The sequence below is a fragment of the Streptomyces sp. NPDC056987 genome (genome assembly GCF_042673865.1).
GTDB lineage: Bacteria > Actinomycetota > Actinomycetes > Streptomycetales > Streptomycetaceae > Streptomyces.
Genome location: NZ_JBHURV010000002.1, coordinates 138891 through 254233, shown reverse-complemented (window position 1 = coordinate 254233; position 115343 = coordinate 138891). Strand labels below are relative to the sequence as shown.

Annotated in this window: 95 protein-coding genes, 1 tRNA gene and 2 pseudogenes (2 of these 98 cut by a window edge); 54 read left to right on the top strand and 44 right to left on the bottom strand. The window is 71.7% G+C overall.

The window, feature by feature from the left end:
* Window positions 1–286, top strand: the end of a protein-coding gene (locus ACFTZC_RS03470) for a PQQ-binding-like beta-propeller repeat protein (protein ID WP_382886415.1). Its footprint begins 2207 nt before the window's first position; 286 of the gene's 2493 nt are visible here — the last part of the coding sequence; the start codon falls outside the window, past its left edge; its stop codon occupies window positions 284–286.
* A 45-nt stretch (window positions 287–331) separates the two neighbouring features.
* On the opposite strand, the gene ACFTZC_RS03465 is transcribed toward ACFTZC_RS03470, so the two are convergent.
* Entirely contained in the window at window positions 332–1117 is a 786-nt protein-coding gene (locus ACFTZC_RS03465; RefSeq protein ID WP_382886414.1) for a hypothetical protein, read from the bottom strand.
* 217 nt (window positions 1118–1334) lie between these two features.
* Between ACFTZC_RS03465 and ACFTZC_RS03460 the strand changes: the two genes are divergently transcribed.
* Window positions 1335–1907: a hypothetical protein gene (locus ACFTZC_RS03460; RefSeq protein ID WP_382886412.1), complete on the top strand. Its 573-nt coding sequence runs from the start codon at window positions 1335–1337 to the stop codon at window positions 1905–1907.
* 86 nt (window positions 1908–1993) lie between these two features.
* Here ACFTZC_RS03460 and ACFTZC_RS03455 read toward each other — a convergent pair whose 3' ends face one another.
* The 3 genes from ACFTZC_RS03455 to ACFTZC_RS03445 all read right to left on the bottom strand — a co-directional run bounded on the left by ACFTZC_RS03455 (window position 1994) and on the right by ACFTZC_RS03445 (window position 5618).
* Window positions 1994–2161: a hypothetical protein gene (locus ACFTZC_RS03455; protein ID WP_382886411.1), complete on the bottom strand. Its 168-nt coding sequence runs from the start codon at window positions 2159–2161 to the stop codon at window positions 1994–1996.
* Window positions 2162–2307: 146 nt separating this feature from the next.
* Window positions 2308–2463, bottom strand: coding sequence for a hypothetical protein (locus ACFTZC_RS03450; protein WP_382886409.1), 156 nt, complete (start codon window positions 2461–2463; stop codon window positions 2308–2310).
* A gap of 206 nt (window positions 2464–2669) precedes the next feature.
* Complete coding sequence (locus ACFTZC_RS03445) at window positions 2670–5618, bottom strand: BTAD domain-containing putative transcriptional regulator (protein WP_382886724.1); 2949 nt, start codon at window positions 5616–5618, stop codon at window positions 2670–2672.
* A 674-nt stretch (window positions 5619–6292) separates the two neighbouring features.
* Here ACFTZC_RS03445 and ACFTZC_RS03440 point away from each other — a divergent pair.
* Window positions 6293–7963 carry a serine/threonine-protein kinase gene (locus ACFTZC_RS03440; protein ID WP_382886407.1) on the top strand — a complete coding sequence of 557 codons (1671 nt, stop codon included), beginning with the start codon at window positions 6293–6295 and terminating at the stop codon, window positions 7961–7963.
* A 66-nt stretch (window positions 7964–8029) separates the two neighbouring features.
* On the opposite strand, the gene ACFTZC_RS03435 is transcribed toward ACFTZC_RS03440, so the two are convergent.
* On the bottom strand, window positions 8030–9574 hold the full coding sequence (locus ACFTZC_RS03435) for a CehA/McbA family metallohydrolase (protein ID WP_382886405.1): 1545 nt from the start codon (window positions 9572–9574) through the stop codon (window positions 8030–8032).
* Window positions 9575–9862: 288 nt separating this feature from the next.
* Here ACFTZC_RS03435 and ACFTZC_RS03430 point away from each other — a divergent pair, with 288 nt between their 5' ends.
* The gene (locus ACFTZC_RS03430) at window positions 9863–10129 is read left to right on the top strand and encodes a hypothetical protein (RefSeq protein ID WP_382886403.1); all 267 of its coding nucleotides are present in this window, start codon (window positions 9863–9865) and stop codon (window positions 10127–10129) included.
* A 129-nt stretch (window positions 10130–10258) separates the two neighbouring features.
* On the opposite strand, the gene ACFTZC_RS03425 is transcribed toward ACFTZC_RS03430, so the two are convergent.
* On the bottom strand, window positions 10259–11224 hold the full coding sequence (locus ACFTZC_RS03425; RefSeq protein ID WP_382886400.1) for a TetR/AcrR family transcriptional regulator C-terminal domain-containing protein: 966 nt from the start codon (window positions 11222–11224) through the stop codon (window positions 10259–10261).
* A gap of 149 nt (window positions 11225–11373) precedes the next feature.
* Between ACFTZC_RS03425 and ACFTZC_RS03420 the strand changes: the two genes are divergently transcribed.
* Window positions 11374–11985, top strand: a complete 612-nt coding sequence (locus tag ACFTZC_RS03420; protein WP_382886398.1) for a GNAT family N-acetyltransferase — start codon at window positions 11374–11376, stop codon at window positions 11983–11985.
* Window positions 11986–12032: 47 nt separating this feature from the next.
* A complete protein-coding gene (locus ACFTZC_RS03415; RefSeq protein WP_382886397.1) occupies window positions 12033–12908 on the top strand; it encodes an alpha/beta hydrolase in 876 nt (291 codons plus the stop codon).
* A gap of 177 nt (window positions 12909–13085) precedes the next feature.
* Here the strand turns inward: ACFTZC_RS03415 and ACFTZC_RS03410 are convergent, their stop codons facing one another.
* Window positions 13086–13652, bottom strand: coding sequence for a TetR family transcriptional regulator (locus ACFTZC_RS03410; protein ID WP_382886395.1), 567 nt, complete (start codon window positions 13650–13652; stop codon window positions 13086–13088).
* 208 nt (window positions 13653–13860) lie between these two features.
* Between ACFTZC_RS03410 and ACFTZC_RS03405 the strand changes: the two genes are divergently transcribed.
* Complete coding sequence (locus tag ACFTZC_RS03405; RefSeq protein WP_382886394.1) at window positions 13861–16713, top strand: ADP-ribosyltransferase; 2853 nt, start codon at window positions 13861–13863, stop codon at window positions 16711–16713.
* A gap of 77 nt (window positions 16714–16790) precedes the next feature.
* Here the strand turns inward: ACFTZC_RS03405 and ACFTZC_RS03400 are convergent, their stop codons facing one another.
* The 3 genes from ACFTZC_RS03400 to ACFTZC_RS03390 are packed head-to-tail and all read right to left on the bottom strand — an operon-like array spanning window position 16791 to window position 18089.
* A complete protein-coding gene (locus tag ACFTZC_RS03400; protein ID WP_382886392.1) occupies window positions 16791–17042 on the bottom strand; it encodes a DUF397 domain-containing protein in 252 nt (83 codons plus the stop codon).
* Window positions 17035–17226, bottom strand: a complete 192-nt coding sequence (locus tag ACFTZC_RS03395) for a DUF397 domain-containing protein (protein WP_382886391.1) — start codon at window positions 17224–17226, stop codon at window positions 17035–17037. Before ACFTZC_RS03395 ends, ACFTZC_RS03400 begins: the two co-directional genes overlap by 8 nt.
* 11 nt (window positions 17227–17237) lie before the next feature.
* Window positions 17238–18089: a Scr1 family TA system antitoxin-like transcriptional regulator gene (locus tag ACFTZC_RS03390; protein ID WP_382886389.1), complete on the bottom strand. Its 852-nt coding sequence runs from the start codon at window positions 18087–18089 to the stop codon at window positions 17238–17240.
* Window positions 18090–18321: 232 nt separating this feature from the next.
* On the opposite strand from ACFTZC_RS03390, the gene ACFTZC_RS03385 reads away from it, so the two are divergent.
* Window positions 18322–18780, top strand: a complete 459-nt coding sequence (locus ACFTZC_RS03385; protein ID WP_382886387.1) for an ATP-binding protein — start codon at window positions 18322–18324, stop codon at window positions 18778–18780.
* Window positions 18781–19150: 370 nt separating this feature from the next.
* A pseudogene (locus tag ACFTZC_RS03380) lies at window positions 19151–19672 on the top strand (Tn3 family transposase); the annotation flags it as partial.
* A 147-nt stretch (window positions 19673–19819) separates the two neighbouring features.
* Here ACFTZC_RS03380 and ACFTZC_RS03375 read toward each other — a convergent pair.
* Window positions 19820–20380 carry a TetR/AcrR family transcriptional regulator gene (locus tag ACFTZC_RS03375; protein WP_382886385.1) on the bottom strand — a complete coding sequence of 187 codons (561 nt, stop codon included), beginning with the start codon at window positions 20378–20380 and terminating at the stop codon, window positions 19820–19822.
* A gap of 113 nt (window positions 20381–20493) precedes the next feature.
* Here ACFTZC_RS03375 and ACFTZC_RS03370 point away from each other — a divergent pair, with 113 nt between their 5' ends.
* From ACFTZC_RS03370 to ACFTZC_RS03350, 5 genes and pseudogenes are all read left to right on the top strand, one after another.
* The gene (locus ACFTZC_RS03370; RefSeq protein WP_382886384.1) at window positions 20494–21186 is read left to right on the top strand and encodes an SDR family oxidoreductase; all 693 of its coding nucleotides are present in this window, start codon (window positions 20494–20496) and stop codon (window positions 21184–21186) included.
* A 47-nt stretch (window positions 21187–21233) separates the two neighbouring features.
* Window positions 21234–22289 (top strand): aldo/keto reductase, encoded by a 1056-nt coding sequence (locus ACFTZC_RS03365; RefSeq protein ID WP_382886382.1) that lies wholly within the window; start codon window positions 21234–21236, stop codon window positions 22287–22289.
* Window positions 22290–22423: 134 nt separating this feature from the next.
* Complete coding sequence (locus ACFTZC_RS03360; protein ID WP_382886381.1) at window positions 22424–23428, top strand: NADP-dependent oxidoreductase; 1005 nt, start codon at window positions 22424–22426, stop codon at window positions 23426–23428.
* Between the two features lie 96 nt (window positions 23429–23524).
* Window positions 23525–24235, top strand: a pseudogene (locus tag ACFTZC_RS03355) (alpha/beta fold hydrolase); the annotation flags it as partial.
* A 407-nt stretch (window positions 24236–24642) separates the two neighbouring features.
* Entirely contained in the window at window positions 24643–25635 is a 993-nt protein-coding gene (locus tag ACFTZC_RS03350) for a recombinase family protein (protein ID WP_382886380.1), read from the top strand.
* Between the two features lie 295 nt (window positions 25636–25930).
* On the opposite strand, the gene ACFTZC_RS03345 is transcribed toward ACFTZC_RS03350, so the two are convergent.
* The 4 genes from ACFTZC_RS03345 to ACFTZC_RS03330 all read right to left on the bottom strand — a co-directional run bounded on the left by ACFTZC_RS03345 (window position 25931) and on the right by ACFTZC_RS03330 (window position 29702).
* Window positions 25931–27175: a cytochrome P450 gene (locus ACFTZC_RS03345; protein ID WP_382886379.1), complete on the bottom strand. Its 1245-nt coding sequence runs from the start codon at window positions 27173–27175 to the stop codon at window positions 25931–25933.
* A gap of 2 nt (window positions 27176–27177) precedes the next feature.
* Window positions 27178–27930, bottom strand: coding sequence for a tRNA-dependent cyclodipeptide synthase (locus tag ACFTZC_RS03340; protein ID WP_382886377.1), 753 nt, complete (start codon window positions 27928–27930; stop codon window positions 27178–27180).
* Between the two features lie 180 nt (window positions 27931–28110).
* Complete coding sequence (locus ACFTZC_RS03335) at window positions 28111–29286, bottom strand: RNA polymerase sigma factor (protein WP_382886723.1); 1176 nt, start codon at window positions 29284–29286, stop codon at window positions 28111–28113.
* Window positions 29287–29294: 8 nt separating this feature from the next.
* A complete protein-coding gene (locus ACFTZC_RS03330) occupies window positions 29295–29702 on the bottom strand; it encodes a YciI family protein (protein WP_382886722.1) in 408 nt (135 codons plus the stop codon).
* 213 nt (window positions 29703–29915) lie between these two features.
* Between ACFTZC_RS03330 and ACFTZC_RS03325 the strand changes: the two genes are divergently transcribed.
* The 4 genes from ACFTZC_RS03325 to ACFTZC_RS03310 all read left to right on the top strand — a co-directional run bounded on the left by ACFTZC_RS03325 (window position 29916) and on the right by ACFTZC_RS03310 (window position 38792).
* Window positions 29916–32516, top strand: a complete 2601-nt coding sequence (locus tag ACFTZC_RS03325) for a bifunctional FO biosynthesis protein CofGH (protein ID WP_382886375.1) — start codon at window positions 29916–29918, stop codon at window positions 32514–32516.
* Window positions 32517–32574: 58 nt separating this feature from the next.
* Entirely contained in the window at window positions 32575–35913 is a 3339-nt protein-coding gene (locus ACFTZC_RS03320) for a tetratricopeptide repeat protein (RefSeq protein ID WP_382886374.1), read from the top strand.
* Window positions 35914–36199: 286 nt separating this feature from the next.
* The gene (locus ACFTZC_RS03315; RefSeq protein WP_382886372.1) at window positions 36200–37567 is read left to right on the top strand and encodes a DUF418 domain-containing protein; all 1368 of its coding nucleotides are present in this window, start codon (window positions 36200–36202) and stop codon (window positions 37565–37567) included.
* An 88-nt stretch (window positions 37568–37655) separates the two neighbouring features.
* Complete coding sequence (locus ACFTZC_RS03310; RefSeq protein ID WP_382886370.1) at window positions 37656–38792, top strand: ADP-ribosylglycohydrolase family protein; 1137 nt, start codon at window positions 37656–37658, stop codon at window positions 38790–38792.
* On the opposite strand, the gene ACFTZC_RS03305 is transcribed toward ACFTZC_RS03310, so the two are convergent.
* The 4 genes from ACFTZC_RS03305 to ACFTZC_RS03290 form a co-directional block, all read right to left on the bottom strand.
* Complete coding sequence (locus tag ACFTZC_RS03305; RefSeq protein ID WP_382886369.1) at window positions 38752–40350, bottom strand: sodium:solute symporter family protein; 1599 nt, start codon at window positions 40348–40350, stop codon at window positions 38752–38754. The genes ACFTZC_RS03310 and ACFTZC_RS03305 overlap by 41 nt on opposite strands.
* Window positions 40351–40778: 428 nt before the next feature.
* A complete protein-coding gene (locus ACFTZC_RS03300) occupies window positions 40779–40988 on the bottom strand; it encodes a DUF397 domain-containing protein (RefSeq protein ID WP_382886367.1) in 210 nt (69 codons plus the stop codon).
* 217 nt (window positions 40989–41205) lie between these two features.
* Window positions 41206–42063: a helix-turn-helix transcriptional regulator gene (locus tag ACFTZC_RS03295; RefSeq protein WP_365809981.1), complete on the bottom strand. Its 858-nt coding sequence runs from the start codon at window positions 42061–42063 to the stop codon at window positions 41206–41208.
* Between the two features lie 378 nt (window positions 42064–42441).
* Window positions 42442–43185 (bottom strand): GPP34 family phosphoprotein, encoded by a 744-nt coding sequence (locus tag ACFTZC_RS03290; protein ID WP_382886365.1) that lies wholly within the window; start codon window positions 43183–43185, stop codon window positions 42442–42444.
* Window positions 43186–43544: 359 nt separating this feature from the next.
* Between ACFTZC_RS03290 and ACFTZC_RS03285 the strand changes: the two genes are divergently transcribed.
* From ACFTZC_RS03285 to ACFTZC_RS03250, 8 genes are all read left to right on the top strand, one after another.
* Window positions 43545–45833 carry a D-alanyl-D-alanine carboxypeptidase gene (locus ACFTZC_RS03285; protein ID WP_382886363.1) on the top strand — a complete coding sequence of 763 codons (2289 nt, stop codon included), beginning with the start codon at window positions 43545–43547 and terminating at the stop codon, window positions 45831–45833.
* A 402-nt stretch (window positions 45834–46235) separates the two neighbouring features.
* A complete protein-coding gene (locus ACFTZC_RS03280; protein WP_382886361.1) occupies window positions 46236–48164 on the top strand; it encodes an MFS transporter in 1929 nt (642 codons plus the stop codon).
* A 5-nt stretch (window positions 48165–48169) separates the two neighbouring features.
* Complete coding sequence (locus ACFTZC_RS03275; protein ID WP_382886360.1) at window positions 48170–48508, top strand: hypothetical protein; 339 nt, start codon at window positions 48170–48172, stop codon at window positions 48506–48508.
* Between the two features lie 785 nt (window positions 48509–49293).
* Window positions 49294–49629: a hypothetical protein gene (locus ACFTZC_RS03270; protein WP_382886358.1), complete on the top strand. Its 336-nt coding sequence runs from the start codon at window positions 49294–49296 to the stop codon at window positions 49627–49629.
* A gap of 170 nt (window positions 49630–49799) precedes the next feature.
* Window positions 49800–50462, top strand: coding sequence for an ABC transporter ATP-binding protein (locus ACFTZC_RS03265; RefSeq protein ID WP_382886356.1), 663 nt, complete (start codon window positions 49800–49802; stop codon window positions 50460–50462).
* Window positions 50459–52654: an ABC transporter permease gene (locus tag ACFTZC_RS03260; RefSeq protein WP_382886354.1), complete on the top strand. Its 2196-nt coding sequence runs from the start codon at window positions 50459–50461 to the stop codon at window positions 52652–52654. Before ACFTZC_RS03265 ends, ACFTZC_RS03260 begins: the two co-directional genes overlap by 4 nt.
* Window positions 52655–52877: 223 nt before the next feature.
* Window positions 52878–53762, top strand: coding sequence for a Scr1 family TA system antitoxin-like transcriptional regulator (locus ACFTZC_RS03255; RefSeq protein WP_382886351.1), 885 nt, complete (start codon window positions 52878–52880; stop codon window positions 53760–53762).
* On the top strand, window positions 53762–54007 hold the full coding sequence (locus ACFTZC_RS03250) for a DUF397 domain-containing protein (protein ID WP_382886349.1): 246 nt from the start codon (window positions 53762–53764) through the stop codon (window positions 54005–54007). The genes ACFTZC_RS03255 and ACFTZC_RS03250 overlap by 1 nt, the downstream gene beginning before the upstream one ends.
* Before the next feature lie 85 nt (window positions 54008–54092).
* On the opposite strand, the gene ACFTZC_RS03245 is transcribed toward ACFTZC_RS03250, so the two are convergent.
* From ACFTZC_RS03245 to ACFTZC_RS03225, 5 genes are all read right to left on the bottom strand, one after another.
* Window positions 54093–55166 carry a C40 family peptidase gene (locus ACFTZC_RS03245; RefSeq protein WP_382886348.1) on the bottom strand — a complete coding sequence of 358 codons (1074 nt, stop codon included), beginning with the start codon at window positions 55164–55166 and terminating at the stop codon, window positions 54093–54095.
* A 28-nt stretch (window positions 55167–55194) separates the two neighbouring features.
* Window positions 55195–55677 (bottom strand): poly-gamma-glutamate biosynthesis protein PgsC/CapC, encoded by a 483-nt coding sequence (locus tag ACFTZC_RS03240; RefSeq protein ID WP_382886346.1) that lies wholly within the window; start codon window positions 55675–55677, stop codon window positions 55195–55197.
* Window positions 55674–57383, bottom strand: coding sequence for a poly-gamma-glutamate synthase PgsB (gene pgsB / locus ACFTZC_RS03235; protein ID WP_382886344.1), 1710 nt, complete (start codon window positions 57381–57383; stop codon window positions 55674–55676). The genes ACFTZC_RS03240 and pgsB overlap by 4 nt, the downstream gene beginning before the upstream one ends.
* Window positions 57384–57389: 6 nt before the next feature.
* Window positions 57390–59726, bottom strand: coding sequence for a HAMP domain-containing protein (locus ACFTZC_RS03230; protein WP_382886342.1), 2337 nt, complete (start codon window positions 59724–59726; stop codon window positions 57390–57392).
* Between the two features lie 446 nt (window positions 59727–60172).
* Window positions 60173–61462: a CapA family protein gene (locus tag ACFTZC_RS03225; protein WP_382886340.1), complete on the bottom strand. Its 1290-nt coding sequence runs from the start codon at window positions 61460–61462 to the stop codon at window positions 60173–60175.
* Window positions 61463–61515: 53 nt separating this feature from the next.
* Here ACFTZC_RS03225 and ACFTZC_RS03220 point away from each other — a divergent pair, with 53 nt between their 5' ends.
* The 3 genes from ACFTZC_RS03220 (at window position 61516) to ACFTZC_RS03210 (ending at window position 66042) form a co-directional block, all read left to right on the top strand.
* A complete protein-coding gene (locus tag ACFTZC_RS03220) occupies window positions 61516–62463 on the top strand; it encodes a hypothetical protein (protein ID WP_382886337.1) in 948 nt (315 codons plus the stop codon).
* A gap of 213 nt (window positions 62464–62676) precedes the next feature.
* Window positions 62677–63822: an adhesin gene (locus ACFTZC_RS03215; protein ID WP_382886335.1), complete on the top strand. Its 1146-nt coding sequence runs from the start codon at window positions 62677–62679 to the stop codon at window positions 63820–63822.
* Window positions 63823–64161: 339 nt separating this feature from the next.
* Window positions 64162–66042, top strand: a complete 1881-nt coding sequence (locus ACFTZC_RS03210; RefSeq protein WP_382886334.1) for an RICIN domain-containing protein — start codon at window positions 64162–64164, stop codon at window positions 66040–66042.
* A gap of 14 nt (window positions 66043–66056) precedes the next feature.
* On the opposite strand, the gene ACFTZC_RS03205 is transcribed toward ACFTZC_RS03210, so the two are convergent.
* On the bottom strand, window positions 66057–67391 hold the full coding sequence (locus ACFTZC_RS03205; protein WP_382886332.1) for a phosphoribosyltransferase family protein: 1335 nt from the start codon (window positions 67389–67391) through the stop codon (window positions 66057–66059).
* A 145-nt stretch (window positions 67392–67536) separates the two neighbouring features.
* Between ACFTZC_RS03205 and polX the strand changes: the two genes are divergently transcribed.
* The 3 genes from polX to ACFTZC_RS03190 all read left to right on the top strand — a co-directional run bounded on the left by polX (window position 67537) and on the right by ACFTZC_RS03190 (window position 73537).
* Window positions 67537–69264 carry a DNA polymerase/3'-5' exonuclease PolX gene (gene polX / locus ACFTZC_RS03200; RefSeq protein WP_382886330.1) on the top strand — a complete coding sequence of 576 codons (1728 nt, stop codon included), beginning with the start codon at window positions 67537–67539 and terminating at the stop codon, window positions 69262–69264.
* Between the two features lie 98 nt (window positions 69265–69362).
* Window positions 69363–72872 (top strand): CHAT domain-containing protein, encoded by a 3510-nt coding sequence (locus ACFTZC_RS03195; RefSeq protein WP_382886328.1) that lies wholly within the window; start codon window positions 69363–69365, stop codon window positions 72870–72872.
* Window positions 72869–73537 carry a hypothetical protein gene (locus tag ACFTZC_RS03190; protein ID WP_382886326.1) on the top strand — a complete coding sequence of 223 codons (669 nt, stop codon included), beginning with the start codon at window positions 72869–72871 and terminating at the stop codon, window positions 73535–73537. Before ACFTZC_RS03195 ends, ACFTZC_RS03190 begins: the two co-directional genes overlap by 4 nt.
* A gap of 153 nt (window positions 73538–73690) precedes the next feature.
* Here the strand turns inward: ACFTZC_RS03190 and ACFTZC_RS03185 are convergent.
* The 7 genes from ACFTZC_RS03185 to ACFTZC_RS03155 all read right to left on the bottom strand — a co-directional run bounded on the left by ACFTZC_RS03185 (window position 73691) and on the right by ACFTZC_RS03155 (window position 80291).
* Window positions 73691–73763 (bottom strand) — tRNA-Arg (locus ACFTZC_RS03185).
* 128 nt (window positions 73764–73891) lie between these two features.
* A complete protein-coding gene (locus tag ACFTZC_RS03180) occupies window positions 73892–74212 on the bottom strand; it encodes a hypothetical protein (RefSeq protein WP_382886324.1) in 321 nt (106 codons plus the stop codon).
* Window positions 74213–74647: 435 nt separating this feature from the next.
* Window positions 74648–77140, bottom strand: a complete 2493-nt coding sequence (locus tag ACFTZC_RS03175; protein ID WP_382886322.1) for an excinuclease ABC subunit UvrA — start codon at window positions 77138–77140, stop codon at window positions 74648–74650.
* Between the two features lie 120 nt (window positions 77141–77260).
* Window positions 77261–77629 carry an ACT domain-containing protein gene (locus tag ACFTZC_RS03170; protein ID WP_382886320.1) on the bottom strand — a complete coding sequence of 123 codons (369 nt, stop codon included), beginning with the start codon at window positions 77627–77629 and terminating at the stop codon, window positions 77261–77263.
* Between the two features lie 494 nt (window positions 77630–78123).
* Complete coding sequence (locus tag ACFTZC_RS03165) at window positions 78124–78393, bottom strand: hypothetical protein (RefSeq protein ID WP_382886318.1); 270 nt, start codon at window positions 78391–78393, stop codon at window positions 78124–78126.
* 131 nt (window positions 78394–78524) lie between these two features.
* Window positions 78525–79703, bottom strand: coding sequence for a serine hydrolase domain-containing protein (locus ACFTZC_RS03160; RefSeq protein ID WP_382886316.1), 1179 nt, complete (start codon window positions 79701–79703; stop codon window positions 78525–78527).
* Between the two features lie 144 nt (window positions 79704–79847).
* On the bottom strand, window positions 79848–80291 hold the full coding sequence (locus ACFTZC_RS03155; protein ID WP_382886314.1) for an ATP-binding protein: 444 nt from the start codon (window positions 80289–80291) through the stop codon (window positions 79848–79850).
* A gap of 162 nt (window positions 80292–80453) precedes the next feature.
* Here ACFTZC_RS03155 and ACFTZC_RS03150 point away from each other — a divergent pair, with 162 nt between their 5' ends.
* The 3 genes from ACFTZC_RS03150 to ACFTZC_RS03140 are packed head-to-tail and all read left to right on the top strand — an operon-like array spanning window position 80454 to window position 82138.
* Window positions 80454–81323, top strand: a complete 870-nt coding sequence (locus tag ACFTZC_RS03150) for a Scr1 family TA system antitoxin-like transcriptional regulator (protein ID WP_382886312.1) — start codon at window positions 80454–80456, stop codon at window positions 81321–81323.
* Window positions 81320–81505, top strand: a complete 186-nt coding sequence (locus tag ACFTZC_RS03145; protein WP_382886310.1) for a DUF397 domain-containing protein — start codon at window positions 81320–81322, stop codon at window positions 81503–81505. Before ACFTZC_RS03150 ends, ACFTZC_RS03145 begins: the two co-directional genes overlap by 4 nt.
* Window positions 81506–81544: 39 nt before the next feature.
* Complete coding sequence (locus tag ACFTZC_RS03140; protein WP_382886308.1) at window positions 81545–82138, top strand: TetR/AcrR family transcriptional regulator; 594 nt, start codon at window positions 81545–81547, stop codon at window positions 82136–82138.
* Window positions 82139–82164: 26 nt separating this feature from the next.
* Here ACFTZC_RS03140 and ACFTZC_RS03135 read toward each other — a convergent pair whose 3' ends face one another.
* Window positions 82165–82545 carry an ArsR/SmtB family transcription factor gene (locus ACFTZC_RS03135; protein WP_382886306.1) on the bottom strand — a complete coding sequence of 127 codons (381 nt, stop codon included), beginning with the start codon at window positions 82543–82545 and terminating at the stop codon, window positions 82165–82167.
* A 59-nt stretch (window positions 82546–82604) separates the two neighbouring features.
* Here ACFTZC_RS03135 and ACFTZC_RS03130 point away from each other — a divergent pair, with 59 nt between their 5' ends.
* The 3 genes from ACFTZC_RS03130 (at window position 82605) to ACFTZC_RS03120 (ending at window position 86461) form a co-directional block, all read left to right on the top strand.
* Window positions 82605–82988: an ArsR/SmtB family transcription factor gene (locus ACFTZC_RS03130; RefSeq protein ID WP_382886304.1), complete on the top strand. Its 384-nt coding sequence runs from the start codon at window positions 82605–82607 to the stop codon at window positions 82986–82988.
* Window positions 82989–83111: 123 nt separating this feature from the next.
* Window positions 83112–84383 carry an MFS transporter gene (locus tag ACFTZC_RS03125; RefSeq protein WP_382886721.1) on the top strand — a complete coding sequence of 424 codons (1272 nt, stop codon included), beginning with the start codon at window positions 83112–83114 and terminating at the stop codon, window positions 84381–84383.
* A 68-nt stretch (window positions 84384–84451) separates the two neighbouring features.
* Entirely contained in the window at window positions 84452–86461 is a 2010-nt protein-coding gene (locus tag ACFTZC_RS03120; protein WP_382886303.1) for a heavy metal translocating P-type ATPase, read from the top strand.
* Window positions 86462–86544: 83 nt separating this feature from the next.
* Here the strand turns inward: ACFTZC_RS03120 and ACFTZC_RS03115 are convergent, their stop codons facing one another.
* Window positions 86545–87582 carry an NlpC/P60 family protein gene (locus ACFTZC_RS03115; RefSeq protein WP_382886302.1) on the bottom strand — a complete coding sequence of 346 codons (1038 nt, stop codon included), beginning with the start codon at window positions 87580–87582 and terminating at the stop codon, window positions 86545–86547.
* A 269-nt stretch (window positions 87583–87851) separates the two neighbouring features.
* Between ACFTZC_RS03115 and ACFTZC_RS03110 the strand changes: the two genes are divergently transcribed.
* The 4 genes from ACFTZC_RS03110 to ACFTZC_RS03095 all read left to right on the top strand — a co-directional run bounded on the left by ACFTZC_RS03110 (window position 87852) and on the right by ACFTZC_RS03095 (window position 91016).
* Window positions 87852–88220, top strand: coding sequence for a BlaI/MecI/CopY family transcriptional regulator (locus ACFTZC_RS03110; protein WP_365813906.1), 369 nt, complete (start codon window positions 87852–87854; stop codon window positions 88218–88220).
* Window positions 88217–89176 (top strand): M56 family metallopeptidase, encoded by a 960-nt coding sequence (locus ACFTZC_RS03105; RefSeq protein ID WP_382886300.1) that lies wholly within the window; start codon window positions 88217–88219, stop codon window positions 89174–89176. Before ACFTZC_RS03110 ends, ACFTZC_RS03105 begins: the two co-directional genes overlap by 4 nt.
* Window positions 89177–89283: 107 nt before the next feature.
* Entirely contained in the window at window positions 89284–90114 is an 831-nt protein-coding gene (locus ACFTZC_RS03100) for a hypothetical protein (protein ID WP_382886298.1), read from the top strand.
* A 59-nt stretch (window positions 90115–90173) separates the two neighbouring features.
* Window positions 90174–91016, top strand: a complete 843-nt coding sequence (locus ACFTZC_RS03095) for a DUF1775 domain-containing protein (protein ID WP_382886296.1) — start codon at window positions 90174–90176, stop codon at window positions 91014–91016.
* A gap of 18 nt (window positions 91017–91034) precedes the next feature.
* Here ACFTZC_RS03095 and ACFTZC_RS03090 read toward each other — a convergent pair whose 3' ends face one another.
* The 4 genes from ACFTZC_RS03090 to ACFTZC_RS03075 form a co-directional block, all read right to left on the bottom strand.
* Window positions 91035–91697, bottom strand: coding sequence for a DsbA family protein (locus ACFTZC_RS03090; RefSeq protein WP_382886294.1), 663 nt, complete (start codon window positions 91695–91697; stop codon window positions 91035–91037).
* 34 nt (window positions 91698–91731) lie between these two features.
* Window positions 91732–93786 (bottom strand): cytochrome c oxidase assembly protein, encoded by a 2055-nt coding sequence (locus tag ACFTZC_RS03085; RefSeq protein WP_382886293.1) that lies wholly within the window; start codon window positions 93784–93786, stop codon window positions 91732–91734.
* Complete coding sequence (locus ACFTZC_RS03080; RefSeq protein ID WP_382886291.1) at window positions 93776–94369, bottom strand: copper resistance protein CopC; 594 nt, start codon at window positions 94367–94369, stop codon at window positions 93776–93778. The genes ACFTZC_RS03085 and ACFTZC_RS03080 overlap by 11 nt, the downstream gene beginning before the upstream one ends.
* A 91-nt stretch (window positions 94370–94460) precedes the next feature.
* Complete coding sequence (locus tag ACFTZC_RS03075; RefSeq protein ID WP_382886289.1) at window positions 94461–95153, bottom strand: hypothetical protein; 693 nt, start codon at window positions 95151–95153, stop codon at window positions 94461–94463.
* Between the two features lie 304 nt (window positions 95154–95457).
* Between ACFTZC_RS03075 and ACFTZC_RS03070 the strand changes: the two genes are divergently transcribed.
* The 4 genes from ACFTZC_RS03070 to ACFTZC_RS03055 all read left to right on the top strand — a co-directional run bounded on the left by ACFTZC_RS03070 (window position 95458) and on the right by ACFTZC_RS03055 (window position 99073).
* Complete coding sequence (locus ACFTZC_RS03070; RefSeq protein ID WP_382886287.1) at window positions 95458–96696, top strand: cytochrome P450; 1239 nt, start codon at window positions 95458–95460, stop codon at window positions 96694–96696.
* 93 nt (window positions 96697–96789) lie between these two features.
* Window positions 96790–96987 (top strand): ferredoxin, encoded by a 198-nt coding sequence (locus ACFTZC_RS03065; RefSeq protein ID WP_365813916.1) that lies wholly within the window; start codon window positions 96790–96792, stop codon window positions 96985–96987.
* Window positions 96984–98174, top strand: a complete 1191-nt coding sequence (locus ACFTZC_RS03060; RefSeq protein WP_382886285.1) for an NAD(P)/FAD-dependent oxidoreductase — start codon at window positions 96984–96986, stop codon at window positions 98172–98174. Before ACFTZC_RS03065 ends, ACFTZC_RS03060 begins: the two co-directional genes overlap by 4 nt.
* Before the next feature lie 50 nt (window positions 98175–98224).
* Window positions 98225–99073: an SDR family oxidoreductase gene (locus tag ACFTZC_RS03055; RefSeq protein WP_382886284.1), complete on the top strand. Its 849-nt coding sequence runs from the start codon at window positions 98225–98227 to the stop codon at window positions 99071–99073.
* Between the two features lie 26 nt (window positions 99074–99099).
* Here the strand turns inward: ACFTZC_RS03055 and ACFTZC_RS03050 are convergent, their stop codons facing one another.
* Both ACFTZC_RS03050 and ACFTZC_RS03045 read right to left on the bottom strand, forming a co-directional pair.
* The gene (locus ACFTZC_RS03050; RefSeq protein ID WP_382886282.1) at window positions 99100–99876 is read right to left on the bottom strand and encodes an NADPH-dependent F420 reductase; all 777 of its coding nucleotides are present in this window, start codon (window positions 99874–99876) and stop codon (window positions 99100–99102) included.
* A gap of 104 nt (window positions 99877–99980) precedes the next feature.
* Window positions 99981–100958 carry an aldo/keto reductase gene (locus ACFTZC_RS03045; protein WP_382886280.1) on the bottom strand — a complete coding sequence of 326 codons (978 nt, stop codon included), beginning with the start codon at window positions 100956–100958 and terminating at the stop codon, window positions 99981–99983.
* Between the two features lie 243 nt (window positions 100959–101201).
* On the opposite strand from ACFTZC_RS03045, the gene ACFTZC_RS03040 reads away from it, so the two are divergent.
* Window positions 101202–102131 (top strand): helix-turn-helix domain-containing protein, encoded by a 930-nt coding sequence (locus ACFTZC_RS03040; RefSeq protein WP_382886277.1) that lies wholly within the window; start codon window positions 101202–101204, stop codon window positions 102129–102131.
* A 90-nt stretch (window positions 102132–102221) separates the two neighbouring features.
* Here ACFTZC_RS03040 and ACFTZC_RS03035 read toward each other — a convergent pair whose 3' ends face one another.
* A complete protein-coding gene (locus ACFTZC_RS03035; protein ID WP_382886275.1) occupies window positions 102222–103595 on the bottom strand; it encodes a diacylglycerol/lipid kinase family protein in 1374 nt (457 codons plus the stop codon).
* Window positions 103596–103796: 201 nt separating this feature from the next.
* A complete protein-coding gene (locus ACFTZC_RS03030; protein WP_382886273.1) occupies window positions 103797–105068 on the bottom strand; it encodes a M6 family metalloprotease domain-containing protein in 1272 nt (423 codons plus the stop codon).
* Window positions 105069–105359: 291 nt separating this feature from the next.
* On the opposite strand from ACFTZC_RS03030, the gene ACFTZC_RS03025 reads away from it, so the two are divergent.
* Both ACFTZC_RS03025 and ACFTZC_RS03020 read left to right on the top strand, forming a co-directional pair.
* Complete coding sequence (locus tag ACFTZC_RS03025) at window positions 105360–106049, top strand: TetR/AcrR family transcriptional regulator (protein WP_382886719.1); 690 nt, start codon at window positions 105360–105362, stop codon at window positions 106047–106049.
* Between the two features lie 360 nt (window positions 106050–106409).
* Window positions 106410–107999, top strand: coding sequence for an MFS transporter (locus tag ACFTZC_RS03020; protein ID WP_382886272.1), 1590 nt, complete (start codon window positions 106410–106412; stop codon window positions 107997–107999).
* 68 nt (window positions 108000–108067) lie between these two features.
* Here ACFTZC_RS03020 and ACFTZC_RS03015 read toward each other — a convergent pair whose 3' ends face one another.
* On the bottom strand, window positions 108068–108631 hold the full coding sequence (locus ACFTZC_RS03015) for a MarR family winged helix-turn-helix transcriptional regulator (RefSeq protein ID WP_382886717.1): 564 nt from the start codon (window positions 108629–108631) through the stop codon (window positions 108068–108070).
* Between the two features lie 105 nt (window positions 108632–108736).
* Here ACFTZC_RS03015 and ACFTZC_RS03010 point away from each other — a divergent pair, with 105 nt between their 5' ends.
* The gene (locus tag ACFTZC_RS03010; protein ID WP_382886270.1) at window positions 108737–109519 is read left to right on the top strand and encodes a dioxygenase; all 783 of its coding nucleotides are present in this window, start codon (window positions 108737–108739) and stop codon (window positions 109517–109519) included.
* 348 nt (window positions 109520–109867) lie between these two features.
* Window positions 109868–110863, top strand: coding sequence for an RNA polymerase sigma factor RpoD/SigA (locus tag ACFTZC_RS03005; protein ID WP_382886268.1), 996 nt, complete (start codon window positions 109868–109870; stop codon window positions 110861–110863).
* Window positions 110864–111039: 176 nt separating this feature from the next.
* Here ACFTZC_RS03005 and ACFTZC_RS03000 read toward each other — a convergent pair whose 3' ends face one another.
* Window positions 111040–112074, bottom strand: coding sequence for a helix-turn-helix transcriptional regulator (locus tag ACFTZC_RS03000; protein WP_382886266.1), 1035 nt, complete (start codon window positions 112072–112074; stop codon window positions 111040–111042).
* A gap of 62 nt (window positions 112075–112136) precedes the next feature.
* Between ACFTZC_RS03000 and ACFTZC_RS02995 the strand changes: the two genes are divergently transcribed.
* From ACFTZC_RS02995 to pfkB, 3 genes are all read left to right on the top strand, one after another.
* On the top strand, window positions 112137–113753 hold the full coding sequence (locus ACFTZC_RS02995) for an MFS transporter (protein WP_382886264.1): 1617 nt from the start codon (window positions 112137–112139) through the stop codon (window positions 113751–113753).
* A 104-nt stretch (window positions 113754–113857) separates the two neighbouring features.
* Window positions 113858–114619 carry a DeoR/GlpR family DNA-binding transcription regulator gene (locus ACFTZC_RS02990; RefSeq protein ID WP_382886262.1) on the top strand — a complete coding sequence of 254 codons (762 nt, stop codon included), beginning with the start codon at window positions 113858–113860 and terminating at the stop codon, window positions 114617–114619.
* An 11-nt stretch (window positions 114620–114630) separates the two neighbouring features.
* On the top strand, window positions 114631–115343 hold the 5' portion of the coding sequence (pfkB, locus tag ACFTZC_RS02985) for a 1-phosphofructokinase (protein ID WP_382886260.1). 247 nt of this gene lie beyond the right edge of the window; the window shows 713 of its 960 coding nt (coding positions 1–713); it begins with the start codon at window positions 114631–114633; its stop codon lies off the right edge, out of view.

The following is a 115343-nucleotide window of genomic DNA, read 5'->3' as shown; positions in this document are numbered from 1 at the left end:
CCTGGACGCGGTCACGGGCACGCCCAAGTGGCGCTTCGCGGCGGGCGGCGAGGTGATCGGCGCCCCGGTCGTCGCCGACGGGCGGCTGCACTTCGGCTCGGCCGACCATGTGCTGTACACGCTGGACGCGAGCGGCGGCCAGCTCCGCTGGAAGCTGGCGACGGGCGGCGAGATCACGGGGTCGCCGGTGGCGCGGCGGGGCGTCGTGTACGCGTGCAGCAAGGACCGGTGCGTGTACGCGCTGGACGCGGTCAAGGGGACGGCGACGGGACGCGGTTCGCGGTAGCCCGTCGGACAGGGCCTGGCCCGCGCCGCGCCGGCGTCACGGTCGTCAGTAGTCCCGGCGGGGATTGTGGGGCCGGTTGTTGCCGCGCGGGTCGTTGCCGGGCTCTTCGTACCACTGGCCGGTGACGGGCAGGGACTGCGTGTCGCCGTCGTGCGGCTGCTGTTGCTGCGACTGGGGCTCGGGCCAGGGGTCCGGCTCGTAGCCCTGCTGCCCGTACTCCTGCTGCCCGTACTCCTGCTGCCCGTACGCCTGCTGTCCGTACGCCTGTTGCCCGTAGCCCTGCTGTCCGTACCCCTGTTGCCCCTGCTGCCCGTAGTCCCGCGGGTCGTACGGCTGGGGCTCGTAAGGCCCCGGTTCGTACTGCTGGGGCTCGTAGTGCTGGGGTGCGGGCGCCCGCTCCCAGTCGTCGCGTCCGGCGCGCCGGCGGCCGGACATCAGGAGCGCGGCCAGCAGCAGCGCCGCCCCGCCGCCCGCGGTGTACGCGACGCCGATGCCCAGGCCGGAACCGTCCCCGCTGATGGTGAGGGAGCCGGCCGCCTGTCCCTGACGCACCATCCACAGCACGGTGAAGCCGAGGACGATCAGTCCGGCCAGCGCGACCAGCAGACGGGAGCGCGCCACCACCCCGACCAGGGTGACCAGGGCGGCGAAGGCGAAGGGCAGCAGGAGCGAGGTGACGAGCCCGGACCCGTTCGGAGTGACGCCGTTGAAGAGATCGGCGACACGGTAGTCGCGTCCGGCCCGCCCGGCGTACCAGGCGCGGAACGGCCCGTAGACGGCGGCCGCGGCCCCCGCGAGAGCGAGGATCGAACCGAAGATGTTGCGGACCATCGCCCGGCCTCCTTGGCTGTGCGGAATCCTGCTCCAGGTGCCGACGCTACGCCGGGTGCCTGGTGTGCGCCATGCGGCGCCTGCGGCTGTCGGTACGCGCTGCTACCCTGTCGCGCGCACTTGGCAGGTTCATGCGAGCCCCGCCCCATGGGGTCCCTGGGGGCCGCCGAGCGGTGCTGACTAGTTGTACGTTTCCAACGGGGGGAGTGACTCGGCCTTGATACGTCGACGTCTGAAGTTCGCGGCCGTACTGGTCGTGGTGGTGCTGGCTCTGACGGGGTTCTCCTCGTCGAAGGCCGGCAAGCGGGGCAGCGGAAGCAAGGGGAAGTCGGGCAGCAGCAGTAGCAGCAGCGGCGGCGGCTGCTCGAACTCGAAGAAGAGCAACGGGTCGTCGGGGTACAACGCGGGCTCGCAGCAGCACGCGTACGACAACGACAACGACAACGACGGCTCGTCCGGCGGCACGTACGACGACCCGACGCCGACGCCCGCCGTCACGGGGACCGCGGACGGCGTCGAGGCGCGGATCGTCACCTGCGTCCGCCAGGCGAAGGGCAAGCGCAAGGCGGTCACGTACGCGACCGTACGGGTGGAGACCGCGACGGGGGCGGCCGACCGCTACGACATCGACGTCACGTTCACGGACGCCACCGGCCGGGTCGTCGACTCCGGCGAGACGGAGATCGACCTGGAGGGCGGCGAGACGACGACGGTCAAGGTGGCGATGGACAGCCCGCGCCAGCTGTCACGCGTGCGGAAGTGCGCGGTGAGTACGGCACTCGACACCTGACCGGCCGGCGACGGTGACAGCGGAGAGGGCCGAGCTACGCGCTCGGCCCTCTCCGCTGCCGTACCGCCGGTCGGACGGCTGGGGCGTCAGGTGACGTGGACGTCCTGGGTTTCGACGCTGACATGCGAGTCCTGGGGGTGATCGGTGACGTGGTTGTCACCGGCGAGAGCCGGCGACGCCGCGGTCGCGCCCGCGGCGACGATCAGGGCGGCGGTGACCAGGATTCTCTTGGCGAGCGTTATCTCAAGTGTCATGTCGAAATTCTTTCCGGTAGGCACTGCCGCAACCGTCGACGGCGCATCGGTAAGTGGTATCAGGCGTTCCGGCCCCTGACATGCCAGGGCCGCGGCGGCTCCCCCTCCGCGCCGCCGCGGCCGATACCCCCGTCGAAGAGGCTTGATCAGGCAGGCTCGCTGGTGACGTGCGTGTCACCCTGCGGCTTGACTTCCCCACTCGTGACGTGCGTGTCCAGCGGCTTGGGCGTGGTGTCCGGCTCGTCGGTGACGTGCGTGTCGCCCTGCGGCTTGACGATCTGCTCGGTCTTCTTCTCGCTCATGGCCTGAACTCCCTCGTATAGAGCGATGCGGTGGGGCATGAGGCCCGTCCGGCCGTTCCCCCGAATGACCGGACGGGCGTCTCAAGGCCGCTCACCCTAGGGGTTCGGCCTCACATCGATCCGTCTGCCCCCCGACGCAACGGATTCGACGGGGACGACAATGCCGTGGACCGCTAAACGAATGATGAACGTGCAGCCCAGGCAGGTTATGCGACGGCGGAGGAGGTGATGAGGCTGTGAACTTCCGTCGCCTCCGGTGACCCCAGTTCCTCGAAAATGGCCAGCGCCTCCTGCCAGCAGACCTGGGCGCGTCCCGTCTGCCCTATGCCGTTCAGGGCCCGCCCGAGCGCCGTCAGCACCTGTCCGCGCCGCCACTCCCCGCCGATGCCGCGCAGCACGATCAGCGCCATCTCCGCGTTGGACGCGGCCGGCGCGGGCCGCCTGCCCGCCAGATCGACCTCCGCGAGGCGGAAGAGCGTCATCCCCTCCCAGAGCCGCTGCCTGCTGTCCCGGAAGGTCTCCAGGGCCTCCGAGAACTGCTGGGCCGCGTCGGAGAGATGGCCGATCTTGGTGAGCGCCATGGCGAGCGCGTAGCGGGCGTTCGCGGCGCGCAGGGCGTCGCTGCTCATCTGCTCGTAGATCCGGATGCCCTCCTTGGCGAGGGAGACCGCGCTGGACGTACGCCCCATCGCGAGATGCGCGCGGGAGAGGTTGCAGAGCGCCGACGCCTCGCCCGGCAGGTTCCCGTCGGCCCGGAAGTCGTCGATCGCGCGCTTCAGATGGACCTCGGCGTCCGCGTTCCGGTTCTGGTAGATCGCGATGGCGCCGCGCATGTTGCTCACCCAGCAGACGGTCAGCGTGTCGCCCGCGGGCTCCGCCAGCGCCATCGCCTGCCGGGTCCGCTCGTCGGCCTCCTCGAACCGGCCCGTGGACAGGTGGAGGTTGCTCAGGGCGATGAGCGCCCGGCCCTCGGCCCGGTCGTCGCCGAGGGTGTGCGCGGCGTCCCGTACGGCGGTCGCCGTCGCCTCGTACTCCTTGGCGTTGGCGCCCGACTCGCCGAGGTCCAGCGAGGCCCAGAGCAGGTCCACGGCCCGGCGCAGGCTCTCCGCGTCGGGACCGCAGGCGGACTGGCGCACGCACGCCAGCAGGCAGTTGGCCTCCGCGTACAGCCAGTCCCGCGCGTCGTGCCGGTCCGTGAACGACAGCCCCTCGTACGACGTCGGCTCCAGGTGGGCGACCAGCCGGTCGCCGGGCCGCTCCAGCGCGTACACCCGCGCCGAGGTCGTCAGGTAGAAGTCCAGCAGCCGGGAGAGCGCGGAGCGCCGCTCCGAGGGGCGCTGCTCGTCGCGCTCGGCGCAGGCACGCGCGTAGAGCCGTACGAGGTCGTGGTAGCGGTACCGCCCCGGCGCGGCCGACTCCAGCAGCGACGTGTCGACCAGCGACTCCAGCAGGTCCTCCGCCTTCCGCGGCGTCAGGTCGAGCAGCGCGGCGGCGGCCGCCAGGGAGATGTCGGGGCCGTCGGCGAGGCCGAGCAGCCGGAAGGCGCGCGCCTGCGCCTGGTCCAGCGCGCCGTAGCCCAGTTCGAAGGTGGCCGCGACGGCCAGGTCGCCCGCCTGCAACTCGTCCAGCCTGCGCCGCTCGTCCGCGAGCTTCGCGGCGAGGACCGACACCGTCCAGGTGCGGCGGGAGGCGAGGCGGGACGCCGCGATCCGGATGGCGAGGGGGAGGAAGCCGCAGGCGGCGACCACGTCGAGGGCCGCCTCGCGCTCCGGGGCGACCCGTTCGAGACCGACGATGCGGGTGAAGAGCTGAAGCGCCTCCTCCGGCGACATCACATCGAGGTCGACGAGGTGCGCGCCCACCAGGTCGACCAGCCGGACCCGGCTGGTGATCAGCGCCGCGCACCCGGTCGTACCGGGCAGCAGCGGCCGGATCTGCGCCGCGTCCCGGGCGTTGTCCAGCAGCACGAGGACGCGCCGGCCGTCGAGCACGGAGCGGTAGAGCGCGGAGCGCTCGGCGAGCGAGTCGGGGATCTCGGTGTCCGCGGTGCCGAGCGCGCGCAGGAACGAACCCAGTACGGCCTCCGGCTCCGCCACCCGCGTCCCGGCGCCCTGGAGGTCCACGTACAGCTGGCCGTCGGGGAAGTGCGTGCGGGCCGCGTGCGCGACATGGACGGCGAGCGTCGTCTTGCCGACGCCGCCGATGCCCGCGAGCGCGGAGACCGCCATGACGGAGCCCTCGGCGGTGGCCAGCCGGTTGCCCAGCTCCCGCACGAAGGCCTCCCGGCCGGTGAAGTCCGGTACGGTCGCCGGGAGTTGCGCGGGACGCGGCAGGGCGTGCACCGGCTCGGGCTCCTCCGGCGGGCGCGCCAGGTCCTCGTCCGCCTGGAGGATGCGGCGCTGCAGCTCCGACAGTTCGGGCCGGGGGTCCACCCCCAGCTCGTCGGCGAGGAGCCGGCGCGTGTCCGCGTACACGGCGAGCGCCTCCGCCTGCCGGCCGCTCCGGTACAGCGCCACCATCAGCAGCTCACGGAGGCGTTCCCGCAGCGGGTGGGCGGCGGTCAGGGCGGTCAGTTCGGAGACGGCCTCCGTGTGGGCGCCGACCTCCAGATCCAGGTCGAGGAGTGCCTCGGTGAGCTGGAGGCGCCACTCCTCCAGGCGGGTGCGCTGCGTCTCGGCGTACGGTCCGGGCACGGAGGCCAGCGCCTCGCCGTCCCACAGGTTCAGCGACTTGCTGATCAGGGAGCGCGCCTGGCCGCGGTTGCCGGCGGCGCGCGCCTTGTCCGCGTCGGCGGCCAGCTCCTGCGCCACGTTGAGGTCGAGGGCGTCGTGGCCGGTCCGCAGGGCGTAGCCGCCGGACTCGCTGACCAGCACGCCGGGGGAGAGGACCTTGCGCAGGCGGGAGGCGTACGTACGGACGGCGGCGAGCGCCTGCGAGGGCGGTTCGTCGCCCCAGAGCCCGTCGATGAGTTCGGCGGCGGTCGCGGTGCGGCCCTCGCGCAGGAGGAGCGAGGCGAGCAGGGCGCGCTGCTGCGGCGAGCCGGGGGGCAGCGCCTCGCCGCCGCGCCAGGCGCGTACCGGGCCGAGCACGCTGAAGCGGAGGAGCGCGGACTCGTTGGGTTCACCGGCCACGGTGCTGTCGGCCTTTCCGCCCATCGCCTTGTCGAACGTGCCGAGTTTATCGGGCCTCATCGACGTGCCGTTGCGGTTGCCGTTGCCGTTGCTGTTGCCGGTCCCGTTGCCGGACCTGTTGCCGGACCTGTTGACGGTCTCGTTGACGTGGCCGGCCCGGTTGATGTGCTCGCCGATCGGCGCCGCGGTGGTCTCGGTGGTCGCGGTGGCCGTCGTCGTCGCGGTGGCTGCGGTCGTCGCGCGACTCCGTTCGGAATCAGCGCCGTTGACGTGTCCCGCGCCGTGCACGGTATCGGCGCCGCTGCCGTTGGTGCCCCTGCTGTCATTGGTCGCGCCGGTCCTGTCCCTGTCACTCGGCGCGGCCGGAGTCCGTTGCTCCGGAACGCGCGGCCCGCCGTCGAGGCCCATAGCTCCCCCTGCCCGCCACTCGCCGGTATCGCCCCGGACAGTCTGCCTTGCCGGAGGCTGTCCGTCAGCAGTGAGCAAGGCTCTGCACAAGCCCTCGACAGGATCAGGACCGCAAGTGGCCGAAGGGCTACGGGGTGAGCGAGGGGGCGGAGTGGCCCGCCGCCTCCCCCTTGGTCTCTCTTTCACTTCCCCCTCCCCCCGCCCGTACGAAACTGTCGTGTGAGAATCACGGACCGGGTGAGGGACGCCCGACGAGCGACGCGCGGTGCACGACGCCGAGGGAACAGGGAGTGGAGTCATTGGAACCGCTGGACGCCCAGGATCCGCGCCGGGTGGGGGAGTTCCGGATACTGGGCCGCCTCGGTGAGGGCGGTATGGGACGCGTCTACCTGGCACGAAGCCCTGGTGGCCGGGCCGTGGCGGTCAAGTTCATCCACGCCGACATGGCCGCGACGCCCGGGTTCCGGGACCGGTTCCGGCGTGAGGTGGACGTGGTCCAGCGGGTCGCCGGCGTGGCGGGGGCCGCCGGTGCGCACGGCGCGGGCACCGTCCCGGTGGTGGCCGCGGGCGTGGACGAACGCCACCCCTGGTACGCCTCCGACTACGTGCCGGGGCCGTCGGTGCAGGAGGCCGTGGACCGGTTCGGACCGCTGCCCGAGGAGACATTGTGGAGGTTCGCCGCCGATCTCGCGAAGACCCTTCGGCACATCCATGCCGAGAGCCTGATCCACCGTGACCTCAAGCCGTCCAACGTGCTCCTGTCCAGCGCCGGGCCGCGCCTCATCGACTTCGGGATCGTGCACGCCGCGCTGGAGAGCGCGCTCACCATCTCCGGCGCCCGGATCGGCACGCCCGCGTTCATGTCGCCCGAACAGGCGTACGGGGAACGCGTCACCCCGGCCACCGACATCTACAGCTACGGTCTGACGCTGGCCTTCGCGGCGACCGGGCAGGTCTCGCGCCGGGCCAGCCAGGAGGTCGATCTCGGCGACGTGGACGCGCAGTTGAGGCTGCTGATCCTGAACTGCCTCGACCCGGAGCCCGAGCGCAGGCCGAGCGCGGCGGAGGTCCACAGCCGGGCCGCGGCCATGGACCGGACGACCGACACCTGGCTGCCCGCCCCGATCGCCTCGGCGATCGCCAGCACCTCGGAGCGGCTGCTCAACCTGGAGTCGCGGGATGAGGGAGCCGACGGGGGACACGGGCATCCCGGGACCGTACGGGACGAGTTCCACCACGCGCGCACCCCGGGCCCGCAGTCGCCGCCCCCGCCGGCGTACGGCCCGCCGCCGCACGGCGCGCCGTACTCACCACCGCCCAACGCGCCGCACAACGCGCCGCACACGGTGGGCGCCTACGGACAGCCGCTGTACGGCTCGCCGACGCCGCCCATGTACGGACCCGGGTACGGCTACCCCCAGGGGCACGCCCCGGCGCAGGTCCACCCCCAGGCGCAGGCGCACGCCCAGGCGCACGGCCGGACGCCGCCGCCCCCGCAGCCCGCGACCGGCGCCCTCGGCTGGGCGTACGGCGGGCTGATCGGGCGCCCGGCACTCGGGCTGCTCTGGCTGGCGCCCCTCAGCCTCGGCTCGTTCCTGCTCCTCTTCGCCCGGTTCACCTTCCTGGGCGGGCTCACGGCCATGATCCTGCCGGGGCTGCTCGTGCTGGCCGGCTGGCTCACCGTCACCAAGGGCCGCACGGAGCACCGCGTGTGGCACCGCTGGAACCACCGCTACTGGCTGCTCCTGGCGTACGTCGTGGTCCAGGGGTGCTGGGACCTCGTCCGCTACGACACGCAGGACATCCTGCTGAAGCGCGGGAGTGTGTCGGCCTATCAGGAACTGATGGGCCCGATGGCCGGCCTGCTCGGCGCGCTGCTCAGCCTCGGCGTCCTCGCCCTGATCTACGTGGTGCCCGCGGTCATCTCCCGCCGCCGGCGACTGCGCGCCGAGGGGCTCTGAGCCACCGGACGGGCCCGGCCCCGTGGCCGGACCCGCTCTCCCGGGCCCGCTCTCCCCACACTCCTGTCACTCCCCGAGGAACACCGGGTTCGTGAACGCCGCCAGCGCCCCCGGCAGCCCGGTCACCTTCGGGGCGTGCCGCACCTCCGCACGTACGTAGGCGGCGTACGCGGCGGTCGTACGCCACTCCACCGTGCCCGAGCCCGACTCGGGGAGCGCGGAGCTGTACAGCGGCCCCTGGTCGGTGACGAAGTACGCGGTGCACCCCGGGGCGCCGGTCACCTCCAGGCGTACGGTCACCGGGGCGTCCGGGGCGACGTCCAGCCGCTCGCCGATCCCCGCGTGGCGCCCCCGGCCGCCCGCCGCGCCGAAGACCAGCGAGACCGCCGCGGACTCGGCGACGTAACTGCGGCCCGCCCGGATCCCGGCGAGAATGGCCTCGCGGGTGAGGTCGTCGGCGAGGACGACGGTCTGCGGGGTGCCGATCGGGTCGGGGTCGCGGTGCGCGTCGCTGTTGCCCATCGCGGGGGTCCACTTCCGCTCCGTACCACCCGAACGGACGGATGCCACCAGGAGGTTGTCCCACTCGGCGAGGGAGATCTCGTCGTCCGGCGTGTACGCGCCGTTCCAGACCTCCACCGCGTCGGCGTCCGCGAAGCCGAACTTCCAGTTGCAGCCGATGCAGGTGCCGTGCGGGTGCGCGGGCACGACGAGGCCGCCCGCGCGGCCGATCTCGCGGGCGAAGCGGCCGAAGCGGTTCTCGCGGGCACGGTAGCGCCAGTCGATGAAGGTGCCCGGGTCCGTACCGAGCGCGAGGACGTGGCCGTTACGGGTGGTGACCTCCTCACCGGTGAGGATCAGCAGGTCGTCACCCCACAGGCCCTCCCAGGCGCGGTGCCCGGAGTACGTGTTGTGCTCGCTGGTGTTGATGAAGTCGAGCCCCGCCGCGCGGGCGAGCGCGGCGATCTCGGCGGGGGTGCGCCGGCCGTCGGAGTGCACGGAGTGGAGGTGGCAGTCACCGCGGTACCAGGCCCGGCCGCGCCCCTTGGCCCGACGCGGCGGGTGCACGGGGGGCGGGGTGGTGCCGGGGGCGCCGAAGGTGAGCGTGATGGTGACCTCGTACGGCAGCCCCTCCGGCGCGACGGTGTACGGGCCGAGCGCGATGTGCCAGACGCCCGCGCGGACCGGGCCGGGGATGTAGCCCGGGGTGGCCGTGTCGGCGCGCACGAAGAACTCGGTGCGGGCGCCGCCGGACCAGCCGCGGAAGCCCTTGCCGCCCAGCTCCGTGCCGCGCTCGTCGAAGAGGCCGATGTCGAGGGCGTTGCCCTGGGTGCCGGCCGGGACGGCGGGTCGCTCGTACGAGTAGGCGACATGGATCTCGTTGACGCCACGCGGTACTTCGACGGGGAGGTACACGAAGTCGGGGGAACCGGGCGGCAGGGTGCCGCGGACGGTCCTGGCCTGTCTGCCGTCGGCGGCCGGGCTCGCGGAGGAGGGATCGGGGGAGTCGGCGGAAGCGGCGTTCGCGAAGCTCACGGTACTCAACGTAAGCGCGGTGGCGGCTCCCGTCACCAGGAGTCCGCGTCGTCCGATGGGCTGGCTCGTACTCATACCGGCTGCTCCAGAGGCGAGAGGGGGCGGAGGGGCTGAGGGGCTGACGGAAACGGTGAGACGTTCCGTCACTCTCGTAGCCCGGGGTGAACCGGGGCACAAGGCCCGGCGGGTGGCGGATTGCGGGCAGACACCGGGCGGATGGCCCGCCGGGGACGTACCTGGCGGAGCGGCCGGGGCCGTCGCGAGATCGCGAACCCGGACCGGAGTACTCGGCAGGGGGCTGCTGATCGTGGAGCAGGTCGCGGACCGGTGGGGCGTGGAGCCTCGTACGGTAGGCAAGACCGTGTGGTGCGAACTGTGGACGCGGTGAACGACCGCGTCCTGTGGGGCGTTGTCGCCCTGACCGGCAGCCTCGTCGTGCTGGTGCCGGGCATCCTGTACGCGTGGGCGGGCCGCCCCGAACGGGACCTGCCCGCACCGCACGTACCGGTGGACGCGGAACAGGCGTACACGTACACCTGTTACCGCTCCCGCAGCCCGGTCCTCGTTACCATCCCCGCGCCCTGGACCCGCCACCGCCGCGGCTACGGCCGGCGTCCCGGGTGCCGGTGACGCCGGGCGCGTGTGCCAGGAGTCCCACAGCGCGGGAACCTCGGTACGGTCCTGGGCGTGTGCTGACCCGGGGAGCCCGGCCACCGAGTCGGACACGAACCTGCCTCAGCACTTCTGACGAGGACAGGACTACGGGCTCGTTCGGGCGTGCCCCTCCACCAGGGCGGCGAAACCGTCGAGATGGCGGGCAAGGCTGTACTCGAACAATCCGTCCACGTCCGACACCGCTTCCCCGGTAACCGCGGCCAGCAGCGGAAATCGTCCGGAGCGGAGGAGCTCGTCGGCCCGGGCCCGCTGTGTCAGCCACCACCGGTCGAGCGTCACACCGGTCTCCTGCTCGGCTTCGACCTCGTCCGCCATGGACAGCGCGACGGTGAGGACCAGCGCGTGCAGCGTGAGCGCCTCTCGGATCCGTGTCGTCATGGGCAGTCCAAGTCCGTCGAGCGCGCGCAGGGTCCACTCGGTGTGCGCCATCATGTTGGGCACGAGCAACGGGCGGGTGAACGAGACGGCCCTGGGCAGCCAGAGGTGTCGCCGGCACAGCTGCCATTGCCGGCGGGAGATCAGTTCGAGCTTGGCCCGCCACCCTTCCGGCCCCGGGACGGGCAGCTCCGGTTCGCCGAAGACCTCGTCGGTCATCTGCGTCACCAGTTCGTCCTTGGTCGCCACATGCCGGTACAGCGACATCGGACCGACGCCCAGCTCGGCCGCGAGTCGCCGCATGGATACGGCGTCGAATCCCTCGTTGTCGGCGATCGCGATGGCGGCGCGAAGAACGTGCTGCCGGTTCAGTGACCGCTTGGGGGCGCTGACCCGCCGTGGTCCCTGTGGTGCGGTGAGGCCGACCGGCCGCTTCTGACCCGTGCGGGTGCTGACCACCGTGCCGGCACCGACCTTCGTCTCGACCAGCCCGTCGTCGCGGAGAGTGGCCATGACTCTGGTCGCGGTCGCGACCGCGACACCCCATCGCTGGGCGATCTGCCGGATGGAAGGCACTCGATCGCCGGGCCGCAGGTCGCCGGTCAGGATCCGGGCACGGATCTCCGCGACGATCTGCCGGTACGGCGGTTCCGGTCGCTGTGCTGACGTCGGCACAGGAATCCCCGATCTCTTGGTGAGGTCGCCGTCTACCAAAGAATGTACTAGTGCACTAGCTCCAGTACCAGTTCACTTTAGCGTGCTGGGCCCCAGAACTTCTGCCAATAACGCTGCTACTTCAAGGACAACATCTTTACGGTGTACGCATGGCTGTTGATACAACGTACGCATCCGTGCGGCGGGCGGAAGTCGCAGACCAGCAGGCGGTGCTGGACGTCCTGACCGAGGCGTTCATGAACGATCCCCTCGCCTGCTGGCTCTTCCCTGACGCACGCCGACGAGGTCGTCTCCAGGCGCACTTCTACCGCCCCTTGCTCACCCATCCGGCCGCCGAGGCATACCTGGCCGGCCGTCGCGAGGGCGCCTCGGTATGGCTGAGCCTGGCGGCAGGCCGGACGCCCTATGAGGAGCACCCGGACGCGCCGGAGGCGGGCGAGGAGACGGTCTACGGCGAGAACGGCGCGCGGTTGCTCGCCCTGGGCCAGGCGCTGGCCCCACGGCACCCCGCCCGCGAACCGCACCTCTACCTCCCGTGCATGGGGGTGCTCAGCGGGCGGCAGGGCGCTGGACTCGGCTCTGCGATGTTGCGGCACCGACTGGAGCGAGCCGACGCCGACGGGGTGGCCGTGTATCTGGAGGCGAGTTCGCCTCGCAGCCGCGCCCTCTACCAGCGGCACGGATTCGGGGATCTCGGCGAGCCGGTTCGCGTGGCGGACAGCCCGCCCCTGTGGCCGATGTGGCGCCCACCGCACCGTTGACCGCGCACTCGACGCCGCCTTTCCAACGAACAGAGGAGAGAACGTCCATGACAACGAACCGCGACGCCGATCGGCGACCGCCGACCCTGGTGTTCGTCCACGGCACCAACTCCTCGTCGGCCTGGGCTTCGGGCCTGACCGGCGAACTCACCCTGCGCGGGCACCGGTGTGTTGCCGTCGACCTTCCGGGACACGGCCGGGAGGCGTTCTACCCCCGTTCGTACCAGGCCCCGCAGAACCTCGAAGCGCTGGCGACCGAGCCGTCGCCACTCGCCGAGATCACCATCGACGACTACGTCGAGCACGTCGTGAAGGTGGTGCGCCGCGCCCGCCGCCACGGGCCCGTGATCCTGGTCGGCATGAGCCAGGGCGGCGTCACCCTGAGCCGGGTCGGCAACGCCATCCCCGACCTGCTCGATCGGGTCGTTTACGTCGCCGCCTACTGCTGCGTGGACCTGCCGAACCTGGCCGCCTATCTCGAAACCCCGGAGAACAGCGAGAGCCTGGTCGGCCAGGTGACCGCCGCCATGGTCGCCGACCCGGCGGCCCTCGGGGTGAGCCGGCTCAACTGGCGCTCGGCCGACCCCGCGGTGTTCCACGGCGTCAAGAACGCCCTTGCCGCGGACTTCACCGACGAAGGCGTGAGCCGGCTGCTCGCCACGCTCGAACCGGACGAGACCGCCGGCATTCCCACGGCTGAAGCCCGGGGCGAAGCACACACCTGGGGCCGGATTCCCCGGACTTATGTGCGCTTCACCCTCGACCGGCTGATTCCACCGGAGCTGCAGGACCGATTCATCAAAGAGGCCGACCGACTCACTCCGGACAACCCGACTGACGTGCGAAGCGTCGCCGCACCCCATGTCGGCCCGTTCGACCGGCCCGAACTGGTGGAGATCTTCTCAGAGCTCGCCGGCCGCTGACCCGGCGCGGCACGCCCCTGGGGAAGAGTTGTGATCGGTCTGTGGGGTTCGCCTTCGGGACGGGGCGATGATCTGGATCAAAGACCTCACCCGGACCACCCCTTGATCACGACTCGATACGCGCCCTGGCAGCGTGGCTGCCCGGACCTCTTCGAGCGCCCGGTGGACCGGGGAGGGTCAGCCGGACGCGGTCAGGGTGCGCAGTTGGGCGAACGACTGACGAATGGCCTCGTGCAGGTCGAGGCCGTCGGTGGCGTCGACCCATCGCTGGAAGGCGACCCGGTACACCGCGGAGCCGGCCTCGGTGGCCAGGTCGGCCTCGGTGTCGCCGATGCCCCGCCGGCGAAGCCCGTCGGCGAGCGTGGCCGACATGCCCGCGAGCTTGATCAGTTCACGTTCCCGGAGATCGGCGTTGGCCATGATCACCGTGTGCCGCTTCCGCGCGAGCTCACGGTCACCTCCGATCACGTCGGCCGCGGCGAACAGCGCGGCCGCGACGGCCTCCAGCGTCGACGCCGTGGCGGGCGCGGCCTCCAGCGCGGCCAGCGCCTTCTCCTCCAGTTCGGACGACCGGTCGAAGAGGACCTCGCGTTTGTCGGCGAAGTGGCGGAAGAAGGTGCGGGCGGTCACGCCGGCCCGGTCGGCGATGTCCGCCACCATGGTCTGCTCGAAGCCACGTTCGATATACAGCGCCAGTGCGGCCTCGCGCAGTCGGTCATTGGCTCCAGGCTCCCATCGTCCCATGTCGCGAGTTTAGTGCTGTCGTTTAGGCCCGGGCATGGGCCCACGGGCCCTGTCGCTGGGCCCGGGCCGGACATAGCCTTCGTCGTGCTCCGGGGGACTCGCAAGCGGGGGGAGCGAACAGAGCGACGGCTCAAGCAAACTGACGGGCTGTCAGTTCTGACGCGACCGTGTGTGTGAGTGCAAGTCAATTCACTTACATAAAAGTTGGGTGAGTCACTTGTCCGGGCTCGGTCTCCAGTCGCACACCGGAATCCACGCGCGGTTCACCCGCGATCAGGGGAAGCGTGATCTTCCGCCGCCTCTCCGCGCCGCGCGCGTTCTGCTGCACGTGCTCTTCGGGCTCACGGCCGTGGGCGGGCTGGGGCTGGTCGGCGAGGCGGCGTCCACGGGGCTGATGACCCCGACGCTCTTCTTCCTCGCCCTGTACGCGGCGGCTCCGGGGGTGTTGGCCTGGGTGCTCACCTGGCGTCTCCGCGAGGGAGCCAACCGCGTCTGGGGCGGCCTGGTCGCCGTACAGGTGTGGCTGGTCTGCGGCGGCCTGTTCAACATCGCGAGTGGCTCGGTACGGGGCCTCACCCAACTGGTACTGCCACTGGCGATCCTGGCGTTCCTGACCCGGCCGGGGAGCCGTACCTGGCTGGGGGTGCCGCTTCCCGCGAAGAGCCTCCGGGAGCTGTTCTCCCGGTTCTCGATCACGCGTGTGCTCTTCCGGCGGGGTGACCGGGCCCAGACGGCCGTGGAGTACCTGGGGATGATCGTGGTCGTCTCGGTGATCATCCTGGCGATGGTCACCGGGGGTATCTCCAGCCGCTTGACCGGCGGACTCCAGGAGGCGGTCTGCGACCTCGTCGGCGAGTCGTGCGATGCGTCGGGCGGTACGACGGGCGGCACCAGCGGCGGTACGTCGGGCGGTACGACGGGTGGTACGACGGGCGGAACCACCGGGGGCGCCAGTGGCGGCGCCACGGGTGGCTCGACCGGCGGCGAGGACAACGGCGGGAAGAGCACCGGCGGTACGGCCAATGGTGGCGGTGACACCGGGGGCGCCTCGGGCTCCGGCGGCGCGGACGGCGGCGCGAGCGGTGGCGCGAATGGCGGTGACTCCGGGGGCGATTCCGGGGGTGACTCCGGGGGTGCCAGCTCCGGCGGGACAGGTTCGGGAGGCAGCGGCTCCGGCGGCTCGGGGTCGGGCGGCTCCACGGGGGGCGCGGTCGGAGGCACGAACAGTGGCGGCCCCTCGTCCGGCGGCTCGACGGGTGGCGACAGCGGCGGGAACAACGGCGGCAGTACCGGTGGTGACGACGACAGTGGGGGCGCCGTCGGCGGTGCGGTCGGCGGTACGTCCGGGGGGAGCAGCGGAGGGAACAACGGCGGGAACAGCGGAGGGACGGACGGCGGCTCCGACAGCGGCGGCGCGAGCGGCGGGGCGACCGGTGGTTCGGACTCCGGCGGTGCCACCGGCGGCTCCGATTCGGGCGGCGCGAGCGGCGGCGCGAGCGGTGGGGACAGCGGCGGCGCGACTGGCGGTTCGAGCTCGGGCGGCGCGAGTGGTGGCACGAGCGGTGGTTCCAGCTCGGGCGGTGCCAGTGGTGGCACGAGCGGTGGTTCCAGCTCGGGCGGTGCCAGTGGTGGTGCGAGCGGTGGGGACAGCGGCGGTGCGACTGGCGGTTCCAGTTCCGGCGGGGCCAGTGGTGGTGCGAGCGGTGGAGCCAGTGGCGGCGCGAGCGGCGGTTCCAGTTCCGGCGGAGCCAGTGGCGGGGCCAGCGGCGGTTCCAGTTCCGGTGGTGCGAGCGGTGGCGCGACTGGCGGTTCCAGCTCCGGGGGAGCCAGCGGTGGAGCCAGTGGCGGTGCGAGCGGCGGTTCCAGTTCCGGGGGAGCCAGCGGTGGCGCGACTGGCGGCTCCAGTTCCGGTGGGGCCAGTGGTGGAGCGAGTGGCGGGGCCAGTGGTGGGGCCAGTGGTGGGGCCAGTGGTGGAGCGAGTGGCGGGGCCAGCGGTGGCGCCAGCGGCGGAACGAGCAGCGGTGGATCCTCGTCCGGTGGTTCCTCGTCGGAGCCCTCCGAGCCTCCGGACGAGCCGGACGACGATCCTGACGACGAGCCCGAGGAGAAGCCCAAGAACGACTGCGACAACGCCCCCAGCGCTGCCGGCTTCCCCACCGTGTACGTCGGATCCACCGGTCATCTCATCCTGGCGACCGGTGCCAAGCCCGGCCTCGACACGCAGGCCACCAAGTCGATGCTGGAGCAGGCGGCTGCCGCCGCCAAGCAGATGGGCAGTTCCGCGGTCCCCGGTTACGACACGTACCAAGAGGCCGAAGATGCCGCCAAGGCGGCCTTCGGCAATGAGTGCAACAAAGACACCACGGACACCGACAAGGAGCAGGACAAGACCAGCGATCAGCTCGACGAGGCCGGGAGCGACAAGGACAACCGTCCGATGCAGGACCCCCTGCACGCCCTGGACGACATCCCCGACTACAAGCCGGGAGCGGCCGGGCGCAAGGAGTGGTCGCAGGCGGTCGAGGACATCGCCAAGAAGAATCCTCTGACCGAGAACTTCACCGCCCAGGACGCGCTCGTCATCGCCGACTACACCGGCAGTTGGGCCGCCGACCTCAACGGCTACCTGCGGACCGGGACCGCGCGCGGATCGTTCAAGAACCCTGATGCCAAGGTGCAGTTGATGGACGAGGCGCTGAGCCACCTTCCGCCGGTGCCCGATCTCACCGTCTACCGGGGCACGTTCATGCCGGACAGCATCATCCAGCAGCTGACCGGCGGTGGCGAGGTCAACTTCCCCGAGTACCTGAGTACGTCGACGGACCTCGCCAAGGCGGAGTCCGCCCTGGGGCGGGCCAGCGGAGGGGGTGTCGGGGGCGAGAACGTGCTGCTCGAAATCGAGACGAGCAACGGGCGCAACATCGACCCGCTGTCCCGCTACCGGGGCAAGGAGTCGGAGGTCCTCATCCCGCGCGACGGGAAGTTCACGATGACGAGCCAGGAGACGCGCATCATCAACGGCAAGGAAGTCAAGGTCATCAAGGTGACCCAGACGGGCTGACGGCGGACCCCGCGCGGGCGGGCCGGACGGGCCGGTCGGCCCGTCCGCGTCCGCGCGGGGCGGGTGGCGTCCGTCGTTCAGGCGGGGGAGCCGGCCGGGCCGTCGTTCTCGCCCAGCTCCGCGAAGTGGTCGAACTCGCCGGCCATGACGCCCTTCACGAACGCGTCCCACTTCACCTGCGTCGTGGTGACGATGTTGTCGGGGTCGCTGGTCTCCCGGAGATGAATGAGATCCCCGGCCCCGGCGGCCACCTCGATCCACGGCCCGGGGCCGTCGTCGCCCTCGGCGGTGGCGCGGACCCATTCGAGACCGGCGGGTACGTCAGCCATGGTGATCGGACTCCTTGAGTGAGCGGAGGAAGCCGGCCCAGGTGGCCGGGTCGGTCGTCAGTATGGAATGAGAAGGGTCGCTGCTCTCGGTGAGCTGTATCGCGCGGCCGGACGTCACGGCGACGCTCAGACAAGCCTCGCCTTGAGCGCAGTACGACGACTTCTGCCAGGCGGACTCCGCCACGGTTTCCCCTTTCACAGGCTCTTGGCGATCTCGTGGATGAAGTCCCGGGACGCCGGTTCCGCCAGCGCCACGGAGTCCAGCCGCTCGAAGAGCAGCCGGTACTGGTTCAGCTGTGCCTCCGCGTCGATGAACGCCACGCCATGGGCCTGGTCGAGTTGCACGGTGTCCAGCGGAGGCACGGGCCCGTATCCGTAGTACGCGGTCTGTCCTGAGCCGGGGAATGATCCGCGTGCGAAGGGGATGACTCGGATCGTGACATGCGGCAGCTCGCCCAGTGCGAGGAGCTGGTGCAGCTGTGCCCGTGTCACGTCGGGGCCGCCGAACCGCATGCGCAGGGCGGCCTCGTGGATGATCGCCCGGTACGGCGCGGGGGCGTCCCGGTACAGGACGGCCTGGCGCTTGATCCGGTGCGAGATGCGGTGCTCCATGTCCGGTGGAGTGAACGACGGTACGGCCTGACGGTAGATCTCGCGTGCGTGTTCTCTGGTCTGCAACAGGCCAGGGATGTGTGAGGTGTGCACCGTGCGGAATCCGGTGGCGTGGTGCTCGAACTCCGAGAGATCGAGGAGCCCGGCGGGCAGTATGCCCCGGTACTCCTCCCACCAGCCGCGTGTCCGGTCCTGCGCCATGTCGACCAGCGCCGAGATGAAGGGCTCGTCCGGACAGCCGTAGGCAAGGGCCATCGCGCGGACCCGTTCGCCGCCGACCCCGAACCGGGCCGTCTCGATATTGCTGATCTGCCCCGGCCGCGTACCGAGGAGCTCGGCGGCGGCTGTCGACGTCAGCCGGGCGTGCTCCCGGAGCCTCCGCAGCTCAACGCCCAGGCGTACCCGCCGAGCCGTGGGGTCGGGCTTGGATGCCATTGCTCAACTCGCCTTTCGGGACCTACGGACGCACAGGGACGGGGCATCACTCACACGGGTGAGATTCGGGAGTATTACTTGGAACGCTATCAAGTATTCCTTTTTCTCGGTCTAGCCTCCGGGGGAGGCCACCGCCTGGAAGCGCCCCGCTCGACGGAGCGACCTGGTCACCGGGCACCGCAGCATGCCACCCCCATATCTGGGCAAATCACCTCCGCGATCGGAGACTTCCGTGCAAACCGTATCCCCGCACTGGGCCTACACGCTCCAACTCCCGCACGATCCCCGGGCCCCCGGAATTGCCCGGGGCACCCTCCGCAACGTGGTCCGGGCGCACCGGATGCACGGACTCGCCCACACGGCGGAGCTGCTGGCGAGCGAGCTGGTCACCAATGCGTACCGGCACGCGCCGGGCCCGTACGCCCTGCGTATCCGTGCCCTGGATCCGCACCGGCTCCGGGTCGGGGTCTGGGACAGCAGTCCCGAGATTCCGCCGCCGTTCAACGGCGAACTCCTCGTGCCCGCCGCGGCCGCGCCCGCCGGCGAAGGCCTGCCCGAGTGCGGGCGCGGGTTATGGCTCGTACAGCTTTACGCCGACAACTGGGGGGCGTACCACCTCGGCGGTGAGCGGTCCGGGCACCGCGGAAAGCTGCTGTGGGTGGAGTGTGTACGGAAGAGCGACGAGTGGTGATGGTGACGTCCGAGGTCAAGGATCACGCGTGGCGGTACGGCGGAGACACCGCAGAACCGGAGTCTCAGGGATGGACGCCCCCAGCCATGTCTGTCGTGCCGTCGTCGCGTCCGCGCCCGGTGGGCCTGGGCGAGGTCGCCGGGACCCCGACTCCGTGCGGGAAGCACACGGGTGTCATCAGGCGTCTGCATGCGCGACTGGATCCCGCCGTGCCGGAGGGGCTCGCTGTCTACGAGGTCTCCTCCGTGGCCATGCCCGACGATCCTGACGACTACGCGACGCCGGACCTGATCGTCCTGCCCGAGGCGTGGGACGAGGCCCGGTTCTCCCGAAGCTACGGCGAAGTGACAAGTAGCTCTGCGTCTACAGCCAGCTCAAGTACTGCTCGGTCTCCGAGGTCGCCGCGATGATCGAGGGCGTGCTGCGGCACTGCACGGACGTGGAGATCGACCGGCAGTACACCGACACGCACGGCGCTTCCATCGTCGGATTCGCCTTCGCCCACATGCTCGGCTGCAACCTGCTGCCCCGGCTGAAGAACGTCGGTCCGGCGCGGCTGTACCGGCCGGCGGCCGGTCAGGACGAGAAGTGGCCGCACCTGGCGCCGGTGCTGTCGACCAAGACGATCGACCGGGAGCTGATCCGTTAGCAGTATGACCAGATCGTCAAATACACCACCGCCCTACGTCTGGGCACCGCCGAGGCCGAGCAGGTCCTACGCCGCTTCACCTGCAGCGGGCCCAAGCGCCCCACCTACCGCGCGATCGAGGAACTCGGGCGGGCAGTGCGTACGGCGTCCATCTGCGACCACCTCGCCGACGCCGACCGGCGGGCCCTGTCCCCACTGTTCTGGACCCACGTGATCCCTACGGCCGGTTCGAGCGGGACATGAACGAGACGGGAACCGCCCGGTCGGCGGCGGGCGGCTCGGCCAGGTCGGCAACCTGAAAGCCGGTACCTCCGAGGTCGCCCGGAGGGCTGGATCCGGTGGGGTGCATTGCCGCGCCATCCGGTTGTGCGGGGCGGACCGTGGAACGGATCAGCCGGATGCCGTCAACACCGCGCGCGCGGTGGTGAGGATCTCCTCGGAGAGCGGGGAGCCATTGGTGGCCCGGGCCAGGACGAGTGCACCGAGCATGGTGCACAGCCGGGTGATGCCGTCCTGGTTCTCAGTTGTGAGCCACTCGGCGAAGTCGCCCACGCCTTCGGTGTAGATCCGGCGGGCTTCCTGGCCTTCACCCTCGCGCGCCATGTCGGTGACGAGTGCGGCGACGGGACACCCGTCCGCCGGGCTGTCGCGGTGTCCAGGGGAGAGGTAGGCGTCGATCGTTGCCCGCTGGGCGGCGGCGCGCTGTCCGCCGTGCTGCTCGAATTCGTCCTCATGATGCCGGGTGAGTTCGTTGAAGGCGTGGGCGGTGGCTTCGTCGATGAGCGCCTCTTTGGAGGCGAACTGCTTGTAGAAGCCGCCGTGGGTCAGTCCGGCCGCCTTCATGATGTCGGCGACGCTGGCGTGAGTTCCCTGTTCCCGGAACAGGCGAGACGCGGTTTCCACGACCCGCCGGCGGTTCTCCTCTGCCTGCGCCTGTGATGCGCGGCCCATGGACCACCTCCCGATTGGATGTCGACTGGCATCTATCCTAGACCAGTGCTTAGATTGCGGATGTAATCTAATTTGGCCGTCGGTCGCCGACGGCTGTAACGCTGGGAGTGGGCATGGAACTGAAGGACGCGGTCGCGGTGGTCACCGGCGCCAACCGGGGGCTCGGACGGCATCTGGCTGCCCAGCTCGTCGAGCGTGGCGCGAAGGTGTACGCGGCGGCCCGGCGGCCCGAGACGGTCGACGTGCCGGGCGTCATCCCGCTGCGGCTGGACGTCACGGACGAGACGTCGGTGCAGGAGGCCGCCCGCGTGGCGTCCGACGCGACACTGCTGATCAATAACGCGGGCATCTCCACCGGCGCGGCGCTGATCGGAGGCGACCTGGCCGAGGTGCGCCTGGAGATGGAGACCAACTTCTTCGGCCCGCTCGCCGCGACCCGCGCCTTCGCCCCCGTGATCGAGGGCAACGGCGGCGGCGCCGTGCTCAACATCCTGTCCGCCCTGTCCTGGTTCCACCCGGCAGGACTCGGCTCCTACGCCGCGTCCAAGGCCGCCGCCTGGGCGCTGAGCGACGCGACCCGTGAGGAATTGGCACCGCGCGGGATCACCGTATCGGCGCTGCACGTCGGCTACATGGACACCGACATGGCCGCCGGCGTGCCCGCCGACCAGAAGGTCGCCGCCGCCGACGTCGCGGCCCAGGCCCTGCACGGCATCGAGACTGACCTGCCCGAGATCCTCGCGGACGAGGCCAGCCGGTACGTCAAGCAGAGCCTGTCCGCGGCACCCCAGTCGAACGCAGGCTGACGCCCCCCGGCGCGACCACCTCCACACCCCTCAGACAAGGACATCTCATGCGCTACACGACCTTCGGCCACCGGACCGGACTGCGCGTCTCCGAGTACGCGCTCGGCACCGCGAACTTCGGCACCGGCTGGGGCGCAGGCGCCGAGCCCGACGAGGCCCGGCGGATCTTCGACCGGTTCGCCGAGGCCGGCGGCACCTTTCTCGACAGCGCGGACGGCTACCAGTTCGGCGAGTCGGAGGAACTGACCGGAAAGCTGATCTCCGCCGACCGCGACCACTTCGTCCTGGCCACGAAGTTCACCCTCGGTGCCGCCCCGCAGCCGGACATCTCCAAGACCGGCAACAGCCGCAAGAACATGGTCGCCTCAGTCGAGGCCAGCCTGAAGCGCCTGGGGACCGACTACATCGACCTGCTGTGGGTGCACTTCCCCGACGAGCTCACGCCGATGGAGGAACTCCTTCGCGGACTCGACGACCTGGTGAGCGCCGGCAAGATCCACCACGCCGCGCTGTCCAACTTCCCCGCCTGGCGCGTCTCGCGCGCGGTAACCCTCGCGGACCTGAAGAACTGGGCCCCGATCGTGGGCATCCAGCACGAGTACAGCCTCGTCGAGCGCACCGCCGACCGTGAGCTCCTGCCCATGGCCGAGAGCCTCGGGCTCGGCGCAGCCCTGTGGTCCCCGCTCGGTGGCGGACTGCTCACCGGCAAATACCGCGGCTCCGCCGAGGGGCGCCTGAGCGACCTGGGCATGGTCATCCACACCGAGAGCACCGGCCAGAAGACCGCCGTTGTCGACACCGTCCTGGCGATCGCCGAGGAGAGCGGCGTGACGCCCGCCCAGGTGGCGGTGGCGTGGGTGCGCGAGCGCGCCGCCCGTTCCGTGGCCACGCTCGTCCCGATCATCGGCCCGCGCAGTCTCTCCCAGCTCGACAGCTACCTCGGCGCCCTCGATGTCCAGCTGACCGACGAGCACTACACCCGCCTCGCCGAGGTCAGCGCGGTGCCGCTCGGCGTGCCCCATGAGGGGATCGCCGCCTCCCTGGACCGCCTCCAGGGAGGCGCCGCCGACCACGTCACCGCCCCGGTCGTGCCGGTGGCCTGATGGGTGAACGCGTCTGAGGACGCGGTGCGCCCGCGCCGCACCCAGAAAGACAACACAAACCAGTTCGTACTGGGAGAAGCCTGGGCGAGCGGAGACCCCGACCTTCCACGGACGGGAACGGAACGGAGACGACGATGAAGGCTTTCATGGTCGAGAAGTACGGCGACCAGGCCGGGATGCGCGCCGCCGAAATCCCCGCCCCCCAGGTAGGTGCCGACGATGTCCTGGTCAAGATCCACGCGGCGGGCGTCAACCCGCTGGACCTCAGGATCCGCAACGGAGACTTCAAGGCGTTCATGCCCTACCGTCTCCCGCTCATTCTGGGCAACGACCTCGCCGGGACGGTCGTCCGGGTCGGCCCGTCCGTCACCCGCTTCTCGGTGGGCGACGAGGTCTACGCCCGGCCTGACAAGGACCGCATCGGTACCTTCGCCGAACTCATCGCTGTCCGCCAGGATGACCTGGCACCCAAACCGGCCACGCTCACCATGACCGAGGCCGCCTCCCTCCCCCTGGTCGCCCTCACCGCATGGCAGGCACTGGTCGAGCGGGCCCGCGTGCAGCCGGGACAGAAGGTCCTCATCCACGCGGGCGCCGGCGGCCTCGGCTCCATCGCCGTCCAACTGGTGAAGGCGCTCGGCGCACACGTCGCCACCACCGTGAGTACCGCCAAGGTCGACCTGGCCAGGGACCTCGGCGCGGACGTCGTCGTCGACTACCGCACCCAGGACTTCGAAGAGGTCCTCGACGGCTACGACGTCGTCCTCGACAGCCTCGGCGGCGAGACCCTCGTCAAATCCCTGCGCGTACTCAAGCCCGGCGGCACGGCCATCAGCGTCGCGGGCCCGCCCGACCCGGCCTTCGCCCGCGAACTGGGCGCGAATCCAATCCTCCGCCTGGCCATGACCGCCCTCAGCTTCAGAACCCGGCGCAACGCCAAGCGCCACGGTGTGACGTACTCGTTCCTGTTCATGAAGGCCAGCGGCGACCAACTGCGCGAACTCAGTCCCTTCATCGACACCGGGAAGATCCGTCCCATCGTCGACCGCGTCTTCCCGTTCGAAGAAACCCTCCAGGCCATGGAGTACGTCGAGAAGGGCCAGGCGAAAGCTGGAAAAGTCGTCGTCTCCATGATGTGAGCGCGGGCACAGCCCAAACGGACGCCGAGGCAACCCGTCACACCGAGAAGCCCAACCCCCGCCCCCCGTCCCCCACCACACACCAGGGACCCGGCCATGAGCACATTGTCCAGCTCAGCCACACCCACTCCGTCGTCGTACAAGAACGTGCCGACCCGCTCCGTGTCCGTGCAGGGCGTCAACTTCGCCTACCGGCAGCTCGGCCCGGACGACGGCGTACCGCTGATCCTCCTCAACCACCTGTCCGCGGTCCTGGACAACTGGGATCCACGGGGCGTCGACGGACTGGCCGCCCGACGCCGCGTGATCACCTATGACAACCGCGGCGTCGGCGCGTCCGGCGGCTCCACACCCGACACCGTCGAGGCGATGGCCCGCGACACCGTGCTGTTCATCCGGGCCCTCGGGTTCGACCAGGTCGACCTGCTCGGAATGTCGATGGGCGGCTTCATCGCCCAGGTCATCGCGGCAGAGAAACCCGACCTCGTACGCAAACTCATCCTCGCGGGCACCGGCCCCGTCGGCGGACCCGGCATCGACAAGGTCACGCCCCTCACCCTCCAGGACGTACTCAAGGCGACGCTGCGGCGCAAGGACCCGAAGCACTACCTCTTCTTCACCCAGACCGAAGGCGGCCAACGGGCGGCGCGCGAGTTTCTGGCGCGGCTGAAGGAGCCCACGGACAACCGCGACAAGGCGATCTCGGTGCCGTCGTTCCGCGCCCAGCTGAAGGCCATCAAACGCTGGGGCCGCACGGCACCGCAGGACCTGTCGCGCATCCAGCAGCCGGTCCTGGTGGCCAACGGCGAGAGCGACCGGATGGTGCCGAGCGAAACACACTCGACCTGGCCGCGCGGCTGCCCGGGGCGAACTCGTCCCCCTCTACCCCGACGCCGGACACGGGGGCATCTTTCAGTACCACGACGAGTTCGTAGCACTGGCGCTCGGGTTCCTGGAATCATAGCCAGGCCGGGGCCCGACACCGATCCGCGCGGCCCCGTGAGATTCACCGATGCGCGGGAGGCGCCGGCAGCGGACCCGCCTCGTAACTCACCACACCCCGGTTTCTCACAAACGGGGGGGCTTTGCCCGAGCAGGATCGAACAGGGCCGGACGGAGACCGCCGAGGAGCCGATCGGGTCGCAGAAGCCGTTCTTGCTCAGAAGTGGCAGGAACGGGGTTCTGCGACGTGAGTTGTGCGAAAACCTGGTGTCATGGCGGACCCTCAAGAGCCTTCCCCGCCCGCCGGGTCACAAGCCGATCTCGTCGAACGCCACCCGTGCCCGAAGTGCAAGGCGGCTCCCGGCTCGCCGTGCCGCTCGCGCTCCGGCGCGGTCGCCAGCGCGTATCACACCGGTCGCTTCACCAAGGTGCCCATGCTCGCGAAGGAGCTGCGGGTGCAGACGCCGGCCGACCGCGGACCAGGGCAGCCGTGGCGGCCCGGGGCTCCGGTGCCCGTGGCCGTCGACCCGGGCGTGCCGAGCGCGGATATCCTTATCGGTTACGCCCGCTGCTCGACGCTCGGGCAGGAGCTCGACTCGCAGCTGGACGCGCTCGCCAAGCACGGCATCCCCCGGGACAAGATCTTCAGCGAGAAAATCAGCACCCGGATCAAGGTCCGCCCCCAGTTCGAGGCGGCGTTGAAGACCGCGTGGGAGATCAAGGCGCACGCGCCGCACTGCCGGGTCCTGTTCACGGTGTACGAGATGAAGGGGCTGGGGCGTGATGCAGCCGAGCTCACCGCGCTGGCGGACCATCTGACCGAGCACGGCCTGGTGCTGGAGATGCTCGCCGGACCGCTGCCCGGCATCTACGACCCCACCGGCCCCGGCAAGCTGCTGTTCGGCTTCTTCGCCGCGATGGCGGAGACCGAGCGGGAAACCAACTGCGAGTCCACCCTCGAAGGGCTCGACACGGCGGCCCGCAAGGGCAAGCACGGCGGTCGGCCACCGGTCATCACCGACGACATGCTCCACACCGTGCTGCGGCGCCGCGCAGGCGGCGAGTCCGTCGAGCAGATCCAGGCCCGACCTGATCATCCCCACCGGCAAGCGCAAGGGGCAGAGCCCCTCCGTCGCAAGCATCTATCGGGCGCTCGCCGAACACGCCCAGCGCGAGGCGTACCCCGAAGCCGTCGAGCAGGCCCACGCCGACTTCGCCGCCCTCCAGGCCGGCGAAGTCCCCGGAGCCCGCCTCGCTCTCCCTGACCGAGCGTCACTCTGATTACAGAGAGCTACTTGTCGCTTCGCTGCAGCTTCGGGAGAACAGGGCCGACGACGACAACTGGCTCGCGGACCCACGGGACGTAGGGCTCGCGGTCGAAGTCAACTACCGGTCCGAGAAGGCCCGGGACATCAGGACACGGTGCGGGGCAAGTACGGCGAGGAGATCCGCCTGCCCGCGCCGTTCTCCCTGGTTCTGGCCACGGATGGCCTGCCGGTGTACGGGACGCCTGGCACGCCCGGCCCGCGTTGAGGGGTGCGCGCCCGGGCGGACGTCACGTCACCAGGTCACGGGGATGGCCTCCGGGATGCGGAAGGCGACATCGGGCCGCCAGGGCACCTCCGCGTCCGGCCCGGCGAGGCGCAGGGTGGGGGTGCCGGGGGCGGTCAGGGCTTCCAGTACGGCGGCGATCTGCATCCGGGCCAGCCGGTTGCCCGGGCAGTGGTGCTTGCCGTAGCCGAAGCCGAGGTGCGGGCAGTGCTGCCGGTCGGTGGAGAAGCGGCCGGGGTCGAAGCGGTCGGGGTCCGGGAAGGCCACGGGGTCGTGGTTGGCGGATTCGAGGGAGAACAGGACGCACTCCCCGGCCTTGATGGTCAGGCCCTCGATCTCCACGTCACGCGTGGCGAGCCGCTTGGCACCGCCGGTGGCCATCGGTGTTCTGCGCAGCAGTTCCTCCACCGTGGCCGGGACCAGTCCGGGGTCGACCCGTACGGCCGTGACGATGTCGGGGCAACGGGCCAGGGTCACCAGGGCGTTGGCGAGGAAACTGGCAGAGGTGCGGTATCCCGCGATGAGGAACACGTTGGCGACCTGGGCGAGTTCGGAATCGCTCAGCCGGCCGCCCGCTCCGACGCGCCCGGCCGGGATCTCGGCCTCGGCGAGTTGTCTGAGCAGATGGTCACCCGGGGTGGCGACCAGGCCGGGGAGTCGCCGCAGGAAGAAGTCGTACATGCGGGCGATCGCCGCCGTCATCGCCTCCGTGCCGGGGCCGCCCCAGGTCAGGACGGTGTCGCAGGCCTCGTTGAGCAGGACCTTCTCCTCCTCGTCCAGCTCGCCGAGGAGGACCTGGCAGGCCACCAGGTAGGGCAGCGGGACCGCCAGCCCGGTGTACAGGTCGGCGGGCGGCCCCGTCCGGACGAGGCCGTCGATCAGCGCCGTGGCCTGCCGGCGGGTCCAGGCGTGGTAGCGGCGTACCGCGCGCGGGCCGAGCGCGTCGCTCATCACCGAGCGCAGCCCGGTCTCGCGGAGGGTGGCCATGATGTCGCCCCGGGTGCCCTCGGCGCGCGGGGCGATGGGCTCCTGGCGCGGGGCGCCTGGTCGCAGGGCGGCGGAGAGGCTCAGCCGGGGATCGCCGAGGAGGGCGCGGGCCACGTCGTACCGGGTGACGAGCCAGGCGTGATCGCCGGTGACCGTCCTGACCCGGGTGGCGGGTTGCGGGGTGTCCCGCAGCAGGGTGTACACCGGGGAGATCGTGTCGCTCCAGTCCCCGAACGGGAAGTCGAGGGGCGGCAGTTCCGTGTCCATGGTCAGCCTCCCGTGCGGGGTCGCGGGAGCGTGACGCCCGGCGCCGGGGCGGGCGGAGGGGCCGCGTCGGCGGGCCGTACCACCGCGAACGCCTGGCCGGGCGAGGCGAACAGCTCCTCGAACATCAGCGGCATGGTGGGGATCATGTGGTGGTAGATGTGGACGGAGGAGGGCACGCCGAGGATGGCCGGCGTGTCCGCGCACACGGGCAGCTCCGCGATCAGATAGCCCATGCCGACCTCCAGTTGCCGCTCGCTGGGCTCGACGCCCTTCAGGTGCGAGGCGAGGGCGAGCCCGCTCGCCTGGCGGAACACGTTCCGTACGCGGGGCTTCTCCGCCACCACCTGCTCGATGCGGCGGAGCAGCGAGCGGTACGCGGGGTGCTCGGTGAACTCCGAGAGCACGCGCACCCGGTGCCGGTACGCGGGCACCTCGGCGGCCACCCAGGCCCGCGCGATACGCCGCCGCAGCCGCCGGGTCTCGCGCTGCGTGCTCGTCCGCACGCGCTCGGGGTCCCAGCCCAGCGCGCGGTACGTGTGGGTGAGCGACGCGTCCGGGATGACGGGGTCCACCTCGTCGAAGACCGAACTGGCCCACCGCAGCAGGGCGGTGAGCCGCTGCTCGTTGAAGTACCCGTTCCCCGGGCTGACTCCGATCAGCGCGTGCTCGCCCCGTTCGCAGATCTCCCGGCAGTGGTCGGTGTACGGCTCGATGGTGAATTCAGGCGGGATCCTTCGTCCGGCGATCTCGTGCATGGGTTTCTCCCGTACGTCAGGAAAAGTGCGGACACGTGGCAGTGTGTTCGGCGCGGTGGGCGCGCGACAGCTTCCGCCGGGAGACTCCATTCGAATGAGTGGCCGACGCTGATCAAACGTGCGAGATGTGGCGTGTACTCGTCAACTTTGGCTGGCGTGGCGGCCTTACGGTCCGGCCCGTCAGCGCTCCCGGCGGGCGTTGAGCCGGGCGGCCTGGCGGGTCAGGTGGTCGCGTTCGGCGAGGTTGGTGGCCTGGTGGGCGGCGTCGGCGTACAGCCGCGCCGCCGTCTCCAGGTCGCCGTCGCGCTCGTGGAGGTACGCCGCCACGGCGGTGCGGCGGGGCAGGGGGTGTCCGCTGCCGGGGGAACGCAGGGCGGCGTCGTCCAGTGCCGCGAGCGCCGCCAGACCCGCGCGCGGTCCGTCGGCCTCGCCGACGGCCACCGCGCGGTTGAGCCGGACGACCGGGCTGTCGGTCAGGCGGACGAGTTCGTCGTACCACTCGACGATCTGCACCCAGTCGGTCTCCCCGGCGGTGGGCGCGTCGGCGTGGAGGGCCGCGATGGCTGCCTGGGCCTGGAACTCGCCCAGCCGGTCCCGGGCGAGAGCCGTCTGAAGGATCCCGATGCCCTCGGCGATCGCGGCGGTGTCCCACCGGCCCCGGTCCTGCTCGGCCAGCGGCACCAGGCTCCCGTCGGGCGCGGTCCTGGCGGCGCGCCGGGCGTGGTGGAGCAGCATGAGGGCGAGCAGCCCCGCCACCTCGGGATGGTCGATGACGGCGGCGAGCTGCCGGGTGAGCCGGATGGCCTCGGCGGCGAGGTCGACATCGCCGGAGTAGCCCTCGTTGAAGACGAGGTAGAGGACGCGCAGCACGGTGGCGACGTCGCCGGGCCGGTCGAACCGTATCCCGGAGACGGTGCGCTTGGCCCGGCTGATGCGTTGCGCCATGGTCGCCTCGGGCACCAGGTAGGCGCGGGCGATCTGGCGGGTGGTGAGCCCGCCGACGGCGCGCAGGGTGAGGGCGACCGCGGACGCCTGGGTCAGCGACGGGTGGGCGCACAGGAAGTAGAGCTGGAGCGTGTCGTCCACCGGGGACGCGGGGCCCGGCTCCGGTTCCTCGTCGACGAGGTCCTCACGCCGGCGGCGGGCGGCGTCCGCCCGGGTCGCGTCGAGGAACCGGCGCCAGGCCACGGTGACCAGCCACCCCTTCGGATCGCGCGGAGGGTCGGCCGGCCAGACGCGGACCGCCTCGACCAGCGCGTCCTGTACGGCGTCCTCGGCCGCCGCGAAGTCGGCTCCGCGGCGGACGAGGATCCCGAGCACGCTCGGGGTGAGGCTCCGGAGCAGGACCTCGTTCACCGGGGAGGTCACTCCGTGACGGTGGGCGGCTCGGTCAGGAACGGACGCAGTTCGAGCCACTCGTGGATCGGCTCCCCGCCCGCGCCGGGGGCGGCCGACAGCTCCCCGGCCAGCTCGACGGCGCGCTCGTAACTGTCGACGTCGATCACCATCCAGCCGGCGATGAGGTCCTTGGTCTCGGCGAACGGGCCGTCGGTGACCGGCGGGCGGCCCTCCCCGTCGTACCGCACCCACGTCCCCTCGGGGGCGAGCGCCTGACCGTCGACGAACTCGCCGGTCCCCTCCAGCCGGGCCGCGAAGTCCTGCATGTACCGCACGTGGGCCGTGATCTCCTCCGGCGTCCACCGGTCCATGGGCACGTCGTTGGCCGGGGCCGGGGCGCCGCGGTAGTGCTTGAGCAGCAGGTACTTGGCCATGGTGTTCTCCTCGGTGCTGGTGCGGCCCATTGTGGCCGCGTCCACCCCTGGGACGGAGCGGGCCACGGGTTCTCGACATGCCCGGCCCATCTTTTTTGATTCTCCTGGCCGAGCCCTCCGCCTCGGAGGCCGAACCTTCCCGCTCGCGGAGAGACATTTGCCACCACTTGGCACACATCCAAGATCCACGCGCGCGCTCGTATCCTCGGACCTATGACAACCAGCAGCGCACCGCAGGGCCCCGAGACCGGACAGCCGACCGCCAACGGCATGCGCCGCGCCCTCAAACGGGCCCGGGACGGTGTCGCGCTCGACGTCGCCGAGGCCGCCGTGCTGCTCCAGGCGCGCGGGGCGGACCTCACCGAGCTGGCCGGGTCCGCCGCGCGGGTGCGGGACGCCGGGCTGGCGGCCGTCGGGCGGGCCGAGGTCATCACGTACTCCCGGAAGGTCTTCATCCCGCTCACCCGCCTCTGCCGCGACAAGTGCCACTACTGCACCTTCGTCACCGTCCCCGGCAAGCTCCGCCGCGCCGGGCACGGCATGTTCCTCTCGCCCGACGAGGTCCTGTCGATCGCCCGCGAGGGCGCCGCGATGGGGTGCAAGGAAGCCCTGTTCACCCTCGGCGACCGGCCCGAGGACCGGTGGCCCGAGGCGCGGGAGTGGCTGGCGGCGGAGGGGTACGACGACACGCTCGCCTACGTACGCGCCATGGCGATCCGCGTCCTGGAGGAGACCGGGCTGCTGCCCCACCTCAACCCCGGGGCGCTGTCCTGGACCGACCTCCAGCGGCTCAAGCCCGTCGCGCCGAGCATGGGCATGATGCTGGAGACCACCGCCACCCGGCTGTGGTCCGAGCCCGGCGGCCCGCACCACGGCTCGCCCGACAAGGAGCCCGCCGTCCGGCTGCGGGTCCTGGAGGACGCCGGCCGCTCCAACGTGCCGTTCACGACCGGTGTGCTGATCGGCATCGGCGAGTCGTACGAGGAGCGCGCCGACGCCCTCTTCGAGCTGCGCCGGATCCAGCGGGCCTACCAGGGCCTCCAGGAAGTCATCGTCCAGAACTTCCGCGCCAAGCCCGACACCGCCATGCGCGGCATGCCCGACGCCGAGCTGGAGGAGCTGGCCGCGACCATCGCCGTCGCCCGGCACATCCTCGGCCCCGCCGCCCGCATCCAGGCGCCGCCCAACCTCGTGGACGCGGAGTACGCCCTGCTCATCGGCGCGGGCATCGACGACTGGGGCGGGGTCTCGCCGCTCACCCCCGACCACGTCAACCCCGAGCGCCCCTGGCCGCACATCGACGAACTCGCCGCGCGCACCGCCGAGTCCGGCTTCGAGCTGCGGGAACGCCTCACCATCTACCCGGAGTTCATCCAGCGCGGCGAGCCCTGGCTCGACCCCCGGCTGCTGCCGCACGTACGGGCCCTCGCCGACCCGGAGACCGGGCTCGCCCGCGAGGACGTCACCCCGGCCGGGCTGCCCTGGCAGGAACCGGACGAGGGCTTCACCGCCACCGGCCGCACCGATCTGCACCGCACCATCGACACCGAGGGCCGCACCGCCGACCGGCGCGACGACTTCGACGAGGTGTACGGGGACTGGGAGGCGCTGCGCGAGGCCGCCGCCCCCGGCATGGTGCCCTCCCGTATCGACACCGACGTACGGGAGGCCCTCGCGCAGGCCGCCGACGATCCGGTGAAGCTCACCGACGACCAGGCCCTCGCCCTGCTCCACGCCGACGGGCCGGCCCTCGACGCGCTCACCCGGATCGCCGACGCGGTGCGCCGCGACACCGTCGGCGACGACGTCACGTACATCGTCACCCGCAACATCAACTTCACCAACGTCTGCTACACCGGCTGCCGCTTCTGCGCCTTCGCCCAGCGCCGTACGGACGCCGACGCGTACACCCTCTCCCTCGACCAGGTCGCGGACCGCGCGCAGCAGGCGTGGGAGGTCGGCGCCACCGAGGTCTGCATGCAGGGCGGCATCCACCCCGACCTGCCCGGCACCGCCTACTTCGACATCGCGCGCGCGGTGAAGGAGCGCGTCCCCGGTATGCACGTCCACGCCTTCTCCCCGATGGAGGTCGTCAACGGCGCCTCCCGGACCGGCCTTTCGATCCGGGAGTGGCTGACGACCGCCAAGGAGGCCGGACTCGACTCGATCCCCGGCACGGCGGCGGAGATCCTCGACGACGAGGTCCGCTGGGTCCTCACCAAGGGCAAGCTGCCCACGGCCACCTGGATCGAGGTCGTCACGACCGCCCACGAACTGGGCATCCGCTCCAGCTCCACGATGATGTACGGACATGTCGACCAGCCCCGCCACTGGCTGGGCCACTTCCGTACGCTCGCCCGCATCCAGCGGGAGACCGGCGGGTTCACCGAGTTCGTGACGCTGCCCTTCATCCACACCAACGCCCCGGTCTACCTGGCCGGCATCGCCCGCCCCGGGCCCACCGACCGGGACAACCGGGCCGTGATCGCGATGGCGCGGCTGCTGCTGCACCCGTACATCCCCAACATCCAGACCAGTTGGGTGAAGCTCGGCACGGAAGGCGCGGCGGAGATGCTGCGCTCCGGCGCCAACGACCTGGGCGGGACCTTGATGGAGGAGACCATCTCCCGTATGGCAGGCTCCAGTTACGGCTCGTACCGCTCCGTGCGGGACCTGGTCGCCATCGCGGAGGCGGCGGGCCGCCCGGCGAAGCCGCGGACGACGCTGTACGGGGAGGTCCCGGCGGAGCGGGTCGAAGCGGCGGCCGCGTCGGACGGACACCTGCCGGAGTTGCTGCCTCTGCTGGCAGACTGAGGGCCGGGGAGCCGAAGAGCGGGACAGCGCGGGAGCGCGTGATCGGGGGAGTACGTACGTGGCAGAGGCGCGGGCGCATCAGCCGTCGATGGCCGAACTGATCGCGCGGCGCCGCAGGTTCATCGGCCGCAGCGCCGAACTGTCCGCGTACCGCGACAACTTCGGCTACCCGCCCGAGGACGAGCGGCACCGCTACCTCTTCCACGTCCACGGCAACGCGGGCGTCGGCAAGACCTCCCTCGTACGGGAGCTGGAGCGGGCCGCCCGGGAGTGCGGCGCGCTGACGGCGTACGTGGACGAGTCCGTCAGCAGTGTCCCCGAGGCGCTGGCCGCGATCGCCGAACAGCTCGACCGGCAGGGGCATCCGCTCAAGCAGCTCGACCGGCAGCTCGCCACCTACCGGCAGCGGCGGCACGAGGCCGAGGCCGTGTCGAGCGCCGCTCAGGCGGGCCCCGGTGCCGTGGGAGGGGTGCCTCCCGCCGCGTCCGCCGGGGCGACCGCCGCCGCCACCGCCGGGGTGATCGGGCTGCGGATGGTCCCGGTCGTCGGGGCGTTCGCCGACGCCGTCGACACCCAGCAGCTCGCGGCGGGCGCCGACCGGCTGCGGGCCACGCTCAGCGCCCGCTTCCGCGACCAGGAGGACGTCCAGCTCGTCCTCAAGCCGGACCAGGTGCTCACCCCCGTCCTGGTCACCGAACTCACCGGGATCTCCCGCGACATCCCCTGGATCGCGCTCTTCTTCGACACGTACGAACGCACCGCACCCTTCCTGGACACCTGGCTGCGCGACCTGATCAAGGCCGGGCGGTACGGGGACTTCCCGGCCCGCGTCGTCGTGACGCTCGCCGGCCAGCGCCCCCTCGACACCGAGGTCTGGGGCGGTTACGGGGGCTTCGCGACGGACCTGCCGCTCGCCCCCTTCACCGAAGGGGAGGCGCGCACGCTCCTCGCGGCGAAGCGGGTCACCGACGAGTCCGTCGTCGAGGAGGTGCTCAGGCTCTCCGGCGGCTTGCCCGTCCTCGTCTCCACCCTCGCGGAGAACCAGCCCGACGACCCGGGCGACGTGGGTGACCCCAGCGCCAGCGCCGTCGAACGCTTCCTCAAGTGGGAGCAGGACCCCGTACGGCGCGCCGCGGCCCTCGCCTGCGCCCTGCCGCGCCGGCTGGACGAGGACGTCTTCCGCGCGGTCGTCACCGAGGACGTCCTCGGGGCCGTCGTCGCCGAGGACCCGGCGGGGCTGTACGACTGGCTGCGGGCCCTGCCCTTCGCCATCCGCAAGGACGGCGCGGTCACCTACCACGGCGTGGTGCGTGCCCCCATGCTGCGTCTCCAGCGCACCCGATCCCCGCGCGGCTGGCGGGAGCGGCAGGCCGCGCTCGCCGCGTGCTTCGCCCGCTGGCGCGCCGAGACCGAGAGCGAGCTGCGCGCCGACGAGGTCTGGGAGAGCGCCGAATGGCGCGCGCTGCGCTTCGAGGAGACGTACCACCGGCTGTGCGCGGGACCCCGCGGCGCGCTCCCCGGCGCGCTGCGGGACGTCGTCGAGGGCTGCCGCGAGAGCCCGGCTGCGGCCCGCCGCGCGGCCCAGGCGCTGGCGGAGGCCGGCACGGACACCGGCAACGAGGCGGCCCGGGAGTGGGGACGGCGGCTGGTGGCCGCCCTCGACGACGAGGAGAGCGGCGTACGGGCGGCCCTCGGCGTGCTGCTCGACCGGCCGGGACTCGACACCCCGGGCCGGGCGGCGGCGCACACCGTACGGGGCCGGGAACTGCGCGAGGCGGGCTCGCACGAACCCGCCCTCGCCGAGTACGACCGGGCCCTCGCGCTCGACCCGGAGGCGCCCCTCGCACACTACGGCCGCGGCCTCACCCACCAGGAGAACGGGGCGTACGAGGCCGCCCTGGCCGATCTGCGCCGCGCCGACGAACTCTCCCCGGACACGGTCTGGATCCTGGAGGTGTACGGGGAGACGCTGCGGATCGTCGGCAGGGACGACGAGGCCGTCGCCCTGCTGGACCGCGTCCTCGCGCTCGACCCGACCGACGCCTTTGCGCTGGCCTCCCGGGGCGTCGCCCAGCACGCGCTGGGCCGGCACGAGGCCGCCCTGGCCGATCTCGACCGCGCCCTGGAGCTGGACGACGCGTACCTGTGGGCCCTGGTCCGCAGGGCCCGCCTGCTGCGCGACCTGGAAGAGCCCGACCGGTCCTTCGCCGATCTGGACCGCGCGGTCGAACTCGCCCCGGACAACGCGTGGATCGCCTCCGAGCGCGGCGAGGGGTACCGGCTCGCCGACCGTGACGAGGACGCGGAACGGGAGCTGACCCGCGCCCTGGAGCTCGACGCCGAACACGCCTCGGCGCTGGGCGGCCGGGGGCATGTCCGCCATCAACTGGGGCGGGACGCCGAGGCGCGCGCCGACCTCGACCGGGCGATCGAACTGGACCCCGAGTACGCCTGGGCGCTGGCGCACCGCGCCCGGCTGCGGCGGGAACACGACGACGCCGCCGGCGCGCTGGCCGACCTGGAACAGGCCGTCGAGGCCGACCCGGACACCCTCTGGATCCGGCGGGAGCGCGGCGAGGCCCGGCTGAACGCGGGACAGCACGAGGAGGCGCTCGCCGACCTCACCGAGGTGCTGGACCGGCAGCCCGACGACATCTGGGCGCTCACGCTGCGCGGCCGGGCCCATCACGTCCGGGGCCACTACGGTGACGCCTTCGCGGATCTGGACCGGGCCCTGGAACTCGATCCGGACGACTCGTGGGCGTACTACTGCCGGGGCAGGACGGGCCAGGCCGCGGGCCGCCCGGACCAGGCGTACGCCGATCTCGTACGGTGCGCCGAGCTGTACCCGGAGGCGGACCACGCCCGGCGCAGGGCGGCGGCCATCTGCCTGCTCGTGGGCCGGCCCGAGGAGGCGCTGCGCCTGATGGACGGGATGACCGACCCCGGCGAAAGCAGCCCGGTGGACCGCTGCGAGGCACTGCGCCGCAGTGGACAGTGGGCCGAGGCGCGCGCGGTGGCCGAGCGGCACAGCGCCGAGGCGCCGGTGTACGGCACACTCCAGCTGGCCATGACGGTGACCGTGGCCGAGGGCGCCGAGGCCGGGGTCCCGGTCTGGCGGGAGCTGGAGCGGCTGATCGGCGAGGCCGGTGGCGTCTCGGCCGACACGACCGCGTACGGGGCGATGCTGAGCGGGGCCGTACGGGGGGACTGGGCGGCGCTCGACAGCGCGCTCACCGCCCTGTTCGACATGGCACACGAGTGGGACGACCTCGCGAACATGGCCTGCGACCTCGAAGAGCTGCTCCACGCACCCGGCATCGACACCGCCGGCCTCACCCCCCGCCACGCCCGCGCCGCCGCCGCACGCGACGCGTTCGCCGCCCGCTGGGCGTGACCCGGGGACGGGCCCGGGAGACGGGCCCGGGAGACGGGCCCCGGAGACGGGCCCCGGGGAGGAGAAAGACCGAAGAGACCCGCCGCGCCTACTTTCGTCGGATGCGGCACCGCGCCCGCCCTCCGTAACGTTGTACGGCATGACAGCACCGTTTCCCGCCGAGCCCGCCGACGGAACGCCCGCTCCCGGCCCGCCCGTTGGCGGCGGGCCCGCGCCAGGCCCGCCCGCTCCCGGCCCGCCCACCGGCGCTGGGGCCGTCGGCGGAACGCCGGCTCCGGGCCCGCCGGTGCCTGGCGCGCCCAGCGGCGGTGGGGCGCCCGCGCCAGGTCCACGCTTCGGCGGGATACCGGTTCCCGGCGCCGGGGCCGTCGGCATTGGGGCGGCCGACGGTGGGGCGCCCGGCGGAACACACCTGCCCGGCCCGCGCGCCGACGGTGGGGCGGCCGGCGGAGCGCCCGCGCCCGGCAAACCCGCCACCGCGCGCCTCGCGGATGTCGACGCGCTGCGCGGCTTCGCGCTCTTCGGCATCCTGATGGTCAACATCCCGTTCTTCGCGAGCGGTTACACCCTGCTCGACGTGGCCGACCCGGCCAGGACCGCGTGGCACGACCATCTCGCCACGAACGTGGTCCAGTTCCTCTTCGAGTCGAAGTTCTACCTCCTCTTCTCCTTCCTCTTCGGCTACAGCTTCACGCTCCAGCTCAACTCCGCCGCCGCACGCGGGGTCTCCTTCCGTCCCCGCTTCCTGCGGCGGCTCGGCGGGCTCTTCCTGATCGGGGTCGCCAACGCGGCGCTGCTCTTCTACGGCGACATCCTGGTGACGTACGCCTTCCTCGGCCTGCTGCTCTTCCTCGTGCGGGGCATCTCGCCGCGCCGCGCCCTGTGGGTGGCCGGGATCATCACCGGTGCGATCACGCTCGCCTTCCTGGCCCTGGCCGTCCTCGTGGCCCTCATCGACGAGGCCTCCGCGACCGCGACCCCCGCCGAGCGGCTCACCATGCTGGCCGACGGCCACGCCGCCACCGAGGCGATGCGCGGCGGGCTCGGGTCGGTGCTCGGCGAGCGGGTCTCCTCGCTGTCGACCGCGTTCCCGCTGATCTTCTTCTTCCAGGGCCCGCTGGCCTTCTCCGCCTTCCTCGTCGGACTGGCGGCCGGCAAGCACCGCGTGCTCGACCACACCGCCGCCGCGGACCCGGACGCGTACCGGCGCACGCTGCGGCTCATCCAGCTCATCGGCTTCCCGGTCGGCCTGGCGGGCGCGTTCTGGTACGCCGCCGCCGGCCCCGAGGACCTCTTCGCGCCCGCCGCGCACCTCGTCACCGCGCCCTGCCTGACCGCCGCGTACGTCGCCACCCTGCTGCGCTTCTTCCGCACCGCGCGCGGCGCCCGGCTCGCCGAGACGCTGGCCCGCCCCGGCCGTATGGCGCTCACCAACTACCTGAGCCAGTCGGTGCTCTGCGGTCTGATCTTCACCGGGGTGGGCCTCGGGCTCATCGGGCGGATGCCGTACGCCGCGGTGATCGCCGTCGCGGTCGGGATCTTCGCCGTCCAGGTGGTGTGGAGCGCCTGGTGGACGCGGCGGTTCCGGATGGGCCCGGTCGAGTGGCTGCTGCGCGCCGTCACGCACCTGGAGCGGCCCGCACTGCGCGGCTGAGTGCGCCCTCAACCCACTGTTCCCGTTCGATTACAGTGCTGCGCAACCGTGCGCAGTCCGATCGGGGGCCGACAGGGGAGGGGGCCGCGTGAGCACACCGTCCGGAGCCGTCTGGGGCCGTGCCGAGCAACAGGACTTCCGCAGCCGGGTACGGGGCGCGCTGCTCGGCGGCGGGCTGGGCGACGCGCTCGGCGCCGGGGTCGCCACGCTCACGCTCGACGAGATCCGGGCCGCCCACGGCGTCCCCGGCGGCGCGGGTGGCGGGGGTGGCGTTGGCGACCTCGTCCCCGCGTACGGCCGGCGCGGCGCGGTCACCGCCAACACCCAGCTCACCCTGTTCACCGTCGACGGGCTGATCCGCGCCCAGGTGCGCCGCGACCTCGGCGCCTGGCACCCGCCCACCGATGTGCACCGCGCGCATCTGCGGTGGGCCGCGACCCAGCGGGACTGGGGGCCCGACCTGCGGCGCAAGGACAACGGATGGCTCGCCCAGGAGGAGTGGCTGTACGTGCGCCGCGACCCGACCATCTCCTGCCTCACCGGCTTCGGCGACCAGGTCATGGGCACGCTCGACCAGCCGAAGAACCCCATCGCGCAGGACGCGGGCGCGCTCGTACGGTCCGCGCCGTTCGGGCTGCTCGTCGGGTGGGAGCCGCAACTCGTCTGCCAGCTCGCGCTGGAGTGCGCCGTCCAGACGCACGGCTCGCCGGGGGCCTTCATCTCGGCGGGCGCCTACGCCGTGATCGTCCACGAGATCGCGCGCGGCGGGACCCTGGAGGCGGGTGTGGAGCGCGCCTGCGTGCTGATCGCGCCGCGCACCGGCCACGAGCCCGTCACGGCGGCCCTGCGGCAGGCGCTCGACCTCGTACGGCAGGGCGTGCCGGGCCCCGAGCAGATCGCCGCGCTCGGCGACGGGCGCACCGCCGAGTCGGCGCTCGCGGTCGCCGTCTACTGCGCGCTCGTCGCCGAGGACGTACGCCAGGGGCTGCGGCTCGCCGTCAACCACGACGGTCCCTCCGCCGCCACGGGCACCCTCTGCGGCTCGATCCTGGGGGCGATGCACGGTGAGACGGCCCTGCCGCCCGCCTGGCTGGCGGAGCTGGAGGGCCGGCCCACCCTGCTGGAGATCGCCGACGACTTCGCGATGGAGATGACCCAGGGGCCGGCCCTGCACAGCCCCGATGTCACGGAGTCGGGCTGGCTGACCCGCTACCCGCGCGGCTGATACCGGGACCCTTGCCGTTCCCGTTGCCCTTGCCGTTCGAGTCGCCCGCCCCGTCGGTCTCCTCGTGGCCGTCCCCGTCGATCCGCCCCAGCAGCGCGTCACGCTCCGGGGTGTCCTCCGGCTTCAGGAAGCCGATGACGATGTACAGCACGAGCGACACCGCGAGCGGCACGGAGACCTGGTACTGGAGCGGCACACCGCCGTCCACGTTCCAGTTGATGGGGTAGTTGACCAGCCAGAACGCCAGCAGCCCCATCGCCCAGCTCACCAGCGCGGCCGTCGGCCCGGATTTACGGAACGGCTTGAGCAGCCCCAGCATGAACGGGATCGCGATCGGCCCCATCAGCCCGGCCACCCACTTGATGACGACGGTGATGATGTCCTTGAACGTCGGCGAGTTGACCTGGGTGGCGATCGCCATCGACAGCGCGAGGAACGAGATCGTCGACAGCCGCGCCGCCAGCAGCCCCGCCCGGTCCGACCAGCTGCGCGCCGCCCGGGAGAGCACCGGGGCGATGTCCCGGGTGAAGACCGCCGCGATGGCGTTGGCGTCCGACGAGCACATCGCCATGGTGTGCGAGAAGAAGCCGACGATGACCAGGCCCAGCAGCCCGTGCGGGAGGAGCTGTTCGGTCATCAGGGCGTACGAGTCGGACGCGTCCGGCTTCTGCGCCTCCACCAGCAGCGGCGCGCACCACATGGGGAAGAACAGGACCAGCGGCCACACCAGCCACAGGACGGCCGAGAGCCGCGCCGAGCGCGTGGCCTCGCGGGCGCTGGCGGTGGCCATGTAGCGCTGCGCCTGGTTCCACATGCCGCCGTTGTACTCGAAGGTCTTGATGAAGAGGAACGCCAGCAGGAACGTCACGGTGTACGGTCCCGCAGTCGGCTCGGCGTGGCCCTCGGGGAGCTTGTCCCAGACCGTCCACAGCGCGCTGACGCCGCCGAGTTCGCCCATGACCGCGACGAGCATCGCGATCCCGGCGAAGAGCTGGATGATGAACTGGCCCAGCTCGGTGAGGGCGTCGGCCCACAGCCCGCCGACGGTGCAGTAGATGCCGGTGATGACACCGGTGATGAGGATGCCCTGGTTGAGGGAGATCCCGGTGAAGACGGAGAGCAGGGTGGCGATGGCGGCCCACTTGGCGCCCACGTCCACGATCTTCAGCAGCAGCCCGGACCAGGCGAGCGCCTGCTGTGTTCTCAGGTCGTACCGGTTCTTGAGATATTCGAGCGGCGAGGCGACCCGTAGCCGGGAGCGCAGCCGGTTGAGCCGGGGCGCGAAGATCTGCGCGCCGATCCCGATCCCGATGGCGATGGGGAAGGACCAGGTCACGAACGAGGTGACGCCGTAGAGATAGGCGATGCCGGCATATCCGGTGAACATCACGGCGCTGTACCCGGACATGTGGTGCGAGATGCCCGACAGCCACCAGGGCATCTTGCCGCCCGCGGTGAAGAAGTCGCTGACGTTGTCCACTCGTTTGTGCGACCAGATGCCGATCGCGATCATGACGCCGAAGTACGCGATGAGCACGATCCAGTCGAGGCTGTTCATGTCACCCCTCCAGGGGTCCGCCGGTTGAACGTCGGAGCGCTTCGTCAGTGGGCGCGTTCCGGTCGGCGGCAACCCCCGTGCGGGAGCGGGGACTTGGGGGATTGAACCGCCTGGTGGGGTGGCGGGTCAAGGGCGTATGCGGTCATGGACGTGAACGCAGGTCAGTAAGCCGAACAGTTTTACCTGTTCTTGACTCTCCATGGCGTTGTCGTGACCGTGCTGGCTCACCCAGGATGAGCGGGCACTTCGTCAGCGGGCTCCGGTCGTGGGCCGCGGGTCTTTGGCGTACGGAGCGGGTGGCCGTACGGAACGGAAACAGCCGCGCGGGATGCGGGTCCCGCGCGGCCGGGCATGGTCGAGCCCCCTCGGCCAGGACGGCGGACCGGTCGAGAGGGCTCTGTCTGTGCTGCGGTAAAACGCGGCGGGCCTCAGGCGAGGCCGGCGGCGCCCTTGCCCATTTCCTGGACGAAGGCATTCCACGAGCTGGGGACGAAGGAGATCGACGGCCCCTCGGGAGCCTTCGAGTCCCGGACGGCAATGGCCTGGACGAAGGGGGACCTGACCTCTACGCATGCGCCGTTTCCGCCGGAGTACGAGGACTTCGTCCACGTGTCCGTAGCGCCCTGAAGGATTGCCATATTCGCTCCGGTTCAGCAAGTGAGGTGACATAGCGCCAACTTCTGCTGGCATGATCGACGCTACTCGCCTCACTTGATGAGCGGGATGTGTGTTCACTCGTCCGGATGGTCTATGGGGGAACAGCCTTACGTCCGAAGCGGATTGAGTTGTATACTTCCCCCGCCTCCATGCGTAAAAGCGGATCAGTTCGACAATCCGGACCAATGTGACGATCACTCAACGGGCGTAATCCTTGGCGATATCCGCGATGTACTGCCGCGTCTGATCCGCATTCAGGGCCTGCGCGCGCAGGTGTTCGTACATCACGCTGTACCGCTGCACGTCATTCGCCTTCTCCAGATAAAGGTCGCTCGTCACGCCCTCGATGTAGACCACGCTGGAGTCCGACGCGTCGGGGAATTCGAGAATCGCGTAGTGCCCGCTGATTCCGGGATGCGCGCCCATGTCGAAAGGGAGCACCTGAACCGTCACATGCGGCAACTGCGACTGCTCCACGAGGTGTTCGAGCTGCTCGCGCATGAGCTGACGGCTGCCGACGACCCGCCGCAGCGCCGCCTCGTCGACCACGGCCCAGAGCCGCAGCGGCTCCTCGGGCGCGTTGATCCGGTCCTGCCGCCGCATCCGTACCCCGACACGCTTCTCCACATCCGGTACGGCCGACTCCGGAAGCGCGCCGTTGATCAGCGCCTCGGCGTACGGGCGGGTCTGGAGCAGCCCGGGAACCACCTGCGGTTCGAACACGCGCAACGAGGCCGCGTCCGTCTCCAGCCCGATGTAGACGCTGTACGGGATGTCGCCGAAGGCGTGCCACCAGCCCTGCTGGCGGGAGTCCTTGGCCATTTGCATAAGCGAGTCGACGATCCGGCTGTCCTCGACGTCGTAGACCCCGCAGAGATCACGTACATCGCGCTGGCTGATCGAGCGGCGGCCGTTCTCCAGTCGGCTGATCTTCGACTGGGAGACCAGCAGGCGTTCCGCGACTTCCTCGGCCGTCATGCCTTTGAGTTCGCGAAGGCGGCGCAACTCCTGGCCCAATCGGCGTCGCCTGACGGTGGGATTGACGTTGGACGCCACGGAAACTGCACCTCCGGCTGTGTAGCTGTAGCTGTACGTATCTACTGCTCAGCAGACTGCCACCAAAGGTCCCGGCCGCGCTGGGAAATGGCTACAGAGGTGATTGCGCCGTTCTGCGCGCCGCGCCGCGCGCCCCCACGCGCGCCCTGGCGCCGTCGCGGGCCTCAGGGCCCCTCCCAGGGCTTCAGCGGCCCTGTGGACCCCTGGCCAAAGGTCTGGCCCTTTGCCGGGGCTCCAGGCGCCCGTGAGGCGGCCGGGGGATGGCTGATACGCGACGCGCGGGGCAGCCGGATGGTGTTGGCTGCCCCGCGCGTCCTGTGCGGCTCCCGAACCGGGTCCGGCCTGCTGGACGACGACTGCGCGTCGGATTGCGGTGTGTCAGTGCGCAGGCACGCGCGCCATGCCGCCGCGCTGCGGCTGCATGGGCACGCCACCGACCGGCCGCGCGCCGGCCGGAGCGCCGGTGGCGCCCTGGGCCGGGTTACGGCGCGGCTGTGCGCCCACCCCGTTCTGGACGTCCATCACGGCGTGCGCCACGAGACCGCCCATCGGGTCGTGTCTGATCAGGTCCCGGAGCCGGGAGCGCGACGAGCGCCCCTCGTTCCCGGGATAGAGGTGCTTGCCGAGTCCGACCGCATGGGCCAGCGCGGCGAGCGCCGCGGTCCGCGGGTCCGGCGGAACGCCGGTGCGGATCGCGCTGTCCAGCCGGGACCTGATCTCCCGGCTGATCGCCGTCTCCGTCGCCTGGTAGCGAGTCGTCGGCAGCACCCCGCACATCTGGCCCGCGACGGCATGCACCATGCCGCACCGCTCCAGATGCGAGAGATAGGTCTGGCGCAGCCCCAGCCGGGGCCCGCCGATCCAGTGGACCGCCCGAACCGGGCTGCCGCGTCTGCGCAGCAACTCCAGTGCGGAGTCCAGAGTCGGATCTCCGGTCGGCCGTGGCATCACCACGGCGATACGATCCCCGTCAGGGGCTATCCGTCCTGCCAGAGCCAGCTCTACTAGCTGTGCTCCGGCCAGGCCGAGGTCGAGCGACTGCGGCTGCGCTGTGGTACCCGTGGCCGGGTCCAGAGCGAGCAACAGAAGCTCCTCCGGAATTGTTCTGCGGCTCCTGCCCATCCATGCCTCCCCGCGTGGATGAATGACAGGGTGACCCCTCTCACAATGGTCTGTCGAGGGTGCCTGGGTGCTTTGTGCGGGAACCGTTATGTATGTCGTTCTCGTCTAGCACCCGGGCCGAGGTCCCAGAGCGGGACACTGATAGATGCTTCGGACAGTGCGGTTTACGGCGCATGAGACATGAAGGAGACACGGTGGCGGGCGAGTCCCCCGACAAATCGGATCAGCGGAAGTCGTCGGGGGAGACGACTCCTGGCGAACGTGACCCGAGGCTTTCGGTCTTCCGTGAATCGGCCGCGGCCGTGCCGGAGCGCAGAGACGGGGGCGAGGGGGCCGAGGGGGCGGAGTCCGGCTCGGGGGTGTCGACGAGGGTTGCGACCGCAAATCGGGACGAGGACTCCACGGCGGAGCCGGAGGACGGCCCGGCGGCTGCCGAGGACGCGGCGAGCGTGTCCCCGGAGCGCCCGAAGTCCGACAACCGGACGATGACCCTGAAGGGCGCCGGGTCGCCTTCGTGGGCGAGGCCCGAGCCGGAGAGTGCGGAGAAGGCCGAGGACGCCTCGGCCGACTCGCCGGCGCCTGACGGGAAGAAAGATGAGGAAGACGCCGGGAAGGCGCCCGAAGCGGGTGCCCAGGAGCCGGAGAAGCCGCGCGCCGCGAAGGACTCCGAGGAGCCGAAGGAGCCCAAGGAGTCCCCGGAGTCGAAGGACGCCGACGACGCCGACGACGCCGAGGCGTCGGAGAAGGCGTCGGTGAAGTCGTCCAAGAGCGACGGCGGCGACGACCGGCCCGCGCCTGCTTCCGAGCCCAAGTCCGGGTCCGAGCCCAAGTCCGGGTCCAAGCCCGAGTCGGGGTCCAAGCCTGAGCCGGCAGCCGAGTCCAAGACCGGATCCGAGCCCGAGTCCAGGACCGGGTCCAAGTCCGAGCCGGAGTCCGGGTCCAAGCCCGGGCCGAAGTCCGAGCCGGAGGCCGAGTCCAAGCCCGGATCCGACCCCGACCCCGACCCCAAGTCCGACCCCGAGTCCGGCCCCGAGTCCGGCCCCAAGTCCGGCCCCAAGTCCGGCTCCAAGTCCAAGTCCGGGCCGGTCGACCAGGCCACCGCTGTCTTCAAGACCCTTCCCAAGCCCACCACCGACCAGCCCACCACCGCGCTGAAGCTGCCCAAGTCGGCCGACGTGGCCGAGGCCCCGGCGGAGCGGACGAGTACGTTCGTGCCCCTGCGCCGCGACGACCGTCCGGCCCCGGCGGCGCCCCCGGCGGCGTCCAAGGCCCAGCCCCAGCCCCAGGCTCAGGCACCGGCGCCCGCGCCCGCGCCGTCCGGGATCCCGGAGGCCGAGCGGACCCGGCAGCAGCCGTTGCCGCCGATGCCCCCGCTCGACCTGCTCGCCGAGCTGACCAACAAGCCGGCCCCGCCGGAGACCCCGGTCCGCACGATGGTCCGCCGGGTCAAGATCTGGACGCCGCTGGTGCTGCTCGCGGTGGTCGTCTTCGCCATCGTCCAGGCGGTACGGCCGCTACCCGCCCCGGAGTTGATGCTCAGCGCGGACTCCGAGTACTCCTTCGACGGCGACAAGCCCACGCTGCCGTGGCCCGACCACGGGCAGGGCGCCATGTCGGTGGCGGGGCTCGGGGAGGTGGACTCCTTCGGCGAGCAGAAGCCGGTCCCGATCGCCTCCGTGACCAAGTCGATGACGGCGTACATCATCATGCGGGACCATCCCATGAAGGTGGGTCAGGACGGTGCGATGATCCCGGTCGACGCCCTGGCGGAGAAGGAGGGCGGCTACGACGAGTCCGGCAACGAGTCGACGCTGAACACGATCAAGGAGGGCGACAAGCTCTCCCAGAAGGACGCCCTCAGCGCGCTCATGATCCCCTCGGCGAACAACGTGGCCCGGCTGCTCGCGCGCTGGGACGCCGGATCGCAGGACGCGTTCGTCAAGAAGATGAACGAGGCCGCCGCGGACCTCGGGATGAAGGACACGAAGTACACGGACCCGTCGGGTCTGGACGCCACGACCGTCTCCACCGCGTCCGACCAGGTCAAGCTGGGGCTGGAACTGGTGAAGATGCAGGCGCTGATGGTGATCACCCAGCTGCCGCAGTGGACCGACCCGTCCGGCAAGACATGGCCCAACTGGAACACCCTGGTGCCCTACAACGGCGCCATCGGGATAAAGACCGGTACCACCACCAAGGCCGGCGGCAACCTGCTCTTCGCCGCGACCAAGGACGTCGACGGAACGAAGAAGCAGTACGTCGTGGGCGCCATCCTCGGCCAGCGGGGCCCCTCGATCATCGACGCGGTCAACGCGGCGAGCAAGAAGGTGCTGATCGACACCCGTGAGCTGCTGGTGTCGCAGACGGTGGTGAAGAAGGGCCAGACGGTCGGTTACGTCGACGACGGACTCGGTGGCCAGACCCCCGTCGTCGCCACCAAGGACCTGACGGCGGCCGGCTGGCCGAGCCTGAAGATCTCCCTCGGGGTGACGGACGGCGGCAAGGCGGTCCCGCAGACGGCGACGGCCGGCACGGTGGTCGGTCAGCTGACCGTCGGTTCCGGACCTGGCCAGGTGACCGCACCGGTCGCGCTCCAGGAGGACCTGGTCGAGCCCGGCTTCGGCGCGAAGCTGACCCGCGTCGGCTGACCGGTCGCCGGAAGCGGTGTGACGGCCGGTGGCCCCGGAGTGTTCGTGCTCCGGGGCCACCGCCCGTAGGGCCGCACGTGACGGCTTCGGAGCACGCGCCTGCCGTACGCGCCAGCCATACGTGCTAGCGTCGCGAAACGGACATCTGTTGGGCACCGCCCCGTCATCTGCCCGGCCGGCCGCTCGGTCGGCCGCCCGGGCAACTGAGCGACACGGGTTCGGCGTCCTGGAAGATGCGGGCGTCCTGCAAGGATGCCGGGGTCGGCACACCGGGCCACGGGCCACGAACTACGCGTGACGAATGACGGGTTACGGAGAAGAGCTTCGGGCGGCCGCGGGACCGCAGGACCGCGTGACCGCGCTACGGAGCGACGGTGGGACGGGAAGACGTGGAGAGCCGCAGTGACGACCGCTGAGCCGACGCGCGCCGAAAGCGGCGCCGCCCCCGGTGCGCCCGCCGCCGAGGCGCGAATAGATCTGCCCGCGGACCGATCCGCGGACCGATCCGCGGAACCGACCGAAGGACCGACCGAGGGACCGGCCCCGAAGCCGCTCACGGACGCGTCCGCGCGCCCCGAGGAGCCCGGGGCCCCCGGCGGAGGCGGGCGGTTCCCAGGGGTCCGGGAGCGGGTGCGGCGGCATCCCGTCCTCTTCGCCACCCTCGTCGCCGCGGCCGTTCACGTCCTCTGGTTCTTCTTCTTCGCGAACAGCGGCGGCGACATCGCCGCCCAGGACGCCTGGGCCGAGTTCGTGGGCCGCCACCCCGACTCCGCGTACAACCTCGCCTGGTACGGCGGGATGCACCCCGTCTCGTACAGCGTCGTCTCGCCGTACCTGATGTCGGTCCTCGGGGTCCGCTCGACCATGATGGTCGCCGGGACGGTCTCCGCCGCCCTGACCGCGCTGATCCTCGTCCGCGTCCCGGCCGTCCGTAACCCCGTCGCGTGCGCGCTCGCCGGGGTGTTCGCGTTCCTCTGCAACGCGCTCTCCGGGCGCGTCACCTTCGGCCTCGGCGTGATGTTCGCGCTCGGCGCCGTCGCCGCCGTGTTCTGCTGGCCCCACCGCTGGCGCCGCAAGCGCTGGCTCAAGGGCGTGGCCGCCGCGCCGCTCGCCGCGCTCGCCACCGCCGCCAGTCCGGTCGCCGGGCTGTTCCTCGGTGTCGTGGCCGCCGCGCTCTTCCTCAACAAGCGCCGCCCCGGGGCCTACGCGCTCGGCCTCGCCCCGGCCGCGGTCGTGGCGCTCTCGGCCTGGCTGTTCCCGTTCTCCGGCACGCAGCCGATGTCGGTCGGCACGGCCTCGCTGCCGTTCCTCTTCTCCGTCCTCACCTTCGTCCTCGTCCCCCGGGAGTGGCGTACGGTCCGGGTCGCCACGGCCGTCTACGGCTCCGGGGTGCTGCTCACGTACGTGATCGACTCGCAGATCGGCTCCAACGTCTCCCGGTTCGCGATGATCGTCGGCGGGGTGGTGCTGCTCGCCGCCCTGCCGTACACCGCGCCGCGCACCCGCCGCTGGTACGCCCTGGTCGTCGCCTTCGCCGGGCTGAACTTCTGGATCGGCTTCAAGGGCGTCGACGACATCGTCCGGACGGCCCCCACCGCCTCCTGGGCCCGCGAGCTGGCGCCGCTGGTCAACCAGTTGCAGCGCAGGGGCGCCGACAAGGGCCGCGTCGAGGTCGTGCCCGCCAGCAGCCACCGCGAGTCCTCCGCGCTCACCCCGTACGTCAACCTCGCCCGGGGCTGGAACCGGCAGGCCGACATGGAGCGCAACCCGCTCTTCTACGACGACACCCTGACCGAGACGACGTACCGCGACTGGCTGGACCGCTGGGCCGTGCACTACGTGGTGCTGCCCGAGGGCCGGTTCGACGACGGCGCCGCCGTGGAGGCCGAGCTGGTCCAGGGCGGCCTGCCCTACCTGGAGCGCCTGTGGGGCGACGCCAACTGGACGCTCTACGTCGTCCAGGACCCGACGGCGCTCGCCGACCCGCCCTCGATCGTCGAGCGGGCGGGCGCGGAAGAGGTGACGATCCAGGTGAAGTCCGCCGGGCGGGTGCTCATCCGGATCCCGTACTCGCCGTGGCTCGCGCTGGTCGACGAGAACGGCAAGCGGGTGCTGCCGCCGCAGGAGACGGCCGCGTCCAAGGCGGCCGGGGAGGCGGACGGGAACAGCCCGAAGACCTTCACCAACCCCAACGGCTGCCTGCTGAAGGCCGAGCCGACCGCGCAGGGCGACGAATGGACGGAACTCCTCGCCCCCCGGGCCGGGGTCTACCGCCTGGCCGCGCCGTACCAACTGCCGCGCGGGACGGGCTGCCCGGAGGAGCTGCGCTGAGCCGGATGCTCGCCGGCCCCGGCCGCCCTGCGCTGGTTTTTCTGCGGAATGACACGGTCCGCCGCAACGCACTCATCGAGGCCCTCGCCCATGGCACCCCGTACGAGGAGACCCACGGTGCCCTGCGCTACCGCTGGAACGGCGTGGACTGCACGGCTGCGCAGCGAACGGACCACGGTGACGAACCGCGTTCCGCGTGTGCCCTCTACGTCCTCAACGCCCACGTCGCCATCGGCGGGCTGCAGGAGTCGTGTGTCCCGGGGACCAGACACGGGCTGATGAGGGTGGCGCGCACGGTGGTCAACCGCTGGCCACCAGGGCCCGTCCGTCGGGGATCCGTATGACGAGCGCCTTCGGATGCCGGGTGGTCTCGGTGACTTCGAAGGGCCGGGAAACGGCGATGCCTCGTGCGTTCCACCTGATTCGTTGACGTCACCGCGACCGTCGGCGCCCCGAACCTGGTGACCGGGAAAACGAGCCCTGGGTCCGGCTATAACGAGCCCTGGGTCCGGCTATGTCGTGCGGGGTGAACGCCATACCCGCGAAAGCGTCGTTCGTCTCGGCGATCTTCCTACAGGTGCGGCGGAACATCCCCCCCCCCGGCGGTCGTGACCGACGGCAGAGGCTGATTGTCGGGCGGGTGGACCAGGCGCTGTTCGGTCAGGAACGTCATACTCGCCGGGTCTGGCTCCGGATCAGTCGCCGACGCGGCGGCGATCCCTTCACCAGGTGCTCGGGGTGCAGAGGTCGGCGCAGCAGCAGACCTCTGCCGTAGATCATTTCAAGTCTTCGTGGATCACAGGCCCGAGAGGGTCGCTGTAAATGCGTGAAGAAGGAGACAAAAATTCACACTCCCGTCGCATTTTGCTCAGCAAAGGGGCGAATCCTCGACTCCATTTTTCCGCAAGCAAATGCCCAAGCCTCGCAGAGGGGGGCAAATGGGATGATGGTTAGCGAGATCTGGAGGGGCGCTTTTTCAGTCATCCCATCGAAATGATGTTGCTTGATCGAACATGGGCGGGTTCTTATCTAGGCGGAGTCAGTTGATCACGTTCGGTTGCCGCAGGGGGGTGCCGGGCTTGGCTCCAGGGAAGCCCAGCGAGGGCTTTTCAGGGAGGGGATTACACGCATGCGTACTCTTACGAAGGCTGCCTGCACCGTGGCCGGGATCGCTGCGCTCTGCGGCAGCGCCCCGGCGTTCGCCCTGACGGCGAGCACCGACGGGTCGAAGGCCTACACCTCAAATTCCAACCTGACCGCGAACGTCGAGGACACCAAGGCGGACAGCCGTTCTGCGAAGGGGGAGTACTACCGCAAGGCCGAGCCGGGCGTGACCAAGAACCTCTGGAACAAGAGCGGCTCGGGCACCACCGTCAGTTCCACGGGCAGCACCGTCGTCTACCAGATCCGTGCATGCCGACAGGAGCAGGCCGCTCCCGACACCTGCTCGAAGTGGGTGGCCTGACGTCTGACCACGGACATCAAGTCCCTGTGACGACTGATTGACGTGTGAGGCCGGCCCCGAGGGGCCGGCCTCACACTTACTCCGACCTACTTGCCGTTGAGAGGCCTGCTGTGACCGTTCCGCCGCCGACCCCGCCTGTTCCAACATCTGTCTCACCTTCCGAGAGCGCAGTGGCGGTCGATTCGCTCAACTATGCCTTGCCGGACCGTGCTCTTCTGGACGACGTCACTCTGCACGTCTCCTACGGTGAGTCGGTCGCGGTGACAGGCGCCAGCGGCAGTGGGAAGAGCACGCTGCTGATGTGCCTGCTGGGACTGACCAAACCACACACGGGGACGGTCCGGATTGCGGGCCGCGACATCGTGCCGATGCGTGGCCGTGCCTTGGCACAGCACCGTCGCGCGAACGTGGGGATGGTCTTTCAGTTCGGCGAGTTGCTGGCTGAACTGACGCCTTTGGAAAACGTGGCCTTGGCCGGCCTGCTGGCTGGGCTGCCACATCGGGAAGCCTACGAGCGGGCCAGGCGTCTGCTGCAGGAACTGGGTGTTCCGGCGGACGGGTCCCCGACGGCCCACCTGTCGGGCGGTGAGCGTCAACGCACGGCGGTGGCGCGCGCACTGGTCAACGAGCCCGCCCTCCTGCTGGCGGACGAGCCGACCGGGGCGCTGGACTCTGTAAATCGGGAGACGGTTGCTGACCTGCTGTTCTCATTGCCCGAGCGTCGGCGGTGCGCTCTGCTGGTCGTCACGCACGATGCGTCTGTGGCCGCTCGTGCGGACCGCACACTCCTGCTGGAGGCCGGGCGGCTGCAGAATCCGGTGAGTGCCTCGTGAAAGAGCGTTCCCTGACCCGGCAGTTGGTGACGGTCGGCTGGCATGCGGGACGGTCGGTCCGTGGCGGCGGGCTCCGATTCGTCGCACTCGTCTGTGGCGCCGCCACTCTCACGCTGGCTGTGACGGCGCTGATTCTCTCCGCAGCCGCATACGACGGTCGTGAGCAGCGCAGTGCGGCACGCAATCCCGTTGTCCATGACAGCAACCCTTCACAGCCGGCCGTCGTGCTCTGGCAACCCTCTTTCGACGAAATCGGTCAGGAGCAGTACTCCGTCGTCTACATGGCACCGCTGGCAGAAGGCGCGCCCCTGCCACCAGGGCTGCGCACGTGGCCGCGCCCGGGACAGTCGGTGCTTTCCCCTGCCCTTGCCGAGCGGGGTGCCGCCCACGGAATCCTGACGCGTTACGGTCAGGCCTCGGGCCGGATCGCTCAGAATGGACTGGCCGATCCCGACGAGCTCCTCGCCTACGTTCGTCCGGCCGACGACCGATTTATCGATCGGGAGAAAGCCTTCACCGTCAACGGTTACGGTGCACCGGGCACAATGTTCGGCAACAGCCTGAACGTCGAATCGCTGAGGGTTCTGGCAACGACGGTGCTGGGCCTCCTGGTTCTGCCCGCCCTCGGTCTGACGGTGGTCGCCGTCCGTATGGGTGCAGAGGCCCGTCGGCGTCGGACCGTTCTCCTTGATGCGCTTGGTGCCTCGTGGAGCGCACGGACCCTGGTCAACGCCGGTGAGACGCTGCTGCCCGCTTTCGTCGGAACGGTGCTGGGAATTGTTCCGGCTTTTTGGGCCGCGCACATCGAAGTGACTCTGCCGCTGACCGACTACACCATGTCGCGCGCAGACGTGGCCCAATATACCGCTGCCTGGCTGGTCGCGGCGCTGGCCTCGTTCGTCGTGGTGGTCCTGGCGGCTTCGGTTCTCCACCGCGTCCAGCGGGACAGCGGGACACGCCTACGGGCCGCTGGCGGCCGGTTGCCCCGGTGGTGGCCGACGGTCTTCCCTTTTGCGGTTTTCTTCACCGTCCAGGGACCCGAGCCGCTGTCCAACGGCAACACGTATCTGTTCCTGCTGATCTACAGCGCCGGCGTCGCTCTGACAATGGCCACGCTGCCGTCCGTGATCGGCTTGCTCATCGCCCTGATCGGCCGGGCTCTCGGCCGGCTCGGTCGCCGGACCGGGATGTCCGGCACGCTCGTAGCCGGACGATGGATGGCCGGAAACCCCAGTATCACCGTGCGGCTGGTGGCGGGCCTGGTCATCGCGATCGGCCTGGTCGGTCAGGTGCAGCTCCACAGCAGCCGCCTGAGTTCCGAGTACGCGGCAGCCCGCGCCTCGGCCGATCGGCTCAACGACACCGTCTACACGCTGAGTCAGCCGAACCTCAGCGAGCGAACCCGCGCATTTCTTGCCGAGCTCCCGTCAAGTGTGCAGGCCTACTCGATGACAGGCGACACCGACGACCAAAACCGCACCACGGTTTCCATTCAGGCTTCCTGCGCGGCACTCAAGGCCATCAAGCGTTCATGCGGCAACCCAGAACCGTTCGGCGTGACGGACCCCGATGCGCGATTGAGTGAACTCGCCAACTGGTTCTCCGGCGGAACTGACATCTCCCTGCGAGTGGGGCCCGTCGCCGCCCCGTCGGCAACCAGTGGCGGCCGGTACCTCGTCCTGTTGGATACTCACGGAAAACAGCTGCCCGTCGACCGGATCCGTCAGGCAGCTTTCACGCGTCTCTCACCGACCCCGAACGCTGAAACCCCGGGAGGGGGCTGGCTGAGCGGAGTCGTGACCAGGGCCAGCCGCGGCGCCTGGGTCGCCCTTTTCGGCGTGGCCGGCATCACGGCAACGGCCCTTGCCCTGAGCCTCAACAGCCTTGCCGAATTCCAGCGCTTCAGCCGATCCATTGCACCTCTCGGGGTACTCACGGGCCGACGCCGTATCTTCCTGGCGACCGCAGCCTGGACCCTGCTGCTACCACTCCTCCTCGCGGCCGGTCTCGGTCTGCTGGCCAACGAGTGGCTCGCCACCCCACTCACCAACCCCGTCGTCGGGGCGTCCCTGTCCACCTTCGTTCTGGTCTCCCTGACCATCACTCTTGTCGTAGTCGCCTTCGCGGTCTGGCTCGTTGGATCCGTTTCGGCCATTCGCACCACAGACCGTTGGAAGCCCGAGACGGACTGAGCATCGTCACCGGTCACGCACGGGACAATACGGCAGCACGCGGAAACCCCGGCGTTGGCGTCAGTACGCCAATCCGGCCCGGCCGAACGGCGGTTCACCAGTCCGGCGACTCGTACGCTGAGTCAGCGTACGGGTACACACAGTGGACGGGTGTGATGACTCCACGTCACCATGTCCGGGTTCAGAGTGTGCGTCGAGGCGGGTGTGCGGGAGGTGTCCTGGCATGGCGGACGAGACCGGCAGTACGGACGGGACCGGGGGGATCGATGGACCCGGTGGGGCGGGACCCTGCCCCACCGGGGTGGAACCGGAAAGGTCGGACAGCCTCAAGGCGTTCGGCGAGGTCGTCAAGGCCTTCCGGAAGAGGGCGGGCCTGACCCAGGAGGAGTTCGCCCCGAGGGTGCAGTACTCGGTGCAGACGGTCGCCTCGATCGAGCAGGGCAGGCGGTTCCCGCAGCGGGCCTTCGTGGAGCGGTCGGAGGAGGTCCTGGACGGATTCGGGGCGATCAGGGGCGCGGCACGGCATCTGTCGCGGAAACCGGGGCTGGCGAGCTGGTTCAGGCAGTGGGCGCTGCTGGAGGCGGAGGCGCTGAATCTGTACACGTACGAATGCCGCCTGATTCCGGGCCTCTTGCAGACGGAGGCGTACGCGCGCACGCTGTTCGTGGAGCAGTTGCCACTCTTTGATGACGATCAGATCGAGGCGCAGTGGGCGGCGCGGGCGGAACGGCAGCGGCTGCTGCGGGAGCGGCCGAACACGACGTACAGCTTCATCCTGGAGGAGCACCTGTTCCTGCGGCGGACGGGCGGGGCGGAGGTGACGCGGGGGCTCGTCGAACATGTGCTGGAGATCGCGGAGTTGCGGAATGTGGAGATCCAGTTGATGCCACAGGTGCGGGAGTCTCATGCGGGGCTCGACGGCCCCATGCAGTTGCTGGAGAGCCCGGATAACCGGTGGTTCGCGTACTGCGAGGGCCAGGAGAGCGGACAGTTCATCTCCGACCCCAAGGTGGTCAGCAAGCTCCAGATGCGGTATGCCAGGATGCGGTCGCAGGCTCTCTCCCTCGAAGACTCCCTGAGCCTGTTGCGGCGGATGCGAGGAGCATGATGAGCACCATGGAACTGGTCTGGTTCAAGAGCACCTACAGCGGTGGTTCCGGCGACGACTGCGTCGAGGTCGCCCTCTCCTGGCACAAGTCCAGCTACAGCGGCGGCTCCGGCGACAGTTGCGTGGAGGTGGCCACCTGCCTCGACACCGTTCACGTCCGGGATTCCAAGGTGCGGCAAGGGCCGCAGCTCGCCCTTGCGCCGGGGGCTTGGAGCAGCTTCCTCTCGTACGCGACCCGGGCCTGAGCTTCGGCGGATACGTACGAGCGCCCCGCCCCGGAGCCGACTGGTCCAGGCGCGGGGCGCTCGCGGTGGTGTGGTGTGCTGTGCGTCAGAGGCGCTTGGCCGCTCGCAGCAGTGCCGCGTAGAAGCCGTTGCCGTCCAGGCGCGAGGTGCCGCCCTGGTCGCCGATGGTCGGGCCGTTGACCTCTTTGCGGCTGGAGACGAAGATCTGGTGGCCGTCGGTGTCGTTGCCGACGTACAGGCCTACGTGGTCCATCCGGTTCGCGGTGCGCTTGTCCATCTTGAAGAACACCAGGTCGCCCGGCTGGAGCTTGCTGGTGGAGTCCGGCCGCTTGTACCAGGGGGCGGGGCCGCCCAGCTTGTAGATGTCGACGCCGACGTCCGAGCGCGTCATACCGTTGGCGGTGCGCGGCAGACCGTCGCCGGCCTTGTCGCTGGACATCAGCGGGTAGCGGGCGCGGTAGCCGAAGACCGTCCTGATGAAGCCCGAGCAGTCCATCGCGCGGTAGCGGGCCTGCTGCGGCTGCTTGGTGGTGCCGTCGCGGAAGGTGTACGGGATGCCGAGGTAGTCGTAGAAGTCGGACTGCTCCAGGCGGTTGCCGGGGGTGCTCTCGTCGATCGGCCCGAAGTTGGCGTCGCCCGCGTACGGGACGCCCTCGTCGTCCTTCTTGAGCGGCGCGCCCTCCAGGTACTGGAAGGCGAACGCGAAGATGTCGTCCTCCTCGCTGCCGTAGAACTCCTTGAACCAGTCCTTGAACCACTTCTCCTTCTCGGCGCCCTCCGTCCACACCTCCGGCATCAGCCGCACCCAGTTCTCCGTGACCACACGGGACTTGGTGTTGGTCGGCTCGTCGAAGGTACGGCTGGGGCCGGTGAGGGTGGCGGTGCGCGCGCCGTCGGTGAAGGTGGCGAGGATGTCGCCGTCCCCGCCGCGCAGCACCGAGCGCTCCGGGCTCTTCAGCCGCTCCCAGGTCTGCTCACCGGTCGCCTTGGACCCGTTGGCCAGCTTGCCGGGGGTGTCGGTGATCGCCTGGACGGCGGGCGCCTTGGCCTGCTCGTCCTTGCGGAGTTCTACAGTGAGATAGGCGCTGCCGGCCAGCAGCGCGAGGACCGTCGTGGCATGCAGGACCGGGCGGCCCCGCTTCTTGGACTTGGCACTCATGACGAATCGGCTCCCGTGGGTGGGCTGGTCAGGCTGACGGCAGTGCGCCGAGCAGGATGCCGGCGGTGAGGACGACGTAGGCCGTGAGCGTGACCGTGCCGGTGGCGAGGATGGTCGCGCCCTTGGGCTGGCGTACGAGCTGGTACGCGATCAGGCCCGGGACGATGAAGCCGAGCGTCTGGTTGGCGTACATGAGAGGGAACTCCAGCGACAGCACGATCATCACGGTCCCCTGGAGGAGCACGCCGATCATGACGACCGCGGAGAACAGGCGCTTCCCGTAGAGGATCACGAAGCGCTGGACGAGCAGCGTGCTGACGTACGTCAGTACGGTCACGCCGACGACCATGGCGGCGCGCTGGAGGTCCTCGACGAGGGTCAGCGCGAGCCAGCCCGGGGTGATCATGCCCCCGGGGGAGAGGTTGGTGGTGAGGTAGCAGATCAGGGAGAACATCAGGCCCAGGCCGATGCCGATCGCGGCGATCTCGGGGGTGAGGACTGCGGGGATCAACGGAGCTCTCCTGGGTTCTGCCGCGGGGTCTGGTGGGACGAGGGGTGCTCCGGGTGCTCCGGGTACTCGCCGTCGGGGAAGTGGTGCTGCGCCTGCTGCTGTCGGCCGTGCGGATCCTGGTGGCCCTGGCCCTGGCCTTCGTTCTGGCCCTGGTCCGGCATCTGGACCGGTTCGAACGCGCCGCGCGGGCGCGGCACTTCGGTGGCGGGGCGCTGCTGGTAGCGCTGCTCGTACGCCTCGGAATAGGGGCGGTACGGGTCGAGGCGCGGGGCGTAGCGGGGCAGCGCCAGGGTCTCGTCGTGGCGGGGGTGCGCGGTGGGCTGTTCGCTCTGCCGATCGTCGGCGGGCGCGGGCGGGAGGGCGCGGAGCGCCGGGGCGGCGGGCGCGGAAGCGGACACCACCGGGATGGCGACCGTACCGGCTGCGTCGGGCGTGGCGGCGGGAGGCGTCCGTACCGTACCGGTGCCGCTCGTGCCGCCGGACGACCCGCCGGGGGCTCCGTCCTCATCCTCCGGGTCCGGCGTCTCGTCCGCGGGCAGTTCCGCGAGGTGCTCCAGCAGCAGTTCGCCCTGGCCGTGGATGTTGCCGATCGCGACCAGCGAGGACTCCTGCCCCAGCATCCCCAGCAGTTCGCGCATGAACTCCTCGGGATCGCGCTTGTCGCCGCCCAGGTCGACGGCGTGCGAGCGCCACTCGGCCGGGATCGCGTCGATGGCGCTCTTCGCCGGGTGGCCGATGACGAAGACCTTCTCCGGCTGGAGCTCGGGGATGATCTCGCCCATCTGGCCGTTGCGCTCGACGCGGTCGGGGCGGCAGTTGATGACCACGTTGAGCGGGCGGGAGATCGCGCCCAGGTCGAGGAGCTGGTTGATGTTCATCAGCGTCGACTCGGGGTCGTTCGCCGCGAAGACGTTGGCGAACCGCAGCTTCTTGCCGTCCGGCGTGAGGTAGCGCTCGACGGAGAGGACACCCGGGTCCGGCGGCGCGTCGTACATGCCCTGGAGCGCGGTCTCGCGCTCGACGCCCATCAGCTCGGCGACCTTCAGCGCGATGGCCACGTTCTCCTTGAACGTGAACCAGCTGAAGCCGCGCAGCTCCTCGTCGGAGACGGTCTCGGGGTCCGCGTAGATGAGCTGGCAGTTCCGGGCGTCCGCCTCCTCCTGGAGGATGTCGAAACGATCCTTCTCCGCCGTGACGCAGATGCCGTCCTCCGGCATGGAGCGCGACAGCGAGCGGGCCACGTCGTCCAGGGTGGGGCCCATCTCGGCGAGGTGGTCCTCACGGACGTTGCACAGTACGCCGATCGTGGAGCGGATCAGCTTGGACTGGTTGATCTCCTGGAGCGCGGGCATCACGGCCATGCACTCGATCACCAGCGCGTCGGGGTTGTACGCGGCGGCCCGCCGCACGATCCCGATCTGCTCCACGACATTGGCGATGCCGAACTTGCGGTAGACGGGCTCCTCGGTGGCGTCCGGGTGGATGAAGCGCGCCGCGGTGCCGGTGGTCTTGGCGACGGTGACGAGGTCGCCGCCGCGCAGCGCGCCCGCGCAGAGCCGGGTGATGGAGGACTTGCCGCGGATGCCGTTGACGAGCACCCGGGTGGGGATCCGGTTCAGGTTGGTGAAGTGCCTGCGCTGTTCGACGAGTCCCGCGACCAGCAGGATCGTGCTGCAGATGAGCAGCACGAAGTAGAGGAAGAGCACGGTCGGTCAGTTCCTTCCGGCGAGGGCGGACGGCGCGCCATCGCGCTTGCGTTGCTCCTGGAGCTGCTGGCGCAGCAGTTCCAGGGAGCGGGCGATGGCGCCGACCTCGTCGTGGTGGCGCGGGTAGAGGACGGTACGGCGGTCGCCGTCGGCCAGCGTCTCGGCCTGCTTGGCCAGGTCGCGCAGCGGACGTACGACGATGATGTGCAGCCAGCCCAGGCAGCCGGCGGCGGCCGTGACACCGAGCAGCCCGGCGAGGACCGTACGGTTCTGCGCGCTGTACTCGGGGATGGCGAGTCCCGAGGCGGGCTGCCAGCTCACGACGGACCAGCGCAGTTCCTTCGCCACACCGCCGCCCGCGAAGGGCGCGGCGGCGGCGATCTGGATGCCGTCGCCGCTGCGGTAGAGGACGCTGCTGGGCTTGGCGCTCAGGCCGACCTGCTGGTTGGTGCCGGCGACGAAGGAGTCGAGCCGCTTGGACGGCAGCTTCTCGAAGGCGAGGTAGCCGGTGTTCGAGCCGAGGACGCGCCGCTCGGCGTCGACGATCCGCACCTGGCCGAGGCCGGGCCGCTTCAGGAGCGAGTTGAGGAAGTCGACGCGGAATTCGCCGACGACGACGGCGCCGTCGCGTCCCGGCAGCTCGGCGTAGCCGGCGATGCGAGGTTCCTTGCTGTCGGTGTCGAGGACGGTGAGGGGGTCCGCGCCGGGCTTCTGCCCCTCGGCGTGCTTCGGTGCGTCGCCGGCCTTGGCGATGACCTCGCCGTCACCGGAGAGGACGTACATCGACTGGTAGCGCGCGTGCTCCTCCATGGTCCGCTCCAGGACGGCGGACATGGCGTCGGGCTCCGTCTTGTCGCCGATGAGGGTGGCGACGGAGACGATGTCGGCGTGGCCCTCGTTGAGGGCGCGGCGCACCCGGTCGGCGAGGGTGTCGGTGCGCTCGCGCTGATCGCTGACGATCTGCTGCGGTACGACGACGGAGTCCCCGGCGCGGTTGAGCAGCAGCATCATCGGGGCGGACCAGACGAGCAGCAGGATGCCGCCGGTGGCGAGCAGCGCCCGGGTGCCGACGCGGCGTCCGCGGCGGCGGCGCGGCGCCTTGCCGCCGGGGCCGTCGCCGTTCGGTGCCGTGGTGGGCGCGCCGTCCGCGGTGGCCTCCGGCGTCTCGCCGAGGAGCTGGCGGCGCAGCCGGTCCAGGGCGTGGCCGATCCGCCGTGTCTCGCCGAAGCGGGGCACGGTGACGGGCCGGGTGAGGTCGCCGCGGGTGAGGCGGCGGCTCTCCAGGAAGAGCCGGATCAGGGGGCGCTGGACCGTACCGAGCAGCAGGGTCACGGCGAGCGCGCCGATGAGGAGCAGCGCGGCGGCCGAGAGCAGGCCGAACAGCGGGCTGTTCACGCGGCTGGTGTTCTCGGGGACGGTGACGAGGGAGACGACGGAGAGGCCGAGGCCGGTGGCGTCGGTGGACTCGCCCGCCTCGGGCGCGGCCAGCGAGGCGTATCCGGCGATCGGGCGCTCACCACTGATGCGCTTCCCGGTCATCGTCCCGCTGACGCCGAGGAAGCCGCCGGAGCCGGGCTCCTTGGCCTTGAGGGGGTTCTCGGCGGACTTCTCGGCGCTGCGCTTCGCGAAGGAGGCGAGCTGCTTCTTCGTCTGCTTGACCTCCTCCTCGACGGTGTCGGAGGGGATCTTCTCGGGGACCGGGATGCCGTCGCTGCTGAGGATCTGGCCGCCCGAGTCGACGACGGCGATCACCCGGAACTTGCCGAGGCTGACGCCGGGGAACTTCAGGCTGTTCGAGGTGACCAGGAGCTGCTGCGGCTGTCCTTCCCAGGAGAGCAGGGCGAAGGTGAGCAGCCGGGTCTCGCCGTTCTTGAGCCGGACCATGCGGGGCGCGAGGCCGCCGGGGTCGGCGAGCTTGTCCCGGTCGACCGCGAGCAGCGGTACGTTCTCGCCGCGCGCGGCGAGCAGCTTGCCGGACTTGATCTCGACGACGGCCGAGCCGCGCCACTTCTGGTAGACGCTGCCGAGCTTGTCGAGGACGGTGTCGGCGGAGACCGGGTCGCCCGCGTTGAAGAGGGCGGCCGTCCGGTTGAGGTCGGTGATCGACTCGTCCAGCGAGGCGCGCAGCGCGATGGCGCCGTCCTCGGCGAAGTGCTGCTGAGAGGTGAGCACGGCCTCGGGCAGCGGGTCCTTGATCGGGTTGCCGAGACCGAAGGCGGTGAGGGCGGCCAGCGCGAGCAGCAGGGCCGAGAGGGCCGCGATCGGTGGACGAATGCCGCCCAGTAGCGACATATCGGCCCGTTTGCGGACCTTGTGCCGCCGCTTCGCAGACGACGCGGCCATGCGGGTACCTCTCTCAGGACAGTGTGTGCGGGCACAGCTGGTGGCGGCCACGCGGCGGGCGCGGGGCCGGTTCAGGCAGGGCGAGGGGGGACGGACGGAGGCGTGAGAACACTGCCTCTGTCGCGATACGAGCCCCCGTCGCGATATGAGGACCGGTCAGGCTCTCGAATGGTTGTCCCTGGTTCGAACTAATTCATGTGTGATCTGTGTTACAGGTGGTGTGCGAGTGGGTAACGCGCCCGGCTCGGGGCATACGACGGGCGCGCGGACCCGTGGGCCCATGGGCGCACGGGCACCTGATCCGGACCGCACAGTTCACCCAGAGTTCGCCCGGGACGCTTGGTAACTCGGGGCGGGGACCGGTAACTCAGGGCAGCCCCGGGCCAAGGATCGGGCCCGGGGCGTGCGACGGCGTGGGCGGGCGGGACGCCTCAGGCGGCGCCCGGTCATTCGGGCAGGGCCTGGAGGGGCGTCAGTCCGTCCTTCTCCGCGCCACGGTTCAGCATCGTCCCTTGTGTACGGTCGAAGGCCAGCCGGTACCGGGCGAGCTGCTCCTGGGTGTACTTCTTCCCGTCGGCGCCCTTGCCGTCCTTGATCGCCTGCACCGGGTTGAGCAGCCGGAAGTCCGTGACCGCCCCCGGCGGCAGCGAGTCCGGGTCCTCGTGGTCCTCCGGGGCGGGCGGGGTGTCCACGTACGTCGGCAGGTACTGCGGCCGTACGTCCCACTCGCCGCCCCGCTGGGTGAAGGTGAACCAGCCGATGACGCCCTCCTCGGACACACCGCTGGGCACCTCGTGCCGGGCGACCTGATTGCCCAGACCGTAGGCGAACCAGGTGCCGCCGACCTTCTCCATCGGCTGCACCACATGGGCGTGGTGCCCGATCACCAGGTTGATGCCGGTCTTCTCGGCGATGCGCCGGGCGAGCTTCATCTGCGCGGTGCTGGGCTCCTGCTGGTACTCGCGTCCCCAGTGGATGCTCAGGATGACGACCTCCGCGCCCGCCTTGCGCGCCGCGCGCTCGGCGGCGGCGATCGCCTTGAAGGACGTCTTGTTGACCAGCCAGGGCTTGTCCGCGGGCACCTCGTGCTTGACGAAGCCGAAGGCGAAGGAGATCTGCGCGACCTTCACGCCCTTGACGTCCACGATCAGCGGCGTCTCGGCCTCTTCCTTCGTCCGGGCGGAGCCGGTGTGCTTCAGGCCGGCCGCGTCGAGCGTGTCGAGCGTGCGCTTCACGCCCTCGGGGCCGTGGTCGATCGAGTGGTTCGACGCCGTCGAGCAGGTGTCGTACCCGATGTCCTTGATCGCGGTGGTGATCTCCGGCGGGACCTGGAAGTTCGGGAAGCCCTCGTACGGGCCGCCCTTCTTGGCGATCACCGGCTCCATGTGACAGATCGCCAGATCCGCCTTGCTGATCACCGGCTGCACGCCCGCCATCAGCGGACCGAAGTCCAGCGCCTTGCCGTTCCCGCCCGGCGCCTTCGCGTCCTTGGCGGCCTGGTCGATCAGGGGCGGGTGGATCAGTACGTCACCGGCCGCGGCCACCGTGAACGACGGCCCTTCGGCCTTCGCCCCGTCGCTCCCGCCCGATCCGCCGTCGTCCCCCGCGCCGAGTGCGGAACACCCCGCGACGGCGGTGGCGAGGGCGAGGACCGCGGCGGCGCGGAGGGTGGTGCGCGCCGCCGTGCGCAGGGCCGTGCGGGGCACTGCGCGGGACAGGGGGAGGGATCTCTTCACACCGGTATTTTGACCCGCATATGACACGATCTCCGACCGTGAAGATAACAATCATGGCAAGCCTGCTGGCCGGAGCCTTGATCGCGGTGATTGTGGTGATCGTCACCCCGATCCTGGGCCGGTCCTCCGACGGGTCCGACCCGCCCCGCTCCGAGGCCGGCGACGACGGCCGGACCACCGAGGTCGACCTGGAGCGACGCATCGCCGACTTCACCACCGGGAAGGTCGTGGACGCCCGCTACCTGCCGCCGGACCGCGCCCAGCGCGACACCCTCGCCGAGGGGGTGGCGCTGTACGTGGACGGCAAGCACGAGGAGGCCGAACGCAGACTCGCGGAGGTCGACTTCGGCGTACGGATCCTGCGTGACATCGAGGCCCCGGGAGACCGGCCCGGCCGCCGGTACGCGGAGATCGCGGACCGGGCGTCCGAGAACATGCGCGGCTGGGGGCGGGTGTACGTGGCGCTCGACGACCCGGTCCGCTTCTCCGTACAGGTACCGCACCCCGTCGCGGACGCGTACAGCGACCGGCTCGGCGTCGGCATACTGCGCGGGGCGCCCGGCGGGGTGCTGGTGATCGCCGGGACGCACCGCAAGGCGGGGGAGGGCCGGGCCGCCGATGTGGCGCACCGCCGCGACACGGTCTTCCACGCCGTCTGCGCCGAGCTGGTCGCCCGTCGGATGCCCGGGATCCAGGTGCACGGATTCGCCGACAGCAGCGTCCCGGAGCACGACCTGGTCGTCTCCACGGGCGCGGGCGAGGCGGCCCGCCCGCAGGCCGTCACCCTGGCGCGCGCCCTGGTCGACGACGGCTTCCGGGTCTGCCGCGCCTGGTCGGAGAAATGCCCGCTCGCGGGCCGTACGAACAAGCAGGGCGTCCTCGCGGCCGAGGAGGGCGTACCGTTCCTCCACATCGAGGCCAGCCGCACGGTCCGCACGGACCCGGACCGCCTGCGCGGCGCGGTCGGCGCCATGGCGGCGGCGGTACAGGAGTGGCGGTAGGCGGTCCCGGTCCAGTACGCGGCCACCTGGAGCCCGCCGTGCGGGCCGGGCCGGGCACGCGTGCCTGACCTCGGGGCAAGGTCAACTCGGGGCGCGGGAGAATTGGCAGACCAATCGTGGTCTTCTGCTGCCGGAGTACGGTGCGATCCCCCATAGTGAGGCGACATGAGGTGTGAACGGTGCGGGAGTGGCCACGAAGTCTGGCTGCCGGGCATGCAATGCCCCGTATGCGGCGCGGGCACCGAGGAGATGCGGGGCGAGGAGGGCGGGCCGCGGGCGCCGGGTGCGCCCGAAGTGCCGGGCGGGCCGGGGGAGTTCCGTACGTACGGGACCCCCGTGGCGGACGAGGACCTCTGGGTTTCCAGAACGATGATGCCGGGGAGCTCCCCGGACGACGACAGACCGCTCCGCCCCTTCTCCGCGTCCGGTTCCGCCGATTCCCCCGGTTCCTCCGGCTCCTCTCGTTCCTCTCGTTCCTCCGCGTCCAACTCCAAGTCCAGGTCCAGGTCCGCCTCCGCCGACGGCGCCCCGGCCTCGCGTAAGCGCCTGCTGACCACCCTCGCAGTGGTGGCCCTCGGCTGCCTGGGTGTGACGGTCGCCGTGGTCGCGGGCACGGGCGGCGGTGACGGAGACGGCGCCACCGGCGCCGGACAGCCGTCGCGGGTCGGCTCCCCGGAACTGCCGGGGCTGGGCGGGGAGGTCACCCCGAGCACGATCCCCGGCAACGCCGGCGGAGGCGGCGGCAACGCGGGGGAGGGCGGCGCCGGTCAGGCGGGCGGTGTGGCCCCAGGCCCCGGAGCCTCCGCGACCACCGACCCGCCCGCCTCCTCCCCGCCCCCGGAGGACGGACCGGGCGCGGGGGAGTGGGCGGGCCCCGGCTGCACGACCGGCAAGTACCGCGAGCACGGCCGCTTCGAGAACGGCAAGGCCGCCTGGTACACCGTCCACTCCGGTGGCTACAAGGGCAGTTCGTGCGACGGGCGGTTCTCCGCCGTACCGATGTCGGGCAGCCCGAAGGTGGACGGGCGCTCCTCCGCCGTCTGGTCCTGGAAGCTCGACGCGTCGTACGAGAAGTGCGCCCTCGCCGTCTACGTACCGGACAGCGGGCGCGACGCCGACGCCGCGGGTGATCCCACCGTCTACCAGGTGCTCGCCGATCCGGCGGACAGCGCCTCCGGCTTCGCGACCTTCGGAGTACGCCAGGTCGCGCACCGCGGCAGCCTGGTCCAGGTGGGCAGCTACCCGGTCAAGGGCAAGACGTTCGCCGTACGGCTGGTCGACCGGGGCCAGGACTGGGGCAGCGAGGAGCGGGTCGGAGCGCACCATGCGGCGGCGCAGATGCGGGTCAAGTGCGCGTAGGTCGCGCGTAGGCGCGGGGCCGGGCCCGACGGCGGCCGCCCCGCCGTCGGCCCGCCGAGCGTCGGCCGGCGAGTAACACCCGTGCACACATTGCTAATTGACTTTATGTCAAAAAGCGGCCCCCGCACCCGTGCGCCTTGTTTCCCGCGAGTCACTTGTGGAAAGGTGCACCTACTCGTGCATGGTCAATGGCCGCCCTCGCTCCGCCGCTCGAATTCCGGGCCGCCGACCGCGCAGGTTCGCAGCGCCAATACCGGACAGGTATGTACCAATCGAGGGTCTGCTTTCTCAGGCCGGAACTTCTGCGTGTGACATTGCGCCTTGGAAGGAAGTATCTCTGTGCACACCCCTCACCCCCCACGCCCGGCCTATCCGCCCCGTTCCGCCCGTCCGGCTCCCGGTTCCGGAGCGTTCCGCGGCCCCGGGGAGTTCCCCGCCCCCGGTGAGCCTTCCGCCCCCGCCCCCAACGAGCCTGCCGGTCCTGGGGAATACTCCGGCCCCGCCGAGTCCGTCGGCCCCGGGGAATCCGACGCGCGCCTGCTCACCGCCGTGCGGGCGCGGGCGGGCACCGGGGACACGTACCCCGTGGCGCTGCTGATGGCGCGGCACTGGGAGGCGGTCCACGCTTACGCGGCCGTCTGTCTCGCCTCCCCGGAGAAGAGCGCGTCGGTGGTCGCCGCCGCGACCTTCCACCAAGTGCTCGAAGCCCTCCGCCGGGTCGAGCCCTCCGCCGCGATCAGGCCCCAACTCCTCGTGACCGTAAGGGAGATGGTCGGGGTGTGGTCGTCCGTGGAGCCCATCACGGAGCTGCTGCCCGAGCTGCGCAGACCGGCGGTGCGGCGCGGGGCGCGGGTGGCGAGGTCGAGGGACACCGACCACCGGAAGCTCGCCCTCCGCTCTTTTCGGGCGATGTCGGGAACCGCGCAGTGCCTGCTCTGGCACACCGAGGTGGAGGCCGAACCCATATCCGTGCCGGCGGCATTGCTGGCGCTCGACACCGATACCGCGCATATCGAACTGGAACACGCGCGCGAGGAATTCCGGCGAGGATGTCTCCGGGCGCACATCGAAATCGCCCCGAAGTCGGAATGCCGGTATTACAACCGTCTGCTCGATGTACCGATTCGCCGTGGCGGTTCCCTCCTCCCGGACGTACGGGACCATCTCGCCGAGTGCGCGCACTGCCGGGACGCCGCCGACCAACTGGCCCATTTCAACGGCAAACTGGGCGTCCTGCTCGCGGAGGCCGTACTGGGCTGGGGCGCCCGCCGCTATCTCGACCTGCGGGCCGGTGCCCGGGCGCCGGAATCCGGGGCCCGGGGCTCAGCTCGGCCGGTGGGCCGCCACTCGGCGCCCGGGCGGCAGCGGCTCCTGCCGGCGTTCACCGTGCTCGACCGGGTGTCGTCCCTGGCGCCGGTGCCCTCGCGCGTGTTCTTCGCCGGCCTGGGGGCCGGCTCGGCGGTCCTGCTCGCGACCGTCCTGGCGGTCAGCCTCTGGCCCGCGCGGCACGCCTCCGACGACTACGGCTCCGCCGCCTCCAGCAGCGCCTCCGCCCCGTACCCCTCGCCCTCGGGCTCCACCGGGGCCAACGGCGGCGGGGTCCCGCCCGACCCCTCCGGCATGGCCACGGGCCCCCAGGACCTCCGGCTGCGCAACGCCGCCACCGACCTGTGCCTCGACATCCGCGACGCGCGGATCAAGCGGGGCGCCGAGGCGACGACGGCGGCCTGCTCCTCGGCCGGCACCCAGCGCTGGTCGTACGAGGACGACGGCCTCCTGCGCAGCGCGGCCAAGCCCGAGCTGTGCCTCAACTCCCGTGGCGTCGACGGCATCGCCGTCCTCGGCCGCTGCGCCGTCCGCCCGGCGCGCGGCGCGGACGTACGGTACGACCTGACGGTGCAGGGCACCCTGATCCCCCGCTGGCAGGACAACCTGGCGGTGACCCCGGTGTCCGGGGGCCCGGGTGCCGATGTGGTGGTCCGCCCCCGCGACGGCTCCCCGGAGCAGCGCTGGCTGACCGACCGCGTCACGACGGCTGCGGGCTCCCGCCCCATCAACGGCGGGACACCCCCGGCCTCCCCGCCCTCCCCGGAGCCCTCGGCCCCCTCGGCCCCCTCGCCCCGACCCGTCACGGAGCCGCCCGAGTCGGCCCCGCAGCCCAACCAGCACGACCCGCTCCAGGACGTCGGGGAGAGTACGCGGGGCGCCCTCGTCCGGTAGCGGGGCGTGCGGGTTCAGCGCGTCGCACCGGGGACCGGGGCCAGGTGGTCGGTGAACCAGTCACGGGCCAGCTCGGTGACCTTCTCCAGGGCGCCGGGTTCCTCGAAGAGGTGGGTCGCGCCGGGGACGACCGAGAGCCGGCTCGGGCAGCGCAGCCGGGCCTGTGCGGCGCGGTTGAGGTCGAGCACCAGCTCGTCGTGGCCCCCGACGATCAGCAGCGTGGGTGCCGTCACCGCCGGCAGCCGTGGCCCGGCCAGGTCGGGCCTGCCTCCCCTGGAGACGACCGCGGCGATCCGCGCCCCGGGCTCGGCCGCCGCCCACAGCGCGGCGGCGGCGCCGGTGCTCGCGCCGAAGTAGCCGACCGCCAGCCCCCGGGTCTCCGGCCGGCCGTCCAGCCAGCGGGTCGTGTCCGCCAGCCGCCGGGCCAGCAGACCCGTGTCGAAGACGTTGGCCCGGTCCGCGCCCTCCTCCTCGGTGAGCAGGTCGAACAGGAGGGTGCCGAGCCCGGCCCGGTTCAGCCCGAGCGCGACGAACTGGTTGCGCGGGCTGTGCCGGCTGCTGCCGCTGCCGTGCGCGAACAGCACCACCCCGGTGGCGCCCTCGGGCACCGTCAGCCGGCCGTGCAGCACGGCCGCGCCGGCCCGTACCTCCACCTCCACATCCGTGTCCTGCGGCGCCGAGCGGTGCGGCCCGGTCCGGCGGGCGTCCCGCGTACGGGTCACGGCTTCCTCCAGGCAGGCGACGACCTCGTCGTCGCCGGTCTGGGCGAAGTCGGCGTAGAACTGCCCGATCGCGTGGAAGCCCCACGGGGCGTGTGGGCTCACCAGCTCGTCGGCGTCACCGCCGAGCCGCGCGGTCCAGTCGTGCGGTGCCACGGGGACGGCGAGCACGATCCGTGCCGCTCCCCGGGCCCGGGCGATCCGGCAGGCCGCGCGCGCCGTCGATCCCGTGGCCACCCCGTCGTCGACCACCAGCACCGTGCGGCCCTCCGTAGCGACCGGTTCCCGCTCTCCCCGGTAGCGCCGGGCGCGGCTCTCCAGCAGGTCCCGCTCCTGGGCCTCGACCCGGGCCAGCTCGGCCGGGGTGACGCGCGCCGCGCGCACCACGTCGTCGTTGATCACCCGTACGCCGCCCTCGCCGATCGCTCCCATCCCCAGCTCCGGCTGGAACGGCACGCCCAGCTTGCGTACCAGGCAGACGTCCAGCGGCGCGCCCAGCGATCTCGCGACCTCCGCGGCGACCGGCACCCCGCCCCGGGGCAGCCCCAGCACCACCACGTCGGTCCCTTGCAGATGCCCGAGCCGGGCGGCGAGCTGCCGGCCGGCGTCACGCCGATCCCTGAAGAACACGACATCCTCCTCACTCCCAGTACACCCTCGGGCCCGCGGTTTCGCGCGCCGAAGGGCCTGGCGGGGACGTTCCCGGAGGCAGCGGTGCCGCCCGGCGCCCCGCCCGATGTGCGGGCCGGGCGTATCGGTTCCTACGCTGGGACATGTGGTCCGGCCCAACGAAGAGGTCGAGGCGCTCCTCCAGGAGTACGCGGATCTCATCGCCATCACCGGAGGCGAGGCGTTCAAGGCGCGCGCCTACGAGAAGGCCGCCCGCGCGATCGGCGGCCATCCCACCGACGTCTCCCACCTCGACGTCGCGGGTCTGAAGGAGATCCCGGGGGTGGGCACGTCGATCGCCGAGAAGGTCGTCGAGTACCTCCGCACCGGCAAGGTCACGGTGGTCGAGGAGAGACGGGCCAGGATTCCCGCGGGGGTACGGCAACTCGTCGCCATCCCCACCCTCGGCCCCAAGAGGGCGATGACACTCCACGAGGTGCTGCACATTTCCTCGGTGGACGAGCTGGCCGACGCCATCGAGGCGGAGAAGCTGCGCGACCTGAAGGGCTTCGGGGAGAAGACCGAGGAGAACATCCTGCACGGCATCGCGCTCCTGCGGCAGGCGGGAGAGCGGATCCTGTCGAGCACGGCCCTGGAAACAGCTGAGGACATCGTCGCGGAACTCTCCCGGGTCACCGGCTGCGAGAAGTGCGCGTACGCCGGTTCGCTGCGCCGCGGGAAGGAGACCGTCGGCGACCTCGACATCCTGGTCGCCGCCGGCCGGTCGGCCCCCTTCATGGACGCCCTCACCGAACTGCCCTCCACCGCCGAGGTCATCGCCCGTGGCGCGAAGAAGACCTCGATCCGTACCGACCAGGGCCTCCAGGTCGACCTGCGCGTGGTGCGACCGGACGCGTGGGGCGCCGGCCTGCAGTACTTCACCGGCTCCAAGGCGCACAACATCCGCACCCGCACGATCGCCGTCCGCCTGGGGCTGAAGCTCTCCGAGTACGGCCTGTTCGAAACCGAGGGCGGAGAGCGGGTCGCCTCCCGCTCCGAGGACGAGGTGTACGCCAGGCTCGGCCTGCCGTGGATCCCGCCCACGCTGCGCGAGGACCGCGGGGAGATCGAGGCGGGGCTGCGCGGCGAACTGCCCGCGGTGGTCACCGAACAGGACATCCGCGGCGACCTGCACACCCACACCGACCTCACCGACGGCCTCGCCACGCTGGAGGAGATGGTGGCGGCGGCCGCCGGGCGCGGATACGCGTACTACGCCATCACCGACCACGCACCGGACCTCTCCATGCAGCGCATGACCGACGAGAAGATCCTCGCGCAGCGCGAGAGCGTGCGCGCACTGGACGGCAGGCACCACCGGATGCGGCTGCTGCACGGCACCGAGCTCAACATCGGCCCGGAGGGGGAGGTCGACTGGCCCGACGAGTTCCTCCGGGGCTTCGACATCTGCGTCGCCTCGGTCCACTCCCACTTCAATGCCGGCCGCGAGGCGATGACCCGGCGCCTCGTCCGGGCCTGCGAGAACCCCCACGTCAACGTCATCGGCCACCCCACCACCCGGCTGATCGGCAGGCGGCCGGGCATCGACGCCGACTGGGACGAGGTCTTCGCCGCCTGCGCCCGCACCGGCACCGCCCTGGAGATCAACGCCCAGCCCGACCGCCTCGACCTGGGCGACGAGGACATCCTCCGCGCCAGGAGCCATGGGGCGAGGTTCAGCATCGCCACCGACGCGCACTCGATCCCCCAACTCGGCTGCCTGCGCTACGGAACCGGCACGGCGCAACGCGGATGGTGCACCCCGGACGATGTGATCAACACGTGGCCCCTGCGGCGACTGCGCCGGTTCCTGCGCAAGGACGGGGCGAACTGACAGGACTGAGGGGACTGAGGGGACCACGTACGCGCGCGTCGGGCTTCGAGGATGTAGCCGCGCGACCGGCCGGAGCCGTGCCATGGTGGAAGCTGTCGATGACCGGTTGGCGCGGGGGGAACGGCGTGCGGCTGTCGCGGGACATCACCGGGTGGGCGTTCATGGTGGAGGCGGACGGCGTCCGCCATGCCGGACTGGCGGTGGGACTGACCGGCATCAGCCCGTTCACCACCGGTGGCGGGGGCGGAGGCAGTCTGTTCACCCGCGCCAACGGCTGGTGGGGCCTCCCGGTGCTCCGCTCGCTGAACGAACTGCCCCTGGGCCACCCCGTCGATCACCGGTGGTGTGTCACGCGGGACGACGGAGGCGTGCTGTCCGTACTCGGCCCGGACGGCGCGGACTTCGTGCACGACCTCCCCCTGGAAGGGCCGCCGGGCTGGCAGGAGACGGCGCTCGCCTCGGGTTCGGTCCTGCTGGTCGTCTCCCATGTGCTGCCCGCCCTGGACGATCCGGCATGGGACGATCCGGCCGGCGCGCTGGACCTCGAAACGCGGCAGGGGATGGTGTGTGCCGGCCCCGTGCGCTTCGGCCGGCCGGACCACGAACCGCGGGACGAGGAGGAGGGCGCGCCGACGGTCAGGTTCGTCATCGACCCGGTCGGCACGCTGATGGAGCTGGCACAGTACGTGTGCGACCGGATCCTGTCGTTGTCCCGGGCGAAGCAGCGGGCGCGCGACCTGGAGCGGACGCGACAGGCCCTGGCGGAAAACGCGGACCAGGCGCTGCCCGCCGACGCGATGGTGGAGCTGCTGTTCCGGGACGAGTTCCTCGACCACCACGGTCCGACCGAGCTCATGTACGTCTACTGGAGGCTGGTCGCCGAGGTCGCCGACGCCTGCGGGGCGCAGGCCGCCTGGCGGGCCGCGGCGCTCCGTACCGTCGAGTCGGCCGTCCCCCTGGTGGCGGACCGGTGCGAGCGCGCGGTGTTCGAGGAGGCCGACGCGCTGGCGTCACGGCTGATCGACACGGTGAGCGACCCCGCCGAACGGGAAACCGGGCTGCTGGCCGCAGAACGGGAAGCAGGGCTGCTGGCCGCCGCCCGGCTGCGGATCGCCACCCGGGGAGCGGAGGACTTCGCCGCCGACCACTACGCCCGCGGGATGCGTACCGTCTGGTCCGCCCGGCTCGAAGCGGACCTGTACCGCACGTCGTTCACCGGCGAGGAGCCCTTCCAGACCGAGTCCCACCGGCTGCTGACGGAGGCGGCCCACCTGGTGGTGCGCGCGCTGGAGCTGGACGACGGGACGCGAAGGACCCGGCTCCTGGCGTGTCTGGCGCAGATCCTCCAGGACGAACGGGGAGTTCACCAGGATCTCGTCGGCGAGGCGCTGGCGGCATGGCTCGACTCGTCCACCGCCGACGACCCGGATGTCGCCCTGTTCCTGCTCCGGGTGGTGGACGGGATTCCCCCCGACCTGGCCGACGGGCTGCCCAGGGCGCTGTTCGACTCACCCCTGGCTGATTTCGTCGCCGCCCACGGCAGCGACGTCACCGCGAAGGTGATCAGCCAGGGCGTCAACCTGGCCCGGGAACACGCCGACCGGCCGCTGCTGCGCACCGTGCTCGACTGGGCGGAGCGGCTCGGTGTCCGCTGGGACCCCGCCCACCGCAGGCAGTTGATCGAGGCGCGGCTCCACGTGCTGCCCGACGACCCCACCGACTGCCCGGGGCCCGGCCATCCGCTCGCGGCGTCGTTCCCGCGGTCCTGGACCCCGGCGCAGCGGTCGGCGGCGCTGCTGCACACGGCCGCACACGCCCGCGACCTGGGGCAGCCGGCTCTGGGGCTGACCCTCCTGCGTCAGGCGGCCGACGTACCGCACGAAGAGGTCAGGCTGCTGACGGCGGACCTGTACCACCAGTCGGCCCGGATGGGCGAGCCGGGCCCAGGCCCGGTCCCGTTCCCGTACGGGTACTACGCGTACGCGGCACTCGGCTACGCCTCGCTCGGCTTCGAGGCACTGGCGCGGGCGAGCCTGGTGCCGTTCGCGCGGCAGGTGGGGAACCTCCGCGGCGAGGAACTCAAGGCGGCGCTGTCCGCGATCACCGTGGACGTGCCGAACTTCGACACGGGCCGCGTGCCCGAGCTCGGCGCGGTCCTGCGCGACCTCGTGCACGCGGCGGTCTGGCAGCTCACCGTGGAGTCCGAGACGCTGCCGATGGGGCTGATGCTCGGTCTGCACCAGGCGGGCAAGGGGCCGGAGCTGGGCGCGTGGTGGCGGATCGACGGCCCGCTCGCGCTGCCCGCGCACATCCAGCACCTGCTCGGCAAGCTGCGCGACCTGGAGGAGCCCGCCACTCCCCTCGGTGCGTCCGGCGCCTCGCCGCACCTGCTGAACGTACTGGACTCCGACCGCCGTCCCGGTGGCCACGACACCCGGCAGACCGCCCGGAACGTACGGTGGCACATCTCGTCGCTCATCGACGACGAGCTGAGTCGCCGCTCGGCACCGCTCATCGACGACCAGCGCCTCTGGGCGAGGACGCACGAGCTGCTGGACGACCGGACCGTACTGCTGACCTGGTTCCTGCCCGCCGCGGTGAACGGCGCGGCCGTGCTTCTCGCGGTCACCAGGCAGGGCCGGTCCCTCGTCGTGCACCTGGGCGACGGCGACGAGAACGACGACCGGCACCCGGTGGCGGACCGGGTCGAGGCGATCCGGACGGAGATCGCACGCGACCCGCTGTTCGGCGACGTGACGCCGGAAGGCAGCCGGTTGCTGGGGCAGCCGGGCGACCTTCCACTCGGCGGCGGCGACCTCTGGGACACGTGGCGGGCCCGGGGCAAGGACCGGATCCTGGCCTGGCCGCACGGCGCGCTGCACTACCTGCCGCTACCGCTGTGCCGTACGGGGGACCGGATGATCGCCGACGACTGGACGGTCACCACCATCGCCGGCCTCGAAGCCCTGACGCCCGCCGCGGGCCCCGTACGGCCGCGCCGCACCGCGGTGCTGGCCTCCGCTCAGGGCGGCGTGCCCTACGGGCTGCACGCAGAACCGGCGCTGGAGGAGCACGCACGGCAGGTCGCCGGCGCGGTCGGCACGGACGCCGCCACCGGGCCCGCGGCCACGCGTGCCAGGCTGCTCGCCGAACTGGCCACGGCGGACGTGGTCCACCTCGCCGTACACGGGTCGCTGGACCAGGACGCGCCGTGGATGCACTGCCTCTACCTCACCCCGGACCGGGACGACGACGGCCGGGTCTTCGCCTACGACTTCCTGGCGGCCGATCTGCGCGGTGTCCGCCTGGTCACCCTCGCCGCGTGCGAGTCCGCGCTGGGCCGCTTCGACCGCGCGGACAACGTCCGCGGCACCCCGATGGCACTGATCACCGCCGGCGCGCAGGCCGTCGTCGGGTGCCTGTGGCCCGTACGCCCGGAGTCGGCCACGTACTTCTACCACCACCTCCACCACCGGATCGCGTACGGCACGGACCCGGAGCGCGCCTTCCGCGAGGCCCAACTCGCCACCCGTGCCCGGCATCCCCACTACCGTGACTGGGGAGCGTTCACCTACCTGCGTGGCCGGAGCGAGGGAGCCGTGGCATGAGCGAGGTCCGGTTGCACGATGTCGAGCTGATGCCGGAGCGTACGCTCGGCGGCCCGGACGACGACGAACCGCTGCGGGGCAGGCTCACATTCGGCTGGGACGTGCTGCCCGCCGACCACGAGGGCGTGCCCGCCGAGTGGACGTCCTACGTCGCGGCGACGCCCGGCCGCACGTTCCGCCACCTGCTGATGGTCTGCTCGTTCCGCCCGGAGACACCGACCGGCAGAGGCACCTTCCGCCACGCCTCCCTGGGAGTGGCCCTGTCCACACCGGACGACGGGGCACGACCCGTAGCGCGTCTGATCGACCCCGGCGAACGCACCCGCCCGGTCGCCGGCTCCGGCATGGGCATGAGCTTCACGGTCAAGGCAGGCCTGCTGGACGTGGGCATGGAGAAGCCACCGGGCGCGACGCCGGAGAAGGACGAGTGGATCGTCCGCGGCCACGGCGCCTCCCAGCCGAACCCGCAGTGGGAATTCCGCGAGGTCAAGGGCTTCCCGCTGATCGGCGACCACCCGGTGGCAGCACTGGTGGAACTCGTCCCCGACCGGCCGAACACGGCGGAGGTCCTGGTCGCGGCAGAACTGGAACACCGCAACTGGGGCCTCCGCCGCTACCGCGCCCGCCTCGCACCCTCACCACACACGATCACCCTGTCGGGGTGACCTTTGGCCCTGGCCGCCCCGGGAACTCGCCCCGGCCGACGAGCACCGGCACACGGCGCCCCCTCACGCGAAACGGCCCCGGACGAGAGGTCCGAGGCCGAGCAGAGCGCCGCCCTGAGGGAGGAACCCCAGGGCGGCCGGTGTAACGCGTTGTGCCCTCGGCAGGATTCGAACCTGCGACACCCGCTTTAGGAGAGCGGTGCTCTATCCCCTGAGCTACGAAGGCGGGCCTTGCGTAAAACGTGGATGAATACTCTGAGTGATGATTCGTCCGTGTTGCGGCAAGGTCCTGGGATGCCCGTGAGGGCAGCCCAGGACAGCGTAGCGGATGTGGGTGGGGCCGTGGTGGTTGCCTCAGCTCGCCAGGCTTTGGTCGGTGTCTTGGACGGTTTCGGCGTCCGCGTCGGCGTATGTGGGGTCTTCGGTGTAGCGGGCGTGGCTGGCGGCGTTCCGGGCGGGCATGAAGCCGAGGATGACGAGGCTCTGGGCTTCGGCTCCGAAGGCGATCACGCGTCGGTTCCCGAGGGAACGGTCGAGTGGTGAGAAGCCGGATTCGCTGTCGTCGCGACCGCCGTAGAGGTTTTGGTGGGCGGCGCGGGCGTCCAGGACGCGCAGGCCCCAGTCGTCCAGCGGACACCAGCGTGGCCGGACCTTGGCCGAGCCGTGCAGCCGCACACGCCGGTGAGGTGTGTCGAGATGGTGGGAGCCGGTGTGGCCGATCTCGCCGCTGAAGCCGCCCGTCAGGGCCAGCGCGGCGGCCGCCGCGTGCCGGGTGGGACGGTCGGTGAACTCCGCCGCCCGCCGCAGCGCCCCCCTCGCCCACCAGCCCGCACAGGTCGTGGAGGCCGCCCGTTACGGGGTGGATCTCCAGTTGTCCGGCCACACCCACGGCGGCCAACTCTGGCCCTTCACCCATCTCACTGCCCTCGCCAACCCGGACGTCGCCGGGCTGAGCGGCACGGGGACCCCTGCTCTACGTGGCCCGGGGCACCGGCCTCCGGGGGCTGCCGGTCCGGCCGGGCGCCGACCCGGACATCGCCGTCGTGGCACTGGCGTCGCCCCGCGTCCGACCGTGTACGCGACGGCCGGGCGCGGGGCGCCACCGGTGTCTCAGTGGCCGCCGGGCCCGCCCAGCAGCGGCAGGCCCGCTGCGTACCGGCGCAGGAAGCCCGCGGTCGGGGTGTCGGCTTCGGCGACCTGGTCCGGGGTACCCGCGGCCACGACCGCGCCGCCGTCCGGGCCGGCGCCCGGCCCCAGGTCGATCACCCAGTCCGCGGAGGCCGCGACGGGGATGTCGTGCTCGGCGACGACCACGGTGTTGCCCGAGTCGAGCAGCAGGTCGAAGGCGTCCACCATGCGCTGGATGTCGGAGGGGTGCAGACCGGAGACGGGTTCGTCGAGGACGACCAGTCCGGCCTTGCGCCCCGCCGATCCGCGCTGGATCGCCGACGCCAGCTTCAGGCGCTGCGCCTCGCCGCCGGAGAGTTGCGTGGCGTTCTGGCCGAGTTGCAGATAGCCGAGGCCGACCCGGTCCATGGCCTCCAGCGCCTCCGCCAACTGCCGCTGTCCCGTAAGGCGTTCGACGGCCTCGGCGACGGTCAGCTCCAGCACCCCGTCGATGGTCAACCCCTCGTAGGTGATCTCCAGGGCCTCCGGTGTGTAGCGGCGGCCCTCACAGGCGTCGCAGACCACCCACACGTCCGGCAGGAAGTGCATGTCGACCAGCTTGCGGCCGTACCCGGTACAGGTCTCGCAGCGTCCGCCGTTGGCCGTGTTGAAGGAGAACCAGGAGGACTTGACGCCGCGCTTGCGTGCCTCGTCGGTCTCCGAGAACAGCTTGCGGACGATGTCGAACGCCTTGCTGTACGTGGCGGGGTTGGACCGGGGTGTCCGGCCGATCGGCTCCTGGTCGACCACGGCGACCCAGCTGAAGTGCTCACTCCCGGCGACCCGGCGGACGGTTGCGGCCGTCGTTCCGGTCAAAGCCGCCTCCGTCCCGGCAGCGAGCGCGCCGAGCAGGCTGCTCTTGCCGCTGCCGCTGACCCCGGTCAGACAGGTCAGTCGGCCCACGGGGAAGCGGACCAGGTCCGTTGTCACGTTGTGCGCGGACAGCCCGTGCAGCTCCACCCAGCGAGTGCCCTCCCCGACCGGCCGGCGGGTACGGCGCAGCCGCGGTCCCTTCCCGGCGAGGTAGTGGCCGGTGAGCGAGCGGGGGTGCGCGGCGATGTCTGCGGGGGTGCCGGAGACGAGCACCTCGCCGCCCAGCCGTCCGGCGCCCGGTCCCATGTCGATCACCCAGTCGGCGCGGGCGATCAGTTCAGGGTCGTGTTCGACCAGCAGCACGCTGTTCCCGGCGGCGCGCAGTTCCAGCGCAATGTCCAGCAGATGGGCCTTGTCCGCAGGGTGGAGGCCGGTGCCCGGTTCGTCCAGGACGAAGATGATGTCGCTGAGTTCGGTGCTGAGCTGGGCGGCGAGCCGGGTGCGCTGGAGTTCGCCGCCGGACAGGGTGGCCGCGCCGCGCGACAGTTGGAGATGGGCGAGGCCGAGGCGGTCCAGCACGCGGAGTCTTCGGGCGAGGTCCTGGAGGAGGGGTTCGCCGACTGCGCGCCGGCCGGTGCCGAGACCGGAGGTGACCCGGTCGCCCCAGGCGCGTACCTCCCGGACGTCGACCTCCAGCAGTTCGGGATAGGCGAGCCCGCCGAGCCGTACCGACCGGGCGATCGCGTCGTAGCCGGTGCCGTCGCAGGTGGTGCAGGGCATCTTGCGCATGTACGGCAGATAGCGCTCCTTGGCACTGGGAGTCGCCGCATTCGCGAAGACCCTCTCCACCTCGGCGAGCGCTCCGCGCAGCGGCTCGCTGGAGGTGTACGTCCAGGAGGACATCTCGTTCTTGTTCGGTATGTCGACGGTCGCCTCGATCCTCTCGTCACCCGTGCCGTGCAGCACGTCGTGCCGGAAGCCCTCGGGCAGCGACTGCCAGGGCTGTGCGAGGTCCACGCCGCGTTTCTCGGCCAGTGCGGGAATGAAGGCGTGTTCGCCGGAGCGCCACTTCGCGTACCAGGGGGAGGCTCCGTCGAACAGGGGCAACTCCGGTTGTGTGACGACGAGTTCCTCCCGCGCCTGCCAGCGTCCGCCGACGCCGTGGCAGTCGGAGCAGCTTCCCTCCGGAGCGTGCCGGTCGAAGTGGGCGGTACTGAGATGGCCGTCACCGGATATCGCGTCCGGGCCGATGCCGGGCAGCCGGGAGTAGAGCAGTCCGAGGTGGCCGTCGATACCGGTGATGGTGGCGACGGTGGAGCGGGGGTTGCGGTTGAGCCGGCGCTGGTCGACGGCGAGGGTGGCGCCGAGACCGAGGATCCGGTCCACCTTGGGGCGGTTGCGCTGGGTGATGTACTGCCGGACGAACGGCGAGAGCCCTTCCAGATAACGGAGTTGGGCCTCGCTGTGCAGAGTGTCGATCGCCAACGAGGTCTTGCCGCTGCCGCTGACCCCGGTGAAGGCCACCACCCGGCCCTTGGGGATGCTCACGGTGACATCGCGGAGGTTGTTGGTCCGTGCCCCCACCACCTCGATGGTCTCCGAGACGCGCACGCTTTCTGTCATTTCCTCAGTCCTCTCCCGACGGCGGGAAGAGCAACGTACGGGCCCGGAACGCCCGGTAGGGGTTCGGCGTCCTCTTTCCGAGCGCCTCGAAAGCCCCTCCCGGACAAACCGCTGAGGCTACTACGCGACGTCGGCCGCCGATCCGCGGGAGAGCCCTTCGAGCAGGTCCATGGCACGATCCGCCACCTCGTACGGTACGAAGAGATGGTCATGGTGGAATCCGGCCACTACATCGCAGCTGACTCCGGCCCGAGCGAGTTCATGGGCGACGGCGGCGGTCGGGCCCACCGCATCCAGGGCGGAGTGCACCCGCAGGACCAGCCACCAGGCCACGTAGTCGTACCCCGGCCCCGCCGCCTCGGCGTCCTCCTGCCGCAGTACCGGAGTGAGGCCTTCGCGTTCGGCCACCGTGACGACCAGGGTCACTCCGGCGGGATGTCGTCGGCCAGTGGTGAACACGTAGCTCCCCGGATTCATCTCCGGCCGCATGTCGATCAGAAGCCGTCACCAGTCAGTCTCGCCATACACGGGCGACACCCTGTACAGCCGGGCGGACGACGCACCGAGAGCGGCAGACCGGGCTGTCGTTCGATCGACCGGGGAGCGAGTGGTGGTCGCCGGACGGGTGACTCATACGCCGCGGAGTACCCGAAGGCTCGCGTCGGCGACCACTCGCGCGGGCTCCGTGGGGACCCGTGGGAGTGGTAGAAGTCCATCCAACTGGCCTACGGGCTCAACGTCCCAACGAGCTACCGGCATTGGCGGGCAGGCGCCGCAGCCATGTTTCACGCCGACAAGGCGCACCCGAAGGGATCAGGGGGACTGACCTGCGAAGACGCCCCATGCGTTCCCGAAATCAAAGAGGGGCGTTCCTGGGACCCATCGCGACAAGCCGCTGACCTGCGCTTTAGTAATTGTCCGCAAGGCCTACGAAGGCGCGAAGGCGAACGAAGGCCGAAGGCTGCGGGCCGTGGGACTGCGAGCTACGCATCGGGAAGGTCTTCCTTCGCCGCGACGGCCGTCCTGCGGGGGATGACGACGATCCGCTCGTCCGGGGCGACGGTGAGTCCTGGGGGAAGGCGTGTCAGGTAGGAATCGGTGAGGTCGCGGCCCACGACGGCGATGTCACCGTTCTCCAGTTCCCAGACGTCCGGGCAGCCCTGTTCGCCGCCGGTGGTCCCGAGTTCGGCGGGAGATTTCCCCAGGCGGCGCATCAGCGGTGAAGAGGGATCGGCTTCCCAGCCCCGAGTCATCGCGGTCCTCCGATCAAATTTCTCCGAAGGTAACGGAGAACACACCTGGAGTGAGACCGGGTGGCGACTTTCGGCCAGGCGAACGCGGGGCCTCGCCACCCCGCATCGGCCCGACGGTCGGACACCCGCACTCACGAGGTGCTGCGGCCCCCGGCGCACAGCGCGTGGTCGATCAGGGCGCTGGCCGCGTTCTCCTGTTCCAGAATGTTCTCCGGAGTGTCGCCGCGTGCCTCGGACATGGAGACCACGGCGCTCCGACGGCCGTCGCCGGTAACGCCGTTGAGGGTGACGTAGCCGCCGTCCCCGCCCTCGTGGCTCCAGTAGGTTCCTCCGCAGGTCAGTGGGCGTTCGACCAGGCCGAGACCGTATCGGCCGCCGGGCCACAGCTGCTGGACCTCCGCGCTCACGGGGACGGTCCGCTTCATCTCGGCGAGCTGCCGCGGCGGCAGCAGGCGGCCCGCGAGCAGTGCGCGGAAGAGGCGGTTCTCGTCCCGCGTGGTCGTGGTGAACGAGGTCTCGTGGTCCACCGCGACCTGATCGGTGACGTCCACCAGGGAGCCGGGGCCGAAGAGCTGGTACGCCGTGGCGTGCGGCCGGGGCAGGGTGGGGGAGGCGCCGGTCCATCGGGTCCGGTCGAGGCCGAGCGGGCGCAGGACGCGGTCTTCGATCTCCTGGTGGACGGGGTGACCGGTGGCCTTCTCGATGATCATGCCGAGCAGGATGTAGCCGGTGTTGGAGTACGCCCAGCCCCCGCCGGGCGGGAAGTCCGGCGCGTGGGCCATGGCGCGGGCAACCAGCTGCTCGGGGCGGTAGATGTCGTGGCGCTGCTGGTAGTACTCCTCCGGCGTGGTGTATCCGGGCAGGTCGTCGCGGATGCCGCTGGTGTGCTGGAGCAGCTGACGGATGGTGATCCGGCTGCCGTCGTTGCCGTTGTCCCGCACCACTCCGGGCAACCAGTGGTCGACGGTGTCGTCCAGGGACAGCCGGCCCTCGGCGTCCAGTTGGAGGACCACGGTGGCGACCAGCGTCTTGGCCGTGCTGGCCATGCGGAAGTAGCCGTCGGGAGAGACCGGGCGGCCGGTGCGCAGGTCGGCCGTGCCGCTGGTGGCGACCGACTGCCGGCCGTCGGGTGCGACCGCACGGGCCTGCACGCCGCTGACACCGAGGGCGTGGATCGCCTCGGTGTCCCGGCGTAACTGGTCTGCGGCGGAGGAAACCGCGGGCCGGGCCGAGGCGGTGGCCGCGTCGGTGACGAGCAGCACGGCGGTGGCCAGGAGCACGGCGGGGCGCGTGCGCGAAGTCGAAGTCATGACGGAACGCTAGGTCCGCCCCTGGGCGGAGACGATCCGGCGCACCCCAGGACCGAGAGGGGGGTACCCCCCGGCACGGGTCCGACAGCTGCCGAAGGGGCGGAACGGGGCAGCCGTCCCAGCCGCACGATGAACAAGTGGGCTTCAGGCGGACCGCGCACTCACCTCGGCCCAGACCGTTTTGCCGCTCGGTGGGTACGGCTCCGTACCCCAGCGGTCGGCGACGGCTGTGACCAGCAGCAGACCGTGGCCCGACTCGCTGTCCACCGGTGTGTCGAAGCCCCCGACCAGCGCCGGAGGCTGCTCGCCGCGCGCGTCGGTGAGCGAGACGCGGACGGTGCCGGTCACCGCGTGGAACGTGAGGGCCACCTGGAAGTCGCGGCCCTGGACGCGGCCGTGCAGCGCCGCGTTGGCGGCGAGTTCCGCGACGATCAGCTCGACGCGTTCGGTGACGCCCGGTGACACCTGCCAGGTGCGGAGCTGCTCGACGGCGAGCAGTCGGGCGAGCCGGGCGCCGCGGCGGGTGGAGGACAACCGCTGGACGAAAGTGTGTACGGATGCGGGGATTTGGGGCGTAGAGGTACTCATGGGGCAACCGTGGCGGGCGTGCGGGGCCGTGTTCCAGGGGTGAGGTCCGTACGGTGGGTCACCGTACGGGCACATTCGGTAGACGGTACGTCCGTCCGGCGGTCACCATGGGTGAGTCGATCGTGAGGAACGGCGCACGTACGCACCTGGAGGTGGCCGCGGATGACCGACGGTACGGAGAGCGCGGGTGGCGATGGCTCGACCGCCTGCGAGGTGGAGCGGGAGCCCGATCCCTCGGACAGTCTGCGGACCTTCGGGGCCGTCGTCCAGGCCCTGCGTGAGCACGCGGGGTACAGCAGGGCCGACTTCGGGGGCCTGGTCCGGTTCTCCAAGCACACGGTGGAGTCGGTGGAGTTGGGGCGCCGGATGCCGGACGAGTCGTTCGTGGAGCTGGCGGAGGAGGTGTTGGGGAACACGGGGGCGCTGCGGAAGTCGGCGAAGTTTCTCACGCGGGGGGAGGCGGGGCTGGCGGCGTGGTTCCGGCGGTGGGCCCGGCTGGAGAAGGTGGCGGTGAGCCTGTGCACGTACGAGTGCCGGCTGGTGCCGGGGTTGTTGCAGTCGGCGGGGTACGCGCGGGCCGTGTTCGACAACAGTATTCCGCCGCTGTCGGACGAGCAGGTGGAGGCCCAGTTCGCTGCTCGACTGGAGCGGCAGAAGCTGTTACGCGAGAGGCCGAACGTTCCGTTCAGCTTCATCGTGGAGGAGCACATCTTCCGGCGGCGGCTCGGCGGAGCAGAGGTGACTCGGGGCTTGCTCGACCACGTGCTGACGCTCACCGCCCCGCGCAACGTGACGCTCCAGATCATGCCGATGGACGCCGAGTTCCACGCGTGCCTGGATGGCCCCTTGCAGCTTCTGGAAACGCCAGAGTGTCGACGGCTTGCGTACGCGGAAGGGCAGCAGAACGGACGCCTGATCAGCGACGTGAAAGAGGCGAGCCGCCTCTACCAGTGCTATGACACACTGCGCTCGCAGGCCCTCAACCCCAAAGACTCGCGGGGTCTGCTGGAGCGACTCCGAGGAGAGCTATGAGCACGACGGAACTCGCCTGGTTCAAGTCCAGTTACAGCGGCACGCAGGGCGATAGCTGCGTAGAGGTCGCCGTCACCGAACAGGCCATCCGTGTTCGGGATTCCAAGGATGTGGAGCGCCCTCACTTCGCGGTCGGCCGTGACGGCTGGACGTCGTTCGTACGGTACGCCGCGCGCGGCTGAGCCCTTCGGGCGGGCCCGGGCAGGCCATAGGATCGCGAGGTGAACGGAGGACCGCGTACGACGACGAGGGACATCGCACGGGCTGCCGTGCGGTCGGAGCTGGCGCAGGTGGCCTACGGCCTGATCCGGCGCGAGGGCTTCGAGCAGGTGACCGTCAGCGACCTGGCTGCGGCGGCAGGTGTGTCCCGCAGTACCTTCCTGCGGTACTTCGGTACCAAGGAGGACGCCGTACTCGGCGCCGTCGAGGCGCAGGGCCGGCAGCTCGCCGACGCTCTGCGCGCCCGCCCCTCCGGCGAGGGCGACTGGACGGCGCTGCGGCGTTCGCTGGACGTTCTCATGGAGTCCTACCGGCGGGACCCGGCCGAGGCGCTCGCCACGGCCCGTCTCATCATGGGGACCCCGGCCCTGTGTTCACGGCAGCGGGAGAAGCAGCACCGCTGGCGTCCGCTTCTGGTGCGGGCCCTGGTCGAGCGGACGGACCCGCCACGGCCTGTCGCGGTGGCTCTGTCGGTCAAGGCCGGTGCGGCGCTGGAGTGTCTGGACATCGCCCTGGACCACTGGATCGGGTCCGACGGCCACCTGGACCTCGTCGGCCTCCTGGATGAGGCCTTCGCCGCTCTCGCGCCTCGGTAGGGGTCGGTGCGCGGAAGGGAAGGGCTCTAGGGCTCTGCGCGGGTGGGGGCGGGGCGTACGGGGAGGTCGCGGGCGCCGAGGCGCAGGTGCTCGATGTGGTAGACCGCCTCGTCGAGGAGTTGCGCCACGTGGTTGTCGTACAGGCTGTAGACGATGCGCCTGCCCTGGCGGACGCCGGTGACCAGGCTCAGCGCGCGCAGGAGGCGCAGTTGGTGGGAGACGGCCGACTGCTCCATGGCGACGGCTTCGGCGAGCTCGGTGACCCCGCAGGGGTTCTGCCGCAGGCGCGTCAGGATCATCAGGCGGGACGGGGTGGCCAGGGCCTGGAGGGTGGCGGCGATGGTGGCGGCGGACTCCGCGTCGAGGTGTTCCGTGCGCGTGGCGCGTTCCTCGGCTCCGTGTCCCATGCGCCCATCGTATAGACCGGCTCGTATGGACCGGTCGGTGGTGGTCCTACGATGAGTGCATGGCAACGAGCCCGCGAGTAGCAGGTGCGCACCCTGTGCAAGAAGCAGGGGAGGCGCGGGATCCGGGGGAAGCGGCCGCCGATGACCGGCTGGAGGTCGCGGCCTCGGTGCTGGCGCTGCTCGCGGACCGTACGCGGCTGGCCCTGCTGGCGCGGCTGGGGCAGGGGGAGGCCGATGTCACCACCCTTACGGAGGCGTGCGGCGCGGCCCGGCCCTCCGTCAGCCAGCACCTGGCCAAGCTCCGGCTCGCCGGTCTGGTGACCGCCCGCAAGGACGGCCGCCGCGTCGTCTACTCCCTGCGCCACGGTCATCTGCGCCGCCTCGTCGACGAGGCGCTGAGCGTCGCCGACCATCAGATCGGTGCTCTGCCCGCCCACGACTGAGGGAGGCGTGCAGGGGTGTTGAGGTGTCGTGTGTAGGGCCGTTCCGGATCCAACATGTGCTCAGGTATGCACATGTTGGGTATGATGGCTGAGGTCTCCTGCCGTCGATCCGGGACGGGGCCGATGCTGTCCGTGCTGCGCAACCGCACCTACCGCCACCTGTTCGCCGCCCAGGTCGTCGCCCTGGTCGGCACCGGTCTGGCCACCGTGGCGCTCGGCCTGCTCGCGTACGACAGGGCGGGTGACCGCGCGTCCGCCGTGCTGGGCACCGCGCTGGCGATCAAGATGGTCGCCTACGTCGCCGTCGCGCCGCTCGCCGGAGCCCTCGCCGCCCGGGTTTCCCGCCGCTCCCTGATGGTGGGCGCCGACCTCACGCGCGCGGGTGTCGCGCTGGCGCTGCCCTTCGTCGGGCAGATCTGGCAGATCTACGTCCTGGTCTTCCTGCTGCAGGCGGCGTCCGCCGTGTTCACGCCGACCTTCCAGGCGGTCATCCCCGAGGTGCTGCCCGCCGAACGTGACTACACGCGGGCCCTGTCGCTCTCCCGGCTCGCCTACGACCTGGAGAGCCTGTTCAGCCCGGCGCTCGCCGCCGGGCTGCTCGTCCTGGTCTCCTCGGGGCGGCTGTTCGTCGGCACCGCGATCGGCTTTCTCGCCTCCGCCGTTCTGGTGGTCTCCGTCGCTCTGCCCGGGCGTTCGGGTGCCGTGCGCGGCAAGGGCGGCGTTCGCGGGGACGTGCTCCTCGGGATGCGGTTGTTCCGGGCCGCGCCCGGGCTGCGGGCGCTGCTCGCGCTCGATCTCGCGGTCGCGGCGAGCGGTGCGATCGTCTTCGTCAACACCGTCGTCCTCGTACGCGACCACTTCCACCGGCCCGCGGGTGACCTGTCGCTCGCCCTCGGCGCGTACGGCGCGGGCTCCGTGCTGACCGCCCTGCTCCTGCCCCGGCTGCTGCGGCGGGCCGGTGACCGCGCGGTGATGCTGCCCGCGGCCCTCGCCCTGCCCGTGATCCTCGCCGGTGTCGCCGCGCTCGGGGCCGCCGCGCCCACCGCCGGGAGCTGGGTCGGGGTCCTGGCGGCCTGGGCGGCGATCGGCGCCGCCTGTTCCGCCGTCCTCACCCCCGGCGGGATGGTGATCCGGCGTTCCGTCACGGACGCGGAGCTGCCCGCCGCCTTCGCCGCCCAGTTCTCCCTCTCCCACGGCTGCTGGCTGCTCACCTATCCCCTCGCGGGCCGGCTCGGCGCGAGCGCGGGGCTGCCGGTCACCGCCCTGGTCCTCGGCGGTGTCGCGCTGGCCGCCGCCCTCGCCGCGGCCGTCCTGTGGTCCGCCCGCGCATCCGTACCCGTAGCCGTATCCGTAGGGGAATCGCCGCCCGCGCCCACGCCTGTGCGGCATAAATGAAGAGGTGTTCATTCTTTCCTGTACGGTGAGCCGGTCAGCCCGTGCCGCCGTCCACCGAAGGAACCCGTATGTCCGCCACCCTCGCCGAGCGCCCCACCCCGGCTCAGGACCCAGCCGGCCGCGGCGGGGCCGCGCCCCGTCGCCGCACGCGGGTCCTCGCCCTGCCCGAGGCCCGCTGGGCCGCCGCGGCGCTGGTGCTCTTCCTGCTCGCGCTCCCGCTGCAACTGACCGGCGCCCCCGCCTGGAGCTGGGGCCCGCTGTACGCGGCGGCCTACGTGACCGGCGGCTGGGAGCCGGCCTGGGCGGGGCTGCTGGCGCTGAAGGAGAAGACCCTCGACGTCGACCTGCTGATGATCGTCGCGGCGATCGGCGCGGCCTCCATCGGGCAGGTCATGGACGGCGCGCTGCTCATCGTCATCTTCGCCACGTCCGGCGCGCTGGAGGCGCTGGCCACCGCGCGCACCGCCGACTCCGTACGCGGACTGCTCGACCTCGCCCCCGCCACCGCGACCCGGCTGGACGGCGACGGTGTGGAACGTACGGTCGCCACCGAGGACCTGGCGGTCGGCGACACCATCCTCATCCGCCCCGGTGAGCGCGTCGGGGCCGACGGCCGGGTGGCCGACGGGGCGAGCGAGGTCGACCAGGCCACCATCACCGGCGAGCCCCTGCCCGTACCGAAGGAGGCCGGGGACGAGGTCTTCGCCGGGACCCTCAACGGGACCGGCGCCCTGCGGGTCACCGTCGAGCGTGACGCGTCCGACTCGGTGATCGCCCGGATCGTGGCGATGGTCGAGGAGGCGTCCGAGACCAAGGCCCCGACCCAGCTCTTCATCGAGAAGGTCGAGCAGCGCTACTCGGTCGGCATCGTCGTCGCCACCCTCGCCGTCTTCGCGATCCCCCTCGGCTTCGGCGCGAACCTGACCGACTCCCTGCTGCGGGCGATGACCTTCATGATCGTCGCCTCGCCGTGCGCCGTCGTGCTGGCCACCATGCCGCCGCTGCTCTCCGCCATCGCCAACGCCGGGCGCCACGGTGTGCTGGTCAAGTCCGCCGTCGTCATGGAACGCCTCGGCCAGGTCGACGCGGTGGCCCTGGACAAGACCGGCACCCTCACCGAAGGCACCCCCCGCGTCACCGACGTGCGCCCCCTGCCCGGCGCCGGGCTCTCCGAGGACGCGCTGCTGGGCCTGGCGGCGGCGGCCGAGCACCCCAGCGAGCACCCGCTGGCCCGCGCGATCGTCGGCGCCGCCCGCGAACGTGGCCTGCACCTCGCGGACGCACGGGACTTCACCTCCGCGCCGGGCATCGGGGTGACCGCCGTCGTCGACGGCCGTACGGTCGCGGTCGGCGCCCCGTCCCGGCTCCTGGCGGACCCGGTGGAGGAGGTGGAGGCCGTGGACGCGGAAGTGGCCGACGCGGCCGATGCCGTCGTCGCGGAGCTGGAGGACGGTGGTCGTACCGCGGTCCTCGTCCGGTGCGACGGCCGTCCCGTCGGGGTGCTGGGCATCGCGGACCGGCTGCGCCCCGGCGCCGCCGCCACGGTCGCCGCCCTCACCACCCTGACCGGCACCGCGCCGGCGCTGCTGACCGGCGACAACCCGCGCGCCGCGGCCCGCCTCGCCGACGAGGTCGGCATCACCGACGTACGCGCCGGGCTGCTGCCCCAGGACAAGGTCGCCGCCGTGCGCGAGCGGGAGGCGGCGGGGCGGCGGGTGCTCGTGGTCGGCGACGGGGTCAACGACGCCCCCGCCCTGGCCGCCGCCCACACCGGCGTCGCCATGGGGCGGGCCGGCTCCGACCTCGCGCTGGAGACCGCCGACGCCGTCATCGTCCGGGACGAACTCGCCACCGTGCCCGCCGTCGTGGCGCTCTCCCGCGCGGCCCGCCGCCTCGTGATCCAGAACCTGGTCATCGCGGGCGTGTTCATCTCCGGCCTGGTCGTCTGGGACCTGGTCGGCCATCTGCCGCTGCCCCTCGGCGTCCTCGGGCACGAGGGGTCCACCGTCATCGTCGGCCTCAACGGCCTGCGCCTGCTGCGCGAGGCCGCCTGGCGCCGGGCGGCCGACGTGACGTGAGGTGACGTGAGGTGAGGGTGACGGAGCCTCCGAGGCGTACGCCCCCGAGGCTCCGGGGCGTACGCCTCAGGCGTGCCTACGCGTCAGATGCGTACGCCCCACATGAACGGCATGCCGCTGCGCGCGATCGACTCGTAGCGGACCTGCGCCCCGGGCTTCGGCGAGTGGAGGATCTGGCCGTTGCCCGCGTAGAAGCCGACATGGCTCAGGTCGGTGCGCATGATGATGAGGTCGCCGGGCCTGAGGTCCCCGAGGGAGTTGATCCGGGTCCCCGCGTTGGCCTGGTCCTGCGAGGTGCGGGGGAGCGAGACGCCGGCCTGCTTGAAGGCCCACGAGGTCAGGCCGGAGCAGTCGAAGGACCCCGGCCCGCTGGCTCCCCACACGTACGGCATGCCGACCCGGCTCTTGGCGGCGGCGAACGCCGCGGCGCCGCGCGAGGAGGCGCTGGCCTCGTTGCCGAGGTCCGCGCGGGCGCTGTCGCGGTTGGCGCGGTCCTCCTCCTGGGTGATCTTGGCCCGCTCCTTGGCGCTGAGCGTGTTGAGGAGCTGCTGGGCCTTGGCCAGCTTGCCCTGGATCTCCGTCTTCTTGCGCCCCAACTCGGCCCGGGTGTCGCGCAGTTCCGTGAGCTTCGTGGCGGCCTGCGTGCGCTGCTGCTGCACTTCGCGCTGCTGGACCTGGAACTTCTGGAGGTCGCTCACATCGCGGGCGCCGAGCTGGTCCGCGAGGGTCGCCTGGTCCAGATAGGCGTCCGGGTCGGAGGAGAGCAGGAGCTGCATGGAGGGGGCCAGGCCGCCGCTGCGGTACTGGTCGGCGGCGATGCCGCCGATGCGGTTCCGCAGCTCGTTGAGGGCCTCCTGCTTGCGGGCGGCGGTGTCCTGGAGGACCTCGACCTCCTTCTGGAGGGTGCCCGCCTTCTCCTTCGCGCCGCTGTACTTCTCGGTCGCCTGCGTGGCCTCCTCGTAGAGGCGGTCGACCTGCGCCTTGACGCCCTTCTTGTTCGGGTCCGGGAGGGGATCTGCCGAGGCGGACTGCGCCGACAGGGCGACCGCGGCCGTGGCGGTGACCGTGAGCATCGTTCCGTAGGCATTGCGCTGCGGCTTGGGACGGCGGTGGGTCGCCACGATGAGGCAGCTCCTTCTCTCTCTGACTCCGATCCGACTCGGCCGTCGGAATACTAAGCAGATTAGCTCTACTGTTCCAAGGGGGAGTGGAGTGGCCGCCGTTGACGCCCATGCTCGGCTCGATTCCGTACGAATTCGGACGGCGACGGTGGCCGGGAACCGGCTGTGCTGCTAAGCGGATTGGCGTCACGCGCCATGAACGCCGGTCCGGCCCCGGAGACTACGATGAACGCCGGGGAGCGAGGGGACGAGGGACAAGGGGAGCGGCCGTGCGACAACTGGGCGAGCTGGAGGCGGAGATCATGCACCGCCTGTGGGCCTGGGGCCGGCCGGCGACCGCGCGCGACGTGCTGACCGACCTCAACAAGAAGCGGCCCCTCGCCTACAGCACGGTCAAGACCGTGGCCGACATCCTCTACCGCAAGGGCATGCTCCGGCGCGAGAAGGAGGGCCGGGCCTGGGTGTACGAACCCACCGGCACGCGCCAGCAGTACACGGCGGCCCTGATGCAGGACGCCCTCGGCGGCAACCCGGATCCGGCCGGCGCCCTCGTCAGCTTCGTGGAGCAGATCACCCCGGAGGAGGCCGACGCGCTGCGGGCGGCCCTGCGCACGGCGAAGCGGCGGAGCGGGACATGATCGCGGCCGTGGCGCTGACCGGATACGCGGTTCTGGTGGGCGCCGTGGCGCCGTACGGTCTGGCGAGGGCGCGCTGGGCGCACCGCGCCCCGGCCGTCGCCGTGCTGGCCTGGCAGGGGCTGATGGTGACCTTCGTGGTCTCCGTCGCGCTGGCCGCGTACCACCTCGTGCTGACCGAGGAGCATGTGCACCAGGGCCTCGTCGGACTGCTCAGCATCTGCGGCGTGGCGGCGGACGTCCCGGCCGCGGCTCCCTCCGGTGCCCCGCGCGGCCCGGAGGCAGGACCCGCCGGCGGCACGGAGGCCCCGGCCGCGGACGCCGTGACGCTGCTGGTCCCGGCGGCGGTCGTGCTGCTTCCGCTGGGCTGGCTGCTGCGCACGGTGTGGCGCTCGCGCCGGGCCCGGCAGCGGCGGCTCGATCTGCTGGCCCTCGTCGGCAGCCCGGCTCCCGAGTACGGCGCCACCGTCGTGGACCACGACGTACCGGCCGTCTACTGCCTGCCAGGACGCCGCCCGCGCGTGGTCGTCACGCGCGGCGCGCTGGAGGTCCTCTCGGACGCGCAGCTCCGCGCGGTCCTCGCCCACGAGCAGGCCCATCTCGCGGGCCGCCACCACCTCCTCCACATGGTGGCCGACGCGTTCGCCCGGGCCTTTCCCGGTCTGCCGCTCGCCCGGCGGGCCGGGGAACAGACCGCGCTGCTGCTGGAGATGATCGCGGACGACCGTGCGCTGCGCCGCCACCCGCGGGAGACGCTGGCCGCCGCGATGTGCGAGGTCGCGGCGGGCCGGGCGCCGCGGCCCGCGCTGGGCGCGGGTGGTCCCGGCACGCTGATCCGGGTACGCCGGGTCCTCGCCCCGCAGCCGAGGCCGCACCGCGCGGCCTGGCTCGCCATCGTGGCGGCGTCGGTCGCGGCGCCGGTCTTCCCGCTCCTGCTCACCTGCGGGCCGACTCTCTGACCGCCGGCGGTTCGGGGCCGCCCTCCGGTGAACGGCCGGGGCCCCGCGTCCGTACCCGCTGGGACCGGGCCTCGCGGCACACGACGAGCGGAAGACGTGGTCACCGCGTGGAGAAGCACGAGCACCCGTACGGGCAGACGTACGGGTACGAGCGGGCGTACGGGTACGCCGCGGCCGCCCCGCCGGGCCGCCGACGCCCGGCCGCGGCGCGCCCCGGGGCCGGGACGCGGCCGACGCGCCCCGGGGCGGGGACGCGGCTGGTGCGGGCCGGTGTCTTCACGGTGGCCGGTACCGGGCTCGCGGTGGTGGGGCACCATGTCGCCTCCGGCGAACCGCTCTCCTGGGGCGGGCTGTTGGGCGCCGCCGCGGCGGTGTTCGCCCTTGCTCTGCCGTGGGCGGGGCCGCGCCGCTCGCTGCCGGGCGTGCTGGCGGCGACGTTCGCGGCCCAGCTGGTCGCGCACGAGATCCTGGCCGCCGCCGCGCGTACGGCCGCCGTGACGGGTGGAGCCGCCGGGCCCGCCGGGGCGTCGGAGGCGGCCGGGCAGCTGGCGGGCATGCGCCACGGGCTGGGGCATCCGGCCGCCGCCGCGAGCGGCCACGGCCTGTCCGTCGGGGACGGGACGATGCTCCTCGCGCATGTGCTGGCGGCCGTCGCGGTGGCCGTGCTGCTGTACGCCACGGACGCCCGGCTGTCGGCGCTCCCGGAACTCCCCGCACTCCCCGCCGTACTCGGCCGGCTGGCGGGCGCGCTCCGCGCGGCGCTGGCCCGCTGTCTGCGGCGTGGCCGGTGCCGCCCGGCCCTGTCGCGGGCCGGGCCCCGTCGCTCTCCCGCGCGCTTCGACACGGCGCCGGGGACCCCGGCGGACGCCCTGCTCGCCCATGTCCTCGTCCGCAGAGGGCCTCCCGGACCACTGGTGTGTGCGACGACCGCCCAGTGATCCGACCGGCGGGACCCGTGGACCGGGTGCCCGCCGCAGAGCAAGAGACGAGACCAGCCATGACCGCTTTCCGCCTGCCTTCCCGCTTGCCCTCCCATCTGCCGTCCCCGCCCCCCGCGCCGTCCCGTGTGCGGCGCTCCGGGCTGTCCGGAGCGGGTGCCGTCCTCCTCGCCGCGTCCGCCGTGGTGCTGGCCACCGCCACCACCGCCGCGGCCCATGCCGAGGTGACCGCGTCCGACCCGCGCGCCCTCGCCCGGGACGTCACGCTGGAGTTCACCTCCGAGGCGGAGTCCGCGGAGGCGGGCATCGCCAAGCTCCGGGTGGTGCTGCCCGAGGGCATCCCCGTCGACGCGGTGAGCCTCAAGAGCGCCCCGAAGGGCTGGAAGTTCACCCGTACCGAGGACGGTTACGACCTGGCCGGTACGGCCCTGGCCACGGGCACCGACGCCGAACACAGCGTCACCGTCAAGCAGTTGCCCGATGCGAAGACGCTGGCGTTCAAGACGATCGAGACCTACGGCGACGGCGAGGTCTCGCGGTGGATCGAGCTGCCCCGGGCAGGCGAGGAGAAGCCCGACAACATCGCCCCGATCCTCGAACTGAAGCCCGCCGCCGAGGGGGCCACCCCGATCGACCAGGGCGCCGGCCCCAGCGCCAGCCCCAGCCCCAGCGTGACGGCCTCCGCTCCCTCCCCCACCGCCACCCCGGCGGAGGACGGGGCCGATGACGGGGCCGCGGCCGCGGACGGGAACGGGACCGAAGGGGCCGAGGCCGCCGCCGATGACGGCGACAACGCCGCCAACCTGACCGGACTCCTCGTCGGCCTCGTCGCCGCGGTCGTGGTCCTCGGCATCGGGGCCCTGCTCTGGCTCAAGCGGCGCGGCCGGCCCGGAACGGAGTAAACGGAGTAAGAAGTCGGTTTACCCGGCCAGCCGGGCTTCGATCAGCTCCCTGAAGGCTTCGTAGGAGCCCGGCGTGGCCACCTTGATCCCACCGACGAAGAAGGTGGGGGTGCCCTGCACGCCCAGGCCCAGGCCGTCCTGCTGGTCGGCCCGGACCCGGGCGGCGGTCTCGGGGGAGTCGAGCGCCGCGTCGAACTTGGCCATGTCCAGGCCGAGTTCACCGGCGTAACCGCGGAAGGTCTCCTCCTTGGAGTCCTGCGCCTCGCCCCACGCGGCCTGCGTGGCGAAGAGTTTGCGGTACATCGGCTCGAACTTCCCCTGCCGGGCCGCTGCTTCGGCGGTACGCGCGGCCAGCTCGCCGTTGCGGTGGCCCGGCATCGGGAAGTAGCGGGCGACGAAGGTGACCCGGTCGCCGTACTCCTCCCGGAGCCTCTCCACGACGGGGTACGCGGCTCCGCACCCCTCGCACTCGAAGTCGAGGAACTCCACCACGGTCAGCTCGCTGCGCTCGGGCCGGGTGAGCCGGTGGCTGTCCGCGCGGACCGACTGGGCCTGCGCGGCGGGCCGGGCGTCGACCGCGCCGGTCCGGGTGGGGTCGTCGGGGCGGAAGGCGAGGAACGAGCCCAGGGCGGCGGCGAAGGCGGCCACGATGACCAGGGCGATGTAGACATGCTTCTTCACGGGAACCTCGTAACACTCGTAACAGGGGTGGGCGTCATGACGGGGGCCGCCGCGCGTCCCGTGCGTGGAGCGCGGCGAGGTAGGCGTTGTACTCGGTCAGCGGGTCCTTGCCGTCCCCGCGGTCGATGGTCCGGTCGACGCGCCGCGCCTCGCGGGCGTCGGAGCGCACCCACTGCACGGCGAGGATGATCGTGGTGATGAGGACGGGGATGTCCCCGGTCGCCCAGGCGATGGCCCCGGCGTTGTACTGGTCGTCCGCCAACGACGGGCCCCAGGTGCGGCCGAGCGCCGTCCACCACTCCGCGCCGACGAGGTCGGCCGAGCTCATCAGCGAGATGCTGAACCAGGAGTGGAACGGCATCGCCAGCATCAGCACGAACAGCTTCGCCAGGTACGGGGGCCTGCGCGGCCCCGGATCGATGCCGATGATCACCCAGAAGAAGAGCAGCCCGGTGGCGAGGAAATGCGCCTGCATCGCGAGATGCCCGAGGTGGCTGCGCATCAGGACGGCGAACAGCGGCGTGTAGTAGACGGCGAAGGCGCTGCCGATGAAGAGCACGCCCGCCACGGCGGGATGGGAGACGACGCGCAGACAGCGGCTGTGCAGCAGGGAGAGCAGCACCTCCCGCACTCCGCGCCGCTCGCCCCTCCCCGCCGCGGGCAGGGCGCGCAGCGCCAGGGTGACCGGGGCGCCGAGCACGAGCAGGATCGGCACGGTCATCGCCAGGACCATGTGCTGACCCATATGCACGCTGAACAGAACTTTGCCGTACGTGGCCAGCCCGCCCATGGTCGTGAAGACGGTCACCGCGAGCCCCAGCAGCCAGGAGACCGTCCGCCCGGCCGGCCAGGCGTCGCCGCGCCGGCGCAGCCGCTGTACGCCCGCCAGGTAGGCCAGCGCCAGGGCCGCGCACCCGAACGCGAACACGACGTCGAACCGCCAGGCGGTGAAGAGCGGGGTCCACGGGAAGCCGCCGAGCGGCGCGGGCATGCCGTACCCGAGCAGTTCCCGCACGGCGGAGTACGGTGCGTCCCCGCTGCCGCCGCCGGGCGCGGGGGTACGGGAGAGCCCCACGGCGAGGCCCGTCGCGGCGGCCATCAGCAGGAGTTCACCGGCGGCCAGCCGGACGAAGGGGCCGGCGCCGCCCGCGTCGAGCCGGCCGAGGGTGCGGCGTCGGTGCAGCCACCCGCACCAGCCGAGCGCGGCGAGGGCGACCGCCTTGGCCAGGACCAGCACCCCGTACGGGTCGGTGAGGAGAGCGCCGGGGGAGGGCAGCCGTACCGCCGCGCCGAGCAGCCCGCTCGCGCCCACCGTCAGCAGGGCCCAGCCGGCCAGGACGCTGAAGCGCCGGGCCGCGACGGCCGCGGCGGGGTCGCGCCGTACCGCCACCACGAGGACGGAGAGCAGGCCGCCGGCCCACAGCGCGGCGCCGGCCAGGTGCAGGGCCAGGGCGGCGACCGCCGTGTCGTGGTCGGGCGCCGCCGAGGAGTGACCGGTGAACGCGGGCGGCAGCAGCGCCCCCACGGCGGCCACCAGGGCCCACCACGCGCCGCGCGCCGTACCGGTCCCGGGGACGAGCGCGGCGAGCGTGGCGCCCGCGACCACCACGGCGGCGTAGGCGCGCCCCCGTGCGTCGGTCGCGATGAAGTCCGCCAGCGGGCCGGGGGCGAGGGCCTCGGCGACCGGCAGGGCGGCCAGGTCGGAGAAGGTGAACACCAGCGTGACGGCCGCCGCGACGGCCCACACCGCGGCGGCGACCGCGGCCCACGGGAGGTATCGGCGCCGGGCGGCGGAGAGCCGGAGCTCACGGCCGGGCAGCAGCACCGCGATCAGCAGGAGCATGCCCACGGTGGCGACGGCCGCCGCGTCCAGCACGGTCCTGGCCACGGGGAGCCCGTACGCGGTCACCCTCCCGGCATCCGGAATCCCGGCTACCGGCGGCGCGATGCCGCCGCCGAACCGGAGCGCGGCCGTGGCGACGGTCACCGCCACGGCGACACCGGCGCCGAGCAGCGCGGGCAGCCGTATCCGTATCCGCCCTACCCGTACCCCTGCCTCTGCCTCTGCTGGCGCGTGATCAGTGTTCACGGCGGGCCCGCCTTCGCCGCGCGAGCCGCGTCCAGGCCCAGCCGGACCCGACGACGGCCACCGCGCCGACGGCACCGACCAGCGTGTCCCGGCCCGAGGAACCCCCGGCCGGGGCGGCGGCCTCCGTCGCCGGAGCCCCCGGCGCAGAAGTTTCGGCCACCGGAGTCTCCGCCACCGGAGTCCCAGTCGCCGGAGGTCCCGTCACGGTGAAGGAGAGCACCCCCGAGACGGGGTGGCCGTCGGCGGAGACCACGCGGTAGCCGATCCGGTAGCGGCCGGGAGGGGACGAGGGCGCCGGACGGACCGCGACATCCTCGCCGTCCACCTCGGGCTCGCCGGCGAGGGCCGCGCCCCGGGGGCCGGTGAGCGAGACCTTGGCGTACTTCCGGGACATCGGGTCGCTGAAGGTCAGCCGTACGCGCTCGGGGAGCGAGGCGACCGAGGAGCCCTCGGCCGGGGTGGCGCCGGTCAGTTCGGTGTGGGCGGCGGCGGGCGTGGCGCCCGTCCAGAGCAGGGCGGCCACCGCGGGCAGCACGGCGCCGCGTGCCACCGTACGGGCGGCACGCCGGTTCATCACAGGCATGGGGAAGGAGCTTTCTGTCCACCGGCGGGCGGCACGGCTCGCCGGGACGGGACGGCCGTCGCCCGCTCGTACGGCCTGGCCGGCCCGCCCGTCAGGGCAGGGCGGGACCGCCGAGGAGCATCGGCCCGGAAAGGGGGAGAACGGCAGGCCGCCGACGGGGCGGCGCGCGCCCCGAGTTCCGCCGGATGATCAGCGCGGGCCGCGGCGCGGCGGTGGTGTCACGGTGGCCGACGGCCGGTCCGTGGCGCTCTCCGGGCACCGACGGCCAGACGAACAGCAGCAGTTGCCACGCGGTGGCCATCAGGGACTCGCCGCGCCACAGCAACGCCTCGGTTACACCCAGCAGCCGCGCGGCGATCACCACGGTCACGAGGTGCCCCGTGAGCATGACCCAGGGCGGGGGCCCGGCGGCGGCCGCGTGTTCCACGGCGCCGGAGAGCCCGCCGCCCGAGGGCGCCGGAGCGCCCGGGGCGGGAGCGCCCGGGGCGGGAGCGATCCCGCACGCCCCGGGCAGGGAGTACGCGGCGTGATAGGCCACCTGCGCGGCGGCCAGCGCGCTCAGCAGCTGGGCATCGGAGAGCCGTCTCCGGGTGAGGCCGACCGCGCCGAGCACGGCGACCGCGGCGACGGCCCCGTCCACGCACCACTGGGGCGCGTGCCCCTGCGCCAGCAGGTGCCCGGCCAGCGGCAGCAGCACGCAGGCGGCCGCGAGCAGGGCCGCCCGGACAGCCCGCGGCACCCCGGAGGCCGGGAGACCGGGGCGGGCCGGAAGGGCGGGACGCATGGCGGCGTGGCTCTCGATCGTCAGCAGCGGGCGGCGGTAGCAGCGGGCAGCGGTAGCGGCGGGCGGCGGTGAAGCTCGGTGCCGGTGTGCTTCGCAGCGTACCCACCGCCCCGCGCGGGGCTCCGGGCCGGTCCCACCTCCCCCGGAACAGGGCACGCAACGCCCCTCGCGTGTGAGGTGTGTCACGTCAGGGTTATGTCAGGTGACTGGCCGGGGGCCGTCAGTCCGCTCCCCTTCCATGGGTGTCCAGTCGAGCTCTTCACCCTCCCGGATCTCGACCCCCCACAGACACGGAGGAGTTGCCATGACCGAGACCCTGACCTGCCCCGCGGGTGGCGCGCAGCCGCTGCCGCAGTACCCGATGGAGCGCGCCGCGCAGTGCCCGCTGGCCCCGGCTCCGACCGCGCAGAAGCTGCGCGCGGAGAAGCCGATCACGAAGGTACGGATCTGGAACGGCGGCACGCCCTGGCTGATCACCCGCCACGCCGACCAGCGGGCCCTGCTCACCGACCCCCGCGTCAGCGACGACGACCTCGACCCGGGTTTCCCCTACGTGAACGCGCACCGGGCCGAGATCGCGCCGCTGTCGCCGCGGATGATCACGAACACGGACGCGCCGGAACACACCCGGCTGCGGCGGACCGTCAACGGCCCGTTCGTGATCAAGCGGATCGAGAAGATGCGGGAGCCGATCCAGAAGATCGTCGACGATCTGATCGACGAGATGCTGGCCGGACCGAGCGAGGCGGACCTGCTCAAGACGTTCGCGCTGCCGGTGCCGTCCCTCGTGATCGCCGAGCTGCTCGGGGTGCCGTACAAGGACCACGACTTCTTCCAGTCCAGCAGCAGCACGGTGCTGGACAGCACGGTGCCGCCGGCGAAGGCGCGCGAGGTCAGCGGCGCGCTGGCGGCGTACCTGGACAAGCTGCTCGAAGAGAAGATGGCGGCCCCCGGCAGCGACGTGCTCTCGGAGATGGGCGGGCGCGTCAAGACCGGTGAGATGAGCCGGGTCGAGGCCGTCAACATGGGCGTCGCCATGCTGATCGCCGGCCACGAGACCACCGCCACGATGATCAGCCTGGGCACCCTGGCGCTGCTGCAACACCCCGACCAGCTCGCCCTGCTGCGCGACACCGACGACCCGAAGGTGATCGCGAACGCGGTCGACGAGGTGCTCCGCTACCTGTCGATCGTGCAGACCGGGGTGCGGCGCGTCGCCAAGGAGGACATCGAGATCGGCGGTGTCGTCATCAAGGCGGGCGACGGGATGATCTTCGACCTGCACGCGGCGAACTGGGACCCGGAGGCGTTCCCCGAGGCCGAGCGCCTGGACCTGACCCGTCCGGCGCGCCAGCACCAGGCGTTCGGGTACGGGCCGCACCAGTGCCTCGGACAGAACCTGGCCCGTCTGGAGCTCCAGGTCGTGTACGGCACGCTCTACCGCCGGATCCCGACGCTGCGTCTGGACGCGGAGATCACGGAGCTGGAGTTCGACCACACCGGGACGACGTACGGCGTGCACAGCCTGCCCGTCACCTGGTGACGTCCCACGTCCCTCTCGGCACCGCCGCTCCCACTCCCATTCCCACTTCCACCCACACCCCCTACCCCCACGAACAAACAGAGGTGAACGATCATGCGCGTAGAACTGGACGAGCCGAAGTGTGTCGCATCGGGCCAGTGCGTGATGGCCTCCCCCGAGGTCTTCGACCAGCGGGAGGACGACGGCGTCGCGATCCTGCTGGAGGAGCACCCTGACGACGCGCTCCTCGACGGCGTGCGCGAAGCCGTGGCGATCTGCCCGGCCGCCGCCATCCGGCTGGTGGAGCGGTGAAACGGATCGTGGTCGTGGGTGCCTCGGCCGCCGGGCTCGCGGCGGCCGAGACCCTGCGCAGGGAGGGGTACGACGGGGCCCTCACCCTGGTCGGGGCGGAGCCGCACGCTCCGTACGACCGGCCGCCGCTCTCCAAGCAGATCCTCGCCGGGGAGTGGAGCCCCGAGCGCCTGCCGCTGCGCCCGTACGCCGATCTCGAAGCCCTCGGCCTCGATCTGCGGCTGGGCCTGGCGGCGACCGGGCTGGATCCGGCGCACCGTACGGTGCGGCTGGCCGACGGGACGCGGCTGCGGTACGACGGGCTGATCGTGGCCACCGGCGTACGGCCCCGGCGGCTGCCCGGCGCGGGCGCGCACGTGCTGCGCACCCTCGACGACGCCCTCGCGCTGCGGGACCGGCTCGGCCCGGGGCGGCATCTGGCCGTGGTGGGCGCCGGGTTCCTCGGGGCGGAGGCCGCCGCCGTGGCCCGTGGGCTCGGCGCGCGGGTCACCCTGCTCGAACCCGCCCCGGTGCCGCTGGCCCACGCGGTCGGCGAGCGGGTCGGCCGCGTCCTGTCCGGGGCCCACCTCGACCACGGCGTGGACCTGCGCACCGGTGTCGCGGTGCGGGAGATCACCGGGGACGGTGTGCTCCTCGCCGACGGCGGCCTGGTCGCGGCGGACGAGGTCCTGGTCGCCGTCGGGTCGCTGCCCAACACCGACTGGCTGGCGGCGAGCGGGCTGACCATCGGCGACGGGCTGGTGTGCGACGCGTACTGCGAGGCCGCCCCCGGTGTCTACGGGGCGGGCGACGTGGCCCGCTGGCACAACCCGCTGTTCGGAGTCGACATGCGGATCGAGCACCGTACGCACGCGGCCGAGCAGGGCATGGCCGCCGCCCGGAACCTGCTCCGCCCGGACGCGCGCAAGCCGTTCGCGCCGGTCCCGTACTTCTGGTCGGACCAGTACGACATGAAGATCCAGGCGTACGGACACCTGCGCGGCCACGAGGAGGTCGCCGTCGTGGCCGGGGACCTGGCGGAGCGCCGGTTCGTGGCCGCGTACCGCACCGGGGACCGGGTGACCGGGGCCCTCGCGGTCGGGATGCCGCCCAAGGAGCTCCGTCGGTGGCGCCAGGCCGTCGCGGCGGGCGCCTCCTGGGACGGGACCGTGCCGGACGGGGCGGCCGTGCCGGCCGAGGCCGCCTGACCGCCCGTCCACAGCTCAACACCCGACACCCAAGAAGAAAGGGGCCGTTCATGCAGGACACGCAGGACCGTACGCACGACGACACGCGGGACGTGGTGGTGGTCACCGGGGCGGGCGGCATGGGATCGGCCGTCGCGCGGCGGCTCGGCAGCGGGCGGACGCTGATCCTCGCCGACGCCTCGCGGGACCGGCTCGACCGGGCCGTCGACGCGCTGAGCGCCGAGGGGTACGCCGTACGGGGTGTGCCGACCGATGTGGCCGACCGCGCCTCCGTCGAGGAACTGGCGCGGACGGCCGCGGGCGAGGGCCGGCTGACCGCCGTCGTGCACACGGCGGGGGTCGCCGCCGCCACCTCGTCGGCGCGGAAGATCTTCGATGTCGACCTGCTCGGCACGGTCCATGTGATCGACGCGTTCGAGCGGGTGGCCGTCCGCGGCACCTCGCTGGTCTGCGTCTCCAGCATGGCGGGCCACTACGCCTCGCTGAGCCGCGAGGACGAGGCCGCCCTCGCGACGGCCCCGGCGGAGGAACTGCTCGCACTGGGCGCGGTCACCGCCGTGGGGGAGGACGCGACGGCCGCGTACATCGTGGCCAAGCGGGCCAACCACGTACGGGTGGAGGCCGCGGCGCTCGCCTGGAACCTGCGCGGCGCCCGGATCAACACGGTCAGCCCGGGGGTCATCTCCACCGCGATGTCGAAGGCGGAGGTCGACTCGGATCCGGAGGGGCACATGCTCCGCATGGTCGAGGCGTGCGGCGCGGGCCGTACCGGCACGCCCGGGGAGATCGCCGACGCCGTGGCCTTCCTGGCCGGGCCGGAGTCGCTCTACATCACCGGCACCGACCTGCTCGTCGACGGCGGGCAGGCCGGCTGGATCCGCTGGCACATGCGGCGCTGAGGAGCCGCCGGTCACTTCTCGGCCGCTCAGTCCTCCGAGAGGGCCGCGCGGGTGCCGCCCGGGGCGACGCGGGCGGTCGTGGCGGCCAGTTCCCTGACCCGGTCGGCGCCGACCGGGACCCCAGGGGACTCGAAGAACCAGCGCCGTTGCGCCTCCTCGTCCATCCCCTGGGGCCGCGCTCGCATGTACGGCCGTACGTAGCCGGAGGTGCCGGGCTCGCTGCGCCAGCTCTCGGCGAGCGTGCCGATGTCCACCGCGTCGTAGCCGATCAGGTCCAGCAGCCCCGCCACCCGCGCCTTCGCGTCCGCGTCGTCACCGGCGAGGGGCAGGGCGCTGCGGTCGGCGGCTCCGGCGGGCCGGGCACTGGTGACCAGGCGGCGGAAGTCGATGTTGTTGAACGCCTTGACCACGCGCGAGCCGGTCAGGTGCCGCTGCACCATCTCGCTGGAGGTCAGTTCGGCAGCGTCCAGCTCGGCGATGCGGTCGTCGCGCTCCGGGTAGTAGTTCATCGTGTCGATGACGATCCTGCCCGCCAGATCCGCCGCGGAGAGCCGCGCGTAGGCGTGCAGCGGGATGGTCGCCACCACGAGGTCGCCCGCCCGGGCGGCCTCGGCGGGCGTGGCCGCCCGGGCGTGCCCGCCGAGTTCGGTGACGAGTTCCGTGAGGGTCTCGGGGCCGCGCGAATTGCTCAGTACGACATCCAGTCCGGCCGCGACGGCGAGGCGGGCCAGTCCGCCGCCGATCATGCCGGTGCCGATGAGCCCGAGTGTGCGGAGCGGGGGCCGGATCTGGTTCTCGGACACGATGTCGCATCTCCGTTTCCACGATGAAGCACAGGCAGGAAAGTGAAACTCGGTGTCACAGTAGATCCTGTGTATCGCTCCTGCAATCTCCATGCGGATCGGGGTCAGCGTCCGATCAGCCGCATCTGGTCCTCCTCGTGGTGGTCGCCGGAGGCCGGGGTGAGGTGGTCGAGCTTCCGGATCTGTTCGGCGGTCAGCGTGATGCCGTCGGCCGCGGTGTTCTCCTCGACGCGGGAGACGCGCTTGGTGCCGGGGATGGGGGCGATGTCGTCGCCCTGGGCGAGCAGCCAGGCGAGGGCGATCTGCGCCGGGGTGGCGCCCGCCTCGGCGGCGACGGCCTCGACCTCGTCGACGATGCGCAGGTTGCGCCGGAAGTTCTCGCCGGTGAAGCGCGGGTTGTTCTTCCGCCAGTCGGTGTCGTCGAAGTCGTCGGTGGAGCGGATCCGGCCGGTGAGGAAGCCGTGCCCCAGTGGGGAGTAGGGCACGAGGCCGATCCGCAGTTCGCGCAGCAGCGGCAGCACCTCCGCCTCCGGGTCGCGGGTCCACAGCGAGTACTCCGACTGCAGGGCGCTGATCGGGTGGACGGCGTGGGCGCGGGCGATGGTGGCGGCCCCGGCCTCGGAGAGCCCGAGGTGGCGCACCTTGCCCTCGGCGACCAGCTCGGCCATGGCGCCGACGGTCTCCTCGATGGGGGTGTCCGGGTCGACCCGGTGCTGGTAGTACAGGTCGATGCGGTCGGTGCCGAGCCGCTTCAGGGAGCCCTCGACGGCCCTGCGGATGTTGGCCGGGCTGCTGTCGAGATGCCCCGGTCCGGAACCTGCGTGCGAGACGAAGCCGAACTTCGTCGCCAGGACGACCTGGTCGCGGCGGCCCTTGAGGGCCCGTCCGACGAGTTCCTCGTTGACGTACGGTCCGTAGATCTCGGCGGTGTCGATGAAGGTGACGCCCAGGTCGAGCGCCCGGTGGATGGTGCGGATCGACTCGGCGTCGTCCGTGCCCGCTCCGGTGTAGCCGAAGGACATCGACATCGCGCCCAGACCGATACGGGAGACGTCCAGGTCTCCCAGCTTGACGTGGATCATGATGGTCGCTCCGTTCCTCGATCGGGTACGCGTGGCTCATGCGTGCTCATGCGTGGCTCATGTGTGCTGATGCATGGCTCATGTGTGGCTCATGTCGGCACACGTGCCCGCGTACCTATTCAGCCTCGCCGTCACGCGCGCCGCGCGGCAGAGCGTGCCGTACCGGGGAACGGTGTTCAGGGGCGCGACAGGGCCCCTCACGGGTCTGCCGCGCGGCTCACCGGCGCCACCACACTGAAAGACATGACAGGTGGGCAGCACGGCGGAGGCGCCGGGGCGGGCGCCGGCGCGGGCGCGGGCGGTACGGAGCTGGGCCGTTTCCTGCGCGCACGCCGGGCCGGGGTGACCCCCGCCGAGGCCGGTCTCGGCACCGCAGGACCCGGGCGGCGCCGTACGCCCGGACTGCGCCGCGAGGAGCTGGCCACGCTCGCCGGGATCAGCGTCGACCACTACACGCGCCTGGAGCGCGGCAGGGAAACCCGCCCCGGCCCGTCCGTCGTCGACGCCCTCGCCCGCGCGCTCCTGCTCGACACGGACGAGCACGAACACCTGCGCGGCCTGGCCGCCCTCGCCGCCAGGACCGTGCCGGAACCCGCGGCCGCGCCCGGCCGGTCGGTGCGGCCCGGCGTCGGCCTGCTCCTGGAGAACCTGCGGCCCGGCCCCGCGCACGTGGTCAGCCGTACCGGCGACCTGCTCGCCCACAACCCGGCCGGACTACGGCTCCTCGCCGGGCTGGGGGACTGGCCGGCCACCCGGCGCAACCTCGCGCGGTACGCCTTCCTCCACCCCGCGGCCCACGGCCTCTTCGCCGACCGGGACAGCCTGCTGCGCGGCTGCGTCGCCCGGCTCCGGGCGCTGGCCGCCACCGACCGGGACGCCCCCGACCTCGCCCGGATCGCCGGTGAACTCCTCCTCAAGAGCCCGGAGTTCGCCCGCCTGTGGGAACGCCGCGATGTGCGGGTCAGCGGCCACGGCCGCACGGCCTTCCACCACCCCGACGTCGGCGACCTCACCCTCGGCCACCAGTCCCTGCTGCTGGAGGGCACCCCCGGCCACCGTCTGATCGCCTACTACGCCGAGCCCGGCACCCCCGAGCACGACGCGATCGTCCTTCTCGACCTGGCCGCGCACGAGCCGGAAGCACCCCGGACCGGCCGCCCGCCACAGCGCTGAGGCGGGCGGCGTACGGCCGTCGGCTCAGCCGGCGGAGGACGTCCACAGCCACACGTCACCGGCGTGGCGCGTACGGCCCCCGGCCCCGGCTCACCCGGCGGGGCGTCCGCGTCGTGCGACCGCCGTACGGCCGACCGTCGCCGCGAGCTTGCGCAGCCGCCGCCAGTCCAGGGGCGGCTGCACCGCCGGGACGCCCGGCCGGTTCCTCGGGACCCGTACGCGCAGGGCGCCGGGCTCGATGCGGCACCGTACGGGCGTGGGCAGGGCCAGCGCCTCCCCGTCGACGCCGACCTCGATCTCCGCCCGGTCGGCGTCCACCGTCACCTCGTCGGCCGTCAGGACCGTGAGCCCGGCCGACTGCCGGCCGCGCAGCAGCCCGGCCGCCTCCGCCGCGCTGTCGACCCGTACACCGAGAAGCCCGAGCGCCCCCGAGTCCAGCCGCTCGCGGAAGCCCAGACCGGCCGGGTCCTCCGTGCGGTACGGGTTGTTGCTCACCAGCAGGGCCTGCGGGCCGGTCACGGTGACCGGTGTTCCGTCCGTGGCGGTGGCGGTGGCCGTCAGCAGCGGGCCGCGCTCGTGGGTCAGCAGCTCGGGCAGCAGCTCAAGGGTGGTGCGTACCTTGTCGTCGCGGTAGGCGGGGCTCTGCACGACCGCCGCGTACGCCCCGAAGGACGCGTTGTTGACGAAGGGGTGCCCGCCCGCGAAGCCGAGGTCGACGTGGAGTTCGACGCCGTCGGTCAGCGCGTCCAGGCAGGCCGCCGGGTCCTCCCGGTCGAGCCCCAGGTCCATCGCGAAGTGGTTGCGGGTCCCGGACGAGATCACCAGGAACGGCAGCCCCCGCTCCGCCGCCACGGCCGCCACCAGGGCCTGCGTGCCGTCGCCGCCCGCCACGCCCAGCAGATCGGCCCCGTCGTCGGCGGCCGTACGGGCGAGGGCGGCCACGTCCTGATGACGGCCCGTGTCGAGCAGGAGGACGCGCGCGCCGAGCCGCTCCGCCTTCTCCCGCAGCCCGAACCTGCCGACCTTTCCGCCGCCGGAGCGCGGGTTCATGATGAGGAAGGGACGCCGGGGCGGCGCCGTCTCGTACTCCGTCATGGCCGGGGCGGGCGTGGCGCCCGTACTGCTGAGCGCGGTACGGCCCGTCCAGACGGCCAGTGCCCACAGCGCCGCGGAGACCAGGACCAGCCACAGCAGGTTCGCCGCGTCGAAGAACCCGAGGACGGTGAGCGGTGTCGCCACGGCCAGTGCCGCGGCCCCCGCCCGGGCGACCCCGCGGCGGGTCAGGACCCACCAGACGGCCGCGGCGGTGAGGGCCGTCCCGCCCACGATCACGCCGACCAGCAGCACGCTGGCGGCGCCCGCATACCCGATCGGCAGCAGCACGGCCACTCCGGCGGAGGTCAGTGAGACCCGCGCCGACCAGCGCTGCGCGGCATGGGCGCGCTCGCCGAATTCCACAACCACCGCTTCTCCCACCGATCACGCGGCCCGGTGCCCGATCGGCCCGGCGGCCCTTCACATGATCAGGCCCTGCGGCCTTTCACGTGATCACATTCGCCCAACAGCGCGACATCGTAGGGCCGGTGACCGTCCCGTGGCCATCCGCCCGCGCGCCGTGCGCCCCTGCTTGCGGGCGCGCCGTGCGCCCCTGCTTGCGCCGGTGCCTCAGGACCGGGTCACCCGCACCTTGAAGTGCTCGTTCGGCTCCTCCGACAGCACCGAGATCAGGATCCCGTTGTCGCGGTCCTCGAAGGACTGCCCCGGGCGGTACGGCGCGTCCGACAGCTCCGCGTGGACGTTCGGCCGCCGCGTACAGCCGCCGCTGTTCTCCCTGCTGTCCGCGATCGTGACCGGACCGCGCCCCGTGTCGACGCCGGCGTCCACGCGGTAGACCAGCACGCCCGGCTCGCAGACCGCCTCGTCGTTCCCGGCCCGCGTCCGCACCTCCACGGCGTACCCCGACTCCGCGGAGATCGGCACGAAGGCCATCTTCGGCCCGCCCGACGTCGCCAGCGGACCGAGCAGGTGGTCCGTGCTGCCGCGTTCCGACGCGCAGCCGATCTGCTCGTCGTCGAGCCAGCCCAGCTTCCACTTGTGCCAGCCCAGCAGATCGTTGTTGGCGCCCCAGTCCTCGGACATGATGTCCCAGTGCCCGACCGAGCCGCCGCCGTCCACCGTGTAGAGGTCGGGGAGGCCGAAGACATGCCCGTTCTCGTGCGGCAGGACCCGGTAGCCGGTGTCGCCGTACGAGCCGGAGCCGTCGTCCTGGCGGCTGTAGACGAAGGACGTGTTGGCGAGCGGTACGCCGTCCGCCTTCGGGGCGTCCGCGTTGCCCGAGAAGGTGACGGACAGGACGGTGTCCAGTGCCGAAGGGCCGGCATTGGGCGTCACCAGGATGTTGACCAGGTCGTACCCGGCGAAGTTCACCCGGCCGTCGGCGGCGGTCACGATGTCGGCGACCAACTGCCGGTAGCCGGGTTCGTACGGCGCGCCGCGCTCTATCCCGTACTCCGCGAACGGTAGCGGCATCCGCAGCCAGTCCTTGACCGGCGCCTCGGGACGGTAGTCGAGGCGCCCGTACGAACTGGTCCTGAACCACTCCGACGTCTTCGGGAAGAACTCGGCGAACCGGTCGAGCGCCTTCCCGGGGCCCGGCGCGTCCGAGAAGTCGACCATGAGGTTGAGGGCGCGGATCCGGCCGGTCGAGCGGGAGTAGCCGGGCGGTGTGGGCAGCCCCTCCGACATCGCCACGGCCGTGGCGGCGGAGATACGGCACGGCCCGCGGCCCATGTCCTTGACCGCGCCGGGCCCCGCGTGGCCGGCGACGGGGAGGGTGCCGCTCGCGCTGGTCAGGGCGGCGAGGGTGAGCGCCGCGAGACCGGCGAGAGCGCCGAGACGGCGGGTGCCGGGTCCGGGTATGAGAAGCCTCTGCCGCATGCGGCCGCCTTCCTTCTCGGCAGCCGACCGTCCTGACTGCCCTCCGTCAGATCACCCTCCGACGGCGGGCGTGTCGGCGCTCGCTGGGTGCGCCGATCGGGTATGGACCCCACGAAGTCCGGGTTGTGGCTCAGGTCACACTGATGGGTGAAATAACCGGGGACGAGTTCCCCGTTTGTATCTACGTCCCCGGAGGGCCGGGGCACGCAGACCGAACGACCACGCAAGGGGAAGGGGCGCCACGTGACCGCCACCGCCACCGCCACCGCCGCTGTCGCGTCCGGCACCGCCATGAGCGCGGCGGCCGCGGGTACGGTCGCGGCCGCCCCTTCCGCCGCCGCGGGACCGGAGGCGCGCCGCGCCCCCCGGCCGCGCGCGGACGCCCTGCGCAACCGGGAGCGGATCGTGGCGGCGGCCCGTGAGGTGTACGTGGAGTACGGCTCCGAGGCGCCGCTGGACGAGATCGCCCGCCGCGCCGGCATCGGCAATGCCACGCTCTACCGGCACTTCGCCGACCGGCACGCCCTCGTGCACGAGGTCGTCCTCGCCGTCATGGCCAAGGTTGCCGACGAGGCGGAGCGGATCGCGGCCGAGGAGGCCGACGCGTTCACCGCGCTGCGCCGCTTCACGCACGCGGCGGCCGACGAGCGGATCGGTGCGCTCTGCCCGATGCTCTCCGAGGCGTTCGACCGGAACCGTCCCGATCTGGAGGCCGCGCGCCGTCGCCTCGAAGGCGCCGTCGAAGGGCTGATGGAGCGGGCCCGGCAGGCCGGGCGGCTGCGCCCGGACGTCGAGTCCGGCGATCTCATGGTCGCGCTGTCCCAGCTCACCCGGCCGCTGCCCGACAGCCGCTGTCTCGCCATGGACCGGTTCGTGCACCGGCACCTTCAGCTCTTCCTGGACGGACTGGAGACCCCCGCCCGGTCCGAACTGCCCGGCTCGGCCGCGACCCTGGAGGATCTGCGCCGCGCCGCTCCGTGACGCGCCCTTGAACCAAGAACCAGAGCAGGCCTCAAGGCCTCGAGGCCTCAAGCAAGAGCAGGCCCGAAGCGAAGAACGTCCTGAATCCCTGACCGACCCGAACCAGCCCAGCCTTGGCAGACGCGCGGACGCGCAGACGCGTACGTACGTGCGCACGTACGCAGCCCGGCCGACGAGCCGACGCGCTGCCGAACCAAGGCCCGTCCGCGACCACCGGCAGCCAGGCCCACCAACGGGCCACACGCTGCCCGCGACGGCTTCACGCCGCCGTCATCACCCCGCAATGACTTCGTAAGTCCGGCAGCGTCGCCTGTACTTACGTACGTTTCGCCCTTTCTGCATCCTTAGGTGGATACCTCCATGTCAAAAGCAGCCGAAAAGCGGCTTCCCGCCCCAGGTACCGCAGGTGCCCCAGGGAGCCCCGGCGCCCCCGAGGCCTCGTCGGCCCCCGATCCAGGGCGCTGGAAGGCGCTCGTCTTCATCGCGCTGGCCCAGCTCATGGTCGTGCTCGACGCGACCATCGTGAACATCGCGCTGCCCTCCGCCCAGCAGGACCTGGGGATATCGGACGGCAACAAGCAGTGGGTCATCACCGCCTACGCCCTCGCCTTCGGCGGTCTGCTGCTCTTCGGCGGCCGCATCGCCGACCTGTGGGGCCGTAAGCGCACCTTCGTCACCGGCCTGATCGGCTTCGCCGCCGCGTCCGCCATCGGCGGTGCCGCGAGCGGCGAGGCGATGCTGCTGGGCGCCCGCGCGCTGCAGGGCGTCTTCGGCGCGCTCCTCGCGCCCGCCGCGCTCTCACTGCTCGCGGTGACCTTCAGCGACGCCAAGGAGCGCGCCAAGGCGTTCGGCATCTTCGGTGCGATCGCCGGTGGCGGTGGCGCCGTCGGGCTGATCCTCGGCGGGTTCCTCACCGAGTACCTGGACTGGAGGTGGACGTTCTTCGTCAACATCCCGTTCGCGGTGGTGGCCGCGCTCGGCGCGTACTTCGTGATCCGCGAGCCCGCGGCGGGCCGTAACCGCTCCGCGCTCGACATCCCCGGCGTCGTGCTCTCGACGCTGGGCCTGGTCTCGCTGGTGTACGGCTTCACGCGCGCCGAGTCCGACGGCTGGAGCCACCCCGTCACCGTCACCCTCTTCGTGGCGGCGGCCGTTCTGCTCGTCCTCTTCACGGTCGTCGAGTCGAGGGTCAAGGCCCCGCTGCTGCCGCTGCGCGTCGTCACCAACCGCAACCGCGCCGGTGTCTACCTCTCGCTGGGCCTGGCCATCATCGCGATGTTCGGCCTGTTCCTCTTCCTGACGTACTACCTCCAGGTGGTGCAGGGGTACTCACCGGTCAGGACCGGCTTCGCCTTCCTCCCGATGATCGCGGGCATGATCACGGGCTCGACCCAGATCGGCGCCCGGCTGATGACCCGGGTCCCGCCGCGCTACCTCATGGGCCCCGGCTTCCTGGTCGCGGCGGTCGGCATGCTGCTGCTGACGCGGCTCGACCTCGGTTCCTCGTACGCGGGTGTGATCCTGCCCGGCCAGCTCCTGCTGGGCCTGGGCATGGGCACGGCGTTCATGCCGGCCATGTCGCTCGCGACGTTCGGCATCGAACCGCGTGACGCGGGCGTCGCCTCCGCGATGGTCAACACCTCGCAGCAGGTGGGCGGCGCGATCGGGACGGCCCTGCTGAACACGATCGCCGCCTCGGCCACGACCTCGTACCTCGCCTCGCACGCGGCCACCGCGGGCGGCGACGCGCAGCTGCTCCAGATGCGTGCCCTGGTGGCCGGGTTCTCCAGCGCCATCTGGTGGGCGGTCGGCATCCTCACCGTCGCGGCGGCGATCGCGGTCACCCTCATCAACACCGGCCGCCCCGGCGCCGCTCCGGGCGCTCCGGGCGCGGGCGGTACGCAGGGCGCGGAGGCGGACGAGGTGCAGCTCCCGGTCGCGATGCACTGACCACAGCGCACCGGAGGCGAAACGGCCGGACGACGACGGATCTCCCCTGGCGCCGCCACTCCCAGGAGTCAGCGGCGCCAGGGCAGATCCGCGCCCGTGCCCTCGGGCTGCAGCCCTTCCGCCATCACGTGCATGATCTCGCCGAGCTGACCGACCTGCTCCGGGGTGAGCCGGTCGAAGATCGCCTGGCGTACGGCGGCGACATGGCCCGGCGCCGACCGCTTCAGCATCTCGAAACCCTGGTCCGTGAGGTACGCGTTCTGCCCCCGCTTGTCGGAGGGGCACTCCTCGCGCCGCACCCAGCCGTTCTCCTCCAGCCGCGCGATCGCGTGGGAGAGCCGCGAGCGGGTGATCTTGGCCTCCATGGCGAGCTGCGTCATCCGCAGCCGGCGGCGCGGTGCCGACGAGAGTTTGACGAGGAGCCCGTAGTAGACGTGCGGCATCCCCGCGTCACGCTGGAGCTGACGGTCGAGGTGGTCCTCCAGCAGGGTCGTCGCATGGACGTAGTTCAACCAGACGCGCTGCTCCTCGTCACTGAGCCAGCGTGTCTCCTCCACCCGGTGCTCAGCCTCGCCGGTTACTTCGCCTGGGCCGGCTCCTGTGCCGGTGGATGCCATGGTCATGTATTCCACTGTACTCATTCTTGAAAGTTAAACTAGATCTGGATAAGCTGCTGAGAAGTGAATGCTTGAGCTTTCAAATTTTGGGCCCGCGTGACCCATGACCCGGGAGTCGCCATGAACGCCGTCGCGGAGCGGATGCCCGCCCTCTACCTCTCCCACGGGGCCCCGCCCCTGGCCGACGACCCCGTCTGGCCGGGGGAGCTGGCGGCCTGGTCGGCGGCGCTGCCCCGCCCCAAGGCCGTGCTGATGGTCTCGGCGCACTGGGAGGAGGCCCCGCTCGCGCTGGGCGCCACGGAACCCGTACCGCTGGTGTACGACTTCTGGGGCTTCCCCGAGCACTACTACCAGGTGCGTTACGACGCCCCCGGCGCCCCGGCGCTCGCGGACTCCGTACGGAAGCTGCTGCGCGGCGCCGGTACGCCCGTCCAGGACGTGCCGGACCGCGGGCTGGACCACGGTGCGTACGTACCGCTGGTCGAGATGTTCCCCGAGGCGGACATCCCCGTGCTGCAGATCTCCCTGCCGACGCTCGACCCGCGCAAGCTGCTGGACATCGGCCGCAAGCTGGCCCCGCTGCGCGACGAGGGCGTCCTGATCGTCGGCAGCGGCTTCTTCACCCACAACCTCGCGGCACTGCGCCACCAGGGCGGCGGCGTACCCGGCTGGTCCGCGGAGTTCGACGACTGGGGTACGCGGGCACTCAAGGCGCAGGACATCGACGCCCTGCTCGACTTCGAGCACAAGGCCCCGGCCGGCCGCCTGGCCCATCCCCGCACCGAGCACTTCGCCCCGCTGTTCGTGACGCTCGGGGCCTCGGAGCATGAGCTGGGCACCGGCAGGAGCGTTATCGACGGCTTCTGGATGGGGCTGGCGAAGAGGTCGCTCCAGTTCGGCTGAGCGCCGGCCGGGCACGGGCGGGGTGCCTGCGCGGTGCCGGCCCGGTGATCGCTCGCTGAGCAACCAAAGCCGCATGCGGTTCGTCTTCAAGAAGTGAGCGGAGCTGCTGAAGCCGCCGGTGGCGCAACCTCGTGAGCGCGGTCGGCGTCATCTTCGGTAACTGTCCTGACCTGCGCTTCTCCGTCCATCGGAGGGGCCGGGCCAGCCGGTCGACGGCACAGGGTACTGCATGATCACAAAATCCATGCACGCCATGGGAATTCTGTCCGGATTCCAGTCGTTGTTTCCAACGGATGCAGGGCACCCGGAAGGGTGTCGCGACCTACTCAGTTCAGTAAGGGAGCTCGCATGGCAACCCGTGCCGTCGCCCGTCGTTCCGCCTCCGGCGGGGCGAAAGCGGCAAGCAGTGTTCGCGCCGTAGGCGGGGAGATCGCCGACCGCGACCTGGTCGGCATGTACCTCGACGAGATCGCGCGTACGCCGCTGCTCGACGCAGCAAAGGAAGTCGAGCTGTCCCAGACCATCGAGGCCGGAGTCTACGCCCGGCAGATCCTCGACGGAGAGGTGGAGAGCGAGGCGGGCGGCGCCTCACGCGAGGAGCTGGAGGCGCTCGTCGCCGAGAGCGAGCGCGCGAAGGACGTCTTCATACGCTCGAACCTCCGCCTGGTGGTGGCTGTCGCGCGCCGTTACCCGCGCAGCGGTCTGCCGCTGCTGGATCTCATCCAGGAGGGCAACGCGGGCCTGGTCCGCGCGGTCGAGAAGTTCGACTACGCCAAGGGCTTCAAGTTCTCGACGTACGCGACCTGGTGGATCCGCCAGGCCATCACCCGCTCCATAGCCGACCAGTCGCGCACGATCCGGCTCCCCGTCCACCTGGTGGAGGAGCTCGGCAGGATCCGCCGCGTGCAGCGGGAGTTCAACCGGGAACACGGCCGCGACCCGGAGCCCACGGAGGTCGCCGCCGAGCTGGACTCGAACCCGGCACGCGTCATCGATGTCCTGGACTGGGCCCGTGACCCGGTCAGCCTGAACATGTCGGTGGACGACGACGGGGACACGCAGTTCGGTGATCTGCTGGAGGACACCTCCGCGGTCTCGCCCGAGCAGTCCGTGCTCACGCTGCTGCGCAGCGAGGAGCTGGAGGATCTGATCGGCAAGCTCGACCAGCGCACCGCCTCGATCATCAAGATGCGGTACGGCATCGAGGACGGCCGCGAGCGCACGCTGACCGAGGTCGGCAAGCAGCACGGCCTGACCCGCGAGCGGATCCGCCAGATCGAGAAGCACGCGCTGCTGGAGCTGAAAAAGATGGCGCGGGACACCGGCTTCGACGCGGCGGCGTGACGTCGCGGCGTCATGGCCGTAGTGTCCCCATTACCCGCACTCGTTCTCCGAGCGGTACGGGACGGCCGATGCGTCGGCCCCAGAGACGAGCCCCGGCACCAACCCCCCCCAGGTGCCGGGGCTCCCTTCTGCCCCGGCACCGGCGCTGCCAGGTGTCCCCTTGGTGAGCAGCCGCCCTAAACGGTCGACGGCGGAGAGGCCGCGGAGGCCGGGGAGGCCGGGGAGGCCTGAGAAGCCGCGGAGGCCGGGGAAGATGCGGAGGCCCGGGTCAGCCGGGCCCCCAGCTCCCGCAGATACTCGGTGAGCTGGGCCGGGGCGTGCGCGGTGAACTCGCAGTCCACCAGAGCCAGGCGCAGCGCCAGCCACTCCAGGGAGTCGCCGACGGTCGTACGCAGCCGGCAGGAGTCCGGCCCGGTGGACTCGGGCGCGCCGAGATGCGCCGGCAGCCGGGCCGCCACGAACTCGGCGGGCGCCCGGAAGGTGACGTCCACGTCCACCTGGGGTTGCATCCGTGACATGGACCGGACCAGGAACTGCGCGGCGTCCCCCGTCGGCAGCTCGCGGGGGGAGAACCGGGCACCGGTGGCGAACGGCGCGCTGACCCGGTCGACCCGGAACGTACGCCAGTCGTCGCGCGCCAGGTCGTACGCGACGAGATACCAGCGCCTGCCGGTCGAGACCAACCGGTACGGCTCGACCTGCCGCTTCGTCTCCGTGCCGTCCCCGGAGCGGTAGCCGAAGCGCAGCCGCTCGGTGCCGGCGACGGCGCCGGCCATCACCGTGAGGGTGTCGGGGTCGATGGTCGTGCCGTCCCCGCGGGTGAGCGGCATCGTCGCCGTCTGGAGGGTGGAGACACGGTGCCGGAGCCGGGACGGCAGCACCTGCTCCAGCTTGGCCAGGGCGCGTACGGACGCCTCGTCGACGCCCTCGATGGCGTGGCCCGCCCCGGCGCGCAGGCCGACGGCGATAGCCACGGCCTCCTCGTCGTCGAGGAGCAGCGGGGGCATGGCCGCACCGGCGACCAGGCGGTAGCCGCCAACCGCCCCCATCGTGGCCTCGACGGGGTATCCGAGGGTGCGGAGCCGGTCGATGTCGCGGCGGATGGTGCGCGCGCTGACGTCGAGCCGCTCGGCCAGCTCGCTGCCCGGCCACTCGCGCGGGGTCTGGAGGAGGGAGAGCAGCCTCAGGAGCCGTGCCGGGGTGTCGGTCATGCGTCCATGGTGCGCGTCATCTAGGACATGTTCCGACCTGGATGCTCCCTAATTTGTGGCGCATGAGTTCACCCACCACATCCCCGGCATCCCCGGCTGCCCCGCCGGCGCCCTCTCCCACCCCCTCTTCTGCCCCGTCGTCCGCCGCTCTCGAAGCGCCCTCCGGGCGGGCTCCGGAGGCCGGTGACCGGCGTCGCTGGCTGGCCCTGGCCGTGGTCATGACAGCAGCCTTCATGGACCTGGTCGATGTCACCATCGTCAACATCGCCATTCCGAGCATCGAGCGGGACCTCGGTGCGACGTTCGGGGCGATCCAGTGGATCACCGCCGGGTACGCGCTCGCCTTTGCCGCCGGGCTGATCACCGGTGGCCGGCTCGGTGACATATACGGCCGCAAGCGGCTCTTCCTGATCGGTATCAGCGGGTTCACGGTGGCCTCCGCGCTCTGTGGCTTCGCGGTCAGCCCGGAGATGCTGGTCGGCTCGCGGCTGCTCCAGGGCGCCATGGCCGCGATGATGGTCCCCCAGGTGCTGGCGATCATCCATGTCACCTTCCCAGCCCACGAGCGCGGCAAGGTCTTCGGGCTCTTCGGGGCGATCGTCGGTCTCGGCGCGGTCTCGGGCCCGCTGCTCGGCGCGCTGCTCACGCAGTGGAACCTCCTCGGCCTGGAATGGCGCCCGATCTTCCTCATCAACCTGCCGGTCGGCGTGGCCGGAGTGCTGCTCGGGCGGCGGTTCATCGTCGAGTCCAAGGCGCCCAAGGCGCTCCGGCTCGACCTGGTGGGCGTGGTGCTGGTGACGGCCGCGCTGCTGATGCTCGTCTACCCCCTCACCCGCGGCCGCGAGCTGGGCTGGCCGCTGTGGGGTCATGTCTGCATGGCGGGCAGTCTCGGCGTGCTGGCGGTACTGGTGGCGTACGAGCGGAGGAAGACCCGCAAGGACGGGTCGCCGCTGATCGAGCTGTCCCTGTTCCGGGTGAAGAGCTTCGCCGCGGGCGTCGCGGTCCAGCTCACCTTCGGGGTCGCGCTGGGCATCTTCTTCCTGGTCTGGACGCTGTACATGCAGATCGGTCTTGGCTGGAGCCCGCTGCACGCGGGGCTCACGGGGGTGCCGTTCTCCCTCGCCGTATCGGTCGCGGCCGGTCTCTCGGTACAGAAGCTGGTCCCGCGCTTCGGGCGCGGGGTCCTCCAGGCGGGCGCGCTGACGATGATCGCGGGGCTGCTGCTCTACATCGGCGCGGCCGGACGGTACGGCCTGGAGATCCGCTCCTGGCAGATGGCGCTGCCCCTGGTGGTGATGGGCGCGGGCATGGGGCTGATCGTCGCCCCGCTGACGGACGCGGTGCTCTCGGGCGTCCCGCGCGAACACTCGGGATCCGCGTCCGGCCTGATCAGCACCACCCAGCAGATGGGCAACGCGCTGGGCCTCGGACTGGTGTCGGTGGTGTTCTTCGGAGTGGTCGACGACCGGCCGGCGAGCGCGATGAACGAGGCCTTCGCCGATGGCTTCCAGCACGCGCTGTGGTGGGTGGTGGCCGTGCTCGCGGTCATCTTCGCCATGATGTTCGCGCTTCCGCCGAAGCCGACCGCCGAGCCGACCGCTGCTGAGCCGACCGCCGATGAGCCGACCGCCGAAACGAGCAGGGAAGCGGCTACTGGCGTGGGTACCAACGCGGAATGACTGATCGTGTCCGTTGTTCGCCCGAATCTGTTTACTTTCCAGAAATGTGGGCGTAGCGTGTCGCCGAAACCACAGGTTCGGGCACGGAACGGACGTAAACCCACATGTACGCACCGGAGCGTCAGCAGGAGATCCTGCGCCTGGCCCGCGAGGGCGGACGCGTCGATGTGCTGTCGCTCGCCGAGCAGTTCCAGGTCACGGCGGAGACCGTACGGCGTGACCTGAAGGCACTCGACCGGGCCGGTCTCGTACGCCGCGTGCACGGCGGGGCCATACCGGCCGGGCGGATGGACTTCGAGCCCGACCTCGCCGAGCGCGAGTCCACCGCCGCCGACGAGAAGGACCGCATCGCGCACGCGGCGCTCGCGGAACTGCCGCAGGACGGCAGCGTGATCCTGGACGCCGGATCGACCGTCGCCCGGCTCGTGGCCGAGCTGCCGCTGGAGTGCGGGCTCACCGTCGTGACCCACTCCCTCCCCGTCGCCGCCCGCCTCGCCGACCACCCGGGGATCTACCTCCACCTGGTCGGCGGGCGGGTCCGGCACCGCACCCGCGCCGCCGTCGACGCCTGGGCGCTGCGGGCGTACGGGGAGATCCGCGCCGATGTCGTCTTCCTCGGCGCGAACGGTTTCTCCCCCGAAGGCGGTCTCACCACCCCCGACCTCGCCGAAGCCGCCGTGAAGCGCGCGGTCATCGGCGCGGCGCGGCGCGTGGTGCTGCTCGCCGACTCGGCCAAACACGGCCAGGAGCACTTCGCGCGCTTCGGCACGCTCGCCGATGTCGACCTGCTCATCACCGACAGCGGGCTCAGCCCTTCGGATGTCGCGGCCATCGAGGCCGCCGGCACCGAAGTGCTGTGTGTTTAGGAGAACGCCGCATGATCCTCACCGTCACCCCCAACCCGAGCCTGGACCGTACGTACGAGGTCCCGGCCCTCGACCGTGGCGAGGTGCTGCGGGCCACCGCCGAGCGCATGGACCCCGGCGGCAAGGGCGTCAACGTCTCCCGCGCCGTCGCGGCGGCCGGGCGTCGTACGGTCGCCGTGCTGCCCCTCGGAGGCGCCCCGGGGGCGCTGGTCGCGGAGCTGCTGGCCGGGCAGGGGATAGAGGTCGCGCCGGTGCCGGTCGTGGGGGCGACCCGCTCCAACATCGCGCTCGCCGAGCCCGACGGCACCCTGACCAAGATCAACGCGCCCGGGCCCGAGCTGACCGCGGAGGAGTCGGAGTCGCTGCTCGCCGCGGTGCGCGCGCAGATCCGCGCCCACTCCGCCGCCGCGGCCTGGATCGCCTGCTGCGGCAGCCTGCCGCGCGGACTGGCCCCCGAGTGGTACGCGGAACTGGTCGTCGGCGCCCACCACGCGGGGGCGAGGATCGCGCTCGACACCTCGGGCCCCTCGCTGCTGGCCGCGCTGCGCGAACGGCCGGATGTCGTCAAGCCGAATGCCGAAGAACTGGCCCAGGCCGTCGGACGCCCCCTCGCGACCGTCGGCGACGCCGTCAAGGCCGCCGAGGAGCTGCGCACGTACGGTGCCGCCGCCGTCCTCGCCAGCCTCGGCGCGGACGGCCAGCTCCTGGTCTCCGGGGCGGGGAC

Excerpts from the sequence above, each read along its gene's own strand:
- ACFTZC_RS03465 (WP_382886414.1), bottom strand. The coding sequence starts at position 1,117 with ATGGTCCGCAACATCTTCGGTTCGATCCTCGCTCTCGCGGGGGCCGCG.
- ACFTZC_RS03455 (WP_382886411.1), bottom strand. The coding sequence starts at position 2,161 with ATGACACTTGAGATAACGCTCGCCAAGAGAATCCTGGTCACCGCCGCC.
- ACFTZC_RS03450 (WP_382886409.1), bottom strand. The coding sequence starts at position 2,463 with ATGAGCGAGAAGAAGACCGAGCAGATCGTCAAGCCGCAGGGCGACACG.
- ACFTZC_RS03445 (WP_382886724.1), bottom strand. The coding sequence starts at position 5,618 with ATGGGCGGAAAGGCCGACAGCACCGTGGCCGGTGAACCCAACGAGTCC.
- ACFTZC_RS03435 (WP_382886405.1), bottom strand. The coding sequence starts at position 9,574 with ATGAGTACGAGCCAGCCCATCGGACGACGCGGACTCCTGGTGACGGGA.
- ACFTZC_RS03420 (WP_382886398.1), top strand. The coding sequence starts at position 11,374 with ATGGCTGTTGATACAACGTACGCATCCGTGCGGCGGGCGGAAGTCGCA.
- ACFTZC_RS03415 (WP_382886397.1), top strand. The coding sequence starts at position 12,033 with ATGACAACGAACCGCGACGCCGATCGGCGACCGCCGACCCTGGTGTTC.
- ACFTZC_RS03410 (WP_382886395.1), bottom strand. The coding sequence starts at position 13,652 with ATGGGACGATGGGAGCCTGGAGCCAATGACCGACTGCGCGAGGCCGCA.
- ACFTZC_RS03400 (WP_382886392.1), bottom strand. The coding sequence starts at position 17,042 with ATGGCTGACGTACCCGCCGGTCTCGAATGGGTCCGCGCCACCGCCGAG.
- ACFTZC_RS03390 (WP_382886389.1), bottom strand. The coding sequence starts at position 18,089 with ATGGCATCCAAGCCCGACCCCACGGCTCGGCGGGTACGCCTGGGCGTT.
- ACFTZC_RS03375 (WP_382886385.1), bottom strand. The coding sequence starts at position 20,380 with ATGGGCCGCGCATCACAGGCGCAGGCAGAGGAGAACCGCCGGCGGGTC.
- ACFTZC_RS03370 (WP_382886384.1), top strand. The coding sequence starts at position 20,494 with ATGGAACTGAAGGACGCGGTCGCGGTGGTCACCGGCGCCAACCGGGGG.
- ACFTZC_RS03365 (WP_382886382.1), top strand. The coding sequence starts at position 21,234 with ATGCGCTACACGACCTTCGGCCACCGGACCGGACTGCGCGTCTCCGAG.
- ACFTZC_RS03360 (WP_382886381.1), top strand. The coding sequence starts at position 22,424 with ATGAAGGCTTTCATGGTCGAGAAGTACGGCGACCAGGCCGGGATGCGC.
- ACFTZC_RS03350 (WP_382886380.1), top strand. The coding sequence starts at position 24,643 with ATGGCGGACCCTCAAGAGCCTTCCCCGCCCGCCGGGTCACAAGCCGAT.
- ACFTZC_RS03345 (WP_382886379.1), bottom strand. The coding sequence starts at position 27,175 with ATGGACACGGAACTGCCGCCCCTCGACTTCCCGTTCGGGGACTGGAGC.
- ACFTZC_RS03340 (WP_382886377.1), bottom strand. The coding sequence starts at position 27,930 with ATGCACGAGATCGCCGGACGAAGGATCCCGCCTGAATTCACCATCGAG.
- ACFTZC_RS03330 (WP_382886722.1), bottom strand. The coding sequence starts at position 29,702 with ATGGCCAAGTACCTGCTGCTCAAGCACTACCGCGGCGCCCCGGCCCCG.
- ACFTZC_RS03325 (WP_382886375.1), top strand. The coding sequence starts at position 29,916 with ATGACAACCAGCAGCGCACCGCAGGGCCCCGAGACCGGACAGCCGACC.
- ACFTZC_RS03305 (WP_382886369.1), bottom strand. The coding sequence starts at position 40,350 with ATGAACAGCCTCGACTGGATCGTGCTCATCGCGTACTTCGGCGTCATG.
- ACFTZC_RS03300 (WP_382886367.1), bottom strand. The coding sequence starts at position 40,988 with ATGGCAATCCTTCAGGGCGCTACGGACACGTGGACGAAGTCCTCGTAC.
- ACFTZC_RS03290 (WP_382886365.1), bottom strand. The coding sequence starts at position 43,185 with ATGGGCAGGAGCCGCAGAACAATTCCGGAGGAGCTTCTGTTGCTCGCT.
- ACFTZC_RS03275 (WP_382886360.1), top strand. The coding sequence starts at position 48,170 with ATGCTCGCCGGCCCCGGCCGCCCTGCGCTGGTTTTTCTGCGGAATGAC.
- ACFTZC_RS03270 (WP_382886358.1), top strand. The coding sequence starts at position 49,294 with ATGCGTACTCTTACGAAGGCTGCCTGCACCGTGGCCGGGATCGCTGCG.
- ACFTZC_RS03255 (WP_382886351.1), top strand. The coding sequence starts at position 52,878 with ATGGCGGACGAGACCGGCAGTACGGACGGGACCGGGGGGATCGATGGA.
- ACFTZC_RS03250 (WP_382886349.1), top strand. The coding sequence starts at position 53,762 with ATGAGCACCATGGAACTGGTCTGGTTCAAGAGCACCTACAGCGGTGGT.
- ACFTZC_RS03245 (WP_382886348.1), bottom strand. The coding sequence starts at position 55,166 with ATGAGTGCCAAGTCCAAGAAGCGGGGCCGCCCGGTCCTGCATGCCACG.
- ACFTZC_RS03230 (WP_382886342.1), bottom strand. The coding sequence starts at position 59,726 with ATGGCCGCGTCGTCTGCGAAGCGGCGGCACAAGGTCCGCAAACGGGCC.
- ACFTZC_RS03220 (WP_382886337.1), top strand. The coding sequence starts at position 61,516 with ATGGCAAGCCTGCTGGCCGGAGCCTTGATCGCGGTGATTGTGGTGATC.
- ACFTZC_RS03215 (WP_382886335.1), top strand. The coding sequence starts at position 62,677 with ATGCAATGCCCCGTATGCGGCGCGGGCACCGAGGAGATGCGGGGCGAG.
- ACFTZC_RS03195 (WP_382886328.1), top strand. The coding sequence starts at position 69,363 with ATGACCGGTTGGCGCGGGGGGAACGGCGTGCGGCTGTCGCGGGACATC.
- ACFTZC_RS03190 (WP_382886326.1), top strand. The coding sequence starts at position 72,869 with ATGAGCGAGGTCCGGTTGCACGATGTCGAGCTGATGCCGGAGCGTACG.
- ACFTZC_RS03175 (WP_382886322.1), bottom strand. The coding sequence starts at position 77,140 with ATGACAGAAAGCGTGCGCGTCTCGGAGACCATCGAGGTGGTGGGGGCA.
- ACFTZC_RS03170 (WP_382886320.1), bottom strand. The coding sequence starts at position 77,629 with ATGCGGCCGGAGATGAATCCGGGGAGCTACGTGTTCACCACTGGCCGA.
- ACFTZC_RS03165 (WP_382886318.1), bottom strand. The coding sequence starts at position 78,393 with ATGACTCGGGGCTGGGAAGCCGATCCCTCTTCACCGCTGATGCGCCGC.
- ACFTZC_RS03160 (WP_382886316.1), bottom strand. The coding sequence starts at position 79,703 with ATGACTTCGACTTCGCGCACGCGCCCCGCCGTGCTCCTGGCCACCGCC.
- ACFTZC_RS03155 (WP_382886314.1), bottom strand. The coding sequence starts at position 80,291 with ATGAGTACCTCTACGCCCCAAATCCCCGCATCCGTACACACTTTCGTC.
- ACFTZC_RS03150 (WP_382886312.1), top strand. The coding sequence starts at position 80,454 with ATGACCGACGGTACGGAGAGCGCGGGTGGCGATGGCTCGACCGCCTGC.
- ACFTZC_RS03145 (WP_382886310.1), top strand. The coding sequence starts at position 81,320 with ATGAGCACGACGGAACTCGCCTGGTTCAAGTCCAGTTACAGCGGCACG.
- ACFTZC_RS03135 (WP_382886306.1), bottom strand. The coding sequence starts at position 82,545 with ATGGGACACGGAGCCGAGGAACGCGCCACGCGCACGGAACACCTCGAC.
- ACFTZC_RS03130 (WP_382886304.1), top strand. The coding sequence starts at position 82,605 with ATGGCAACGAGCCCGCGAGTAGCAGGTGCGCACCCTGTGCAAGAAGCA.
- ACFTZC_RS03125 (WP_382886721.1), top strand. The coding sequence starts at position 83,112 with ATGCTGTCCGTGCTGCGCAACCGCACCTACCGCCACCTGTTCGCCGCC.
- ACFTZC_RS03120 (WP_382886303.1), top strand. The coding sequence starts at position 84,452 with ATGTCCGCCACCCTCGCCGAGCGCCCCACCCCGGCTCAGGACCCAGCC.
- ACFTZC_RS03105 (WP_382886300.1), top strand. The coding sequence starts at position 88,217 with ATGATCGCGGCCGTGGCGCTGACCGGATACGCGGTTCTGGTGGGCGCC.
- ACFTZC_RS03095 (WP_382886296.1), top strand. The coding sequence starts at position 90,174 with ATGACCGCTTTCCGCCTGCCTTCCCGCTTGCCCTCCCATCTGCCGTCC.
- ACFTZC_RS03080 (WP_382886291.1), bottom strand. The coding sequence starts at position 94,369 with ATGCCTGTGATGAACCGGCGTGCCGCCCGTACGGTGGCACGCGGCGCC.
- ACFTZC_RS03075 (WP_382886289.1), bottom strand. The coding sequence starts at position 95,153 with ATGCGTCCCGCCCTTCCGGCCCGCCCCGGTCTCCCGGCCTCCGGGGTG.
- ACFTZC_RS03070 (WP_382886287.1), top strand. The coding sequence starts at position 95,458 with ATGACCGAGACCCTGACCTGCCCCGCGGGTGGCGCGCAGCCGCTGCCG.
- ACFTZC_RS03065 (WP_365813916.1), top strand. The coding sequence starts at position 96,790 with ATGCGCGTAGAACTGGACGAGCCGAAGTGTGTCGCATCGGGCCAGTGC.
- ACFTZC_RS03055 (WP_382886284.1), top strand. The coding sequence starts at position 98,225 with ATGCAGGACACGCAGGACCGTACGCACGACGACACGCGGGACGTGGTG.
- ACFTZC_RS03045 (WP_382886280.1), bottom strand. The coding sequence starts at position 100,958 with ATGATCCACGTCAAGCTGGGAGACCTGGACGTCTCCCGTATCGGTCTG.
- ACFTZC_RS03040 (WP_382886277.1), top strand. The coding sequence starts at position 101,202 with ATGACAGGTGGGCAGCACGGCGGAGGCGCCGGGGCGGGCGCCGGCGCG.
- ACFTZC_RS03030 (WP_382886273.1), bottom strand. The coding sequence starts at position 105,068 with ATGCGGCAGAGGCTTCTCATACCCGGACCCGGCACCCGCCGTCTCGGC.
- ACFTZC_RS03025 (WP_382886719.1), top strand. The coding sequence starts at position 105,360 with ATGAGCGCGGCGGCCGCGGGTACGGTCGCGGCCGCCCCTTCCGCCGCC.
- ACFTZC_RS03020 (WP_382886272.1), top strand. The coding sequence starts at position 106,410 with ATGTCAAAAGCAGCCGAAAAGCGGCTTCCCGCCCCAGGTACCGCAGGT.
- ACFTZC_RS03010 (WP_382886270.1), top strand. The coding sequence starts at position 108,737 with ATGAACGCCGTCGCGGAGCGGATGCCCGCCCTCTACCTCTCCCACGGG.
- ACFTZC_RS03005 (WP_382886268.1), top strand. The coding sequence starts at position 109,868 with ATGGCAACCCGTGCCGTCGCCCGTCGTTCCGCCTCCGGCGGGGCGAAA.
- ACFTZC_RS03000 (WP_382886266.1), bottom strand. The coding sequence starts at position 112,074 with ATGACCGACACCCCGGCACGGCTCCTGAGGCTGCTCTCCCTCCTCCAG.
- ACFTZC_RS02995 (WP_382886264.1), top strand. The coding sequence starts at position 112,137 with ATGAGTTCACCCACCACATCCCCGGCATCCCCGGCTGCCCCGCCGGCG.
- ACFTZC_RS02990 (WP_382886262.1), top strand. The coding sequence starts at position 113,858 with ATGTACGCACCGGAGCGTCAGCAGGAGATCCTGCGCCTGGCCCGCGAG.